Source organism: Gordonia sp. 852002-50395_SCH5434458 (assembly GCF_001665905.1).
GTDB lineage: Bacteria > Actinomycetota > Actinomycetes > Mycobacteriales > Mycobacteriaceae > Gordonia > Gordonia jacobaea.
In genome coordinates this window covers 1-84,071 of sequence record NZ_LZTC01000016.1, presented here as the reverse complement: position 1 = coordinate 84,071, position 84,071 = coordinate 1, and the positions used below count along the sequence as shown (strand labels likewise).

The following is an 84,071-nucleotide window of genomic DNA, read 5'->3' as shown; positions in this document are numbered from 1 at the left end:
GCGCACGCGACAGTCGGCATCCGTCGATGAGTGACGCGTGGGTTCCGGTGTCGGACACGATGAGGTCGCCGCGGCCGACGAGCGCGGTGATGGCTCCGACGTTGGCGAGGTAGCCGGACGAAAAGCACAGTGCCGCATCAAAACCCATGAAGTCGGCGATGTCGTCCTCGAAGTCGACGTGCAACCGCGTGGTTCCCGCGACGAGGCGCGACGCCGTAGCCCCCGCCCCGAACTCATCCAGCGCGGCATGCGCACCTGCGAGCACTGCGGGGTGCGTCGAGAGTCCGAGGTAGTCGTTGGACGCCAGGTTGAGCATCGACGCTCCGGCCTCACGAACGAATGGGACACGGTGCAGCCCAGCCGAATCGCGCGCCGCGGCGGCGTCGGTGAGCCAGTCGAGCGCCGACGCGTCGTCGACCGTCGTGCCGGCCGCCCGCAGCATGTCGACCTCGCCGAACTCGGAGCCCAGTGTGGCGTGATCCGGTGTCATCGGGCACCTCCCGCGCCGACCAACTGTGCACACGACGCCGTTGTGGCCGCGGCGATTCCGGAGCAGATCGTCTCGACGTCGGAGTCGGTGCAGACGAACGGCGGCATCGTGTAGATCAGGTTGCGGAAGGGCCGCAACCAGACTCCGGCGTCGACGGCGGCATCCGTGGCCGCGGCGATGTCGACCTCGTCGTCGAGTTCGACGACGCCGATGGCCCCGAACGTGCGGACATCACGAACCCCGGCCACGTCGGTCAGTGGCGCGAGTCCTCGCGCGAGCAGGTCGGAGATGTCGGCGACGCGGCGTCGCCACGGACCGTCGAGCAGCAGTTCGGTGGAGGCGACCGCGACCGCACAGGCGAGCGGATTGGCCATGAACGTGGGACCGTGCGCCAATCCACCGGCCTCACCCGCACTGATCGTCTCGGCGATCGCTGTGGTGCACAGCGTCGCGGCCAACGTCAGGTAGCCGCCGGTCAGCGCCTTGCCGACACACATGATGTCGGGCGAGACGCGCGCGTGGTCGGCGGCGAACAGCTCGCCGGTGCGCCCGAATCCGGTGGCGATCTCGTCGAAGATCAAGAGCAGGTCGTGCTCATCGCAGATTCGACGCAGCTCGCCGAGATAGGCGGGGTCGTGGAAGCGCATACCGCCTGCGCCCTGCACAACGGGTTCGACGATGATCGCGGCGAGTTCGTCGCGGTGTGCAACGACAGCGGCCTCTATGGAGTCGACATAGTCGGCATCGAACTCCGCGGGCGGGGCAGGCACGAACACCTGGTCGGCCAGAATTCGACGCCACATCGCGTGCATCCCGCCCTCGGGATCGCAGACGCTCATCGGGGTGAAGGTGTCGCCGTGGTACCCACCGCGCCAGGTCAGCAGTCGCGTGCGTTCCGGCTTGCCACGGCTGCGCCAATACTGCAGCGCCATCTTCACCGCGACCTCGACCGACACCGAACCCGAATCGCAGAAGAACACCTTCTGCAGGGGTCCTGGTGTGATGTCGACGAGCAACTGCGCGAGCCGCGCGGCGGGCTCGTGGGTCAATCCGCCGAACATCACGTGGCTCATCGACTCCAGTTGATCGCGCGCCGCGGCGTCGAGGACCGGGTGGCGATAACCGTGGATGGCGGCCCACCACGAGCTCATTCCGTCGATGACCGCACCGCCGTCGGCGAGTGTGAGTCGCACACCGTCGGCGCCGCGGACGACACGCGGTTGCGTCGGAGACGGCATGGCGCCGTAGGGATGCCAGATGTGTGCTGCGTCGACGCGGCTGATGTCGGCTGCATCCATGTGGTGCGTCCCTCCTCGCCGGCTTAGAGTGGTCCTGGACACCGTTCAGGTCCGAACTCCTGGACACTGTACAGGCTCCTCCTGAACGCTGTACAGGTTGCGTCACGGCCGGACGGCCTGGATACCCTGACGCGGTGAGCAACAACCGCGCCGACGTCCTGCGCGCCGCGCGCGGCATCCTGACCGACTACAGCCTCGCCGACCTCTCGATGCGCAGGCTGGCAACTGAAGTCGGTGTCCGCCCCAACGCGTTGTACTGGCACTTTCCCAACAAGCAGTCGCTGCTGGCCGCGCTGGCCGACGACATCCTCGGCGACATCGACCCGTCGGACCCCGATCAGCCGTGGGACGCCAGACTCGCCGACATCGCGATCGGGATGCGGACGGCGCTGCTCGCTGTTCCCGACAGCGCGGAGGTGGTCTCGTCGGCGTGGGCCAGCGGACTCGCGACGAGAACGGTGTCCGACGACCTGACCGACGTCGCGCTCTCCGGGGGACTGAGCCCGCGCGACGCACATGGAGTCGCCACCGCGATATGCCAGCTCATCATCGGGCTGACGATCGAGGAACAGACGCGGGCCCAGATGGAACGGCTCGGGGTCACCGGCCCGTCGGGTCGCGACTTCGCAGCAGAATTCGACGACGCGCTCGGCGTACTACTCGACGGCGCTCGACACCGGGCGCGCGCCACTCACTGACCCGACGTCGTCGCGACACCCCTCTGCGTCGTCGCGACACCCCTCTGCTCAGTGTGTCGGACCCGCTGGAATGGGTTTTTCACAGTTGCGGCGGGTAGCCTCCTACGCGGAGTACGGCGGTTGTCGTCCACCGCGCGTGTGTGTGGATAGGTCGCCACCGACTCGTCCCAGCCCCCGACACGGAAGCAAGCACGACTGACGTGGCAGCCCCAACCCAAGTGGTGACGACCCCTAACCGGAACGAGCCCGTCCCACCGCTCCCCGCGTATCGCACCGATCTCGACGGCCTCCGCGGGATCGCGATCATGCTGGTTGCCTGCTTCCACATCTGGTTCGGCAGGGTGTCCGGCGGCGTCGATGTCTTCCTCGCACTGTCGGGTTACTTCTTCATCGGATCGCTGCTGCGTCACGCGATCAACAGCCAGACGTCGCACGTCACGTTCATCGAGGCGCTCAACCCGTGGCCGCGCCTCAAACGACTGCTGCGCCGACTCCTCCCGGCGCTGTTCACGGTCCTCATCGCGGTCGCGATCCTGACCGTCGTCATCCTTCCGCAGACCCGCTGGCTCAACATCGGGCGCGAGCTGCGTGCGTCGGCGCTGTACTACCAGAACTGGTATCTGGCGCTGAACTCGCAGGACTACCTCGCGGCGAGTTCCGCGAACAGTCCGCTGCAGCACATCTGGTCGATGTCGGTGCAGGGGCAGTTCTTCGTCGGCATGCTGTTCGCCGCGGTCATCGCGGCCGGAACGATCAAGCTGCTGTCGGCGATCATCCGACCGATCGCTGAGCCGAAGACGATCCGTCTTCTCGTCGGCCTCGCACTGTTGGCGGTCGCCGCTGTCTCGTTCTACTGGGCGCACATGCGGATGGGCGTCAATCAACAGTGGAACTACTACGACACCCTCTCGCGCCTGTGGGAGCCACTCGCCGGCGGTCTGCTCGCCATCTGGTTGCCGCGCTGGCACGTTCCCCGTTGGATCCGCAACGGTGCGGCGATCATCGCTCTCGGCCTGATCATCACCTGTGGGTGGTGGATCGACGGCGTCGACTCGTACCCGGGTCCGTGGGCACTGGTGCCCGTCGGTTCGACGCTCGTCATCATCTGGGCGGGAGCCACCGCACTCGAGCGTCCTCGGTCGAGGCATGAAGCGATCGATCAGTCGCAACCGGCGGTCAACCGTGCGCTGTCCAGCCGGGTACCGGTATGGCTCGGCACCATCGCGTACTCGCTGTACCTCTGGCATTGGCCACTGCTGATCTTCTATCTGACCTGGCGCGGCAAAGACCACGCCAACGTCATCGAGGGCATCGGGCTCCTCGCCGTGTCCATCGGTCTGGCCTGGCTGACCAAGCGCTACGTCGAGGATCCGCTGCGGGGCGGCGACCGCGCGAAGCTGGCCCGCGGCGACCGACAGGGACGTTCGCGTTGGCTCAGCTACACGTCGGTGGTGACGACCGTGCTGGTCGTCTTGTCGATCGGCGTCGCGGTCGGGGTCAATGCATGGGACCGGCACGTCGCGAACACCGTCGTCAACACAGCGAATCTCGACCCGCACTCCTACCCCGGCGCCCGCGCTCTGCTCAACGGCTGGCCGGTGCCCGCGCTCGATCCCCAACCGACACCGCTGGCAGTGCTCGGCGACTTCCCGGAGACCTCGACGCAGGGCTTCATGAGTTCGTTCGAGGACCCGGAGATCCACGTCGGCGTCTACGGCGACCCGACCGCGACGAGGACGATTGCCCTCGCGGGTGGCTCGCACGCCGAGTTCTGGATCACCGCGCTCGACGAGCTGGGCAAGCGCAACCACTTCAAGGTCACGACATACCTGAAGATGGGGTGCCCGCTGTCCACCGAGCTGGTGCCCAAGCAGCGGGGTGTGCCGTATCCGCAATGCCACGACTGGGTGCAGCGCGTGATGGCGAAGGTGATCGCCGACAAACCCGACGCGGTGTTCACCAACTCGACCCGTCCACGCGACTACAAGCCGGGCGACTGGATGCCCGACGACTACAAGCCGATCTTCACGCAGTTCATGGATGCGGGCATCCCCGTTCTCGGCATGCGCGACACACCGTGGCCAATGGGGCCGACGGGCGCCCTCGACACCCCGACGTGCCTGTCCGACGGCGGAACCGCATCCGAATGCGGCTCCGATCGGGCGCGGGTGCTCTCCCCGACCGATCCCGCAGCGCCGTTCGCCGACGGCAAGCCACTGTTCCATCCGCTCGACGTGTCGAACGGCATCTGCACCCCGACGGAATGCCCGGCAGTCGTGGGAAACATCATCGTCTACAAGGATTGGCATCATCTGAGCGCGACGTACGTGCGCAGTCTGACCGACGAGCTCGAACGCCAGATGACACAGGCCCTGCCCTGGACCGGTCCCAACCACCGCTGACGCGCCAGCCGCCGTCGGCTCAGCGACCTCCTCGCGGAGTACGCCGATGCAGACCGACCGTGGGGGTGTCGTCTAACGCACACGAGTGCGGCTTTTCCCCGAGATGAAGACGGCGCCTATCGCGACTAGGGTCATGGCATGACTGCGAAAAGGTGGGCATGACCGTACCGCCGACCGACGACACGGCACCTCACGAGCCGGCACCCGGCACCGATGCCCAGAGCGTCGGACAGACAGCCGACGCGACGACGGCCACTCCCCCGCGTACATCAGAGTCGACGCCGGGATCGCTGCCGCCGGACAGCCCCGAACAGGCTGACGCGCTCGTCGCTCCCGAGCCCGAGCCCATCCCGGTCTGGCCGGGTACGCCATATCCGCTCGGCGCAACGTATGACGGTGTGGGAACCAACTTTTCGCTGTTCTCCGAGGTCGCCGAGGCCGTCGACCTGTGTCTGATCGACAGGGACGGGCACGAGCGTCGCATTCGTCTCGACGAGGTCGACGGCTACTGCTGGCATTGCTATCTGCCGAACATCGGCCCAGGCCAGTTCTACGGATATCGCGTCCACGGCCCCTACGATCCGGCGAGCGGGTTGCGCTGCGACCCGTCGAAGCTGCTGCTCGACCCGTACGGCAAGGCATTTCACGGGGATTTCGACGGCGACGAGTCGTTGTTCTCCTATCCGATGGCGTCGTCCGAGTCCGACGACGATGGTGGTGAACCGCCCGTCGTCCCCGCCGAACAGTCGTTGCGCGCCACCGCCGACCCCGACTCCGACGACTACGAGACCTCGTCGGCCACCACTGCCGGCGCGCACAACCCCACCGCGGACACCGGAGCCTCGGCGTCCGAGGAATCGGCGACCGAGACCGCCAACGGAGACGCGGGCCCGTCGACAGGCGAGGCCGACGACCCCTCAGCTGACGCCGATAACACCGTCGAAGACACCGAGACCCCCGTCGAAGACGCCGACACCACCACCGACGACGCCGAAGTCCTCATCGAAGATGCCGACACGGAGACGATCTCGCCCGCCGAGGACGTGTCGGCCGACCGGTCGCCGTCGATGCCGCAACTCGATTCACTCGGTCACACGATGTTGTCCGTGGTCATCAACCCGTACTTCGACTGGCAGCACGACCGCGCGCCACGACGCCCCTATCACCAGACGGTCATCTACGAAGCGCATGTCAAAGGCATGACCGCGACCCATCCCGACATCCCGGAGCAGTTGCGTGGCACCTATGCCGGCCTTGCCCACCCGGTGATCATCGACCACCTCAAAGAGCTTGGCATCACGGCGATCGAACTCATGCCCGTGCACCAGTTCATGCAGGACTTCGTGCTGCGCGACAAGGGTTTACGCAATTACTGGGGCTACAACACGTTTGGTTTCTTCGCGCCGCACCTCGAGTACGCGTCCAATCCGGATCAGCCCGCCAGTGCCGTCACCGAGTTCAAGGCGATGGTACGTGCGTACCACACCGCAGGCATCGAGGTGATCCTCGACGTGGTCTACAACCACACCGCCGAGGGCAACCACCTCGGTCCGACCGTCTGCTTCCGCGGCATCGACAACGGCGCCTACTACCGACTCGTCGACGGTCAGCCCGAGATGTACATGGACTACACGGGCACCGGCAACAGCCTCAATGGACGCCATCCTCACACGCTGCAGCTCATCATGGACTCGCTGCGCTACTGGGTGCTCGAGATGCACGTCGACGGTTTCCGCTTCGACCTCGCGTCGACGCTCGCCCGCGAACTGCATGACGTCGACCGCCTGTCGGCCTTTTTCGATCTGGTGCAACAGGATCCGGTGGTCAGCCAGGTGAAGCTGATCGCCGAACCGTGGGATATCGGCGAGGGCGGCTATCAGGTCGGCAACTTCCCGCCGCTGTGGACAGAGTGGAACGGCAAGTATCGCGACACCGTGCGCGACTATTGGCGCGGTGAGCCTGCGACGTTGGGAGAGTTCGCCTCTCGGCTCACCGGTTCGTCGGATCTCTACGAGTCCACGGGCCGGCGACCGTCGGCGAGTATCAACTTCGTCATCGCGCACGACGGCTTCACGTTGCGAGACCTGGTGTCGTACAACGAGAAACACAACATGGCCAACGGTGAGGACAACCGTGACGGCGAGAGCCACAACCGGTCATGGAACTGCGGCGTCGAGGGTCCCACCGACGATCCGGAGGTGAACGAGCTCCGCGCGCGCCAACAGCGCAACATCCTCGCGACGATGTTTCTGTCGCAGGGCACCCCGATGCTGGCGCACGGTGATGAGATCGGTCGTACCCAGCAGGGCAACAACAACGTGTACTGCCAGGACTCGCCGCTGGCGTGGATGGATTGGTCTCTCGCCGACAAGAATTCGGACCTTCTCGCGTTCACCCGCAAGGCCATCGACCTGCGCACCAAGCATGCGGTGTTCCGACGTCGACGCTTCTTCGCGGGCAAGCCGATCCGATGGGGGGAGGACATGCTCGACATCGTGTGGCTGACGCCCTCGGGCGAGGCGATGACGACCGCCGACTGGGACAGCGGATTCGGCAAGAGCCTCGCAGTCTTCCTCAACGGCAACGGCATCGCGGAGAAGAACGAACGCGGTGAGGTCATCTCCGACAACAGCTTCATGATCTGCTTCAACGCACACTACGAGGACATCGAGTTCACGTTGGCCTCCGAACGGCTCGGCCACGAGTGGGAGGGCGTCTTGGACACCACACATCCGCAGGGCGACTCCCACATCGAGTCGGCGCCCTGCGGCAGCACGGTCACGATCGGCGCGCGTTCACTCCTCGTCTTGCGCACACTGGCATGACGACAAGCGATCGCCAACGCCCGATCGCCACATACCGGGTACAACTGACACCGGATTTCGACTTCGCCGCCACCATCGGCATCCTGGATCACCTTGTGGCGCTGGGCATCAGCCACATCTATCTGTCACCGATCGGGACCGCCATGCCCGGGTCGACGCACGGCTACGACTGGGTTCCACCACCCCAGGTGTCTGCCACACTCGGTGGCCTCGAGGGGCTCCGCGCACTCCGGATCGCGGCGTCCGAGCATGGCCTGGGAATCATCATCGACATCGTGCCCAACCACACCGGTGTCGCCGAGGTGATGCGCAACCCGTGGTTCGCCGATCTACTCCGGCGCGGCTCCGGATCGCGGTACGCGTCGTACTTCGACGTCGACTTCTCGTCGGAGAACGGTTGCGACGGCAAGATCGCGATCCCCGTGGTCGCCTCCGACGGCGACCTGTCGCCGCTGACCGTCGACTCGCACGGCGTTCTGCGCTATTACGACCACGAATTCCCTACCGCACCAGGAACTCTCGGCGGTAGCGCACAGGATGTGCATGCGCGCCAACACTATCGGCTGGTGCCGTGGGACAGCGGACTCATCGGCTACCGCAGATTCTTCACGGTCAACGAGCTCGCGGGCCTACGCCAAGAAGACCATGAGGTCTATCGCGCAACGCACACCTGGATCAACGAACTCTTCGACGCCGAGCTCATCGACGGCCTACGCGTCGACCATCCCGACGGACTCTGGCAACCGATGGCGTACCTCGACGAGTTGCGAAGCGACATCGGTCCCGACTCACTGCTGTACATCGAGAAGATCCTGGCGGCCGACGAACAACTCGAACCGACCTTGCCCGTCGAGGGGACGACCGGATACGACCAGATGCGGATCATCGACGCGGTGTTCACCGCACCGTCGGGAGTCGTCGAACTCGACGAGATCCACCTGCGCGTCACCGGCGTACCGGGTGACTCGCATTGGCTGCACACACAGGAGCGCGAACGCAAACTGCAGACGCTGCACGACAAGTTCGGCAGCGAACACCGCAGATTGGTCCGCGCGATCACTCACTCTGATCCCGACGCCGATTCGGACGCGGTCGCCGAAGCGACCGCAGAGCTGATCGCGGCACTACCCGTGTACCGCGCCGACTATCCGTCACTGCGTCCCCTACTGATCACCACCGCGACCGAGATAGCCGCGCGCAGAGCAGATCTCGCTGCTGCCATCGATACCGTGATCAGTGCGACAACGCACGACGGTGCCGCGAGTTCTCGGCTTGCACAGACCGGCGGTGCCGTGACGGCCAAGAGTATCGAGGACAGCCTCTTCTACCGGACAGCGCGACTCGTCTCGTCGCTCGAGGTGGGTAGCGACCCCGCCGACCCGACCATGAGCCTGCAGAACTTCCACAACCACAACGCGATTCGTGCGGCGCAATGGCCATTGGCCATGACGGCGACCAGCACGCACGACACCAAACGCGGTGAGGACGTGCGCGCTCGGATCGCGTTGCTCGCCCAGGTACCCGAACGGTGGTCGCTCCTCGTCGACGAGCTCTGGTCGAATTGGCCCCCGCCGGATGACCTCACCGGCTACTTCCTCTTGCAGAACATCATCGGCGTCTGGCCGATCGGTGATCCCCCCGGCAGCGCGACCGTCAGCGACGAACTCCGACAGCGCCTGTACGACTACGCGCGCAAGGCGACGCGGGAGGCCGAACTGCACACATCGTGGACCGACGTCAACGAGGAGTTCGAGGGCCAGATCGAAGCCTGGATCGACGAGATCACCAAAGGTGCTGCAGCCGAGTTGATCTCACGTTTTGTCTCGCGGATCGCCTCGGCGTGGGAGCAAGAGGCGCTCGCACGCAAGGCGATTGCGCTTCTGTGCCCCGGCGTACCGGACATCTACCAGGGCACCGAGTGGTGGGACGACTCGCTCGTCGATCCCGACAACCGCCGCCCCGTCGACTACGACCGTTCGCTCGATCACCCCAAGGCGCGGGTCGTGCGTGCGGCACTCGCGGTACGCGCAGCACGTCCGGCAGCATTTGATCGCGATAGCGGTTACCTACCGCTCTACGCCGACGGGCCGGGCGCCGACCACGCGATCGCGTTCGGACGCGTCGTCGACGAGGTGCCCGAGGTGATCGTCGTGACGGCCCGATTCACCCACAGCCTCATCGACGACGCGGCGCTGACCTTCCTCGACCTACCCTCGGGGACCTGGCGTGATGTGTTGTCGGACAAGGTCTATCGGGGCGTCGCAGACCTCGGGGAACTGCGTGCCGCGAACCCTGTGGCCATCCTGGTACGTGCAGGCGACGGTGACACCTCTGTGGCAACCGGCGCGGCGTCGGCGACTGGGGCCGACGTCGCCGCGGTTGGCTCAGCCGCCGGGAGCAGGAGCAGGGGCGGCGGGTGATGGTGCGGCCGGTGCGGGACTCTGCGAACCGCCCTGCGTATCGGCGGCCGGACCGCTCGCTCCCTGCTGCTGCCCCAAACCGGCCTGTGCCCCACTGAGTTTGGACACCTTCCAGGAACCGTCTTCCTTCACCAGGTTGAGCCAGACGAGCATCAGCTCCTTACCGCCGCTGGGCGCGATCGTGCTCGTGCCGGACACCTCGACGAGCACGGCGGTCGACGCACGATCGGCGTCGAACGACTCGACCGACACCGACTTGACCGTCGGAGTGGCCTTGACGTTGAGATCGCGCAGCGCCTTGGAGCCGTCAGTCTGCTCACGCTCGAGATTCTGTCTGAACTCTCCGGTACTCAGCGGCCCCAGCAGGGTCTTCATGTCGCCGACGGCGTCGGAATTCATCGTGCTGACGAGTTTGACCGTGAAGACCGACGATGCCGACTTCGCATCGTCGAAGGCAGCCAACTTCTGTTGGTCGCGGTAGTAGCCCCAACCGAGCAGTCCGACACCCACGATCAGCGCGACAACCACGATCCCTGCGAGCACCTTGAGAAGTCCCGCGGTGCTGATGGTGACGGAGACCTGGCGAGAACCCTTGCGCTCCTTCTTCTCCGGCTCTGCCGCGTCGCCTGATGCACTGCCCTCGGTCTTCTGAGCGGCAGTCTCCTGAGGGGTCCCGTCGGCGGCTGCGCTGGACCTGCGAGCCGCGGCACGCGCACTCTTCGTCCGAGGAGCCTGCCGCTCGGGGACATCGTCCGACGCTGCGGCATCTACCTTCTCGGCGCGTGTCTTACCGGTGCCGACTTCTTGCGCGTCGTCGGTGTCGACCTTGTCGGTGCTGTTGTCGTCGGAGTCGATCTTGTCGACGTTGTTGTCGTCGGTGCTGTTCTTGTCGGCTGTCATGTGCTTCCAGTTCAGTGTGCTCGCCCGCCCCGGGTGCGGGCGCGATGTGCGGCTTCGCGGGTGGATTCGGCCGTGGTCGTCACGGCGGCCACACCGTCGTATCCCGGCGGTAGACCAGTCCTATCCCAGCGGTACCGTCCGTGCGTTCGGGTCGGCTCCCAGTGCCGGTCCCGCGGTGTCGTCCCCGGGAGGTCGGGGCGCGTTGGCCGAACCTCGGATCTGCTGGTTCTTGTCTTCGGTGACACAGTACAGATTGGTCGGAATCACCGTTTCGAGCACCTTGGTCGGGCGGATCGGGGTGACCGCGTAGTTGCAGTAGGGCCGCGGGAAGATCGACGCCATGACCCACCACGCACCATCGTGGAACATGTCCTGACTGATGTAGGAGGCGTCGCGGATCGACGGCAGCAGGGTCGCCAGAGCGGGTGCGCGCAGTGCGCCCTGACGCGCGATGTCTGCGACCTGTTGGACCACCCCGGTCAACGGATCTCGGATCTGACTCAGTGAGCCGCTCAGGCTGGTGAGCTGGGCGGGTCCCTTGCCGAGCAACGTGTTGAGTTCTCCGTTCGCGGCAACGGCCGAGTTCACCACTGCACTCGCGCCCGACACCGCCGTCCCCAGGTCGGGCTGGACGTTGGCGGTCGTGGCGAGGATCGTACCGGTCTGCTGGATGAGTTTCGTGGTCTCGGGCAGCACCCGACGCAGGTCGGTGAAGACCGTGCCCGCGGCGTCGAAGAACACTCGGAGTTGATTGGTCTGCCCGGCCTCCGGAGTCAGCGCGGTGTCGAGACTCGACACTGTGGCACGGAGTTTCACGGGGTCTATCTGACTGATGACATTCAACGACGACTCGAGCAACGCCGGGAACGGCGCGGTGACGTGCGTCTGATTGACCTCGATCGTGTCGCCGTCGGTGAAATAGGGACCGCTGCTGGTTGTGGGCGTGAAGTCGACGTACTGCTCGCCCGCCGCCGACAAGCCCAATGCCGATACCAGGGAATTCCGGTTGATCTTGACGTCGTCGTCGATGGTGAGGTTGGCCTGCACCGACTGCGGTTGCACCCGAAGCGACTCGACCTTCCCGATGTTGACGCCGCGGAGCGTCACACGTGAACTGTCCTGTAGTCCACCGGAAATCGGGAAGTTGACCGTGAGGTGGTAGGAGCCCTGCCAGGGGCGCCAACTCAGCGCACCGAACCCGATGTAGGCGAGGCCGACCAGCATGACGACGACCAGCCCGATGTTGCCGAGCAGACTCGAGTGCTTTCGCAACCAGGTGATCATCCGCAGCATCCCTTCGTGCCGCTCAGTTGCGCAAGAACCCGGGTCAGCGTCTGCTCGAGCGACTGCCCACCAGCCTGGAGGTCTTGCAGTTCGGGCAGTCGGCTGGCCGAATCGAACCCGAATCCCGTTGTGAGCCAGTACAACTTTGCTGAACTCGCAACAGAATTGCCTCGAATTGTCTTGGCGAACTTCGGCGTCAGCTCACCCAGATTGCGCGACACCGGCCCGAGAATCGGTGGTATGTCGCGCAATTCGGCGGTCAGGGTTCGCAAACTCCCGACCAGCGAGACGAAGCTGTCGGAATTGCTGCCGAGGAAGTCATTCGTCGCATCGGTGACGCTGTTCGTCTTGTCGAGCGTCGACAAGATCAAGTTCATCTGGTCGTCGATGGTGTCGATCGCCGGGCCGAGCTTGTTGATGGCCGCCATGATCTGCGGTCGACCCGCGGCGAGATCCGCGGTCAGTACGGAGGTGTTGCGGAACGAACGGTCGACCTCGGCGGAGTTGGCGTTCAGTCTGCTGATCGCGGTGGTGAATTCCTTGATGGCGCCCTGCAGATTGCCGGGGCTGCTCGGTCCGCCCGCCACGGCAGCGCTCAGCTCGGTGACGATCTGCTGCAACGACCCCAGCGATCCCCCGTCGACCACTGCGGCCGCGGAGACGAGGATGTCCTCGACGGTCGCCGCAGCCGACGTCGGGCCGGTGAGCACCGTGCCGTCGGCAACAGAGGGACCCGATGCGTTCGCCGGAGGCATGAGAGCGACGAAGACATCACCGAGGGGCGTCGCCTGTCGCAGTTGTGCCCCGGTACCCGCGGGGATCTGCGCGTCGCCTGCGACCTTCATCTGCACGATCGCGGTGTAGTCGCGCACCGCGATGTCGCTGACCTCACCGACGTCGGTGCCGTTCAGTTTCACCTTCGCGCGGGTCGGCAGGTTCAATGCGTTGTCGAAGTGCGCGATGAGCGTCTTGCCGTCGCCGATCCCACCGGGAGCAGGTAGCGGGAGCTGTTCGACGGTGAGGCCGGGCATCGCACTGCAGCCGCACAGTCCGACGGTCGCCGCGACGATCAGCGTGAGGATCGCCGGGACACCACGACGCGCGTCGCGGCGTCGGCGCATTCCGTGCGTCCGACCCGACGGCGTTTGACCCATCTGCGTCCGACCCATCTGCATCCGAGTCATCCGGGTCCGACGCAGCGGCCACAGATGTTCCGCGATCGCGGCGCGCGAGATGGGCGATCGCGGTCTGCCCAGCGTGATCGTGTACTGCCTCATTTGCTCATCTCCAGCAGACTCGAGAACACACCGAGGTCTGGCCCGAAATCCTTGAGCTGACCGGTTCGGCAGCCGTTCTTCTGCAGGTTGATCGACTGGCAGAATTGGTTGAGCGCCTCACCGTCGATCAGCGACTTGTCAAGGAGCACCTGCAAGCGCCACGCGCGTTGCTCCGGCGACACGGTGTTGGCCAGGTTCTGGAACAGCAGCGGCGCGACGTCGACCGTCTCGACCACCTGACGCGAGTAATCGCTCAGATTGCGCACCAGCGCGCTCAGTCTGCCCGTCGAGTCGCTGATGGTCGTCGAGTTGTTGCCGAGGAACTGCGACGTGTTGAGCAACGTCTGATTGAGATCGTCGAGTGTCGCCGTCAGCCCAGGAGCTTGTTGCCCGAGCATTGACGCCACCTGAGTGATCGACGACGAGAACTGCTTCATCTTCGGGTAATTCGCGGTCAACGCGCCGGTGAGCTTCTGCGTGTTCTTGATGATCTGCGTGAGCTGATCTCCGTTGCCTGCGAAGACGTCTGTCGCAGAACCGAGTTGGTTGATGGCCTCGCGGATACGTTCGCCGTTTCCCGACGTCGTTCCCGACGTGATGTCGACCAGATCTGCGATCGGCCCTTCGCCTGCCGTGTCGGTACTCAACGACGACACCAGACGATCGACGGCGTCGAAGAGATCACCGACAGCTACCGGACTACGCCCCTCGTTCTTGAGGACCGCGCCGTCTGTCAGTTTCGGCCCACCGGAGTACGTCGGCGTCAACTCGATATGGCGCGTGGTGACGATCGAGGTGTTCACGATCGCAGGCGTCGCGTCGACCGGGACGGGGATGTTCTTGTCGATGCTGAAGGTCACCTTGACGCGATTGCCTTCTTGCTCAACGGAAGTCACCTGTCCGACTGGCATTCCGAGGACCGCGACGTCGTTGTCCTTGTACAGACCTGCGACGTTGGCGAAGTAGGCGGTCACCTGGATCTGCGACCCGACGGCCACCTTCCAACTGGCCGGGACCAGTGAGCACCCGGAGAGAAGCGCGACAACCAGGACGGTCAGCGCGACGATGATCGTCGGCCTGCGCCAGCGCGGATGCGTGTTCACGTGTCGACTCGTTCCCATGCTCAGCACCCATCCACCACACGCGCGGTACACAGCCAGTTGTCGGGGAAGAGACCCCATGGGAGATATCCCCTGGAATGCGGGCCGTCGGCCATGATGTTGTTCAGCACGCGCGTGGTGACCGGGAGTATCTGCAAGAGCTTGCGCAGATTCTCCTGGTTTTTCTGGAGGCCCTGGCTGATCGTGTTGAGGTTGGCCAGGATCGGCGCGAAGCTGTCGCCGTTCTCGGCGGCGACAGCTCGCGTCTGATCGGTCAGCGCCGCAACGCCGTCGAGCAGTTTGGTCACCAAGGCCTCACGCGCGACGATCTTCTGAGCGAGTTGCCCGCCCTGACCGACGATGACCGCCAAATGCGTCTGGGTGTCGTTCACCACCGTGGTGACGGTGTTCGTGTCGGCGAGCAGTTGGGTGATCTGGTCTTTGCGGTTGGTGATGATCTTCGACATCTCGACCAGCGAGTCGATCGTCGGGCGAGCAAGTGCCGGCGCGTCGGAGAGCTGCGCATTGAGCGTCGTGATGCTCTGCGCCAACGCCTTGTCGTCGACACCGGCGATCACCGGGGTGCCCACTTCGAGGGTCTTCTGCAGGTCGTAGGGCACAGCGGTCTTGGCGATCCGACCGTCGGGCGCAGGTTGCGACGAATTGCCCAGTGACACATCGACGTAGCGCTGACCGAGCAGCGTCGACATCTTGATTTCGGCCGAGCCGTTTGACGTGACATCGACCTCGCGATCGACCTTCATGGTGACCTTGACGTGGTCACGCTCGAGCGAGGTGTCGGCCACCTCTCCGACGTCGATTCCCGCGACGCGCACCTTGTCGCCCGGCCGGATACCTCCCGCCTGCGCGAAATCGGCTGTGTACGACTTCTTTCCGATGTGCGCCTGCCCGATTCCCGTGACCAGCAGAATGAGCGCCACGATCACGGCGGCGCCGATGACGCCGTACCACGTACGACGGTGCCGGCGGAAGCTCCTTCGCATGCGCCCACTCATTGGCACACCGGTGAGTGTTTGGTGCCGCCGATTTTGTTGAGGATTCCCGGCGGGAGTAGGACATTGCCGATCGAGATGTCGAGATCGCATGCGTACACGTTCAGGTACGCCCCCTCCTGCATGGCCTTCGAGAGAAGAGCGAGGAACTTGGGCAGATCGATCACGGTCTGGTCGAGCGCCGCTCCCGCTGAGATCAGCCCATTCGTCGCGTACCTGGTGTTGTTCGCGGCCGCGGCCAGGTCGGTGCGTGACCGACCGAGAACATCGGCGAATCCTGCTGCGGTGCGCCCGACCTGGTCGACGGACTTGCCCAGCGCTGCCGAGTTCGCGTTGAGTTTCTCGATGAGCGACGCGACGCTGGTCACGACCCCGGTGAGCTGACTCTTCTGTACCGAGAGGTCGCGCATCACGCCGCTGAGGTTGTCGATGATCGCTCCGATCACGACGTCGCGGTTGGCCATGTCAGAGGCAAGTTTGCTGATCTGCGCAACGGTGGTGTTCAACGACACGGTGTCGCCCTGGAACGCCTGCACCAAGCCGTTCGACAGTGCGTTGACCTGCTCGGGCTGCAGCGTGTCGAACACCGGCTGGAATCCGGCCAACAACTTCGTGACGTCGAACGAATCCTGCGATGGCTGCTGCAACGTCGATCCGGGAGACAACGGCGCTTCGGACGCGGCGTCGGTGCGCGACAGCGCGAGGTAGCGCTGTCCGACGAGGTTCTGGTATCGAATTGCCGCCTGCGTGGTGGTGAACACCGGCTGGTCCTGTTGCACCTCGAACGTCACCTTGGCGCGTCCGTGGTCGAGATCGATCGACTGGACGCGTCCGACGCGAACCCCGGCCATACGCACGTCGTCGCCGGCGAGGAGCCCCGACGTGTCGTTGAAATAGGCCGAGAAATCCCGTGTCGGGCCCGGCACGGAACGCTCGAGCGTCGAATAGATGATGTAGGTCAACAATAGCGCGACCAGCGCGAAAATGGTGAAGCCTATCAACGGCTTTCGGATCGATCCCTCAACCGCGCTCATCGTCCTCCCCCAGTGCCGTTGCCGTCGCCGTCTCGTTCGAGTGACACCGACTGCACGAGCGGGCCGAGCATCAACGTGTCAGCCGCGCGCGGCGCGCGGTCGAGTGCCGTCGTCAGCGTCCGGTTGTCAGCGCTGGTCGTGACCGCACCCGCCGACGACCGGTCGGCATTCGATCCCTGCTGGTTCGACCCCTGCTGGTTCGATGCAGGCGCGACGAGCAGCGGTCCGGAACTGGTGGGGCCGGTACCTGTTCCCGGTCCGACGCATCCCGGACCACGCGCCTGGCCGTACGGCCCACCGTTGTAGACCGGGCAGTTGGCACGTGAGTAGTGCTGCAGCGCACCGAAACTGATGCCGATGTTGACCTGCACGAGGCCGTTGAGTCCGGTGAACACAGTGACCGCCTTGGCGGCCAGTTGATTCAGCGCGGTGAGCGCCTGCGGAAGCGAGTTCGGCTCGAGTGTCACCGCGCCGATCATCGTGTCCAAATCGGGAACCAACCGCTTGGCCACGTCGCCGTTGCGCGCGAACAGGGTCTGCGCCTGGTCGAGCGTGCCCGACGCCGCGGTGAGGAGCGCGGTGAGGTCACGTTGATGTGATGCGATGGTCATCGCGGGGATGATGCTGCGGCCCAGAGTATTCAGCAATTCGGGCGCCGACTTCGCCAGTCCGAGTACCGAATCGTTGAAGTTGTCGAACCCGGAGGGCGCCCCCGTGGGGAACTGCGCGTTGATGGATTCGAAATATGTCTTGAGTTCGCCGGAGAACATCCCGAACACCGCGCCACCGCCGCGAAGTGCGTCCGCGATGGTGCCGAGCACGGCCGCCAATTGTTCGGGAGGCACAGCCGTCAGCAGCGTCTGCAGATCGTTCTGCGCGTCCTGCAGTTTGATCGTCGCAAGTGACCGGTCGGCTGGAATGGTCGCGCCGTCGGAAAGACGTTCTTGTGCTGGTTGTTCCGGGGCGACGAACTCCACCGAGTTCACGCCGAACAGATTCGACGGCACGGTCCGCGCCGTCACATTGGCCGGAATCCCTTCGGCCTGTGCGGGATCGAGGTCGATGTCGACGACCTTGATCTGTTTGCCCCCCGCCCCCGTCTCGGTGGAGAGCTGCATGGTCTTGACCTCGCCGACGATCAGGCCGTTGTACCGAACGTCCGCGCTGTCGACGAGCCCGTCGCCGATGTCCTCCATCTCGGCGTGCACCCCGACGACCGAGTCGAACGCACCCTGATATCGCATGAACAGGACGACGAACATGATGGCGAGCACGACCACGAAGATCAGTCCGCGCAGGATGTACTGGCGTAGCGACGGGTTGCGTCCGTCGGTGGCGATGTTCATCGGTCTCCCCTCATCCCGATATCCGAACGCCCGACGACATGCCCCAGAAGACGAGCGTCATGATGAGGTTCGCGAAGACGATGACGATGATCGCGAGACGGATCGCGTGGCCCGCCGCAACGCCGACTCCCTCGGGTCCGCCCGACGCGAAATACCCGTAGTAGCACTGGATGAAGGTGGTCAGCAGCACGAAGATGATCACCTTGACGAACGAGAAGAACACGTCCTGCGAGCGGATGAACGAGTCGAAATAGGAGAGGTAGTCACCTGCCCCCTTGCCGCTCTGGAGCTGGAACATGACTTGGCACGCAATGTAGTTCGCGGCCAACGACACCGAGTAGAGCGGCACGATCGCGATCACGGCCGCGAGCATGCGCGTGGTCACGAGATACGGCATCGGCCGAATCGCGATCGACTCGAGGGCGTCGATCTCCTCACTGATCCGCATCGACCCCAGCTGTGCGGTGAACCGACATCCCGACTGCGCGGTGAACGCCGTAGCGGCGAGTAGTGGTCCTATCTCGCGGGTCGTCGCGAAGGCCGAGAGTCCGCCGGTCACCGGTGCCATGCCGAGCAGATTCAGCGCGGTGTAGCCCTCGATACCGACCGTCGCGCCACCCATGACACCGAGGATGAGCATCACCCCGACGGTTCCACCGCCGACGACGATCGCCCCATTGCCCCATGCGACGTCGGAGAGCAGACGCCACACTTCTTTGCGGTAGTGGACGAAGGTCAGCGGCACCGCACCGATCGACCGCACGAGGAACGTGACGAGATGCCCCATCCGGGCGAGCGCGTCGCGGGGTGCGGTGACGACCACCTTGCCCGCGTTGAGCGGACGCAGAACCGGTGCCACATACCGTGATGCAGTCACCTCACACCACCTTTGTCGGGACGAGGAGAGCGAACATCTGCGTGAGAATGACGTTCACCGTGAACAAGAGGAGGACCGAGTTGACGACGGCGGCGTTGACCGAATTCGCCACTCCCGCAGGCCCACCCTTGGTCGACAACCCGCGGTCGCACGCGACGATTGCCACGATCGCCCCGAATATGACCGACTTGATGAGCGCGAACGAGAGGTCGGAGACAGAGGCGAACGATGCGAAGGTTCCGGTATAGCTACCGGGTGTGCCGCCCTGGAAGTACACGTTGAACACGTAGCCGGTGATGAAGCCGACGAAGCACACGAAGCCGCACAGCAGGAAACTCACGACCATCGTCGCGAGGAGTCGCGGCGAGATGAGTCGTTCGATCGGGTTGACGCCCATCACCTTCATCGCATCGATCTCGTCGCGGATCGTCCGCGAGCCGAGGTCGGCGGCGATGGCAGAGCCGACGGCGCCCGCGAGCAATAGCGACGTCACCAGCGGTGCACCCTGGCGAATCACGCCCAGACCGGTTGCCGCGCCGGAGAACGACGTTGCTCCGATCTGTCCGGCGATGTTGCTCACCTGGATCGACACGATGACGCCGATCGGGATCGCGACGAGCAGCGTCGGCAAGACGGACGTGCTGGCCATGAACGCGCACTGACGGATGAACTCCGCGAACGGAAACCGCCTCTTGGCTATGTCGACGAAGAGGGTCCGGAACACCTCGACGAAAAGACCGAGTTGCCGCCCGAACGTGTCGAACGAGGCCACGACATGCTCGCGAAACCACACGGCAGCGCCATTATGACGGGACCTGATGGTCACGCCACGGTCTGGCGCCGTACTCTCCTGCTCCGCGGTTTCACTCATGCCCGACTCTCGATGACAACCACCCCTGCCCGTGCTGTGCGCACCTCCGGTGTCGCGTATGCCGGAGATCATGCCACTGTTGGCACCGCGCCAACAAGCTGTTTATCTTTACCGAACTAACTGCGCGGTAATATACATCGCCCGACCGACGGCATGTGCGATGGGTCACATGGCGGCGAGTCGGCGCTCACGCGCCAGCGGATCTACGGTTGGGCCATGGAGACCACCCCCGGACCCCGCAGCCCTCGCGACGCAGACACCATAGCGACAGGCGCCTCGAGGTCGGAGGAAAACGTTCACAGGAGTTCGCCACAGAGACGGTTCGACCCACCCCGTCTCATCGACGATGTCGAGGTGTGGGCCCCTGCCGCGAGTTCGGTCATTCTCGTGACCGACACACCGGACGCCGACGGCAGTCCGATGACGCCCGTGACCGACGCACCGGGCTGGTGGCGGGTCGACACTGTCGGCGGCGCGGGTTCCGGTGCGGCTTCGCAATCAGGTTCGGAGCCGCAGCGCCGCTACGGCTTCAGAATTTTCCGCGACGCCGCGACTTCGGACGACTCGAGCGCCGACGCCCCGGTGCGTCCGGACCCCAGGTCTGTCCGCCAGCCCGACGGCGTGCACGGTATGTCGGCGTTGCACGTCGTGGACGAATCGATCTGGACCGACGACGAGTGGCACGGACGGTCGGTTCTCGGCGCGATCATCTACGAGCTCCACGTCGGGACGTTCACTCCCGCAGGCACACTCGACTCGGCCATCGACAAACTCGACCACCTCATCGACCTCGGCGTCGACTTCGTCGAACTCATGCCGGTCAATGCGTTCAACGGCGACGTCGGATGGGGATACGACGGCGTCGACTGGTTCGCCGTCCAGGAATCCTACGGTGGCCCCGACGCGCTCGTGCGGTTCGTCGACGCATGCCATGCGCGCGGGATCGGAGTCGTTCTCGACGTCGTCTACAACCATCTCGGGCCGTCGGGAAACTATCTGCCGGAGTACGGGCCGTACCTCAGCGACGGCGCCACCTCGTGGGGCGCCGGACTCAACCTGGCCGGACCGGACTCCGACACCGTGCGCGACTACATCGTCTCCAACGCACTGCGGTGGCTACGCGACTTCCACATCGACGCACTGCGACTCGACGCCGTCCACGCCCTCAACGATCACCGGGCGGTACACATCCTCGAGGAGCTTGCCACCGAAACAGATTCTCTCGCAGCAGAACTCGGCAGACCGCTCTCACTCATCGCCGAGAGCGACCTCAACGACCCCCGTCTGGTCACACCGCGTGATCGTGGCGGCTTCGGGCTGACGGCGCAGTGGGACGACGACATCCACCACGCGATCCACACACTCATATCCGGGGAGCGGCAAGGCTACTACGCCGACTTCGGCAGCTACGACGCGCTGGCAAAGGTGTTGCGGGGCGGCTTCTTTCACGACGGCACCTATTCGTCGTTTCGACGTCGACACCACGGCAGGCCGATACCGACCGACGAGATCGCGGCAGCGACCCTGCTCGCCTACACCTGCAACCACGACCAGATCGGCAACCGCGCCATCGGCGACCGACCGTCGGCCTACCTCGATCCCGGCCAACTCGCCATCAAAGCGGCACTGGTGCTCCTCTCCCCGTTCACCCCCATGCTGTTCATGGGTGAGGAGTGGGCAGCCAGTACCCCGTTCCAGTTCTTCACCTCGCACCCCGAGCCCGAGCTCGGCCGCGCAACCGCCGAGGGACGCAAGGCCGAATTCGCCGAGCACGGTTGGGACAGCGCCGAGATCCCCGATCCGCAATCGCCACAGACGTTTGCCGACTCGAAGCTCGACTGGAGCGAGCCCCGCACCGGAGTCCACGCGCGGGTGCTGGAGTTCTATCGAGCACTCATCGAGCTGCGCAAGACCCGAAACGCGTTCGCCGACAAGTCATTTGCCTCACTCGACGTCGAGTACGACGAGCAGGCCGGCTGGTTCGCGATGCACCGTGGCGACCAGAGCGTTGTCGCGGTGATCGGCGCAGAGCCGACCGACGTGCCGATCCGGCTCGAACCGGCGCTGAGCTGGTCCGACGTCGACATCACCGACGACGGTCTGCACAGCCCCGGCCACAACGTGGTCGTCGGCACCAGAGTTCGGTGACGGCCACGTCAGCCCGGTTCAGGTCAGGTAGTTGTACGCCGACGAACCCGGTTCGAGCCGCTCACAGTTGAGTCGGGAATGCGACATCCGCTCCATGAGGTCGGCGAGCCCCTCTGGTGAACCGAGTTCGATGCCGACGAGCGCCGCACCTGTCTCGCGGTTGTTGCGTTTGACGTATTCGAACACCGTGATGTCGTCGTCGGGACCGAGGACTTCATCGAGGAACCTGCGCAGTGCGCCTGGCTCCTGCGGGAAGTCGACGAGGAAGTAGTGCTTGAGTCCCTTGTGGACGAGGGACCGTTCGATGATCTCGTTGTACCGCGACACGTCGTTGTTGCCGCCGGAGATCAGGCAGACGACGTCGGCGTCGGCAGGCAGTGACAGTCTCGACAGCCCGGTGACGGCCAGCGCACCCGCGGGCTCGGCGATGATCCCCTCGTTCTGGTACAGGTCGAGCATCTCCGAACAGATCGCGCCCTCGTCGACGTGGGTGATGTGAGTGGTACCCGGCGTCACGACCAGCGGATCGTCGACGGATAGCACCGGCACGTGCGAAGTTCCGCCCTGCCGCGCGACCTGCCGTCGTACCTCGGGATGGTCGGCGACGGTCGCGCCCATCGAGGCGAGTACGCGGTGACCGAGTGCGCCGATCCGCTTGACCGCAGCACCGTCGACGAACGGGTCGATCGCGTCGAGCGTGACCGGCCCTCCCGCCACGAGCGCGGCGGACAGCGATGCCGCACCGTGTGGTTCGACGCCGATGATCGCGACGTCGTCGGATTTCGACCGCAGGTAGGTGGCGATGCCCGCCAGACAACCACCTCCGCCGACCGGAAGGACGACGACGTCGGGAACCCTGCCGAGCTGCTCGACGATTTCCACCGCACTGGTGCCCTGGCCGGCTGCGGTCCGCGGGTCGTCGAATGCGTGAATCCACGCGGCACCGGTCCGGATCACATCGTCCTGCGCAGCCGCCGCGGCAGCGTCGTAGGTGTCGCCGACCGCGATGAGTTCGACGAATTCGCCTCCGTGCCAACGGATACGGTCGCGTTTCTGCTTGGGCGTCGTGGTGGGTACGTAGATGCGCCCCGGCACCTTCATCGTGCGGCAGGCATAGGCGACGCCCTGCGCGTGGTTGCCCGCACTAGCCGCGACGACGCCCGGCGCGAGCTCGTCCTCGGACAACAGCGACATGGTGTTGTACGCGCCGCGGATCTTGTAGGACCGAACGGTTTGCAGGTCTTCGCGCTTCACATGGATACGAGCGCCGTACGCCTCCGAAATACGCGGTACGGCCTCGAGCGGGGTACGAGTGACCGCGGGCGAAATTCGCTCGACAGCCGCTTCGATCGCGTCGGCGGAGAGCTGCTGATCCGACGCTGTGGGCTGCGAATTGTCGATTCCGAGGTGTTGCGTACTCACCCTCTTATGGTCTCACCTCACGAAATCCCTCGTCGCGCGACCCGACCGACGTAGCATCGGTGGCGTCCACCCATTTCGCCGCGCGTCGTCGACACGCCGTCGTCCAGCACAGTGGCGACACCCTCACCGCATCGCGGCGGACGACAAGCAGGAGGTCGGCATGCTCCGACACCGCGTTCTGACACCATCCCTTCGGACGGCAACTCTGCGGCGGACCACCGCTCTTGCCACCGCCTGCGCAGCAGCCTGCGCGACGGTGATCGTCACCGCCGTCACAGGCACCGGTACCGCGGATGCCGCGGCGCCGTGTCCGGGTGGCGCCGCACCGGCACGGCTCGTCGGCACCGTCCCCGGAGCAGCGTTGGAGGGATTGACCGTCGATTCGCGCGGACGGCTCTACACCACCGACCTCGTGAGCGGTCGGGTGTTCCGACTCGATCGGCCCGGCGCGGGTGCCGTGCCGATAGCCAAGGTCCCCTCCGGTGGCGCAGGAGCACTCGCGTGGACCCCGGACGGCACGCTCCTCGTCGGCTACGGGTCGGACCCACGCGTGTTCCTCGGCGATGCGATCCGTCCCGGCGCGATTGCACGGCTCGACGTCAACAGCCTGGCCCTGCGCCCATGGGTCGGCGGCCTCTCCGCAGCCGACGGGATGGACGTGTCGGCACGTGGAAATGTGTACGCCACCAACGACTTCGGCAATTTGGTCGGACGCATCACGCCCACCGGGGCCGTCCAGGCCAACTGGGCTTCGATTCCGAGCGCGAACGGCGCCGTTCTCAATCGTGACGACAGCTTCCTGTACGTGTCGCGCACGTTCAGCAATCCGGGAGTCAGCCGGATCTCCACCGGCAATCCCCGTGTCGTGCAGAGTCTGTTGACGCTCGGCGGGGCGGACACGCTCGCAGCACCAGACGGATTGACACTCGACGCCGCCGACCGTCCGGTGGTTCCGTTCAACGCGAGTGGTCAGATCGTGCGGATCACCTCGCCCGGACGCTACTGCGTTCTCGCGAGCGGCCTACCGCTGTCGAGCGTGGTGTCTTACGGGCGTTCCGCGAGCGGCTTCTCGGCCGGACATCTGTACCGGGCGGGCTTCGACGGCCGGATCTTCGAGATCCCGAGTGGCTACTCGGCCGGATCGGTAGCGGCGTTCCCCGGCCGTTGAGCTGACTGGCGCGTGAGGCTCGCGGCGACGATCCACACGGCGACGCCTGCTGCCGCCGACGACCACGCGGCGATCTCGGGCGAACGGGTCACGACGAGGGCGATCAACGCGACCACGGTGGCCGCCACCGCGGCGTACAGCTTGTGGACGGGCCAGCTCACGCCGGCGATGTCGACGGTGTGGCCGTGACCGGTTGCGTGTCCGCGGTGAGCTCCGTTGGACTCGATCAGGACTGTCATCGGATACCTCGCAACGATTCGGCTGGCGGTTCGTCTACCCGTTCGGGTTGGCTTTGCGTCGAGTATAGACATACCCGCGAGAAAATGTTCGGTGAGCCGAAACCTTGCGGCCCGACATGCCTGGAACCACTGGTCAGCCGGTGTTCTCGCCCTCGTCATGTCCTCGTTCTTATCCGTCAGCGTCCGTCGCGCAGGGTGTCGAAGAGTTCGTGATAGGGCCCGACAAGATACGCGGTGTCTTCTGCGGCGAGGCGATCGTCGCGGCGGGGATGCACGATGGTGTCGGTGCCCCGGACGATGGCGATGATGCGTGTGCGCGTCGGCAGGTCGGCCATGGTCATGCCGTCGAGTGGGCTGCCTGCGCGGATGAACAATCCACCGACCATGAATGAGCGCTGTCCGACGGAGAATGTCGAGATCACCTGCAGGCCCAGGGCCGCCCCGATGAACCACGGCGCCGCGAGGTCGACGGTCGATCGGACGTTCTGGAATCCGAATCGATGCGCGACAGCCGTGCCGAGCGAATGGTCGTAGACGCGCATGACGACGGGGACCCCCGGTCGGCCGTCGACGCCGCGAGACCATCGTGCGCCGAGTAGTTCGCGGAGCACGATGCCGCTCTCGATGTTCACCATGTCGTCGTGGGTCAGCACTGCCACGGCCCGCGCCCGCGCGAGACCGGCGTCGTGCAGAGTGTCGCGGAGGGTCGCATCACCGAACACGACCGGAATGTCGAGTTCTGCTGCCGCACCGAGGTAACGGTTGTCGTCGTTGCGCTCGACGACCGCGACCGGGTGACCGAGCGCTACGAGGTCGGTCGCGACCCGGATACCGAATGAGCCGAGACCCACCACGATCACATGGCCCGACATCTGGCTCGCGCGCCGTCGTCCGGCCGATGTCTCGATACGACGCGACAGGAGCAGGTCGGCGATGAACGCCATGAGGATCGCCGTCGTGGTGATACCCGCGAACATCAACACGATCGCGAAGAGACGCAGCCACGTCGGCTGTCCGACGAAGCTGAAGTCGCCGTAGCCGACGGTCGCGATGGTTTCGGTGGAGAAGTAGAGGGCGTCGACGAAGCTCATTCCCGGTCGGTGGTAGGTGAAGCGCAGCAGCACCGTGGCGCCCAGCAACAGGGCAAACGAGACACCGAGTGCACGAAACAGGTTGGGATTCACGTCGTCTCGGAACGCACGGAGTCCGCCGAGTAGACGCATCGAGACGGGGCGGTAGCGTCGACGGTGCACACGCTCGGGATCGCCGTTGACTGCGATGCTCTGGTCCGACAACTCGTCGACGGTGCCGATCATTGCGACCCAGTCTCCCGCTGTCACAGCCAGATCGCGTCCGGGACAGGGAACCACCTCCCCCGGCTCGGCGCTGTGCTCACCGCGCAGCACGGCGACGGGAGCGAGATCGCCGTAGAGCTCGCGCAACGTGGCGTCGCGGGGCGCGTAGTCGCCCGCGACGAGGAAGTCGTTGCCCGCCACGGGAATCGGGTGTGTGGTGCGGCCCAAGCACGCCTCGACCACCGACGGACCCGCGAGTTCTGCAACATCGAGCACCGCCCCCGGACCGTTGCCGAGCGCGACCGCGTCGCGTAGGACACCGCTCGACAGGTTGGTCACGACGCGCACCTCGGCGCTGAGTTGACGTGTCAGAAGGGCGATCTCGAGGTTGAGCGCGTCGTCGGAACCCGCACAGACGACGGCCGCGGCGGTCTCGACGCCGACGTCCGGCAGTTCTGCCGGGTCGTGCAACGACACGATGGTCGCTCCCGCGAGCCGTAGTTCTTCGGTGATGCGCTCGGTGAGGGCGTCATCGCCGTGCACGATGATGTGGCCGGGCATTGATGGAGCGTACCCGCGTTGCTCAGCCCAGGCAGGTCGGCCCGAGTAGCGCCTTCAGGTCGCCCATCAACGCCGAACTGGGCGTGACGCGCAACGACTCGGTCAGCTTCAGCACCGTCGACCGCTCGTCGCTGACCAGCGTGACGTGCACGTCGGCCGGGCCCGGATGTCGGGTGAGCACCTGCTTGAGTGCCTGCACGCGGTCAGGTGTGCAGGCGCGAGCCGCAAGTGTCAGTGCGACCGGTTTGGTGGCCCCCGCGGCATTGAGATCGGGAACGGCGAGGTCGTTGGCGCTGATCATCATCGAGTCGTCGCGCATGTTGACGCGCGCCTTCACCAACACGATGTTGTCGGCGACGATGTCCATCCCGTACGTCTGGAACGCGCGCGGGAAGAAGTAGACCTCGACGCCACCGACCATGTCCTCGAGCGTGACGGCCGCCCACGGCTCGCCCTTCTTGTTCACCCTGCGGGTCACCGACGAGATGATGCCACCGATGGTGATCTGCGCGCCGTCGGAGATGTTGCCCTCGAGCAACTGCGTGATCGAGGTGTCGGTCTGGGCCGCGATCGCGTGCTCGACGCCGCTGAGCGGATGCCCGGACACGTAGAGCCCCAGCATCTCTCGTTCGAGTGCGAGCTTGTGTTTGGAATCCCACTCCTGGTCGGGCACCTTGACCGCGAACACCTCGGCCATGGTGTCGTCGGCACCGCCGCCTGCGTCGCCGAAGAGGTCGAACTGTCCGATCGCTTCGGCTTTTTTGGTGCCGATGACCGACTCGACCGCCTCGACATGGATCAGGAACAGGCCCTTACGGGGATGGTCGAGCGAATCGAATGCGCCCGCCTTCACCAACGACTCGGTGACCTTCTTGTTGCACGCCGTGACATCGATCTTGTTGAGGTAGTCGGAGAAACTGGTGAACTTCCCCTTCTCATCGCGCGCGGCGAGGATCGACGACACGACACCTGACCCGACGTTGCGGATCGCGGCGAGGCCGAAGCGGATGTCGGTTCCGACTGCGGCGAAGTTGTGCTGCGACTCGTTGACGTCCGGCGGGAGCACCGTGATGCCCAGCTTGCGGCAGTCGGCGAGATAGATGGCTGCTTTGTCTTTGTCGTCGCCGACGGAGGTGAGCAGCCCGGCCATGTATTCGGCCGGGTAGTTCGCCTTGAGGTAGGCGGTCCAGAAGGAGACCAGACCGTAGCCCGCCGCGTGCGACTTGTTGAACGCGTAGCCGGCGAAGGGCAACACCGTGTCCCACAGGGCGGTGATGGCGGCCTGGGAGAAGCCGTTGTTGCGCATCCCCTCTGCGAAGCCGTCGTAGGCCTCGTCGAGGATCTCCTTTTTCTTCTTACCCATCGCGCGGCGCAGCAGGTCTGCTTGGCCGAGCGAGTAGCCCGCCACCTTCTGAGCGATCTGCATGATCTGCTCTTGGTAGACGATCAGACCGTAGGTCTCGGCCAGAATTTCCTTGAGCGGCTCTTCGAGCTCGGGATGGATCGGCTTGATCTGCTGCAGCCCATTTTTACGCTTGGCGTAGTCGGTGTGCGCGTTCACGCCCATGGGTCCCGGGCGATACAGCGCGAGCACGGCGACGATGTCCTCGAAGCCGGTGGGCTGCATCATCTTCAGCAGTTCGCGCATCGCCGCGCCGTCGAGCTGGAACACACCGAGGGTGTCGCCCTTGGCGAGCAGCTCGTAGGTCTTGGTGTCTTCGAGCGGCAGGGTGTCGAGGTCGAGATCGATGCCACGGTTGAGCTTGATGTTCTCGAGCGCGTCGCCGATGACCGTCAGGTTGCGCAGTCCGAGGAAGTCCATCTTCAACAGACCGATGGCCTCACACGACGGGTAGTCCCAGCCGGTGATGATCGCGCCGTCCTGTGCGCGCTTCCACACCGGAATCGCGTCGGTCAGCGGTTCGGACGACATGATCACCGCACACGCGTGAACGCCCGCGTTACGGATCAGACCTTCGAGGCCGATCGCGGTGTCGTAGATCTTCTTGACGTCGGGATCGGTCTCGATGAGGGTGCGAACCTCTGTGGCCTCACCGAACCGCTCATGTTCGGGGTTCGTGATACCCCACACCGGGATGTCCTTGGCCATGATCGGCGGCGGCAACGCCTTGGTGATGCGGTCGGCGATGGCAAAGCCGGGCTGGCCGAACTGAACTCGCGCGGAGTCCTTGATCGCAGCCTTGGTCTTGATCGTTCCGAATGTGATGACCTGGGCGACCTTGTCGCTGCCCCACCGGTCGGTGGCGTAGCGAACCATCTCGCCGCGCCGACGGTCGTCGAAGTCGATATCGATATCGGGCATCGACACACGCTCGGGGTTGAGGAATCGCTCGAACAGCAGTCCGTGCGGGATCGGGTCGATGTTGGTGATCCCGAGCGCCCACGCGACCAGCGAGCCCGCCGCGGAACCACGGCCGGGGCCGACGCGGATACCCACCTCGTGGGCGTGCCGGATGAGGTCGCCGACCACGAGGAAGTAGGCGGGGAAACCCATCTGGATGATGACGTCGAGTTCGTAGTTGGCGCGACGCAGGTAGTCCTCCGGCACCTCGACGCCGGGGAAACGACGCTCGGCGAGACCGTTGGCGACCTCTTTGCGCAGCCACGTCTGCTGCGATTCGCCGTCGGGGACCGGGAAGATCGGCATACGGTCGCGGTGGGTGAAGACGTCGGCGTAGGACTGCACCCGCTCGCCGATCTCGAGGGTGTTGTCACAGGCCCCCGGGATGACCGAGTCCCACTGGGCTCGCATCTCGTCGGCGGACTTCAGGTAGTAGCCGTCACCGTCGAACTTGAATCGCGTCGGGTCGGTCAGGGTCTTACCGGTCTGCACACACAGCAGCGCCTCGTGGCTCGCGGCGTGGTCTTTGGTGACGTAGTGGCAGTCGTTGGTGACGATCGGCTTGATGCCGAGTTTGCGGCCGATGTCGAGCAGGCCGTCGCGGACCCGGCGTTCGATCTCGAGTCCGTGTTCCATCAGCTCGAGGTAGAAGTTCTCCTTACCGAAGATCTCCTGCCATTTGGCGGCGGCTTCGAGGGCTTCGCGGTCATGACCGAGGCGGAGACGGGTCTGGACCTCGCCGGACGGGCACCCTGTGGTGGCGATGATTCCCTCGGCGTGTTCGGTGATGAGGTCGGCATCCATTCGGGCCCACTTGCCGAGCTGGCCCTCGATGGACGCCAGCGACGACAGCTTGAACAGGTTACGCAGACCGGTCGCGTTCTCGGCGACCATCGTCATGTGGGTGTAGGCACCCGAACCCGAGACGTCGTCGCCCTTCTGATCGCGCGTACCCCACTGGATGCGTTTGGTGTTGAAACGCGACTCCGGTGCGATGTACGCCTCGATGCCGATGATCGGCTTGATCTCGTTCTTGATCGCGGTGTTGTAGAACTCACTCGCACCGAACATGTTGCCGTGGTCGGTCATCCCGATCGCGGTCATGCCCAGGCGTTTGGCCTCCGCGAACAGGGGCGACACCTTTGCTGCACCGTCGAGCATCGAATACTCGGTGTGGTTGTGCAGGTGGACAAACGAACCGGCCACGGATGCCTCTCACCTCGAAGGAACGTTCCGAACGGAACGTCGCTGAATGTCGTGTCTTGCTATGTGCGTGATCGATACCAATCTCAGGTCGAGCCCAGCCACTGGTCGATCCCAACCACTGTAGGACTCGCCTCTGACACTCACGAACATGCCGCGCCAGGCTGTGACAGATGAGGCGAGGATCCCGGAGTGTCGCCCGCGGCGTGTCGGCGCGGGCGACGAACTCAGGTCTCGCGCAGGACGTCCAGAGCGTGCTGAAGGTCGGCCGGATAGGGGCTGACGAACTCCACCCAACGCCCGTCGGCAGGGTGGGCGAACCCGAGCGAACGAGCATGCAGCCACTGGCGCTCGAGCCCGAGTCGCGCCGCCAACACAGGGTCGGCTCCGTAGGTCAGGTCACCGCAGCACGGGTGGTGCAGCGCGGAAAAGTGCACGCGAATCTGGTGCGTCCGTCCCGTTTCGAGGTGGATGTCGAGGAGCGACGCCGCGGCGAACATCTCGAGCGTGTCGTAGTGGGTGATGCTCGGCTTGCCGTTCGCGGTGACCGCGAACTTCCAGTCGGCTCCCCGATGACGTCCGATCGCCGCGTCGATGGTCCCGGTCGGCGGATCGAGGTGACCCTGCACCAGCGCGTGGTAGCCCTTGTCGACCTCGCGGTCGCGGAACGCGCGCTTGAGCAACGTGTATCCGTGCTCCGACGCCGCGACCACCATCAACCCCGACGTGCCGACGTCGAGGCGCGACACGATGCCCTGCCGTTCGGCCGCGCCGGAGGTCGAGATCCGGAAACCCGCGGCGTCCAACGCGCCGACGACGGTTGGCCCGCTCCACCCCAGCGACGGATGGGCCGCCACGCCGACGGGCTTGTCGACGACGATGATGTCGGAGTCGTGGTAGATCACCGACAGGTCTTCGACAGGTGTCGGCTCTACTCGCAGCGGCTCGTCCGGCTCGGGAAGCAACACGTCGAGCCAACTTCCGGCCGCGAGCTTGTGCGACTTGCCGACTGCGACGCCGTCGACGGTCACATCGCCCGCGTCGGCGAGATTGGCCACGACGGTCCGCGACAAGCCGAGGATGCGGGACACCCCGGCATCGAGGCGCATGCCCGCGATCCCGTCGGGAACCGGCATGGCACGCGATTCACGCATTCTCGGCCTCGACCTTCTCGGCGCGCCGAGCGGCGAAGCCGGAGCGCGAGCCGTCGTAGTCGTATCCGAGCAGCGACAGCACGACGAGCAGCACGGCACCGCAGACAACCGAGGAGTCGGCGACGTTGAACACGGGCCACCAGCCGACCGAGATGAAGTCGACGACGTGCCCGCGCAGCGGTGCGGGGTCACGGAAGATGCGATCGATCAGGTTGCCGATGGCTCCGCCGAGGACCAGACCGAGGCCGAGGACCCACCACCCCGAGCGGAGTCTGCGGCTGAACCGGATGATGACCACCACGACAGCGAGCGCGATCAGCGTCAATATCCAGGTGTAGCCGGACGCCATGGAGAATGCCGCGCCGCTGTTTCGCACGAGCCGAAGCGTGACCGCATCACCGATGATGTGCACCGGTCGCTGCGGGTCGAGCAGCGCGACGACCAGCGACTTGGTGAGCACGTCGAGCGCGATCACCGTCAGGGCGATGCCCGCGAGCCAGGCCAGTACCGAGGTCGAGCTGCGCAGCATTCCGCCACGGTCGTTCTCGCTGGTGTCCTCGGCGTCGGAGAGGTTGTGCGTCTGGTCGGGTCGGTCATCCACCCCACCATCATCCCTGACACGTGCAATACGCTGACTGGCGTGTCCGATCCGACCCGTCGAACTGCCGAAGAACCACCCCCTCGACGCCGCTCGGTTCGCCGCCGGGTCACGCTCGGGTCGACCGCAGCAGCACTGGCGTGCGGGCTCCTGGTGTCGGCGTGCGGCACCGACTCGGGTTCCGATGCCGAGTCGGGGCAGTCGCCGGGAGCCCCATCGGGCTGCACGACCACCTCGACCTCCGGTCAACGCGACGCCAATCTGATCCCCATCCCTCCCGCAGCGGTGACCGTCACATCCACGGGCAATCAACCACAACGGGTGGTCGGTGGCGCGCCCGACCGTTCGACGCCACAGCATTCGACGTTGTCGACGACGTCGTCTGTCACAGCGGCCGACGGCACGACCGAGCAGACCGTCGACATCCCGATCACTGCGACGTTCCACTGCACCGACAACACAGATCTCGAGATGACACTCGGCGCGTCGACCTCTCCCGACCCCACGTTGAACGACCAACTGAAAGCGGCCAGGGACGCCAAGGCGGGCGTAGCGCTCGGACCCGGCGCGGCGCCTGTCTCGTTACGACTGATCCCCACGAAGGATTCGGGTTCGGAAGCGAGGAGCGCGATCGAGCAGTCGCTGGTTCAGGCGTTCCAGAACTCGATTCCCCTGCCCACAGAGCCGATCGGTGTGGGTGCGACGTGGCGAACCGAGCGGACCATCACGGCTGCGACCACACTCACCCAGACGATCACCGCGACGCTCAAGGCGTGGGACGGCAACCGCGTGACCATCGACTTCACCACCGAGGAATCACCGGTCAACTCGGTGTATGCGATTCCCGGCTCCGACACCACGCTGACCATCTCCCGCTACTCCTACACCGGCTCGGGGACCCTGGTCTCCGACGTGACCCGCGGTCTGCCGCTCAGCGGCTCCGGCACATACACAGGCGCGCGTGAACTGGTCGGAGCCGACCCTGCCAACCCGCTGCTCCAGAAGATCGGCTTCTCCTACACCTGGAAGTAAAGAGCTCCCTCACACACGAGAGCCCCTGTCCCGCGCGGGACAGGGGCTCTCGTTGTGGTGCAAGCGCGCTCAGGCGTGCACTTGAATCACTGGGTGCACATGGCGCTCTTGATGTTGTTGCCGGACAGGATCGGGCACACGGAGTCGCTCGCGAGCTTCCAACGTCCGTCCGCGTACACGATCTGGGCGTCGAGCTTGGTCGGCGGGTTGTCGGGGAGCTTCACCTGAACCTTCACCGTGGCCTTGTTCGGTCCGGCCGGGATCACCGGCGGGAAGATCTGGTAGGTGACGTCCTTGTTGTCCTCACGTGCCTTGACGAGCTTGTCGAAGAGCTGCGGATCCTTCTCGGAACCCTGCACGAGTTCGGTCTTCTCCGAGTTCGGCACGTTCGGATCGAGAGCCTTGTCCAGCATCGCGTTCAGTGTCGCGACGCTCGGGCGGACGTTCGGGTTGGTGACCCCGGCGTCGGCACCCGACGCGCCTGCCTCAGAGGTGGCTGCGGCACTGGTCGTCGTGGCGACCGTGGGGACGTCGTCGGAATCGTCGCTGCTGCTGCACGCCGCGAGGGACGTGGCGACTGCGGCAGCCATGATGGCGGCACCTACGAACTTAGGGAACTTCAAGGATCTTCCTCACATTCAACGTCGGCGATGATCGTGTTCGGCGGTGATTCGCGCAGTCGTACGCGGTTCACAGCGACCGTCACAACGGTCGCCATATCCACCCCCGTGGCCACAAACTCACACCACTATGCCAAACACATCGACTCCGCCCCACGACGCGTACCCGCCGAGATCGCCAGTTGCAGCTATCTCGATGAGCATTGCGGCGTCGCACGAGCAGTGCCGACGGGTGAAGCGGTTGACGGCCGACATCGGTTCCAGGGACGCTGTCTGGCATGACGCAACCCCGAATCGCGCTGATCACCACGGGCGGAACGGTCGCAGCTCGCCAGAGCGCTGACGGGGCGGTGCCGGTCTTGAGCGCCTCCGAACTGCTTGCACAAGCAAGGACACCGTCGGCAGTCACTCCCGTCATCGAGACCAACGACCTCATGTCGGCGGACAGCTCAGCTATCACGGTGACTCAGCAGGCGCAGGTGGTGCGTGCTGTCACAGCCACGCTTGCCGATCCCGACGTGACCGGGGTCGTCGTCACCCACGGCACCGACACGATGGAAGAGACGGCATTTCTGGCCGACCTCGTCTCCGACGATCCCCGCCCCATCGTGTTCACCGGTGCGCAGTACCCCGCCGACACCCCCGAGGCCGACGGGCCCGCGAACATCGCGGCGGCCATCGAGGTGGCAGCCGATCCGGATAGTCGTGGACGAGGCGTCGTGCTTGCCTTGGGCGGACGCGTGCTGCCGGTTCGGGGAGCGTTCAAGGTCTCGACCACAGCGACCGAGGCCTTCGACACTGTGCACGCCGCGCTTCCACGCCCCCTGGTCGTCGACGCGCTGCCCGAACGCCTGGCCCGCGTGGATACCTACGCGTTGTATCCCGGCGTCGCCGCGGGAATCATCGCCGCAGCCGTCGCGCAGCGTGCGTCGGGAATCGTGCTCGCGGCGACGGGTTCGGGCAACACCCATCCCGACATCACCGCCGAAGTCGTCGCCGCACGACGCGCGGGGGTCGCCGTCGTCGTCACGACACGCGTTCCCTACGGCCCGGTGGTCGCGACCTATGGCGGTGGCGGCGGAGCCGTCGACCTCGAACGCGCAGGCGCGGTGGTGTCCCGCTGGTTACGCGCGCCACAGGCACGCATGGCGCTGATCACGCTGCTGTCCACCGGGCACGACGCCGACGACGTCGCCGACTTCTTCCGCCGTTCGGAACCTGCCGCCTGACTGTCGTGGCCTGAGGGCTCAGCGCGGTACATCGGGCCACGCGAGACTGTCGAGTGGGTCACCGCGTCGCAACGCGTCGTCGTCGGCTGAGAATGTGCGCGCGATGCCGGGTCCTGTTGCCCGCGTTTCGAATCGCACGGTCACCACACCGTGTCCGCTCCCCTGCACCCAGCCGTGCCCGAACTCGGGGTGCACCACGTCGACGCCGGTCGTCGCCCAGCTCCCGCTGTCGGAGACAGCAGATCCAGCGCCGCTGTCGGAGACGGTCGCGTGGGTGGTTTCGAAGCCGTCCGAGGGTGGAACCGTGTCGATGGCGATGGCGCCTTCACGATCTGGGGCTTCAAGATCTGGCGCTTCGAGATCTGCGTCGGTGATCGGCGCGAGGTCGGCTGTCGGTGCGATATCACCGTCGCCGAACAGTGCGTACTGCTCGACGGCGGACAAACCTGAGAAGCCAACCCCGACAAGGCGAATGGGGCCGACCTCTTGCGGATCGAGGGCAAGGCGACGGGCCATCGACGTGAGGGTGTCCAGATCGGTCGTCGCGGCGGGCAGCGTCGACGACCGGGTCAGGATCGACATGTCCGATCGCTTGAGTTTCAGTACGACGGTGCGCGCACCGCGTCCGTCGGAGAGGAGTCGACGATGCGCGTCCGCCGCCGACTTGTCGATCGCGGGTCGCAGGCCGGCAAGGTCGACGATGTCGCGTGCGAAGGTCGATTCGGCGCTGATCTGTTTGGCCGCGGCGCGTTCGGTGACGGGCCGGTCGTCGTGTCCGCGCGCGAGCATGTGCAGTGCTGGTCCGACGCTGGAGCCGAGTACGGACGCGACTTCGAGGTCGGACATCGCGGCGAGATCGCCGATCGTGTCAATACCGAGGCGCGCCAACCGTTCTCCCGAGACGGGCCCGATCCCCCAGAGTTTGCGGACCGGCAGTGCGTGGAGGAAGTCGAGTTGTCTGCTCGGCGGAATGACCATGACCCCATCGGGTTTGGCCATTCCCGAGGCGATCTTCGCGATCTGCTTGCCGCTGCCGACACCGACGGAGGCGGCCAACCCCACGCCCTCGAAGATGCGGGCACGGATCTCCTGCGCGAAGGCCTCGGCATCGGCCGCGGTGGCACCGACGAGGTCGACGGGCTCTCCGAATGCCTCGTCGAATGACAACATCTCGATGACCGGCACCGCGTCACGCACGATGCCGAAGATCCTGCTGCTCACCACGCGATACACCGAGCCGCGGGGTGGAAGTACCACCGCCGACGCTCCGACGAGGCGTCGGGCCTGGTGCATCGGCATGGCCGAGTGCGCACCGAAACGGCGTGCGGCGTAGCTGGCGCCCGCGACGACACCGCGGCCCCCTGTCCCACCGACGAGCACGGGGCGACCGGCGAGCGTCGGCCTCGTCAGCTGCTCCACCGAGGCGAAGAAGGCGTCCATGTCCAGATGCATCACCCACCTGGTGCTGCGTTCCCCATCTGCGGGCGAACCGGACACTGCTGACACACATCAAGACTAAGCAGGTCGATCGGGGCTTCTTCAGGGACTTACCCGGTAGTCGCCCTGCCGACGGCGAAGACAGGGATCGACGCCGCGTGTGTGTGCAGTTGGTCGTCGGATGGGTCGGTGGTCATGCCGTCGGGCAGGAATCGGCCGACCTCCCACCCCCATCGCTTCAAGTACGCGCGGATGATCGGACCGCGATCGGCGACGTCGACCTCGGCGAGCGTCACCGTTCGATCGTTGCGGCCACGACGCAGGTGCGCGGTCCGCGCGGCTCGGGCATTGCGGACCCACTGGGTGTTGCCCCGTACCGCCACGAGGTACTCGCAGCCGTCGAACGCAATGGGATTCACCGGAATGCTTTGTGGTGTACCAGATTTTCGTCCGACGATGGTCAGTGTCTGCGCACCGGCGAGGTTGACCCCACGGTCGGCGAGCCAGCGCACGACGGAATTGAAGACGCGGTCCGAGCGGCCGGGCGTGACGTGGTGTTGCGTTGATTGCATGGCGGTTACTCCTCGACGTCGCAGATGATCCGAGAGCACCGCTCTCGATAATCGAGTGTGCGCCCGGCGTCGAGGAAATGCAAGAGCACCGCTCTCTGATCTGGCAGACTGTCGGCATGGGAACGGGAAAGACACGGGCCGACAATCGCGCGGCGATGGAGGCCGAGATCATGCGGCTCGGCCGCGAGCACCTGCGCACGCAGGGCGCTGCCGGGCTGTCACTACGGGCGATCGCTCGCGACCTCGGCGTCGTTTCCTCCGCGGTCTACCGGTACGTTCCCAGCCGCGACGAGCTGTTGACCCTGCTTCTGGTGGAGGGCTACAACGACCTCGCCGACACCGTCGACGCCGCCGCTGACGCTGACAATGACAACGACGCTGACCGCACAGCCGGGGCCGGCGGATCGCGGAAGCGCTTGCGGTGCATGGCCGTTGCGATACGCGGCTGGGCAGTCGACGACCCCGCGCGATGGGCGCTGCTCTACGGCAGTCCGGTGCCGGGGTACTCGGCGCCAGCCGAGCGCACGACGCCCCCGGGAACGCGCGTGGTCGGTCGACTCGTCGTCGAGTTGGCGGCCGCGCATCGGGACGGTGACCTGCGTGCGCAGCTGCCGCCGATCTCGCCGGAGGTCGCCGCCGACATGCGTCAGGTGATCGACGAGTTCGGCGTCGACGTGCCCGCAGAGGTCGTCGCCGCGGCGACAACCCTCTGGGCGACCATCATCGGCGGGATCAGCCTCGACGTCTTCGGACAGTACGGCGCCGACACCTTCGCTCACCCCGACGCGTTGTTCACCACGCAGGTCGACGCCGTCCTGTCGCTGCTGTTCGACGACTGACTGCCGCACCGACGGACTGCTGCTCAGCCCGCCTTGTTGACGTCTGCCGTCACCCCGTCGCCGAGTTCGATCGCACCCGCAGCCGAGTCGTCTGCCGATTCGACGACGAACGACGTCGCGAGCACCTCACCGGCAATCATGTCGGCGTGGCGGCGAGCCCATTCGAGTCGCTGCTCGGGCACCACGAAGCGCACCTCGATGCGATCCGACACGTCGAGCCCGAGATTGCGACGTGCCTCCTGGAGTTCACGCACGCGGTCCTTCGCCCAACCCTCTGACTCGAGGTCTTCGGTGACGTTGGTGTCGAGGACTACGAGTCCGCCGCCACCGGGGAGTTCGGCCGTCGAATCCGGTTCCTCCGCAACGAGTTTCCTGCTGTACTCGCCCGGTTCGAGGTCGATGCCGTCGGCCGACACGATCTCGGTACCGTCGTCGGCGGTCCGCACGCTCCAGTTCCCCGCCTTGACCGCCTTGATGACGCGCTGCACATCCCTGCCGAGGCGCGGTCCTGCGGCGCGCGCATTGACCGCGAGCTCGTAATGACCGTATTGATCTGCGTCAGTGGACAATTCCACCGACTTGACGTTCATCTCATCGGCGATCAGATCGGTGTAGGGCGCGAGGCGATCGGCGTTGGGCGACGCGACGGTCAACTGCGGCAATGGCAGTCGCACGCGGAGCTTGTTGGCCTTGCGCACGCTCGACGCCGTCGAGCACACCGCTTGCACGTCGTCCATCGCCGCAACGAGGTCGGGGTCGGCGGGCAGTTCGTCACTGGTCGGCCAGTCGGTCAGGTGCACCGACCGCTCACCGGTCAGCCCACGCCAGATGGCCTCGGTCGCCAACGGAAGCAGCGGTGCCGCAAGGCGACTCGCAACCTCCAGCACCGTGTACAGGGTGTCGAAAGCCTCCGGGTCCTCATCCTGGCCCGCCCAGAAACGTGCCCGCGAACGGCGCACATACCAATTGGTGAGCGACTCGACGAACTCGCGGAACGCATCACACGCCCCGGAGACGTCATACACGTCGAGGGCCTCGGTCATGGCGTCGCGCGTGACGGCGAGCTTCGCCAGGATGTACCGGTCGAGCACGTTCGACGAATCGGTGCGCCACGTGGCGGGCCGGTCGGCGTAGAGCTGCAGGAAGCTGTAGGCGTTCCACAACGGGAGCAGCGCCTGACGCACGCCCTCGCGGATTCCCTTCTCCGTCACCACGAGATTGCCGCCACGCAGGATCGGCGACGCCATCAGGAACCACCGCATCGCATCGCTGCCGTCGCGGTCGAACACCTCGTTGACGTCGGGATAGTTGCGCTTGGACTTCGACATCTTCTGGCCGTCGTCGCCGAGCACGATGCCATGCGCCGCAACGGTTCTGAATGCCGGACGATCGAACAGCGCAGTCGCGAGCACGTGCAGGTTGTAGAACCATCCACGCGTCTGGCCGTTGTACTCGACGATGAAGTCGCCCGGATTGTGTGCAGGCTCCGAACCGTCACTCGCCCCGTCGAACCATTCCGAGTTCTCGAACGGATAGTGCACCTGGGCGTACGGCATCGAGCCCGACTCGAACCAGCAGTCGAGGACCTCGGGAACGCGACGCATCGTCGAATTTCCGGTCGGGTCGTCGGGATTGGGCCGCGTCAGATCGTCGATGTAGGGGCGGTGCAAGTTGTTCGGGCGCACGCCGAAGTCGCGCTCGAGCTCATCGAGCGAGCCGTAGACGTCGGTGCGCGGGTACTCCGGGTCGTCGGAGACCCACACCGGGATCGGCGCGCCCCAGTAGCGGTTGCGGCTGATGTTCCAGTCGCGTGCACCCTCGAGCCACTTGCCGAACTGCCCGTCGCGGATGTGTGCCGGCGACCAGGTGATCTGCTTGTTCAGCTCGATCATGCGGTCCTTGATCGGGTCGACCGCGACGAACCACGACGGAACGGCCATGTAGATCAACGGCTTTCCCGACCGCCACGAGTGCGGGTAGGAGTGCTCGATGGTCTCGTGCCGCACCACACGCCCCTGGTGCCCGTCCGATCCGGCGAGGACGCGCGACCCACCGGCCTTGAGGTCCTTGATGATCGGCGCGTTGGCGTCGAACACCATGAGGCCCTCATACGGCGGCACCTGCGAGGTGAATCGGCCACCTGCGTCGAGTGGTTGCACGACCTCGATGCCGTTGGCCGTCGAGAGCTCCATGTCCTCCTCACCGAAAGCCGGTGCGAGATGGACGATTCCGGTACCGCTGTCGGTGGTCACGTAATCGCCGAGCAGTATGCGGTGAGCGTTGGGGTGCCCGACGAAGAAGTCGAACGGCGGTGTGTACGCCAGCCCCTCCAGGTCGCGCCCCTGATACGTGCCCAGCACCTCGGGGTCGACGATCTCCTTCGCGTAGCTGCCGAGCAGCGGCTCGGCGAGGAGGTACTCGCGCCCGTCCGCCGCACGCACATGCACATAGGAGACATCGGGATTGACGGCGATCGCGAGGTTCGACGGCAGAGTCCAGGGCGTCGTGGTCCAGATCAACGCATTGACCCCGTCCAGCGCCGCCAACGGACCGTCGGAGTCGACGACCAGCGGCATGCTCACGGTGAGAGCGGGGTCCTGGCGCATGCGGTACGCGTCGTCGAGCTTCGATTCCTGGTTGCTCAAGGGTGTCTGCTCGTACCAGGAGTACGGCAGCACGCGATAGCCCTGATAGATGAGGCCCTTGTCCCAGAGCCGCTTGAATGCCCACATCACCGACTCCATGAAGTCGATGTCGAGGGTCTTGTAGTCGTTGTCGAAGTCGACCCAGCGAGCCTGACGGGTGACGTAGTCGCGCCACTCGCCGGTGTAGCGCAGCACGGAGTCGCGACAGAAGTCGTTGAACTTCTCGACGCCCATCTTCTCGATCTCCGACTTATCGGTGATCCCGAGTTGACGTTCGGCCTCGAGTTCTGCGGGCAGTCCGTGGGTGTCCCAGCCGAATCGCCGCTCGACCTTCTTGCCGCGCATCGTCTGGTACCGCGGTACCAGATCCTTCACGTAACCGGTCAGCAGGTGACCGTAGTGGGGCAGGCCGTTGGCGAACGGAGGCCCGTCGTAGAAGACGAACTCCGGAGCGTCGGCTCGATTGGCGATGGATGCGGCGAATGTGTCGTCGTTCTTCCAATAGTCGAGAACGTTGAGCTCGACGTCGGGGAAAGATGGCGCACCACTACGTATGCCGCCGGTCATGTCGACGACCGGGTACACACGTGTTGCCGATTCTGACTGCTCGCTCACGCTGACTCCTCGTGCCTGGCTCGCACGTCCACTAGGACGTGTGCATCTGCTCTTGGCACGGGGACGCACGACGTGTGCGCGGTACCACCCCGCTTGCATCGGACTGGTCCGATGCCGCTCATGGCCCTCTCGGATCGGCAGGCGAACAACGCCGGATGCTCACACACCCGGAGTGCTCCAACACTCCCAACCGAATGGACCTGCGGCTATGACGGGCCACTCCCGCCCGGTTCTACTGGGACGCTCACCGACTCACACGATGCGTGACGAGAATCCGTTCTTCCGGATGCTCCCCGGTGATGGCCGGATCATTGCGCTTCCAGTGTAGCGACCGCGGCTACCCGGCCACGAATCGACCGTGGTCGATGCCCTGGGTGTCGTCGCCTGGGTGTCGACGCCGCAGGGGATTCCCCAGGGCTGGATCGGTCGGGATCAGTCGAGCGGCGGACGCCAGTTGGGATCGAGAGGATCGAAACGTCCGGTTCCGCTCCCCTGCTCACGCTCGGGTTGCTCCCAGGGTCGATCAGAAGGTTTGCCATCGTCGGACGGCGGTTGCTGTATGCCTCGCGGCTGCTCACGCTCTGGCTGTCGGGGCGCCGCGCCAGGACGCTGCTGGTCGCCACCCGGCCTCTGCTGGCTGTAGGGCTCGCGCCCCTGGGGATATGGGCGCCGGGGATACGGCTGCTGCGGGTACCCCTGCGCGGCCGGACCCTGCGTTGGCATCTGCGCGGGAGGTGCTTGCCGCGGGGGCTGCTGGTACCCCTGCGCCGGCGGGCGCTGACCGGGGCGCCCCTGCTGGGGCGGCGCCTGCTCGTCCGGCGTCGACGGCCTGCGGAATCCGCCGGTTGCGGGATCGCCGCCGACAGCGCGCAGATAGTCGTCGTAGTTGCCTTCACGCGAGGACTGCGCAGACTCTCCCGTGCCGAATGCATTCGTCCGTGGATTCTCGCCGGGATCCGGATTCGACGCTGCGTCGGCGGATGAACCCGGCCGCCCGCCGGGTTTGATCACACCCTGCCACGACGACTGCGGAGGGGACTCGCGTCGTGCAGCGGGAGACGGACCGGAAATGCCCGAGCCGCCGTCGAACACATTACCACCGTCGGGGGGATCGTCGTCGGAGAGATCACTCTCGGCGGCGACGCTACGGGAGCGACGTCCCTCGGGACGCTCCCCTGTGTCGGACTCGTCGACCTGATCATCACTGCCGACCTGGTCATCATTGCCGACCTGGTCATCTTTTCGGCCGGAACCGATGATGTCGACGATCAGGAACGCCAGGCCGATGAGGCAGACGACGATGCACGCCACCGCCAGCCACACCGTGCCGGTGATCAACCCGACGATGAGCAGCACGAAGCCCACGAGGGTGGCCGCGAGCGCCAGACTCAGCACGTCATCTGCCTAATGACCGTCCGCCGGCACCGATCAGCTCTGCGAGTAGCTGCTGAAGCCGCCGTTACCGGGATCCGACGAGAAGGACTGATCGGAGCGCCCGTTCTCGACAGGCGCGGCACTGCCGCGCTGCTGTAGCTCTTCGAGCTGGGACTCGAGATAGGTCTTGAGGCGTGTGCGGTACTCACGCTCGAACGTCTTGAGCTGCTCGATACGTCCCTCGAGGACGCCGCGCTGCTGGTTGATGGTGCCCATGATCTCGCTGTGCTTACGCTCGGCGTCGCTCTGCAGCGCGTCGGCACGTTCCTGCGCCTGACGCAGCTGAGCCTCCGACCTCGTCTGCGAGTCGGCGAGGATTGCTTCGGCCCGCTGACGCGAATCGTTCAGCAGAGCGTCGGACTTCGTCTGCGCCTCGGACACCATGGCGTCCGCGCGCGAACGGGCATCCGCGAGCAACGTGTCGGCTTCCTGGCGAGCCGAACCCGTCAGGCGATCGGCGGTGTCCTGCGCGAGAGCGAGAACCCGAGCAGCTCGGATGTTCGAGTCGTCGTCGGACACCTGTGTCGAATCATCGGTCGTCGGTGTCGAGTCGGACGACGAGGATGCGTCGGCGGTCCCACTGCCGGACTTGGCGTCGGCGAGCTCACCCTCGAGCTCTTCGACGCGCTGCTTGAGGTCGCTGTTCTCTTCGATCAGGCGAGCGAGCTCGGCTTCGACGAAGTCGAGGAACTGATCGACCTCGTCCTCGTTGTAGCCGCGCTTACCGATCGGCGGTTTGCTGAACGCGACGTTGTGCACATCAGCTGGTGTCAGCCGCATGTCGGTTCCCCTCATTGTCGTTAGAGCGTTGGGTCGGCTCGAGCTTGGTGTCGTCCGAGCTTGGTCTTCAGTTGGGCGGATACGTCACAGCCTATGTGTACAGACTGTCACTCAATATTCATACCAGTCAAAATCCGTAACTGGCGTCTCATCCTGTCACATCTGAACCGCTTGTCGCATATGTTCGATGCCGTCCTGCAATGCAACAGTCACTCGATGATGACACTCAACGGTAGAACATCGGCTCGACGAGCGGCAGTCGGATCATGACGTCGGATCGTGTTCAACCGACGTTCACCGAGCGCCCGAGCTCCGATCAGCTGGTCAGAGGAGTGCGCTCGCCAGCGCCGAGGCCGCTGCATTGTTGGCCAGCCCTCGCATGACCGACATGAGGATGAGTACGACGATCATCACGATCATCAGCGAGAGATCGAGCCGAACCGGACCGAGCGGAATCGGAGGCAGTATGCGCCTAAGCGCCTTGATCGGCGGGTCGGTGACAGTGAATACCGCCTCGATGATCACAACTGCAATACCCCTCGGTCGCCATTCACGCGCGAAGGTGCGCACCAATTCGATGACGAGGCGTGCAAGCAGGAGCAGCCAGTAGATGAACAGCACGATGTAGAGGACTTCGAACAGTATCGCCACGAGTCAAGAGTGCCTGATATGTCGGGCGCGCTGCACCCCAGGTACCGCTGACCTGGTGCGCGCGAGCAGATGTGGGGGCCGAACGAGCATCGGCGGGCGAACCGAGTGCGATTCGCCCGCCGAATACGTCGATGTCAGCCGTGGTTGTAGAAGCCTGTCGCGGCGATCTTCTTGCGATCCTCCGCAGAGACGTCGATGTCGGCCGGTGAGAGGAGAAACACCTTCGTGGCGACTTTGTCGAACGAGCCACGCAGCGCGAAGGCGAGACCGGCCGCGAAGTCGACGAGGCGCTTCGCGTCGTCGTTGCTCATGTCGACGAGATCCATGATGACCGGGTTGCCGTCACGGAACCGCTCGCCGATCGTGCGTGCTTCGCTGTAGTCGGCGGGGCGCAGCGTCGTGATCTTGTGCAGCGGACCGTCGGCGAAGACCTGCTCGAGATCGGGACTCGCAGAGGCCGACACCGCTGCGGCGCGGTGCGGGGCCGCACTCGACCGCTGCAGCGGCTCGAGGCGCGAGACCGGGCGGGGACGCTCGACCGGCTCGGAGTGTCGCGGACCCGCGTAGGTGTAGTCGCCCTGGTACCCCTGCTCGTAGCCGGGTGCCGAATCGAAGCCTGGTCCGAATCGTCGCTCGTCGTAGCCTGCGTCGGCAGCCTCGCGGTAGCCGGGGTCTGCGTAGGAATCCCCGTAGCCGTCACGCAGCGGAGCCTCGCCGTAGTAGTCGTCGCGGTACACGCGCTCACGCGACATCGACCGCACCGGACCCGGTCCGGGCTCGTCGAAGTAGTCGTCCTCGTACTCGCTCGGAGGCACCATGCCGAAATATGCCTTGAACTTCTGCATCGTGGTCATGTGAGGGGCCTCTCTGGTCATCCGACACCCGCGGCGGGTTCGCGAGTGTTGTCAGTGTGGAGTTTGTTCTCGTTGGTTCGCATGTGACCAATGTGACTAGTGAGAGATTAACGGCCGCGGACCCATGATTGCGGTACCGACACGCACGCATGTCGATCCATGTGCGACGGCACTTTCGAGATCCGACGACATACCCGCCGAGAGTCCGGTCGCCTGGGGAAACCGGGTCCGAAACCGTTCGTGCGCCTGCGCCGTTCGTGCCATCCACTCGTCGACGTCGCCGTCGAGCGGCGCGATCACCATCAGCCCGCGCAGCGCCAGCGAGTCGCTCGCCTCGACCCTGTCGGCCAACTCGGGAAGCTCTTCCTCAAGCGCTCCACCCCTGGTGGGATCGCCGTCGAGGCTCAGTTGGAGATAGATCCCCAGCGGCGTGCCCCGCTCACCGTCGTCGAGGGCGGACCTACTTGCTGTCGCCAGATGATCGATGAGTTTGTCGCGGTCGACCGAATGCACCGCACGTGCCCATCGGGCGACGGTGCGCGCCTTCTTGGTCTGCACCGAACCGATCATGTCGAATGCGACGTCGCCGAGATCGCCACCCGCATCCGCGCGCAGTTCGTCGATTTTGCGGCTCGCCTCAGGCTCCCGCGACTCGCCGAAGTCCTTCTCGCCCAACGTGATCAATCGCGCGACATCTTCGGCTGGGAAGAACTTGGTCACGACGAGCAACTCCACGTCACCTCGTCGTCGCCCAGCAGCATCGACCGCGGCGTCGAGACGTGTGCGCACAGCCGACAGCGACTCCGACAGTTGGGCCGTGCGCTCATCGTCGTGTGCAGTCATCACGACTCGGGACTCGGGTCGATCCAGATGACCGATGCGAGCCTGCCCGTCGGCGCGCCGCGTCGGTGACTGAAAAGGTGCGCGTCTTCGATCGTGCACCGCGGATCCTCTGCCACCGCGGCGACACCCAGCGCAAGCAGTTGCCGACGCAATCCAGCCCGAAGATCGAGTCCCGGGGTGCGCTTGTCGGTCAGACAGGCACTGCCCGGTAGATGCTCTTCGACGTCGCGCTGCATCGCAGCGGGAACCTCGTATTGGCGTCCACACGCGGCAGGTCCGAGAAATGCGCCGATCCGCTCGGGGCGCGCACCCAACGAAATCATCACGCGCAGCGTTTCCGGGACGATCCCGATGCGCGCTCCCACCCGTCCGGCATGTACTCCGGCGATCACACCCGCCTCGTCGTCGCTCAACAGAACCGGCACACAGTCGGCACTGAGAACCGCCAGCGCAAGCCCTGGCGTCGTCGTCACCAGCGCGTCGGTGGCCTCGACGGCGTGGCCGACAGGAGCGTCGACCACTGTGACGTTGCGACTGTGAATCTGTTCCATCCAGACGACGCGGTCGGCGGCGAGACCCAACTGCGACGCGAGCCGAGACCTGTTCGCCGCGACGGCATCCGGGTCGTCGCCGACATGATCGCCCAGATTGAACGAGTCGTAGGGCGGTTTCGACACACCGCCGTCCCGGGTGGTCACCACACGACGCACCCGGGGCGTGATCGGCCCGCTCACGTTCGTCAGCGCTTCATGAACGACGGCACGTCGACGTCATCGTCGTCGAGCGTGACGCTGTTGCGACGGGGCGGCGACGCCTGGCGATCGGCGAACGGGTCACCAGCGCCCTCCTGCGGCATCTTCCCGAAGAGCGGGTCGGTCTTCTCCGCGGGGTTCACGGTGCCCGCCTGGCCAGCTCCGACGGCCGTCTTGCCGACGGCCGCGGGGGCGTCGGTGCGCTTGCGCGGGGTACCGCCGTCGAATCCTGCCGCGATGACCGTGACGCGCACCTCGTCGCCGAGGTTGTCGTCGATGACCGTGCCGAAGATGATGTTGGCGTCCTCGTGTGCGGCTTCCTGCACCTGCGTCGCGGCGTTGTGGATCTCGAAGAGACCCAGGTCGCTACCACCGGCGATGGACATCAGCACACCACGCGCGCCCTCCATCGACGACTCGAGCAGCGGCGAGTTGATCGCAGCCTCGGCCGCCTTGCGTGCACGCTCCTCACCACGCGACGACCCGATGCCCATGAGCGCCGAACCTGCGTCGCTCATGACGCCTTTGACGTCGGCGAAGTCGACGTTGATCAGGCCGGGGGTAGTGATCAGATCCGTGATGCCCTGCACGCCGTTGAGGAGTACCTCGTCGGCGCTGCGGAAGGCGTCCATGAGGCTGACCTGGGCATCGCCCAACTGCAGAAGGCGGTCGTTGGGGATGACGATGAGGGTGTCGCAGGACTCGCGCAGGGCGGTGATACCGGCCTCTGCCTGTCCTCCGCGACGCTTGCCCTCGAAGCCGAAGGGTCGGGTGACGACACCGACGGTCAGGGCACCCAGCTTGCGTGCGATCGACGCGACCACCGGCGCACCTCCGGTGCCGGTGCCGCCGCCCTCGCCCGCGGTCACGAAAACCATGTCGGCGCCCTTGAGGAGCTCTTCGATCTCATCGCGTGCGTCCTCGGCGGCCCGACGGCCGACCTCGGGGTCGGCGCCTGCTCCGAGGCCGCGCGTCGAATCACGACCCACGTCGAGCTTGACGTCGGCATCACTCATCAACAGCGCCTGCGCGTCGGTGTTGATGGCGATGAACTCCACGCCCTTGAGGCCCTGCTCGATCATTCGGTTGACGGCGTTCACGCCGCCGCCGCCGATGCCGACGACCTTGATCACGGCCAGGTAGTTGTGCGGTGGCGTCATGGCGCTCGCCTTCCTTATCGATCCAAAACCCTAAACCTGAACCATAGATTTAGAGTTATGTCAAGTGGTCTGTTGCCGAGAACGCTATGCACCCACTGGCCCAGGAGCCAGCAGGCGGCGCGGCGTGTCGCTGTGTTTTTTGGCGCGGCTGCGTGGTGCGCCCTAGTCGCGTTCTTCCTCCTCCCTCACATCGTCGCTGTGTTTATCGGCGCGGCGGAGTGGTGCGCCTCTAGTCGCGTTCTTCCTCCTCCCTCGCATCGTCGCTGCGCTCCTCGCTCGCTCGTCGTCCAGAACGCGACGGCGCACCACTCCGCCGACGCGTTCCCGCGCCCGCTCACCACTCCACCGACGCCGCGACCTGCTCGCGGCGGGCTCGGTCGGGTGGGTGGGTGATCTCGACAAGCTCGATCAGCGAAGGATCGACTCGATCAGCGAAAGCGACGACGCGACCACTCGACCGACCCCACACCCGTCGAACTGCACGCCCGGCGAGCGCGCCGTGCCTGCACGACGAAGAGCGACGAGCGTAGCGACGATGCGATGAGGAGGAAGGCACGGCGCTAAAAGCTCGCCGGGCCCGCGGCGGCGGAGCCGACGCCAAAAACTCTGCACCCCCGGCGAGCGCGCCGTGCCTGCACCACGAAGAGCGAGGAGCGTAGCGACGATGCGATGAGGAGGAAGGCACGGTGCTAGAGCTCGCCGGGCATGCGGCGGCGAAGCCGCCGCCTATTTGACAGCCGGGAAGTCCGGACTCGACACGTTGTATTCGGATGCCTTGCGCGGCAGCAGGTATCCGAGGGTCCGCGCCTTCTCGTCGCCTCTGGCCGAATCGCCCCAGACGACCTTGCGGTTGCCCTTGAGGGTGAACTTGATGTCGACGGGCGAGGATGCGTCGATCGCCGTCACCTGCTCCGAGATGTCGTCGGGTAGTCCCGCGGTTGCCTTCATGGCTGCGACGGTTGTCGGGTCCGATGGTCCGGGGTTGGGCGTGGTGAACACGGGAAGTGCGGCGTACTCGCCGGGCAGCCCTCTGGTGGCGTAGGTCAGGTATGAGACGCCGGTGCGGTCGAGGACGTGCACTTTGTCGCCGTCGACGACCCTGGCGGTCGGTTGCCGCTCGACAACCGTGATCAACAGCGACGACGGGTATTCACGCTGGACGCGCGCGGACTCGATCGATGGGATCGCCGCGATCCGCTGCGCGACGACACGGGTGTCCACGCGTAGCAGCGGTGTCCCCGACGCGACGTCAGCGGCGTGGAGAATCTCGCCGGTCTGCACACCTTTGGCACCCTCGATGGTGGTACTGCGCACCGACATCAGCGGCGTGAAGAACGCGACGAGAACGAGTCCCACGACGACGATCACGACAGCACCGACCCCGAGCAGCATGCGCGCTCCTCGACGTTCCGGCAGGAACCGGGTCACGAGGTGCCCTCGCCTCCCCTGGTGGTCCGCGATGCCGCGCGGGTGTCGTCAAGTGCGGCAAGGATTTCGGGTCCCTGCATGGTGATGTCTCCGGCGCCGAGGGTCAGCACGATGTCGCCGGGCCGCGCGATCGACGCGACGAGCCCGGCAAGCGTCGAGAGATCCGGGACGAACCGGTGGTTCCCGGTCAGTCTGTCCGTAATGCTCCGACCGCTCACACCGGGAATCGGTGCCTCACGTGCCCCGTAGACGTCGGCGACGATCACTTCGTCTGCGGCGTCGAGAGCCGAGGCGAACTCTTCCGCGAATTCTTCTGTGCGCGAATACAAGTGGGGCTGGAACACGGCGATCACCCGCCCGTTGCCGGCATCGCGGGCGTGGTCGCCGACTCCCCGGGCCACGACACCCCGTGCTGCGGCAAGCACTGCGGCGACCTCGGTCGGGTGGTGGGCGTAGTCGTCGTACACCGAGACGCCCACCGCACTGCCCTTGTATTCGAAGCGACGTCGGACACCGCCGAACGCCTCGACTCCAGCGACGACCTCGGCCAGCTCGCCGCCCGCGCATACCGCACCGAGGATCGCGCCAAGGCTGTTGCGCGCCATGTGGATTCCCGGGGTCGTGAGAGTGATCGGGACCTCGATAGCGGTGTCGGCAACCGGCTGTGTGAACCTCACATCGGCCACCCCGCCACTCCCCTGCGGCGCCCACGAAAGCAGCGTGGCCGCCGGGATGACATCTGGGATGGAGACCGTGTCGGCGTCGGTGCCGTACCCGAGCACCCGGACACCGCGCGCGGTCAGCTCGGAGGCACGTCGCTGCGCGAGTGCCACGGTCCCCGGATCGTCGAGGCAGACGATGAGCGTGCCGCCCGGCCGGATCTTCTCGGTGAACTCGTCGAACACCGCGACGTACGCTTCGACGCTGCCGAAGAAGTCCAGATGGTCGACTTCGATGTTGGTGATCACCACGATGTCGGGGGTGTACTCGAGGAGCGACCCGTCGCTCTCGTCGGCCTCCGCGACGAATACGTCGCCGCTACCGTGATGGGCGTTGGTACCCGACTCGTTGAGCTCGCCGCCGATCGCGAATGACGGATCGAGCCCTGCGTGCTGCAGTGCGACGACAGCCATCGACGTCGTCGACGTCTTGCCGTGTGTTCCGGCGACGAGCAGCGTGCGGTGGTCGGCCATCACTCCCGCGAGGACGTGGGGCCGCAACAGGATCGGGATCCCACGCTCGCGTGCCGCGACGAGTTCCGGATTGGTCTTGGGTATTGCGGCGTGCGTCGTGACGACGACGGTCGGACCGCCGGGCAGCACGTCGAGTGCAGCGGCGTCGTGACCGATCGTAATCTCGGCGCCACGCGCACGCAGCGCGATGATTCCGCGACTGGTCTTGGCATCCGATCCCGACACCTGACCACCTCGGGACAGCAGAATGCGCGCCAGGCCCGACATTCCGGCCCCACCGATTCCGACCATGTGGACTCTACGGAGCTCTTCTGGCAGCGGGGCAGCTCCCGGCTCGGGCTGTGCTGGGGATCCGGGGTGTGCGGGGGTCACATCGTCGATTGTCACCGCTCGCGAGCCGATTCGGTCGAACGAAACGCCGCCCCGTCATCGGGATCACCGGGTTTGCGCGCGCCCTCATCGCGAGCATCCGACGCTCGATCATCGGTCGCGGCCGGTGCGCTCGCGTCGGCCTCTGCCGCCTCGACGCGCTGCGCGGCGCGCGCCCGACGTCCGGGCCGATGCGACGCAGCGAGGTCGAGGGCCGCACGTGCCACCGCATTCGCGGCGTCGCCGTGGCCCGTCCCGAACGCGGACGCCGACATCGCGGCGAGCCGTTCCGGATCGCCGAGGAGTGCGGGAACCTCCGCGGCCACCCAGTCCGCGGTGACCTCGTCATCGGCCACCAGCACCCCACCACCGGCTTCGACGACCGGCAGCGCGTTGAGCCGCTGTTCGCCGTTGCCGTGCGGAAGGGGCACGTAGATCGCGGGGAGCCCGGTAGCCGACACCTCGGCAACCGTCATCGCGCCCGACCGACACATCACGAGATCGGCGGCCGCATAGGCGAGGTCCATGCGTTTGAGATATCCGACGGCCCGATACGGCGGAGCGCCCTCGGGTGACACCGGATCGATCGTGTTCTTGGGTCCATACGCGTGCAACACGCCGATCCCGGCGCGCCCCAACGCGTCAGCAGCACCCGCGACCGCCTCGTTGAGTCGTTGCGCCCCCTGCGATCCGCCGAATACGAGCAGGGTCGGGGCGTCCTCGTCGAGGCCGAAGTAGTGGCGGGCCTTGGCGCGCAGACCCTTGCGGTCGAGGTCAGCGATGACGCCGCGCACCGGGATACCGACCACCTCGGCGCAGTCGAGTCCAGAGCCGTCGACCGCGGCCATCACGACGTCGGCGAAGCGGGCGCCGACCTTGTTCGCGACACCGGCACTGGCATTGGCTTCGTGGATCACGATCGGCAGACGTCGACTCGGCCGCAAATGTGCCCTGGCCGCGAGGTAGGCGGGCATCGAGACGTATCCGCCGAATCCGACGACGACGTCGGCCTTCACGTCGGCGAGGACCTTGCGGGTTGCGAGCACCGAGCGCAACAACCGCGCGGGTGTCTTCGCGAGTTCGACGCCGGGCTTACGTGGCAGCGGGACGGGCGGGATCAGCGCGAGGTCGTAACCGCGTTCGGGAACGAGCGTCGTCTCGAGTCCACGAGAGGTGCCCAGTGCGGTGATCCGTGCGGAGGGATCGAGTCTGTGCACCGCATCCGCTACCGCAAGTGCCGGTTCGATGTGACCGGCGGTGCCGCCACCGGCGACCACAACCGACAGCTTTCGGTCACTGCCTCCCGCAGCCCCGTGGTCGGTTGTCGTGACCCGTGTTTCGTCCGGACCCATACGGTCTGCACTCCGTTCACATCTGTTCTGCTCACCTCGGGAGATCAGCGACCGGTGCCCGACCACCGCGACCCACCCGACATCTTGTCAGCTCGCCCGGTGTGACCGGAATAGCGCCCCGAGTCCGACCGCGACGCCCCCGTCGACGACCCTGTTCGCGTCGAACTCGGCACTCCCCTGCCCGTCGCGCGACGGGCGGATTGGCTTGCACGAGCGGACTCTGACGATCGTCGCGATGGGTTCTGTCGCTCGTGACCACGGGCGTCGTCCCGACGCTGTTGGCGGCCTGAATACCCGACACGGTAGTCGAGACGGACCGGACCCGACCGAGGTGCCCCGCGTCGATCGACGGGTGGACTCGGCTCCGGCGCCGCACCGAAGAAGCGCACGCCGATCGCGCGACGCCAGGCGGGTACCCGATTGGGTGTCGCAGAACGTCGTCCACCGGACGAGGCCGGTGCGCGGCGATCACGCGTGTCGAGACGATTCCGCGCGCTCTCGGCCCGGGTCGGCTTGTAGGCAACAGGCGTCGGCAAGCGGAACCAGCGGCTGACGCGACTGCGCTGGCCGGTCGTCAATGCGGCGACGGCCTCGGGCTCATGACGCGCGGCATTGGCCAACAGGCCGAGCATCGCCAACACCGTCAACGTCGACGTACCGCCCGCCGACAACAGCGGCAACTGGATTCCGGTCACCGGCAGCAGCCCGATGACGTATCCGATGTTGATGAAGGCCTGCGCAGTGATCAGGACCGTGATGGTCGACGTCATCAGCCGCAGGAACGGGTCGGTGCAGCGGTGAGCGATACGGAAGCCGGTGAACGCCAGCACGACGAACAGGAAGACGACGAGCAGTCCGCCGATCAACCCGAGTTCCTCGCCGATGATCGCGAAGATGAAGTCGTTGTGCGCGTTGGGCAGGTAGTTCCACTTGGCGCGGCTCTGACCGAGTCCGACTCCGAAGACGCCGCCGTTGGCCAACGCGAACGTCGCCTGCCGCGCCTGGTAGCCGGCACCTTGCGGATCGTCGATGCCACCGAGGAAGCTCATCACGCGCTGCGACCGGTAGCTCTCGACGAGCGCCAGGACGACGGCGATGCCGACACCGGTGATGACGAACGCCGCGAACACCTTGATCGGCAGCCCTGCGAACCAGAGCAGAGCACCGACGATGATCGCGATGGTGATCGTCGTCGAGAGGTTGGGCTCGAGAATGATCAGCAGGCAGATCAGCAGGCCGACCGGCACGAGAGGCACGAGCAGCTCGCGCAGCGACGAGTTGTCGCGTCGACGTGACGCGAGCAGATGCGCGCCCCAGACACAGAGCGCGACCTTGACCAGCTCGGACGGCTGCACCGAGAGGCCGTTGATGTCGAACCAGCGGCGCGCACCCTGGCTGAGGGTGCCGATTCCCGGCACGAGGACGAGCGCCAACATGATCGTCGTGGCGGCGATCAGCGGGACCGCCATGCGACGAAAGAATCGCACCGGCATGCGCAACGTGAGGTAGAAGACGACCGCACCGAGCACCACGAAGATGACCTGATTGGCGAACAAACCGTAGGCCGACCCGTCCGCGGAATAGCCCTCCACCGACGACGCCGAGAGCACCATGATCAGACCGAACGATGTCATCAGTGCTGCCATCGTCAGGACCAGGTGGTAAGACGCCAATGGCCGGCTCAGGAGATTGCGGACGCCCTCGACCAGCGTCGCGGGAATGGCGGCAGCATCGCTGCGTGAGCGCGGAGCTTTGGGCGCGGTACGTCGTTTCGACGCACGCGGGGAGTCAGAGCCGGCGCTCTTCGCCTCGGTCGACGCGTCTTCTTGTGTCGCCGTCACGGCTGCGTCGCCCGGGGAGCACTCCCCGGCAACGAGCGCGCGGCGGCCGCGAAGGCATCACCGCGTCGTCCGTATCCGGGAAACATGTCCAGCGACGCCGCCGCAGGTGCCAGAAGCACTGCGTCGGGGCGCGGATCGTCGGCCGTGGCCAGCGTCCACGCCTCCGCGACGGCACGGTTCATCACCGCGGTCGCGAGGTCGTCGGAGTTCCCGGGGGCGTCGAATGGGGGTTGTCCCCCGCTCGACACCGGATCCGTTTCTGATCCGAGGGCGCGCTGTGCAATCACACCGCCATCGTCTCCTGTGAATACTGTGACTGTTGGGACTTTTGGGGCGTGTCGCGAAATCGCGTCGACAATGATCGCCCGGTCTCGCCCAATCGCGACAACTCCGGCCAGTCGATCCGCGGAGCCCGTGATCATGTCGTCGACCGACGCACCCTTCAACAGCCCGCCCGCGATGAGCACGACGCGACGGTGTGCACCGATCGCCGCCGCGGCCGCGTGCGGATTGGTGGCTTTCGAATCGTCGACGAAGTCGATGCCGTCGATCGTCACGACCACCTCACCCCGATGCGCCGCGGGACGAAACGCGCTCAACGCCCGACCGATCGCCGACGGCGCGACGCCGATCGCCAGCGCCAACGCCGCGGCCGCCAGGGCGTCGGACACTCCCGACGGCCCCGGGGGGTGAATCGCCGTCGCGGCGATCAGAGGCGTACCCCCGGACTGGCCGTCCTGCTCAGCGGTGAACGCCCGATCGATCAGCTCACCATCGACGACGCCGAGCTCACCCGGTGCGGGCTCGCCGAGGCTGAACCCGACGCGCCGTCCCGGCACGGGAAGGCCCGCGGCGACGGCGTCGTCGAGGCCGACGACACCCACGTCGCCGTGCAGCGCGATCTGTTTGTCGGCCGCGTACGCGGCGAACGATCCGTGCCAGTCGAGGTGATCGTCGGCGATGTTGAGCACGACACCCGCATCGGGAGTGATCGACGGCGCCCAGTGAAGCTGGAACGACGACAACTCGGCGCACAGCACATCGACCCTAGGTTGCGTCTGCATCGCGTCAAGCACAGGCAATCCGATGTTGCCGCACGCTGCGGCGGCGCGGCCGCTCTCGACGACGATGTCGGTCAGCATCGACGTCGTCGTGGTCTTTCCGTTGGTTCCGGTCACGACCAGCCACGTGCGGGGAGCGCCGAGCAGCCCGGCACGGTCGACCCGCCACGCGAGCTCGACCTCGCCCCACACGGGGATCTCGTGCTCGGCTGCTGCGACCATCAGCGGATTGGTCGGCGCGAACCCGGGCGAAGCGATGAGGAGGTCGGTCGTCGCCACCCAGGAGTCGTCGGCCAGGAGCTCGGCGATCGAGATGAGACGGGCGCCGGCGGTCCGCGCGGCATCGGCTCCGACCACACCGGTCGGCTCTACCTCACCGAATCTGTCGTCGGCGATCGTGACCCGAGCGTCGACTCCGAGGAGGAATCGTGCCGCCGACATCCCCGCTGTGCCTGCGCCCGCGACGAGCACGCGCCTGCCGCGCAGATGCAGCTCCGACGATGAGGTCATCACGCTCAGCCGTTGACCGTGAGGAACTCGCCGTAGAACAGCGAGAGTCCCAGCGCACACGCGATGGCTGTGAGCAGCCAGAACCTGATGATCACCGTGGTCTCCGCCCAGCCACCGAGTTCGAAGTGGTGGTGGAAGGGAGCCATGCGGAACACACGACGACCCGTCGTACGGAAGAACGCGATCTGGATGACGACCGACATGATCTCCGCGACGAACAGCGCGCCGATGACCACCGCGAGCAGTTCGGTGCGGGTCGTGATCGACAGTCCCGCGAGCAGACCGCCGAGCGCCAACGAACCCGTGTCGCCCATGAAGATCTTCGCCGGTGCCGCGTTCCACCAGAGGAACCCGAGACATGCGCCGCCACCTGCGACCGCGATCAGCGCGAGGTCCAAGGGGTCGCGCACCTGGTAGCAGCCCCGAGGGATGTCGGCGGCAGGCTTGGCGCCTCCCGAGCAGGCGTTGACGAACTGGAAGAACGTCACCAACACGTAGGTTCCCAGCACCATGGCCATCGACCCGGCGGCGAGGCCGTCGAGACCGTCGGTGAAGTTGACGGCGTTCGACCACGCCGCGACGATCAGCCAGCAGAACACCACGAATGCGACCGAGACCATCGAGATCGCGTCGATGTCGCGGACATAGGACAGGTGCGGACTCGCCGGCGTGTAACCCGAGTCGTTGCGGAAGCCGAGGACGAGCACGCCGAACAGAATTGCCGCGAGGAACTGCCCGATCGACTTGGCGGTCTTGTTGAGCCCCAGATTCCGGTGCTTGCGGATCTTGATGAAGTCGTCGAGGAATCCGACGCCGCCGAGTGCCGTCGCGAGACCCAGAACGAGCAGCCCGGACGCTGTCGGCCCGTTGCCGTCGTGGGTGAACACTCCGACGATGTGCGCTCCGAAGTAGCCCGCCCACAACGCGATCAGGATGGCCACTCCACCCATCGACGGGGTGCCGCGCTTGGTCTGGTGACTCTGCGGCCCCTCGACGCGAATCTCCTGTCCGAATCCCTGGCGGGAGAACACACGGATGAGCACCGGAGTGAGCAGGATCGATACCGCAACGGCGATCGCACCCGCAATGAGGATCTGGGTCACCGCAGCAGTCCTCCCTCAGTTTGCCCGACGGTCACTCGTCGCTCTCCTTGTTCCTGTCTCGTCATCTCCCCAGTCCCGCAGCTCATGTACCCGAACCCGCCCGATCGGCCAACGCCGGATCGGTGCCCGCGACGAGCACCATGTCGTCGGGCGCAGGGCGCCAGTCGTCGGTGTCGAGCGTTGCGGCCGCGTCGTCGACCGTCGCGACCAACCGCGCCTCGTCGCCCCAGGAACCCTCCATCACGGCTCCCTGATGCAGCGCGCGGACCGCACGTGACTCTCCGACGCACAGTGTCTTGTCGACGGCGAGCCGAACGGCGAGTCGCCCCACCCTGTCATGCTCGACGACGCGCTCGTTCTCGGTCAGACCGTCGCGTGTACCCATGTCGCCGATGATCGCCCAGGTGCGCACACGTTCAGGTGAATCCCGTGCGCGCGACACCAGGTCGCGAATCGCACGCGACACCGTCTCGACATCCGCAGGCACGATGACCACGTGTCGTTCCCCTTGGCCGCCATCGGGACTCACCGAGCTGCCCCAGACGTGTTCTCGACGACGCCAGCGAGGGCCTCGGCGACGACGTCCCTGTCGTCGAACGGATGCTTCACGCCGTCGATCTCCTGGCCTGCCTCGTGGCCCTTGCCGGCCACCAAGACGATGTCGCCGGGCCGCGCCCACGCGATAGCCGCCTCGATCGCGCCACGGCGGTCGCCGACCTCCCTGATCTCGACACCCGCTCGACGCTCCTCATCCGGCACGGCCTGTGCACCGGCGAGGACAGCCGCGCGGATCGCGGCCGGGTCCTCGGTCCGTGGGTTGTCGTCGGTGATGACGACGAGATCTGCGCGGCGCGCGGCCACCTCGCCCATCAACGGCCGCTTGGCCGTGTCTCTGTCGCCGCCCGCACCGATGACGACGGCGACACGTCCGCGCGCCTGGTCGTCGAGGGTTGTCAGCACGGCTTCGAGCGCTCCCGGCTTGTGCGCGTAGTCGACGATGGCAAGGAAGTCCTGCCCCCGATCGATGCGCTGCAGCCGTCCGGGAACCGACACGTCGGCGATTGCTGCGGTCGCCGTAGTGACGGGCACACCGGCCGCGACCACGACCGCGACCGCCAGTGTCGCGTTGGCGACGTTGTAGCGGCCGGGCAGCCTGAGCGTGAGATCGTGACCGATCCCGGCGGCGTCGGCGATCTCGACGCGCTGTGAACCGTCGGACTCGATCGTCGACGGTCCGGCATGCCACTCGGCCGGGACGTCGGTCGTCGAGACAGTGATCGGCGCGATGCCCTTACCGCGACGCGCGACGTCGAGCATGCGTCGACCCCATTCGTCGTCGACGCACACCACCGAACGCACCGCTCGGGTCGGTGATCCCGCCGCGAACAGGAGTGCCTTGGCCTCGAAGTAGTCGCGCATCGTCGGATGGAAGTCGAGGTGATCCTGCGACAGATTGGTGAACGCACCGATCGAGAAGTGGGCTCCGTCGACGCGGCCGAGAGCCAGTGCGTGACTCGACACCTCCATGACCACGACGTCGACGCCGCGTTCGAGCATCGCGGCGAGCAATGCCTGCAGGGTCGGAGCTTCGGGCGTCGTTAGTGAACTCGCCTGAGCGACACCGTCGACGCGGGTTTCCACCGTGCCGATCAATCCGACGGTGTGACCGGCAGCCATCAACGCGGCCTCGACCATGTATGCCGTTGTCGTCTTGCCCGACGTGCCGGTGATGCCGATCAGCTTGAGGCGCTGCGACGGGTTGCCGTAGATCCGTGAGCTCACGCCGCCGAGAATCGACCGCGGGTCGGCGTGCACGAGTACCGCGCACGCGGCGTCGGGCGGGAGCACCCGTCCGAGCTCTGCGCGGCCCGCCGCGTCGGTGAGGATCGCCGTCGCGCCACGCTCAACGGCCTCGGCCGCGAACCTGGCGCCGTGCGTGCGGCCACCCGGCAGCGCTGCGAACAGATCGCCCGCGACGATGTCCTGCGCACGCAACGACACCCCGGAGACGGCGGCATCGGCAGGCACCGTCCCGATCAAGTCGAGTCGTGCGCCGGTGGCGGTCGAGAGCACGGAGACGGCCGTGGGTTCGACGTGAGTTGGTCTGTTCAGTCCTGCGGACCGGCGATTCGACGCCATGATGCGATCGCCTCCCTCAGCAGTGGTATCGGTGTCGCGTGTTCGCGCCGGTGCGGCTCGAACCCGGGGATGTGCGGATGCGCGCTCTCCGGAACGCACTCACGATACCGTCAGGACAATTCGTGACGGCGCGCCCACCGGCAAATCAGCGCGCCTCGAGCTTGATCCACGGCGTAGGTGTGGGAGACAGCGGCACTTGCTGGCGCTGCAGAATCCACGAGGCGATCGTCCCGAACAGCGGCGCCGCCGACTGTCCGCCGCTGCCGTCGGAGCTTCGCTTGGGGTTGTCGAGCATGATGCCCACCACGAAGCGCGGGTTGTCGGCGGGAGCGATGCCTGCGAACGTGATGTTGTAGCTCGAGTTCGAGTAGCACCCGCACGCCGGGTCGACCTGCTGCGCTGTACCCGTCTTGCCCGACATCTGATAGCCCGAGACCGCACCCTTGTAGCCCGTTCCCGACTGCACGCCCATCGGGTCCTCCTGGAAGACCCCGCGGAACATGTCGCGAACCGTACGCGCGGTCTGCGGACTGACCACTCGGACACCAGCGGGCCGATCAGCATCCTCGACGTTGCCGCCGTCGCGCTGCTCTGACTCGAGGATGCGCGGTGGCACACGGAGACCGTCGTTGGCGATCGCCTGATACATCGCGGTCATCTGCAGGAGCGACATCGAGAGGCCCTGCCCGATGGGCAGATTGGCGAAGGAACCACCCGACCACTGACTCAGTGCGGGTACCGCTCCACCGCTCTCTGCCGGAAGGCCGACGCCGGTCCGCTGCCCGAGCCCGAAGCGCTTCACCATGTCGGCGAACCGTTGCTCACCGACACGCTTGGCCAGCATCAGCGTTCCGACGTTGGACGACTTACTGAAGATGCCCGCCGTCGTGTACGGCTCGACGCCGTGCGACCACGCATCATTGACGGTGACTCCGGCCATGTTGATACTGCCCGGCACCTGCAACACTTCGTCCGGCCTGGTCAGCCCGTATTCGACGGCGGCGGAGGCAGCGACGATCTTGTTCACCGACCCCGGCTCGAACGGCGAGGTGACCGCCGGGTTGCCCAGGTCGGATTTGGTCTGTTCCGACAGCGGCTTGGATGCGTTGAACGTTCCGTCGTTGGCCATCGCGAGCACTTCGCCGGTCTTCGCGTCGAGCACGACCGCCGACGCCGACTTCGCGCCGGACGCCTGCTTGGCCTTGTTGACCTCGCTCTGCACGAACCACTGGATGTCTGAGTCGAGCGTCAGTTTCACCGTGGCGCCATTGATGGCCGGGTGCACGTTGCGGGTGCTACCCGGGATCACCGCGCCGTCGGAGCCGCGGTCGTACGTCTTCGATCCGTCGGTCCCCGCGAGTACCGAATCCATCGATGCTTCGAGACCGATCAACCCGTTCCCGTCGTAGTTGACGTCGCCGACGACGTTGGCCGCCAGCGAGCCACCCGGATAGAGACGGATCGCCTGCGGGTCGGCGCCCACCTCGGGATAGTCGGCGACGATCCGTGCCGCGACCTCAGGACTCACCGACCGTGCGAGATAGACGAACCCGTCGTCGCTCGTCAGCTTCTTGTGCAGATCGTCGGAACTGATCGATCCGCCGAGCGCCGACGACACACCGTCGGCGATCTCCTTGAGCCTCTTGTCCACATCGGGGTACTCGGGGTTCTTCTTGTGCTCGGCCTCGATCGACTTGCGAACGGCCTTGGGCAAGAACGTGAGTGAGCGCGCTTCGTCGGTGTACGCGAGGGGGCGCCCGTTGCGGTCGAGGATCGCCCCGCGCTTGGCCGTCAGCACCTGGGTGTACTCCCGTTGCTGCGCCGCCTCTGCCGAGATCGACGACGCCTCGATGGTGTGCACGACGATCATCCGGATCGCCACCGCCAACACCACGAGGAGAATCACGACTCCTACAGCGCGACTGCGGAATTCAAAGGTGCGGGGACCTCGACCCCGCCCGCCTCCGCGGCCACCGGTACCCGACCCTCCGCCCGCAGATGCTGGGCGTCGCCCTGACCGGGGCTGCGCAGTGGGCGGGTCGAAACGCTCACCGATCCGCTGAAAACTGGCGCGTGTCATGGTTGTCAATTGTCCACTGCCCTAACGGGCTCCCGCCGAATTTGCGCTCGGCGGGTTGCCATTCGTCTGAGCCGAGGGTGCAACATTCGGATTGGGTGCGGCAGCGGCCCCCGGCGCCGGGGCATCAGCGCGCGCGGGAGCATCGGCGCGTGCCGGGGCGTCGCCACCCTGGTTCTGGGTCGGCGTGGTGTTGGTTCCGGGAGCCGTATTGTTGTTCGGCGCTGGCGAATTGGACGAGCCGGCGCCGGACGAGTTGCTATCGCCGGACCTGGTCGCATCACCGGACTGGGCGGCATTCGAGTCCGATGCGTCTGCACCCCCGAGGCCCATCGAATCACTGACCTTGCTCTTGTCGATCTTGCTGGTGGGATCGGGCTTGTCGTCGGGGTTGATCGTCCCCATCGGCTTGCCGGATGCGGGCTCGGGATCGCCGAGCACCTTGGGCTTGCCATTGGCGCCGACAACCATCCGGGCCGGATTCTGAACCGGGATCATCCCCAATTTCGCTGCCTTGTCGGACAATTCGGGCGCGGAGTCGCCCGACTCGTAGCTGCGCTTGAGACTGTCGCGGCGGTCGACGAGCGACTGGTTGACCTTGCGCTCGATTCCGAGTCGGTAGGAATCCTGCGCGGCCTTCGTCGACAGCCAGAGACTCAACCCGAGACCCACGACGAGCAGCGCGAGAACGGGCACCACGAACGGAACCGACCGCGCACGAGTGAACAGCGAGACACGTCGGACGGCCGAATCGCGGTCACCACGCGTCGACGTAGAGCCCTGCGCCACAACACGATTGCGACGGCGATCGAGCGCACGTTGGGCTGCTCGCGAGCGGTTGGCACGCTCGGATTCGAGATTCTCCCGACGCGGACGACGGGTTGGCGTTGTGGTGGCTGCACCTGCGCTGTCGGCGACGGTGCGGTCGTCGAGCACTGTCATGACCGATTCCTCTCGACACGTTCGATGGCGCGGACCCGTACCGGGGCAGACCGCGGATTCTCGGCGAGCTCGGCCTCGCCTGCCTGCTCGGCACCTCGGGTGACGAGTCTGAACTTGGGTGCGGTCCCCGGCAGTTCGACCGGAAGGCCGGGTGGCGACGTCGAGGTGGTACGAGATGCCAACTCACGCTTGACAATTCGGTCTTCGAGCGACTGATAACTCATCACCACCACGCGTCCACCTACCGCGAGCGCATCGAGCGCTGCGGGCAACGCGAGGCGTAGCGCGTCGAGCTCGTGATTGACCTCGATCCGCAGCGCCTGGAACGTGCGCTTCGCGGGGTGCCCACCGGTCCGACGTGTGGCCGCAGGAATTGCGGCATAAAGCAATTCGACGAGCCGCCCACTTGTTGTGAAGGGTTCGGTCTCACGGGCCCGGAGAACGGCTGACGCGATCTTGCCTGCGAAGCGTTCTTCTCCGTATTCCGACAGCACCCGTGCGAGGTCGCCGTGCGAGTACGTGTTGAGCACGTCTGCCGCGGTCAGGTCGTCGTCCGGATTCATCCGCATGTCCAGAGGGGCGTCGACGGCGTAGGCGAATCCACGATCGGCGCGGTCGAGTTGCATCGACGACACACCGAGATCGAAGAGCACGCCGTCGATGTGGTCGACGCCTGCCGCGGCGAGGACGTCGTCGATGCCGTCGAATCGAGACTGGTGAAACGAGATCCGGTCGCCGAAGCGGGCGAGGCGATCACGTGCGATGTTCAACGCCGACTCGTCACGGTCGATGCCGATCACACGCGCGTCGGGAAATTCGGTGAGTATGAGTTCGCTGTGGCCGCCGGCGCCCAACGTCGCGTCGACGAACACCGGACGGTCGGTCTCCGAGGGGTCGGCACCAGAGTGGGTCAAGGCCGGTGCGAGAAGTTCGGTGATCCGCCGTGCCATGACGGGCACGTGGCCGAATTCTCCGGAACGACGTTCGTCGTCGTGTGGCGCGTTCACCGAATCACCTCCCGACGCGTGCTGTCTGCACGCCCCGACCCGTTGCGGCCACGCACACTCATCTTGAATCCCTGGCACCGACACTGGTCGGCACGAAGAGTCTCGCCGGGTGAAGCGGGGTCCCGGTCCGGTCGCGAACCTGGCGTTGGGGAAGTACGCCAGGGTCGTTCCGGACCGGGGCCTCGATCCACCCGAAGCCCTGTCCATCGTGTGCCATTCCTCGGCTACAAGACCGCGTTCAGTGCGGCCGAGTTGGCTGCCGAGAAGTTCTCCTCGTGCTCGTTCTGGTACTCGCGCCACTTCTGCGCGTCCCAGATCTCGAGGTGATCGAAACTGCCGAACACCACGCACTCCTTGGTCAGCTCCGCGTACTCCCGATGGTCGGGAGACAAGCTGATCCGACCCTGCCCGTCCGGGCGCTGCTCCTCGGTGCTGGCGAAGAAGTAGCGCTGAAAGGCTCGTGCCTGCGGATCGTTACGGGATGCCTCCACAATTCGGGCGGCGATCTCGTCGAACTCCTCGGCTCGAAACACCGACAGGCTGTGGTCTTGGCCTTTTGTGACCATCACGCCTCCTGCCAGTGCGTCGCGGAACTTGGCGGGCAATGTCAGTCGCCCTTTGTCGTCCAACTTGGGTGTGTAGGTGCCGACAAATCGAACGGACGACATGTCGACACCTCCTGCCCCCTGAGCGATCCGTTCCGGTCCGTCTCACCCAGTGCTGCCACAGTACCCCACTTTCCACCACTTTCCACCCCTTCCACCCCCTGAAGTCGCCATCCAAAACTATTGCTGCAGGTCAACACAGATAAACACGGTGGTGGATGACACCACGCGCCGCGTGTCCCAGCCCGCCATTCGTGTGTCCAGAAGGACGAAACAGCATCAAAGTGACTGATGGGAGCCAGTTTTGTGCCCGGGTGGGGAGATGTGGGGAACCCGGTGGGGCGCTGTGGGGACCGCGGTGGGGCGGCGTGGGGAATCAGGGGCCGCACAGCTGGCGGCGGCGTCGCGGGAGCTCCGGAGTGGGAGGTCCGATCAGGCAGACCAGAGCGATGGGTGCATGGCCCCACCAGAAGGCAGGGTTAGAGGTGAGGTGGCCGGCCGGGCCGGTGCGGACACGGCGTGCTCACCCGCATACGACAACAGGGCAACACATTGGTGCGATGTGTTGCCCTGCTGTTTGTGAGATCTGACTATCTCAAGGAGTGGTGGAGGCGTAAATGTGTGTCCTATCGAAGGCCGTGGGTGCTGCAGCACACACATCCTTCGATACGACACACAATGTGGCCGAAGGGAGACGCCTGATCAATCAGGCGCCTGGGTCACTCCTGGTCGAAGCGGCGGTTGAACCGTTCTTCCATGCGCTCGGTGAACTTGCGCTTGCCTGCCGGCCGCGCGGGGGCCTCGGCGGGTGCCGAATTCTCGGGACCCGAGCGGCCACCGCCCCACAGAGCGAGGAGGCCCGCGCCGAACATCACGAGAAATCCGATGAGGCTGACGACGGGAAGCCCGGCCACGCTGAGGCCCACCAGTGGGCCGACGACGAGCAGCACAAGACCCACGACGAAGACCGCCGCCGCCTGAAGACGACGACGACCCGACGACCGGCCAAGCCGCCGACGCTTCACGCTGGACGCGAACTTCGGGTCCTCGGCGTAAAGAGCACTTTCGATCTGTTCGAGCATGCGCTGCTCGTGCTCCGAGAGTGGCACCGACCCTCCTTACTACGTTGCCGATTCACACATCAACGAGATTGTGGCGACCGCGGACGCCAGTCTCGTGACATGTGTTCGCGGCTTACTGCTTCCATGATACGAGGTGATTGCAAGCGCGACCACCATAACCACCCGACCGTCGCATCGAAGCCGCCAATAGCGACAATTCGGGACCTGTGATCACGTCGGGTGAAATGACCGCCATCCGAACCGCCGTACGGCGCCGTCGGCCGCGAAGCGCGAACCGCAGGCGCGGACGAGCCGATGAATCAGGCGATGTGGTCGTAGCCGTAGTCGGACCGGTCGACCGCTTGGTGCGCAAGCTTTCCCTGTTCGTAGGCGACGATGATGTCTTCGACGGCGTCGAGAAACGACAACACGCGGGAGCGGAGCGCCACGACCGTCGCACCCTCGACGGAGCGACGCAGGCCTGACTCGATCTCCATGCGCACAGACGACATCCGGGCAAACGCCTCGGCGAACTCGGCCAGATCAGGAACAGCCGACGAGATCCGCGACCACGCATTGGGGGACACGCGTCGAGATGCTCGCTTCGCGGGTGGTTCGTAGACCGCGAGTGCCGCTCCTGCCGCCCGCAGCGCCGCCAAGTAGTACTGGCGGAACCGTTCGGCGTCGTCTGGCACGCCGTCGGCATTCTCGACCAGGATCTCTGCGCGATCGAGGAGGTCGCGAGCACGCACGACGACCATCGGGTCGATCTCCGGACGCACCACTGCACCTCGCCGTGCGTGACGCACTGTGCCGCGCGTCGGCCTATGGACTGCCATCTCGCGCTCCCTTCGGTGTTGCGTCCGCTCGACACCCGAGCGGCTTCCACGTTCCTGTGTGACCAAGTCGTTCGTGTGTGACCAAGTCCCGGTACGGTCCGGCGATGCACGCTTCCCTCGTCCGTCGCCGGACCGCCCAGACTGTCGTGGGTGACGCAGAACGGCTTGCGGAGGCACGTTCATCGAACACCCGTTCGACATATTCAATATAGCTAGAACGGCGACACTCTTCAAGAGGAGATGTGGCCCCATTCCCGACAGCAGAAGCGTAGAACTCGGTACCGACATTCCCGATCGGCTGCGGCCTGCCAGGAACGCGACGCGCGCGGCGGACTGCGGGAGGAAGGACAACGAGCAGTTGGCGACCCGACTCGTTCGGTTGACCGGCCAGGACTCCCCGGCCTGGCTCGACGCTGCCCTGAATGTCTACGTGACCGCGATGGACTACCCGCGTGGCACCGAGCACCACCGGGTTCCGCTCTGGCGCGAACACATCGCCCGACGCGGGTGGACCGCATACGCGGCGCTGACGGCCGTCTCCCCCGACATCCGGCTCGACCCCGACGCGGAGCGTCGACGTATCGGCCCTCCGGTGTCGCCGTCGGGGCACGAGATCATGGTCGGCATCGCCTACGGCTATCGCGGCGCCGACGACCAGTGGTGGAATCACCAACTCAGGACCGGACTCCGACTGTCCGGCTGCGACCGCGACACCATCGAACGCATCGCAACCAACTACTTCGAACTCACCGAACTCCACGTCCACCCGACCGCTCAGGGCCACGGCATCGGCGAATGGTTGCTGACCGCGCTGCTGAGCGACCGCCAAGAAGACCACGTCCTGCTGTCCACCCCGGAGATTCCCGCCGAACGAAATCGCGCGTGGTCCCTCTACCGCAGGATGGGCTTCGACGATGTGCTGCGCCACTTCACCTTCACCGGCGACCCACGACCCTTCGCTTTCCTCGGTCGACGACTCCCGCTCGACGCTGCTACCGAACCTCTCACAGGCACGCCACCAGCGGCGGCGCGGTGAGCCGCCGAGGCGACTCAGGCCACAAGCCCCGGCACGACGCCGTTGTCGTGGGTGCAGGTCACAACGGCCTCATCGCGGCCGCCTACCTCGCCCGCGCGGGACGTTCGGTCCTCGTCGTGGAACGCGACGACATCCCGGGCGGCGCTGTTTCGACCGTCGAACGCTTTCCGGGCTATCGAGTCGATCGCGGATCGTCGGCACATCTGATGATCCGACACCCCCGATCATCGACGAGCTCGACCTCTCCGCGCACGGTCTGCGCTATATCGACTGCGACCCTTGGGGTTTCGCACCCGCTACGCAGGACGGACCACCGTTGGTGTTCCGCACCGACCTCGACGCGACCTGCGCGTCGATCGCCGCCGCGTGCTCAGACGCCGACGCGGACGCCTACCGACGATTCGTCGACGTGTGGGGTCCGCGGTCGCGAGCTGTGCTCGACGCGTTCAACTCGCCGGCAACGCTCCCCCGGTTCGGACGGGCTTTCACCGGTATCGGCAACACCGCCCACACCGCGCGTACCGGGTTCATCGGTAGGCGTGCGGGGTCTCTGATGTCGGCGACCCAGGAACTGATGATGTCCGGCGACGCCCTCCTCGATCGCTGGTTCACCTCCGAACGACTCAAAGCGGCTCTCGCCTGGTTCGGCGCGCAATCGGGTCCGCCGATGAACGCGCCGGGTACCGCACCCATGGTCGGGTTCGCCGCGCTCATGCATCGGATTCCCCCTGGCAGGGCGGTCGGCGGCAGCGGCGCGCTCACCGAATCCCTCCTGCATCGCCTCGACGCCGACGGCGCGCAGGTACTCACCGGGTCGCCCGCGACGTCGATCAGTCGGTGTGGCGATCATTGGCGCGTGCAGACCGGCGAGGACAGCCACTGCACCGACCAGGTGATCGCCGCCTGCCACATCTTCGCAACGCTCGACATGCTCGACGCCGGGCGAGCTGCTCCACCAGCGGAGATCGATCGGTGGCGGCGCGAGATCGACATCGGTTCCGGCATCGGGATGGCAGTCCGGCTCGTCACACGCGCACTCCCCGCCTACCGCGACCTGCCGTCGGACCTTCCACCGCACGGCGTGCATTCGGCGCTGGGACTCCTCGTCGCCGATCGCGCACAGCTTCGTCGCGCGTACACCGCGGCCTCGGTCGGCGAGTTACCACCGCGCCCACCGTGCGTCGTGATGAGTTACTCGGCGATCGACCCGACACTTGCTCCCGCACAACGACATTCGATCACCGTATGGTCGCAGTGGCATCCCCGACAGTTGCGCGAAGGACAGTGGTCGACGGCCGGCTCGGTCGCCGCGGACGAGATCCTCGCCGAAGTCGATCGCCACGCACCGGGGTTCAGTGCGTCGGTCGACCATCGTTATGTACAGACGCCGGCCGATCTGGAATCCGAACTCGGGCTGGTCGGCGGCAACATCATGCACGTCGAGATGACGATCGACCAGATGTTCGTCTATCGGCCGCACCCCGACCTGGCCGGGCACCGTGTACCCGGCGCGGCAGGACTGTTCCTCGCCGGGGCGTCGACGCATCCCGGCGGTGGGGTGACCGGTGCCAGCGGGCGTATCGCAGGGCAACTCGCGATCGCGGCGAGCCGATGGCGTCGCTGACGCTCCTCATCCGGCACTCCGCATCCGACACTCCCCATCCGACACTCCCCGCCTGACACACGCCGCAGGGTGTGCGAGGCGACGGTGCCCTTCTGGCACGATGAGCACGTGCAACCGGCTACCACGCGACGCCCGACCGATCCGACGCGCAGACGTTCCGCGCGAACCGCGGTCGCGTCGGTGTTGATCCTGCTCACGGCCATTCCTCTGCTGTCGGGGTGTCTGACCCGCTCGACCACCGTCGGCGACCGGTATGCCGGCACGGTCATCGTCGCCACCTCGCCGGACAATCCCAGCGGCGCGCCACGACTCGACATTCCCGAATCGATGCGCAACAACGTGTCGACCTCCGACTACCGCGAAGGCCCCAACACGGGTGGGGGCGACTCGGCGAACCCGTCGGCTTCACCGTCTCCGGGCGCCCCGTCCGCAAGCGCCCCATCCGCAGGCGCACCGTCGACCGGGACACAGCCGGGGACCACAGGGCAGGGCGCGAGCCGGGTCGGTACCAGGGCGACGTTCTCCGATCTGACCGCCGGTCAGCTCAGTCAGCTCGGCGACATCGTCGCCAACGCGTTCGGCGACACGTCGATGACGATGGAGCTGAACGCCAAGCGCAGCGGCGACGTCGTGCGCTTCCGCGGCAGTGCAGATCTCAACGGACTCGAGGAACGCGATTACCTCAAGTTCACCCTGGCGTTCGCTGGTCCGATCACCGCGAGCAACGTCGCGAAGCAGGATTCGGAGACCTCGGTCACGTGGACACCCGAACCGGGCAAGGTCACCGAGTTCATCGCCGATGCGACATACCCCGACCCCGCGACCGCGGCGTTCACCGGATGGACGTGGCTCCTCGTGATCGTGTGCCTGCTCGTCGTCGCGCTCGTCATCTGGTTGGCGTACTCGCACCGCGACACGAGCCCTCGCCCCGGGCGGCCGCGGCCGGTGCGTCGAAGCGCACCCGTCCAAAAGGCAACGGCACCGAAGGCAGCAACACCGAAGGCAGGCGCCCAGCCTTCGACGGCCGCACCCGCCGCGCACGCAGAATCCGCGACGACGCCGTCGGGTGGCGACAAGCCGAAGAGCACAGGCTCCGCTGGCTAGGCCTCCCAGCGGGGCAGTTGCGCCGGCTGGCGCCGGTTAGTTCGACGAGACGAGCGGCAGGGCGTCGGAGGTGTCGACGCCAAGCCGGTCGAGTACCTCGCAGGTGGCCTTGGCAAAGTTGAGGCTGATGAAGTGCAGCCCGGGGACGCCCTCAGCGATGAGACGTTGCGACATCTCGGTGGCGATGTCGATTCCGACCGCGCGCACCGCTGCCCTGTCTTCCTGTTCACCGGAACCCGCGGCGGCGATCAACCGTCGCTCGACGCTCTCGGGCAGGACCGAGCCTGACAGCTCGACCATCCGTCGGACCGAGGCAAGCGACGTGATCGGCATGATCTCGGGGATGATCGGCTTGGCACCCTGCTCGGCGTCGGCAGCAGCGACGCGGTCGCGCAGGCGGAGGTAGAAGTCGACGTCGAAGAACAGTTGGGTGACCGAGTACTCGGCGCCCGCGCGGAGCTTGCTCACCAGTACGCGGGTGTCGTGGTCGAGATCGGGAGCGCGGTGGTGGCCCTCGGGGAAGGAGGCCACACCGACGTGGAACTGGCCGAGTCCGCCGATCAGGTCGACGAGTTCTTCGGCGTACGAGACGCCCTCGGGATGCTTGACCCACTCACCGAGCGGATCTCCGGGCGGATCACCGCGCAGCGCAAGGATATTGGTGATGCCCTTATCCGCGTACGCGCCGACCAGCGAGCGCAGTTCGGCGATCGAGTGGTTCACCGCGGTGAGATGGGCGACCGGCACCAGCGTCGTCTCGGTCGCGAGTTGCCCCGCGATGCGCACGGTGCGATCGCGGGTGCTGCCACCCGCGCCGTACGTCAGTGACACGAACGCGGGATTGAGCCGCTCGAAGACACGCACCGCACGCCACAGGCGTGCTTCACCCTCGGCATCTTTCGGTGGAAGGAACTCGACGGAGAAGGGCACCTGTCCCGGATGCGGCGCAGACAGACGTTCGACGACGGACGGCACCGGGGCGGATGAATTCACCGGACCAGTGTACGGGCTAGCCTGTGACACGTGACCTCGACCGCTCCCGTCCCCACGCGCCTCGCCGAGGTTCCCGGCGCAGTCGAATCCGTGCTGCGCGACTTCCTCGGTACCGCTGTGTCAACAGCCGCGGCCATTTCGCCGGTCGTCGGGTCGTCGGCGCAGGTCGTCGCCGATTTCGTGCTGTCGGGCGGCAAGCGCATCCGGCCCGTCTTCGCGTACGCGGGGTGGCAAGCGGGCCGCAGCGACGCCAACGGTGTCCCGACCGGCCTCACCGACGCCGACGCACTGCGGATCAGTGCCGCCCTCGAACTTGTGCAGGGGTGCGCGCTCATTCACGACGACATCATCGACGCCTCCGACACGCGGCGCGGCAGACCAACGGTGCACCGGGTCTTCGAGCGCGGCCATCGCGACGCCGGATGGCGCGGCGACGCGGCCGAACACGGCGTCGCGTCGGCTGTTCTTGCAGGCGATTTCGCGCTCGCATGGGCCGACGACCTTGTCCACGGGTACGTCCCGGCGACCGTGTCGCCCGCGGGAAGGCCTCTGACGGGCCCGCAGGTCGCGCCCCTGCCACCGGGAGTGATCGCAACATGGGCGGCCATGCGTACCGAGGTCCTCGGCGGTCAGGTCCTCGACATCGTCAACGAGGTCAGTGGCGAGGAATCGACGGAGGCCGCCTATCGGGTGATGGAGTTCAAGACGGCGGCGTACACGGTCGCGCGTCCACTCGAGCTCGGTGCCCGCGCCGCGGGTGCCTCCGAGGAACTCGTCGACCAACTACGTTCGGTCGGCCACGATCTCGGCATCGCGTTCCAGTTGCAGGACGACCTTCTCGGTGTGTTCGGTGATCCGGTCCGAACCGGCAAGCCTTCGGGCGATGACCTCGTCGCAGGTAAGCGGACAGCGCTTCTCGCGCTCGGACTGTCCCGCGCCGACGCGGACGATCCCGCACTCGGCGACACGTTGCGGTCGGTCATAGGCACCGAACTGTCAGCAGACGAATTGGCCACTGCGCGCGGCATTCTGACCGATGTGGGCGCCGTCGCCGACGTCGAGCGAACGATCGACACGCTGCTCGACTCCGCCGTCACCACCCTCGAGAGCACCGACATCGACGATGCCGTGTACACCGACCTCGTTGCCGTCGCGCGTCGTATGGCGCATCGCGACGCCTGAGCGTGGGCACCGACGTGACGGTGGCCGCAGAAGCGCGTGTGGACCGCGGATCGTCGACGACGCGGCGCACTCTCATCGCCGGTCTGATCGGCTCGATCATGGTGTCGCTCGGCGGTTTCGGCATCGCAGACATCCCCCGCAACCACCCGATACTGACCGACACCGGACTGAGCTGGCTCACCTACGGACACGGTAAATCGCTGTGCGGCATCACATTCTGGGTCGGCGTGACGCTCATGGTGATCGCATGGATACGCCTTGGGCGCATCCTGTGCGACCGCACGCGTGATCACAGCGGGCTCCACCTGGGCAGGTGGGTGCTGGCGTGGGCCGCACCGTTGATGGTGACCGTGCCGCTCTACAGTCGCGACGTCTACGCCTACCTCGGCCAGGGCGCCCTGTTCGGGGCGGGCTTCTCCCCATATGCCGACGGCCCGGCTCACAATCCGGGACCACTCGTCGACAGCATGGCGCAGGTCTGGGCGTCGACCACTGCGCCCTACGGTCCGCTCTTCGTGTGGGTGACACACCTTGTCGTCGCCGTGACCGGTGATCACGTCATCCTGGGTGTGCTCGCCATGCGACTGGCCCTGCTGCCGGGACTCCTGTTGTCGCTCTGGGCAATTCCGCGACTCGCCCGCCACTTCGGGGCGTCGGCCGCCGCCGGGCTGTGGCTCGTGCTGTTCAACCCACTCGTCCTGATCCACCTGGTGGGCGGACCGCACGTCGAACTACTCATGATGGGTGTGTTGTCCGCGGGGATGGCGTTGGTCGTCACCGGGCGACACGTCGGCGGGCTCGTGCTGCTCGGCTGTGCGGTCTCGATCAAGATCACCGCCGGGATCGCGGTCCCCTTCGTGCTGTGGATCTGGTTGGCGCACATTCGACAACGGCGCCAGGTGGGCGCGCGCGACGTGGCTCTCGTGCTCGCCGCGATCGTGGGCATCACCGTTGCGGTGTTCGCGGCGTGGACCGCGCTCGTCGGGCTCGGCCTGGGTTGGCTCACTGGTTTGGGCTGGGCGGATCGGATCGTGAACTGGTTCACGCTGCCGACGGTTGTCGCCCACCTCGTGACGCTCGTCGCCGCGCCGTTCACTCCGCTCAACCTGCAGACCGTTCTGCCGATCACCCGGCTCATCGGCGAAGCGCTTCTCGCGGTCATCCTCGTCGTGTTGTGGTGGCGGCAGCGGCATTCCGAGCGAGACGCGATGGCGGGCATCGTGCTCGCCATGCTGGCCGTCGTGATCCTCGAACCGTCGACGCTCCCCTGGTACTACACGTGGGTGCTGTGTCTGGCCGTCGCGTTCACACTGCCGACGTGGGTGCGCGCACTCGTCGTCGGCATCTCGACGTTCATGCTGATCGTCTTCCAGCCCGACGACTCGATCTTGTTCTACAAACTGCCCGAGACACTGTTGGCGCTGGCGCTCGGTGGCCTCGCGGCCGCGTCGGTGATGCGACCAGATCCGCTGCGGATCGGCGCTCTCGGACGTCGGATGTGGGGTGTCAGAACGCCTGTGCCTGCGCGCGACGGATGACTTCGCGGGCCGAGTGGGTGTGCAGCGCGTCTGCGGGTGTCAGGCCGAGGTCGTCCTGTTCGGTGAACAGCCACGCCATGATCTCGTCGCGTGTGTAGCCGCCGTCGAACAATACGTCGACGAGTCCGGTGAAGTGTTTCGCGATGCCTTCGTCGTCGAAGAACACGCGCGGCACCGCGGGCTGACCGTCACGCGAGATCGCCAGCAGGTGATGATCCCGGATGAGGTTGCGCACCTTGTTCGTCGAGACATGCAGGCGTGCAGCGACGTCGTCGAGTGAATAGGTGGCGGTGTCGGCGGGGAGGGTGTCGGTCGAGAGGGGCAGAGAACTCACCCGCCTGAGATTACCGTTTCGCCGCGCATGCCGACAGGCGGTTGTCACGCTGTGCACAACTCGTCATTCGGGTACACGCCACGGCGTCCGGGTATGGGCCCGCGGTCGGTGGTGCCGGGTAGATTCGACGTCGTGAACAGCCCGGCCGACACCCTGCTCGGTGCGGTCCTCGAGGACCGCTATCGTCTCGACGCGCCCATCGCGCGCGGCGGGATGTCGGCGGTCTATCTCGGCGCCGATCTGCGGTTGGGTCGCGACGTCGCGGTCAAGGTGATGGATCGACGCTACTCGGGCGACCCACAATTCGTGCGGCGCTTCGAGTTCGAGGCGCGGGCGGTCGCAGGCCTCAAACATCCGGGCCTGGTCGCGGTCTACGACCAAGGCATCGACGACGGCACCGCGTTTCTCGTGATGGAACTCGTCGAGGGTGGGAGCCTGCGCGAGTTGCTGCGCGAGCGGGGACCCATGCCGCCGCACGCCGTCGTCGCGGTCGCCGATCCCGTCCTCGGCGGTCTCGGCACCGCGCACCGAGCAGGACTCGTCCATCGCGACATCAAGCCCGAGAACGTCCTGATCTCCGATGCGGGCGAGGTCAAGGTCGCCGACTTCGGCCTGGTACGCGCGGTCGCGGACGCGGGTGTCACCTCGGCGAGCGTCATCCTGGGCACCGCGGCGTACCTGTCGCCCGAGCAGGTCGAGTCCGCCGACGCCGACGCCAGGAGCGACGTCTACTCCATGGGCGTCATGATGTTCGAATTACTCACCGGCAGAACACCTTTCCACGGCGACTCACCACTGGCACTCGCCTACCAACGACTCTCCTACGACGTCCCGGCCCCCGGCGACGTCATCGACGGCGTGCCCGAGGAGATCGACGAGGTGATCCTGCGCGCCACCGAACGTCGGCCGCGCGACCGCTACGTCGACGCCTTCGAGATGCGCGACGCGCTGCTCGCCGCCGCCGACGATCTCGACCTGCCGCCTTTCACCGTTCCCGCACCGCGCCGCTCGGCCGAGCGGGAGACGATGGTCCGGATACGCGCCGCACAGGCCGCCGCGGCGCGCCCACAGCCGCGCCCGGTGGCGCCGCGCGCTGTCCCCGCAACGGCACAGCAACCGGTCGCGGCGTCGCTCGTCGCGCCTCCGCAGCCGACGACAGCACCACCCGCGACGACCAAGCGTCCCACGGTGATTCCCGATCGACCGGCCGATGACACCCCCACCCACGACCCGGGGCGCGGAAGGTTGCAGGCGCTGATCTGGCTGACCGTCGTCCTGCTGGTGGCCGCAGGCGTCGGCTCGGCCGGCTGGTGGGTCGGCGCGCTGATCGTGGGCTGACCGCTCAGGACGTCGAGATGCTCAGCCGCGCAACATCTCCGCGACGAGGAATGCCAGTTCCAGCGACTGCTGGGTGTTGAGCCGCGGATCGCACGCGGTCTCGTATCGGCCCGCCAGGTCGACGTCGGAGATGTCCTGTGCGCCACCGAGACACTCGGTCACGTTCTCTCCGGTGAGCTCGATGTGGATACCACCCGGGTGTGTACCGAGCGCGTGATGGACCTCGAAGAAGCCCTGCACCTCGTCGACGACGCGGTCGAAGTGCCTGGTCTTGTACCCGGTCGGCGAGGTGTGGGTGTTCCCGTGCATCGGATCGGACTGCCAGATCACCTTGTGGCCGGTCGCCTCCACCGCGCTCACGATCGGCGGCAGCACCTCGCGCACCTTCGAGTTGCCCATGCGGGCAACGAAGGTCAGCCGTCCGGGACGGTTGTGCGGGTCGAGCCGTTCGACGTATTCGACGGCCTGCTCCGGCGTCGTCGTCGGTCCGACCTTGACCCCGATGGGGTTACGGATCAGCTCGGCGAACGCGATGTGCGCACCGTCGAGTTGGCGGGTGCGCTCGCCGATCCAGAGGAAGTGCGCCGAAAGGTCGTAGAGCACCTTCTCGTCGAGTTCGGACGCATTGCCGGAACCGTCGAGGTCGGGATTGTCGGCCAGGCGCAGCATCGCGCGCTCGTAGTCGAGCACGAGCGCTTCGTGTGAGGCGAAGATCGCGGCGGACTTCAGGCTCGAATCGGTGACGCCGCAGGCGTCCATGAACTTCAGGCCGCGGTCGATCTCGCCTGCGAGGGCCTCATACCGCGCGCCGGCGGGTGACGTCCGGACGAACTCGCGATTCCAATCGTGGACACGACGCAGGTCGGCTTCGGCACCGGTCAGTGCGCGCACCAGGTTCATCGCTGCCGACGCGTTGGCGTACGCGCGGACCAGGCGGGACGGATCGTGCACTCGTGCCGCCTCGACGGGCGGGAATCCGTTGACCATGTCGCCGCGGTACGACGTCAGGCCGAGCGCGTCGACGTCGGCCGAGCGTGGCTTGGCGTACTGCCCGGCGATGCGGGCCACCTTCACGACCGGCAGGCTCGCGCCGTAGGTCAGTACAACGGCCATCTGCAGCAACGTGCGGATGTTGCCCTTGATGTGCGGTTCGGTGTTGTCGGCGAACGTCTCCGCGCAGTCGCCGCCCTGCAGCAGAAAGGCGCGGCCCTCAGCGACATCGGCGAGCTGCGACGACAGCGCCTCGACCTCTGCCGGCATGCAGATCGGCGGCACACTCTCGAGCACCGTACGCATCCGGTGGGCGTCCTCGGGATCCCAGCTCGGCTGCTGGAGTGCCGGCCTGCTCATGGCGTCGGCAAAGCGCGCCTGCAGGTCGCCGGGAAGCGGGGGCAGTTCGGGAAGTTCGTCGATCGGAACGTCTACGGTCCAGTTCACCACCCCTCCAGCGTAATAGGCGCCGACGACGCCCCCGCAGGTCGGCCCCGTCGGCTAGCCGGGCTCACGCACGCACACCGCCGGCACGCTCGATGGCCTCCCACTTGCGCAGGTTGTGTCGAGCATCACTGAGGGCGTCGTGAGCGTCGTCGGGCGCGGACGGCAGAGGCGGCCGACCGGCAGCCTCCCAGTGCTGTTTGAGCTCACGCGTGAAACGCGGAACAGCGCGGGGCAGCTCGGTCATCGGCCCCCACAACTGACACAGAACGACGTGGTCATAGGCACCCACCCACGCCCACAACTCGATGTCGTTGCCTTTTTCCGTCAGGAACTCCAGCAGGCCTTCGCGGATCTGCGCCCGCGACCGCCACAGCGGCGAGGAGGGGGACGGAAGCTTGGGCAGGACGTTGGCGCGCACCCAACTACCGGCGCGCCCGGGATCGAATTCGGTCGACACCGCATAATATTCACGACCGTCCTCTGCGACGACACCGATCGATACGAGATCGATCGTGCGGCCGTCCTCGATAAACTCCGAGTCGTAGAAGAAACGCATACCGCCAAGTATTCGCCACCGAACGCGCACACCGACACCCGACCGACCCACATGCCCCCGACGCGGGGCCTACACAAAGGCCATCGATGCCCACATTCTGCAGCGCCGCGGACGCCCGGCTCCGTCGGTGGGTTCCGACGCGGTGGGCGCGCGCGCTCATCGTCGTCGCATTCGCGGCGTCGTCGCTACTCCAGATGATCGGTGTGCCTTTCACCAGCAGTTTCGGTACCAGAACGCGTATCGATCTCGACGTCTACCGGCTCGGGGCACAGATCTGGCAGCAGGGCCAGAGTCTCTACGCCGACGGCTCGATGCCGTTCACCAGCGACGGCATCTGGCTGCCGTTCACCTACCCGCCGTTCGCCGCGATGGCCTTCGTACCGCTGGGCGCAATGACGCTCACCATCGCGGGTGTCGTGATGTCACTGATCACGATCGGACTCCTCGTCGTCGTCGTGCACATCGTGCTGACGGTGCTCTCCGTCGGGCGCATCGGCAACCGGTGGTGGCTCGCTCTTCTGGTCTCCACTGCCGCGCTGTGGCTCAATCCGATGTGGATGACGCTCGGCTTCGGTCAGATCAACGTGATCCTCATGGCGATGATCGTCGTCGACGTCTTCCTCGTCGGACGGGGGCGTCGCCGCGCGCTCGGGCCTCTGCAGGGTGTTCTGGTGGGACTCGCGGCGGCGATCAAGCTGACCCCGCTCGTCTTCATCGTGCTGTTCGCATCGGCTCGACGCTGGCGGGCGGTCGTCACGGCCGCCGCGACGTTCGTCGCCGCAGCCGCCCTGGCATGGATCTGGATGCCGTCGGATTCGTGGGGGTACTGGACACACACCTTGTTCCACACCACGCGCATCGGTGATCCATCGGGCCGGATCAACCAGAACCTCAACGCGATGTGGATTCGGCTCCTCCCCGAGGCGAGCGCCGCACAGCTCGCGTGGGTGCTCAGTTCACTCGTCGCAACGGCACTGGCGGGCGCCGCGTTGTTCGCATGCAAGCCCGTCGCGGCTTTCGGCCGGGGCGCGGGTCGGACCGGACGCGTCAACGCCCTCCTGGCGACCTGCGTCGTCGCGGTCTGGGGACTTCTCGTCTCACCGACATCGTGGGCACACCACTGGGTGTGGTCGATTCCGCTGATCCTGACGAGCCTTGTGGTGGCCGCGCGCACCGACTCGCGGCGCGCGTACGTGGCCTACAACGCGATCGCCGTCAGCGGCATCCTGATCTTCGCCGTCGGCCCGTACCAGTTCCTGCCGATGGTTGCCCGACACTGGACCGTATTCGACCACATCGTCGGAAACGCGTTCTCGCTGTGGGGAATCGCCGCTTTGGTCGTGATCTGGCTGCTTCCGTTCTCCCCCGCGCCGGCCGCCACACGAGCAGCCGATCAGCCGCTCGCCGAGATCCGATCTGCCTGAGCGGTGATTCCCGCGCGGCGCCGGCGCCCGAACTGACGGCCGATGTGAGTCAGGCGGCCGAGGCCTCGCCCGACTGTGCGGGCTCCTGCACGTCGGGCTTCGGCTCCTTGAGCGAGGCGGCGTAGATGTCGACGTACTGCTGACCCGAGAGCTGCATCAGCTCGTACATGATCTCGTCGGTCACGGCACGCTCGATGAAGCGGTTGCCCTGCATGCCCTCGTAGCGGGCGAAGTTCAGCGGCTTGCCGATCTTCACCTTGACCCTGGTCGGGCGCGGCAGCACGGTTCCGGGCGGGTTGAAGGTGTTGGTGCCGATCATGGCGACGGGGATCACCGGCACCCCGGTGTCGAGCGCGACTCGGGCGAGTCCCGTCTTGCCCTTGTAGAGGTTGCCGTCGGGCGACCTGGTGCCTTCCGGGTACATGCCCATCAGGTTGCCTGTCTCGAGCTGGCGCCGCGCGGCCTTGAGCGCATCGGCGGCCGCCTCCGCACCGGTCCGGTCGATCGGGATCTGACCGACGGCGGTGTAGAACCACGCCTGGAAGCGACCCTTGATACCGGTGCCGTTGAAGTACTCCGCCTTGGCGAGGAAGTAGATTCGACGCGGCACCATCAGCGGCAGGAAGAAGCTGTCCATCACGGCGAGGTGGTTGCTGGCGAGAATCGCCGGTCCGCGTTCGGGGAGGTTCTCGAGGCCTTCGACCTCAGGACGGCCGAGCACCCGCAGGAGCGGTCCGAGGAGAACGTACTTGAACAGGTAGTACCACATTTTAGACTCACTCCATCATCGCCGCGTCGCCACTTGGTGAAGTCGTCGTCGGACTGAGCACCGAGAGAACTCGAAGAGGGGCGAGTTTCCCGGTGAGCCGACGGGACGTTGTGAGATGACTCTACTCAAGCGCCCAGACCCGCGTGGGCCATAGGGCGTGCTCTCAGTGTGCCGTCGACCACCCTGCGTCGCCGAGCGCCAGACCTTCGGACCGTAGTGCCGCGCGCGCCACCTCTGCGGCGCCGATGACGCCCGCGCTCTCGCCGAGCTGGGTGCCTCGAATCCGCGCGAGCTGCCGGTGCCCCGAACCGGTGATCAATCTGGCGTAGTGCTCACGCGCCTCGTCGAGGAACAGTCCCGACGCCGCGCCGACGCCGCCTGCGAGCACGATCAGGTCGGGGTCGAAGATGTCGGCGATCATCGCCAGCCCCTGACCGAGTGACGCCGCGAAAGCGGCGAACGCGGCGATCGCGACCGCGTCACCGTCGGCGGCGGCACCCGCGACACGACGCCCCGTCAGCGACCCGGGATCGGCTGCGACGTCGGCGGCGAGCTGGCTTCTCCCCCAATCGCCGTCGGCAAGCAATTCGACGACGGTGTCGACCAAAGCCGTTCCGCTGCAATATCTTTCCCAGCATCCGCGCTTGCCGCATGAGCACGGCCGACCGTCGGGGACGACCGTCAGATGTCCGAGCTCCGGGGCTACACCGAAACTGCCGCGATAGATCTCGCCCTCGATGAGCAGTCCGGCACCGATACCCGTCCCGATGGCCAAGACCAGCGAGTTGTGTCCGCGCGCCGCGGCGCCGAATCGGAACTCGGCGACGGCCGCGGCGTTGGCGTCGTGCTCTGTGACCACGGGCAGACCGATGCGCGCACTCATCTCTTCTGCGACACGTGCCTCACGCCACGGCAGGTGTGGCGCGAACCGGACGACCTGCCGATCGGGGGTCAGAAAGCCTGCCACCGCGAGGCCGACGGCGCGCGCCGCCCACCGTGAGGTGAGTTCGCCGACGAGCCGATCGAGGCAGTGCTCGAGGGCCAGCGCCGTGCCCGGCGTCGCGGCCCGCAGGGTGTCGAGCATCCGTCCACGTTCGTCGACCACGGAGGCGCGCACACTCGTGCCGCCGATGTCGATGCCGATCGTCAACTCGCCCATTACTTCTCAGTTCTCATCACGTCTGGGTGTCGCCATCGAGATGCCTGCGGTCAACGAAGGGATCGGCGCCGTGCTCGCGCGTCGCCCGGTGTGGCGTCGACGTGCCGATACGGACCGCGATCGGTTGGTACTGCGCGGTCGGCGGGGTGTGCGCGGCCGGAGTCGCGCGTAGCGCGTTCGCCACGGCCTCCAGCACCGCGATGAGTGCGGCTATCAGCCGGGAGATGAGGTCGCCGATCTCGGCGACGAGTGAACTGATCTCGCCCGCGACGTCGCCGAATGCCTGGTGGCGCGCGCCCGTCCCCCGGGCTGCCCCGGTCGACGTCGACTGCCCTCCTCCGCCGATGATGGCGGCGAGCTGGTCGATCTGCGCTGCGATGCCCAGGACGAAGTCGCGGACAGGGTCACCGACGGGGTCTCCGGTGAACGCGTCGTCGCGGTCTCCTGGCGTCTCCCGTCCCCCCGACGGATTGCCACGGTCGTCGCTGCTCATGTCGGGCGGCTGGTCCTTTGCTGGTGGCGGGCCCCGGTACTCGCCCGGGGACATGTGCACCGAAACGCTACCCGCAACCTCACCGTCGAGGCCATACCGCTGGGTCGGGACGGAACCGGATGCGCACCTGTTGGCCATCCCAGTCGGCGTCGTCGACGACGCATCGCCGCAGCACAGAAGGCAACGGCAGGCAGTGGCGCAGACCGTCGACGGTGACGAGGAGGTCGTCGCCCGAGCGTCCGAGCATGAACCGACCGGGGTCGGGAAGCGTTTGCGGCCAGGACAATTCGTACGTGGTGTCGAGGCCGTCCGCCTCGTCGCCGACAACCGACAGCGCCGACGAGCCGTGCGCGCGACCCGACGGCGCGAGCAGCGTCACCCCGAGCTTCTTCAGTCGTGCCGGCCGGTCCAGCGGCGTGTCGAGCGCCGCGACACCACGAATGTCGACGCCGGGCGCGATGTCGATTTCGTCGGGCACGAGCTCCCGACGGCCCGATTCGGCGGTGGCGTCGTCGAGGTAGATGGTGCGCAGCGGGAGTCCGAGCAGGTCGATGGACGCGAGCTGATGCGGCAACAATCGGGCTCCGCGATGCCCGCTGCCGACCACGAGGTGTGCCGCTGTGGTGTCCGCGTCACGCAGTAGCTCGGCGACGTCGGCGCAGTCCCGGTCGATGGTGTCGACCGCGGTGGTCAGTTGTGCGACCGCCGGACGGTCGGCCGCGGCCGCGAGCCTGCGATGCCTCGGCCATAGCCGGTCGAGAGAGTGCCGAAGCGTCGACGGCGCATCGAGCAATTGGTACGGATCCCCCACTCCGGACAGGTCGACGACGATGCGCTGCCACTGACCGCTGACCGCCTCGTCGCGAATCCGCCGCAGCAACAAGGCATCCTCGACGCCGGGCAGCGATGTCACCTCCGCCTGGTCGATGCCTGCGAGGGTGTCGACGAAGGGCAGTGTGATCTTGGAGCGTCGCACGGTGTCGGCGAGGAGTTCGGCGAACAGCGCCCACGACGTCGTGGCCGACGTGAGCCGCTCGAGGCAGAGCAGGTGCAGATGCGACGACACCGCGACGACGTCGTTGGGCGAGCGGAACACACCGAGAATGTCGGGGACCGGCGAGCAGCGGTCGACCGTGACCAGGAGGGTGTGCCGATCGGCGGCGAGCGGTGAGCGCACCTCGGGCCTGCGCGCGCGGGGTCGGCTGACCGCGCCCGCGGCCGCGACCGCGGTCACCCCGGATCCCCCCGGACCGAAGACGGTGTGAATAGGCGTCAGGTCGATCAGCCTTCGACCCTCTTCTTCAGATCGTTGAGCGCGGCGTCGGTGATCGCTTTCTCGGCACGCCGCTTGAGCTGCCCGATCATCGGAACCTGCAGGTCGACCATCAACTCGTAGGTGACCTTGGTCGAGCCGGGGACCTGTCGGCTGAGCACGTACCGGCCACGCTGATCCTTCTGCAGATCACTCGACACCAGAACCCACGAGACCTCGTCGCCGCCTGCACCCCACGTGTAGCGCAGCACGTAGGTGTCCTGGAGCACGCCGGCGTCGAGTAGGAAGCGCACCTCCGACGCCCTGCCCGCCGAGTCGCGTTCGGTGACCTCGACCTCCCGCGCCGCGGTGACCCACTCCGGGTAGTGCTCGAAGTCGGAAATGACAGCCATCACCTCGGCGGCGTCGGCGTTGATGACGATCGAACGCTCGGTATGGTCGGCCATCAGCTCGCCACGCTTTCACTGATCGCGGGATCGCCTGGGGCGCGGCCCGATTCGAGAAGATCCTTGATCTCGAACGTCACCCGTTTCCCGATCACGCGGTAACGATGGTTGAGGCCGGCCACGTCGGCTCCTGCCGAATCACCGGTGGGTTCTGCATGAAGGAAATAGTGCAGTACGAACCCGTCGAGCACCGGCTCGCACCAGAATTCCATCGTTCCTCTCACCGGACCGTCGACCCGCCAGCGCATACCCGCGGCACCGCGATCCTCGGCCACCTCTATGCGCAGATCGGGCCACCAGGATCGCCATCGTCCGCGATCACCCACCACGGCAGCCACCAACTCGGGTGCCGCAGCGACGAATGTCTCATCCGCCACCTGAATGCTCGTCACGCCTCTTAGCTTCACATACTCGCGACGGGAGCGGATAGACCCCTCATACGTGACACAACTCCGGCGCGGTTGTGGGTGGCCAAAAGTCCGGGGATACGATTGACCGCGAGTGTCTGATGCCAACGATGGCGAAAGGTCGTCGATTAACAAATGAGTGCCGCGATGAATGAGTACAGCGTCCCCGCCGATTTCACGATCGAGGAGGACGAGAACTGTACTGACATCTTGTTCGGTCTCGCCGAGCGCACTCCCGCCTCGACGGTGTTTCGGCGCGAGGAAGGCGGCGAGTGGCTTCCGGTGCGGGCAGACGACGCCGTCAAGCAGATCACGGCCATCGCCAAGGGCTTGATCGCCTCCGGTGTGGCTCCCGGCGACCGCGTCGCGGTCCTGTCCCGCACGCGCCTCGAGTGGATCCTCTTGGATTTCGCAATCTGGTGCGCAGGCGCGACGACCGTTCCGATCTATGACTCGTCGTCGTCGGGTCAGATCGACTGGATCATGCGGGATTCCGGCGCCTCCGCCATCATCGTCGAAGACGACGGACATCGCGCAGAGTTCGAGGCGGTCGGCGATCTGCCCACAGCCGTCCAGGTGTTCCAGATCGATCCGAAGGCCGGCCCCGGTGCCGTCGAACTCCTCATCGAGGCGGGCAAGGACGTCTCCGACGACGAGATCGCCAAGCGGCGTGCATCTCTCAAGTCGAGCGACCCGGCGACGCTCATCTACACCTCGGGAACCACCGGCCGCCCCAAGGGGTGCGAGCTGACGCACTCCAACATGCTCTCGGAGATCCGCGGTGTTCTGCAGGGCAACCTGAGCACCCTGCTCGCGCCGGGCAAGCGACTGCTGATGTTCCTGCCTCTCGCGCACGTCCTTGCGCACGCGATCACCCTCGTCGCTATCGAGGCGCGGGTCGAGGTCGGTTTCACCGGCGACACCAAGAACATCGTCGCCACTTTCGGGCAGTTCAAGCCGTCGCTGATTCTCTCGGTCCCCCGTGTCTTCGAGAAGGTGTACAACTCGGCCCGCCAATCGGCTGCCGACGGCGGCAAGGGCAAGATCTTCGACGCCGCGAGCGCCACCGCGATCGAGTACTCGGAGAAGTCGGAGAAGGGCAGTGTCCCGCTACTGCTCAAGGTGAAGCACGCCGTCTTCGACCGCCTTGTGTACAGCAAGCTGCGCACGGCGCTCGGTGGGCAGTGCGAGCTCGCCATCTCCGGTGGCGCGCCGCTCGGTGCAATGCTCGGGCACTTCTTCAACGGAGTCGGTATCCCCGTCTACGAGGGATACGGACTGACCGAGACCACCGCGGCGTTCAGCGTGAACACCCCGGGTGAGATCAAGATCGGGACCGTCGGAAAGCCCGTGGCGGGCAACACCGTTCGCATCGGCGAGGACGGCGAGGTGCTGCTGAGCGGCGGCGTGGTCTTCCACGGCTATTGGAACAACCCGGACGCCACGGCACAGGCGCTCGAAGACGGCTGGTTCCACACCGGCGACCTCGGCAACATCGATTCCGAGGGCTTCATCACCATCACCGGCCGTAAGAAGGAACTGATCGTGACCGCCGGCGGCAAGAACGTCTCGCCGTCAGGTCTCGAGGACGTACTGCGCTCCGCCCCGCTGGTGTCACAGGCAGTCGTCGTCGGCGATCAGAAGCCGTTCATCTCGGCGCTCATCACCATCGACCCCGAGGCCTTCCCCGGTTGGAAGGAGCGGATGGGCCTCCCGTCCGACGCCGACGTCTCATCCCTCATCAACGACCCCAAGCTGCGCGCCGAAGTTCAAGCCGCCGTCGACGAGGCGAACAAGACAGTCTCGCACGCAGAGGCGATCAAGAAGTTCCGCATCCTGCCGTCCGACTTCTCCGAGGAGACCGGCGAGATGACTCCGACGCTGAAGGTCAAGCGCAACGTGGTCGTCGACAAATTCGCCGACGACATCGACGCGCTCTACACCAAGTCGATTATACACATCTGACGCTGCCGACGATCGCAT

69 protein-coding genes and 1 pseudogene are annotated in these 84,071 nt (G+C 66.2%); 17 read left to right on the top strand and 53 right to left on the bottom strand.

Annotation, left to right across the window (positions count from 1 at the left end):
- Both A5785_RS03390 and A5785_RS03385 read right to left on the bottom strand, forming a co-directional pair.
- Positions 1-442, bottom strand: a 442-nt coding sequence (locus A5785_RS03390) for an aminotransferase class I/II-fold pyridoxal phosphate-dependent enzyme (protein WP_156527985.1), incomplete at its 3' end; no start/stop codon positions are given.
- Positions 443-486: 44 nt separating this feature from the next.
- Positions 487-1,788, bottom strand: coding sequence for an adenosylmethionine--8-amino-7-oxononanoate transaminase (locus A5785_RS03385; RefSeq protein ID WP_049698208.1), 1,302 nt, complete (start codon positions 1,786-1,788; stop codon positions 487-489).
- A gap of 134 nt (positions 1,789-1,922) precedes the next feature.
- On the opposite strand from A5785_RS03385, the gene A5785_RS03380 reads away from it, so the two are divergent.
- From A5785_RS03380 to treY, 4 genes are all read left to right on the top strand, one after another.
- A complete protein-coding gene (locus A5785_RS03380; RefSeq protein WP_049698209.1) occupies positions 1,923-2,486 on the top strand; it encodes a TetR family transcriptional regulator in 564 nt (187 codons plus the stop codon).
- A 200-nt stretch (positions 2,487-2,686) separates the two neighbouring features.
- Positions 2,687-4,888 (top strand): acyltransferase family protein, encoded by a 2,202-nt coding sequence (locus A5785_RS03375; RefSeq protein ID WP_049698210.1) that lies wholly within the window; start codon positions 2,687-2,689, stop codon positions 4,886-4,888.
- Positions 4,889-5,046: 158 nt separating this feature from the next.
- Positions 5,047-7,713, top strand: coding sequence for a glycogen debranching protein GlgX (gene glgX, locus A5785_RS03370; RefSeq protein WP_049698211.1), 2,667 nt, complete (start codon positions 5,047-5,049; stop codon positions 7,711-7,713).
- The gene (treY, locus tag A5785_RS03365) at positions 7,710-10,133 is read left to right on the top strand and encodes a malto-oligosyltrehalose synthase (RefSeq protein ID WP_049698212.1); all 2,424 of its coding nucleotides are present in this window, start codon (positions 7,710-7,712) and stop codon (positions 10,131-10,133) included. The genes glgX and treY overlap by 4 nt, the downstream gene beginning before the upstream one ends.
- Here treY and A5785_RS03360 read toward each other — a convergent pair.
- From A5785_RS03360 to A5785_RS03320, 9 genes are all read right to left on the bottom strand, one after another.
- Positions 10,098-11,033: a hypothetical protein gene (locus tag A5785_RS03360; RefSeq protein ID WP_049698213.1), complete on the bottom strand. Its 936-nt coding sequence runs from the start codon at positions 11,031-11,033 to the stop codon at positions 10,098-10,100. The two genes, treY and A5785_RS03360, sit on opposite strands and share 36 nt — an antisense overlap.
- Positions 11,034-11,153: 120 nt before the next feature.
- The gene (locus A5785_RS03355; RefSeq protein ID WP_049698214.1) at positions 11,154-12,326 is read right to left on the bottom strand and encodes an MlaD family protein; all 1,173 of its coding nucleotides are present in this window, start codon (positions 12,324-12,326) and stop codon (positions 11,154-11,156) included.
- The gene (locus A5785_RS03350) at positions 12,314-13,486 is read right to left on the bottom strand and encodes an MlaD family protein (protein ID WP_414651968.1); all 1,173 of its coding nucleotides are present in this window, start codon (positions 13,484-13,486) and stop codon (positions 12,314-12,316) included. Before A5785_RS03350 ends, A5785_RS03355 begins: the two co-directional genes overlap by 13 nt.
- A 104-nt stretch (positions 13,487-13,590) precedes the next feature.
- On the bottom strand, positions 13,591-14,724 hold the full coding sequence (locus tag A5785_RS03345; protein ID WP_082938076.1) for an MCE family protein: 1,134 nt from the start codon (positions 14,722-14,724) through the stop codon (positions 13,591-13,593).
- Positions 14,718-15,698 carry an MCE family protein gene (locus A5785_RS03340; RefSeq protein WP_064864557.1) on the bottom strand — a complete coding sequence of 327 codons (981 nt, stop codon included), beginning with the start codon at positions 15,696-15,698 and terminating at the stop codon, positions 14,718-14,720. The genes A5785_RS03345 and A5785_RS03340 overlap by 7 nt, the downstream gene beginning before the upstream one ends.
- Before the next feature lie 8 nt (positions 15,699-15,706).
- Positions 15,707-16,741: an MCE family protein gene (locus A5785_RS03335; protein ID WP_049698215.1), complete on the bottom strand. Its 1,035-nt coding sequence runs from the start codon at positions 16,739-16,741 to the stop codon at positions 15,707-15,709.
- A complete protein-coding gene (locus A5785_RS03330) occupies positions 16,738-18,087 on the bottom strand; it encodes an MlaD family protein (protein ID WP_049698216.1) in 1,350 nt (449 codons plus the stop codon). Before A5785_RS03330 ends, A5785_RS03335 begins: the two co-directional genes overlap by 4 nt.
- Before the next feature lie 10 nt (positions 18,088-18,097).
- Complete coding sequence (locus A5785_RS03325) at positions 18,098-18,964, bottom strand: MlaE family ABC transporter permease (RefSeq protein WP_049698217.1); 867 nt, start codon at positions 18,962-18,964, stop codon at positions 18,098-18,100.
- A gap of 1 nt (position 18,965) precedes the next feature.
- A complete protein-coding gene (locus A5785_RS03320) occupies positions 18,966-19,835 on the bottom strand; it encodes an MlaE family ABC transporter permease (protein ID WP_152930027.1) in 870 nt (289 codons plus the stop codon).
- Positions 19,836-20,051: 216 nt separating this feature from the next.
- Here A5785_RS03320 and treZ point away from each other — a divergent pair, with 216 nt between their 5' ends.
- Positions 20,052-21,983, top strand: coding sequence for a malto-oligosyltrehalose trehalohydrolase (treZ, locus tag A5785_RS03315; protein WP_082938080.1), 1,932 nt, complete (start codon positions 20,052-20,054; stop codon positions 21,981-21,983).
- A gap of 18 nt (positions 21,984-22,001) precedes the next feature.
- On the opposite strand, the gene ilvA is transcribed toward treZ, so the two are convergent.
- A complete protein-coding gene (gene ilvA / locus A5785_RS03310) occupies positions 22,002-23,405 on the bottom strand; it encodes a threonine ammonia-lyase IlvA (RefSeq protein WP_082938075.1) in 1,404 nt (467 codons plus the stop codon).
- Between the two features lie 160 nt (positions 23,406-23,565).
- On the opposite strand from ilvA, the gene A5785_RS03305 reads away from it, so the two are divergent.
- Positions 23,566-24,573: an SMP-30/gluconolactonase/LRE family protein gene (locus A5785_RS03305; RefSeq protein ID WP_049698219.1), complete on the top strand. Its 1,008-nt coding sequence runs from the start codon at positions 23,566-23,568 to the stop codon at positions 24,571-24,573.
- Here the strand turns inward: A5785_RS03305 and A5785_RS03300 are convergent.
- From A5785_RS03300 to lspA, 5 genes are all read right to left on the bottom strand, one after another.
- On the bottom strand, positions 24,534-24,812 hold the full coding sequence (locus tag A5785_RS03300; protein WP_049698220.1) for a hypothetical protein: 279 nt from the start codon (positions 24,810-24,812) through the stop codon (positions 24,534-24,536). The genes A5785_RS03305 and A5785_RS03300 overlap by 40 nt on opposite strands.
- 176 nt (positions 24,813-24,988) lie before the next feature.
- Positions 24,989-26,668 carry an NAD-binding protein gene (locus A5785_RS03295; protein WP_049698221.1) on the bottom strand — a complete coding sequence of 560 codons (1,680 nt, stop codon included), beginning with the start codon at positions 26,666-26,668 and terminating at the stop codon, positions 24,989-24,991.
- 22 nt (positions 26,669-26,690) lie between these two features.
- Complete coding sequence (gene dnaE, locus A5785_RS03290; protein ID WP_082938074.1) at positions 26,691-30,236, bottom strand: DNA polymerase III subunit alpha; 3,546 nt, start codon at positions 30,234-30,236, stop codon at positions 26,691-26,693.
- Positions 30,237-30,460: 224 nt separating this feature from the next.
- Positions 30,461-31,387 carry an RluA family pseudouridine synthase gene (locus A5785_RS03285; protein WP_049698222.1) on the bottom strand — a complete coding sequence of 309 codons (927 nt, stop codon included), beginning with the start codon at positions 31,385-31,387 and terminating at the stop codon, positions 30,461-30,463.
- Positions 31,380-31,988, bottom strand: coding sequence for a signal peptidase II (gene lspA, locus A5785_RS03280; protein ID WP_049698223.1), 609 nt, complete (start codon positions 31,986-31,988; stop codon positions 31,380-31,382). Before lspA ends, A5785_RS03285 begins: the two co-directional genes overlap by 8 nt.
- A gap of 39 nt (positions 31,989-32,027) precedes the next feature.
- Here lspA and A5785_RS03275 point away from each other — a divergent pair, with 39 nt between their 5' ends.
- The gene (locus A5785_RS03275) at positions 32,028-33,017 is read left to right on the top strand and encodes a hypothetical protein (protein WP_197494585.1); all 990 of its coding nucleotides are present in this window, start codon (positions 32,028-32,030) and stop codon (positions 33,015-33,017) included.
- Between the two features lie 86 nt (positions 33,018-33,103).
- Here the strand turns inward: A5785_RS03275 and A5785_RS03270 are convergent, their stop codons facing one another.
- Entirely contained in the window at positions 33,104-33,640 is a 537-nt protein-coding gene (locus tag A5785_RS03270) for a hypothetical protein (RefSeq protein WP_049698224.1), read from the bottom strand.
- 275 nt (positions 33,641-33,915) lie between these two features.
- On the opposite strand from A5785_RS03270, the gene A5785_RS03265 reads away from it, so the two are divergent.
- Positions 33,916-34,866: an asparaginase gene (locus A5785_RS03265; protein ID WP_064864553.1), complete on the top strand. Its 951-nt coding sequence runs from the start codon at positions 33,916-33,918 to the stop codon at positions 34,864-34,866.
- An 18-nt stretch (positions 34,867-34,884) separates the two neighbouring features.
- Here A5785_RS03265 and A5785_RS03260 read toward each other — a convergent pair whose 3' ends face one another.
- Both A5785_RS03260 and A5785_RS03255 read right to left on the bottom strand, forming a co-directional pair.
- Positions 34,885-36,318 (bottom strand): DNA polymerase IV, encoded by a 1,434-nt coding sequence (locus A5785_RS03260; RefSeq protein ID WP_231894296.1) that lies wholly within the window; start codon positions 36,316-36,318, stop codon positions 34,885-34,887.
- A gap of 95 nt (positions 36,319-36,413) precedes the next feature.
- Entirely contained in the window at positions 36,414-36,875 is a 462-nt protein-coding gene (locus A5785_RS03255; protein WP_064864551.1) for a nitroreductase/quinone reductase family protein, read from the bottom strand.
- Between the two features lie 116 nt (positions 36,876-36,991).
- On the opposite strand from A5785_RS03255, the gene A5785_RS03250 reads away from it, so the two are divergent.
- On the top strand, positions 36,992-37,714 hold the full coding sequence (locus A5785_RS03250) for a TetR/AcrR family transcriptional regulator (RefSeq protein ID WP_082938079.1): 723 nt from the start codon (positions 36,992-36,994) through the stop codon (positions 37,712-37,714).
- Between the two features lie 23 nt (positions 37,715-37,737).
- Here the strand turns inward: A5785_RS03250 and ileS are convergent, their stop codons facing one another.
- From ileS to A5785_RS03140, 23 genes are all read right to left on the bottom strand, one after another.
- Complete coding sequence (gene ileS / locus A5785_RS03245) at positions 37,738-40,926, bottom strand: isoleucine--tRNA ligase (protein WP_156525428.1); 3,189 nt, start codon at positions 40,924-40,926, stop codon at positions 37,738-37,740.
- A gap of 480 nt (positions 40,927-41,406) precedes the next feature.
- A complete protein-coding gene (locus tag A5785_RS03240) occupies positions 41,407-42,369 on the bottom strand; it encodes a hypothetical protein (RefSeq protein ID WP_064864543.1) in 963 nt (320 codons plus the stop codon).
- A 33-nt stretch (positions 42,370-42,402) separates the two neighbouring features.
- On the bottom strand, positions 42,403-43,188 hold the full coding sequence (gene wag31 / locus A5785_RS03235) for a DivIVA-like cell division protein Wag31 (RefSeq protein ID WP_064863600.1): 786 nt from the start codon (positions 43,186-43,188) through the stop codon (positions 42,403-42,405).
- A 324-nt stretch (positions 43,189-43,512) separates the two neighbouring features.
- On the bottom strand, positions 43,513-43,839 hold the full coding sequence (locus A5785_RS03230) for a YggT family protein (protein ID WP_064863586.1): 327 nt from the start codon (positions 43,837-43,839) through the stop codon (positions 43,513-43,515).
- Between the two features lie 134 nt (positions 43,840-43,973).
- A complete protein-coding gene (locus tag A5785_RS03225) occupies positions 43,974-44,693 on the bottom strand; it encodes a cell division protein SepF (protein ID WP_064863587.1) in 720 nt (239 codons plus the stop codon).
- A 96-nt stretch (positions 44,694-44,789) separates the two neighbouring features.
- On the bottom strand, positions 44,790-45,536 hold the full coding sequence (locus A5785_RS03220) for a YggS family pyridoxal phosphate-dependent enzyme (RefSeq protein ID WP_064863588.1): 747 nt from the start codon (positions 45,534-45,536) through the stop codon (positions 44,790-44,792).
- Complete coding sequence (pgeF, locus tag A5785_RS03215; RefSeq protein WP_197494586.1) at positions 45,536-46,246, bottom strand: peptidoglycan editing factor PgeF; 711 nt, start codon at positions 46,244-46,246, stop codon at positions 45,536-45,538. Before pgeF ends, A5785_RS03220 begins: the two co-directional genes overlap by 1 nt.
- A 29-nt stretch (positions 46,247-46,275) precedes the next feature.
- The gene (ftsZ, locus tag A5785_RS03210) at positions 46,276-47,448 is read right to left on the bottom strand and encodes a cell division protein FtsZ (protein WP_005205614.1); all 1,173 of its coding nucleotides are present in this window, start codon (positions 47,446-47,448) and stop codon (positions 46,276-46,278) included.
- 726 nt (positions 47,449-48,174) lie between these two features.
- Complete coding sequence (locus A5785_RS03205; RefSeq protein ID WP_197494584.1) at positions 48,175-48,840, bottom strand: cell division protein FtsQ/DivIB; 666 nt, start codon at positions 48,838-48,840, stop codon at positions 48,175-48,177.
- Positions 48,841-48,872: 32 nt separating this feature from the next.
- Complete coding sequence (gene murC, locus A5785_RS03200; protein WP_231894295.1) at positions 48,873-50,360, bottom strand: UDP-N-acetylmuramate--L-alanine ligase; 1,488 nt, start codon at positions 50,358-50,360, stop codon at positions 48,873-48,875.
- Positions 50,361-50,452: 92 nt separating this feature from the next.
- Positions 50,453-51,790, bottom strand: a complete 1,338-nt coding sequence (murG, locus tag A5785_RS03195) for an undecaprenyldiphospho-muramoylpentapeptide beta-N-acetylglucosaminyltransferase (protein ID WP_064864540.1) — start codon at positions 51,788-51,790, stop codon at positions 50,453-50,455.
- Between the two features lie 44 nt (positions 51,791-51,834).
- Positions 51,835-53,631 carry a putative lipid II flippase FtsW gene (gene ftsW / locus A5785_RS03190; RefSeq protein ID WP_064864538.1) on the bottom strand — a complete coding sequence of 599 codons (1,797 nt, stop codon included), beginning with the start codon at positions 53,629-53,631 and terminating at the stop codon, positions 51,835-51,837.
- Positions 53,628-55,202, bottom strand: a complete 1,575-nt coding sequence (gene murD, locus A5785_RS03185; RefSeq protein ID WP_064864566.1) for a UDP-N-acetylmuramoyl-L-alanine--D-glutamate ligase — start codon at positions 55,200-55,202, stop codon at positions 53,628-53,630. The genes ftsW and murD overlap by 4 nt, the downstream gene beginning before the upstream one ends.
- 5 nt (positions 55,203-55,207) lie before the next feature.
- Positions 55,208-56,305 (bottom strand): phospho-N-acetylmuramoyl-pentapeptide-transferase, encoded by a 1,098-nt coding sequence (mraY, locus tag A5785_RS03180; protein ID WP_049698236.1) that lies wholly within the window; start codon positions 56,303-56,305, stop codon positions 55,208-55,210.
- Positions 56,306-56,387: 82 nt separating this feature from the next.
- On the bottom strand, positions 56,388-56,801 hold the full coding sequence (locus A5785_RS03175; protein WP_442902837.1) for a UDP-N-acetylmuramoyl-tripeptide--D-alanyl-D-alanine ligase: 414 nt from the start codon (positions 56,799-56,801) through the stop codon (positions 56,388-56,390).
- A 29-nt stretch (positions 56,802-56,830) separates the two neighbouring features.
- Positions 56,831-58,444, bottom strand: a complete 1,614-nt coding sequence (locus A5785_RS03170) for a UDP-N-acetylmuramoyl-L-alanyl-D-glutamate--2,6-diaminopimelate ligase (RefSeq protein ID WP_064864565.1) — start codon at positions 58,442-58,444, stop codon at positions 56,831-56,833.
- A 145-nt stretch (positions 58,445-58,589) separates the two neighbouring features.
- Complete coding sequence (locus tag A5785_RS03165; protein ID WP_231894292.1) at positions 58,590-60,350, bottom strand: peptidoglycan D,D-transpeptidase FtsI family protein; 1,761 nt, start codon at positions 60,348-60,350, stop codon at positions 58,590-58,592.
- Positions 60,351-60,355: 5 nt separating this feature from the next.
- Complete coding sequence (locus A5785_RS23610) at positions 60,356-60,496, bottom strand: hypothetical protein (RefSeq protein ID WP_231894291.1); 141 nt, start codon at positions 60,494-60,496, stop codon at positions 60,356-60,358.
- Between the two features lie 49 nt (positions 60,497-60,545).
- A complete protein-coding gene (locus tag A5785_RS03160) occupies positions 60,546-61,463 on the bottom strand; it encodes a hypothetical protein (protein WP_064864532.1) in 918 nt (305 codons plus the stop codon).
- Positions 61,460-62,470 carry a 16S rRNA (cytosine(1402)-N(4))-methyltransferase RsmH gene (gene rsmH, locus A5785_RS03155; protein WP_064864530.1) on the bottom strand — a complete coding sequence of 337 codons (1,011 nt, stop codon included), beginning with the start codon at positions 62,468-62,470 and terminating at the stop codon, positions 61,460-61,462. Before rsmH ends, A5785_RS03160 begins: the two co-directional genes overlap by 4 nt.
- A 224-nt stretch (positions 62,471-62,694) precedes the next feature.
- Complete coding sequence (mraZ, locus tag A5785_RS03150) at positions 62,695-63,138, bottom strand: division/cell wall cluster transcriptional repressor MraZ (protein WP_005176306.1); 444 nt, start codon at positions 63,136-63,138, stop codon at positions 62,695-62,697.
- Between the two features lie 656 nt (positions 63,139-63,794).
- The gene (locus A5785_RS03145; RefSeq protein ID WP_049698241.1) at positions 63,795-64,184 is read right to left on the bottom strand and encodes a DUF3040 domain-containing protein; all 390 of its coding nucleotides are present in this window, start codon (positions 64,182-64,184) and stop codon (positions 63,795-63,797) included.
- A gap of 272 nt (positions 64,185-64,456) precedes the next feature.
- Positions 64,457-64,975 carry an SAV_6107 family HEPN domain-containing protein gene (locus A5785_RS03140; RefSeq protein ID WP_049698242.1) on the bottom strand — a complete coding sequence of 173 codons (519 nt, stop codon included), beginning with the start codon at positions 64,973-64,975 and terminating at the stop codon, positions 64,457-64,459.
- 358 nt (positions 64,976-65,333) lie between these two features.
- Here A5785_RS03140 and A5785_RS03135 point away from each other — a divergent pair, with 358 nt between their 5' ends.
- From A5785_RS03135 to A5785_RS03125, 3 genes and pseudogenes are all read left to right on the top strand, one after another.
- A complete protein-coding gene (locus A5785_RS03135) occupies positions 65,334-66,011 on the top strand; it encodes a GNAT family N-acetyltransferase (protein WP_049698243.1) in 678 nt (225 codons plus the stop codon).
- A pseudogene (locus tag A5785_RS03130) lies at positions 66,008-67,635 on the top strand (phytoene desaturase family protein). Before A5785_RS03135 ends, A5785_RS03130 begins: the two are co-directional and overlap by 4 nt.
- Positions 67,636-67,743: 108 nt before the next feature.
- Positions 67,744-68,739, top strand: coding sequence for an LppM family (lipo)protein (locus tag A5785_RS03125; protein WP_442902836.1), 996 nt, complete (start codon positions 67,744-67,746; stop codon positions 68,737-68,739).
- A gap of 36 nt (positions 68,740-68,775) precedes the next feature.
- Here A5785_RS03125 and A5785_RS03120 read toward each other — a convergent pair whose 3' ends face one another.
- On the bottom strand, positions 68,776-69,762 hold the full coding sequence (locus A5785_RS03120) for a methylenetetrahydrofolate reductase (protein WP_064864528.1): 987 nt from the start codon (positions 69,760-69,762) through the stop codon (positions 68,776-68,778).
- On the opposite strand from A5785_RS03120, the gene A5785_RS03115 reads away from it, so the two are divergent.
- Both A5785_RS03115 and A5785_RS03110 read left to right on the top strand, forming a co-directional pair.
- Positions 69,763-70,914 carry a polyprenyl synthetase family protein gene (locus A5785_RS03115; RefSeq protein WP_064864526.1) on the top strand — a complete coding sequence of 384 codons (1,152 nt, stop codon included), beginning with the start codon at positions 69,763-69,765 and terminating at the stop codon, positions 70,912-70,914.
- 20 nt (positions 70,915-70,934) lie between these two features.
- Entirely contained in the window at positions 70,935-72,452 is a 1,518-nt protein-coding gene (locus tag A5785_RS03110) for an alpha-(1->6)-mannopyranosyltransferase A (RefSeq protein WP_064864562.1), read from the top strand.
- Here the strand turns inward: A5785_RS03110 and A5785_RS03105 are convergent.
- Positions 72,421-72,786 carry an Rv2175c family DNA-binding protein gene (locus A5785_RS03105; protein ID WP_064864524.1) on the bottom strand — a complete coding sequence of 122 codons (366 nt, stop codon included), beginning with the start codon at positions 72,784-72,786 and terminating at the stop codon, positions 72,421-72,423. The two genes, A5785_RS03110 and A5785_RS03105, sit on opposite strands and share 32 nt — an antisense overlap.
- 132 nt (positions 72,787-72,918) lie before the next feature.
- Between A5785_RS03105 and A5785_RS03100 the strand changes: the two genes are divergently transcribed.
- Positions 72,919-74,124: a protein kinase domain-containing protein gene (locus A5785_RS03100; protein ID WP_064864560.1), complete on the top strand. Its 1,206-nt coding sequence runs from the start codon at positions 72,919-72,921 to the stop codon at positions 74,122-74,124.
- Positions 74,125-74,145: 21 nt separating this feature from the next.
- On the opposite strand, the gene A5785_RS03095 is transcribed toward A5785_RS03100, so the two are convergent.
- Both A5785_RS03095 and A5785_RS03090 read right to left on the bottom strand, forming a co-directional pair.
- Positions 74,146-75,564 (bottom strand): class II 3-deoxy-7-phosphoheptulonate synthase, encoded by a 1,419-nt coding sequence (locus A5785_RS03095; RefSeq protein WP_064861952.1) that lies wholly within the window; start codon positions 75,562-75,564, stop codon positions 74,146-74,148.
- Between the two features lie 61 nt (positions 75,565-75,625).
- Positions 75,626-76,117, bottom strand: coding sequence for a polyadenylate-specific 3'-exoribonuclease AS (locus A5785_RS03090; RefSeq protein ID WP_064861964.1), 492 nt, complete (start codon positions 76,115-76,117; stop codon positions 75,626-75,628).
- Between the two features lie 86 nt (positions 76,118-76,203).
- On the opposite strand from A5785_RS03090, the gene A5785_RS03085 reads away from it, so the two are divergent.
- Complete coding sequence (locus tag A5785_RS03085; protein ID WP_064864519.1) at positions 76,204-77,541, top strand: glycosyltransferase 87 family protein; 1,338 nt, start codon at positions 76,204-76,206, stop codon at positions 77,539-77,541.
- A 49-nt stretch (positions 77,542-77,590) separates the two neighbouring features.
- On the opposite strand, the gene A5785_RS03080 is transcribed toward A5785_RS03085, so the two are convergent.
- From A5785_RS03080 to A5785_RS03055, 6 genes are all read right to left on the bottom strand, one after another.
- A complete protein-coding gene (locus A5785_RS03080) occupies positions 77,591-78,310 on the bottom strand; it encodes a lysophospholipid acyltransferase family protein (RefSeq protein ID WP_064864518.1) in 720 nt (239 codons plus the stop codon).
- A 163-nt stretch (positions 78,311-78,473) separates the two neighbouring features.
- The gene (locus A5785_RS03075; protein ID WP_049698251.1) at positions 78,474-79,469 is read right to left on the bottom strand and encodes an ROK family protein; all 996 of its coding nucleotides are present in this window, start codon (positions 79,467-79,469) and stop codon (positions 78,474-78,476) included.
- Between the two features lie 16 nt (positions 79,470-79,485).
- Positions 79,486-79,962 (bottom strand): hypothetical protein, encoded by a 477-nt coding sequence (locus A5785_RS03070; RefSeq protein WP_064864516.1) that lies wholly within the window; start codon positions 79,960-79,962, stop codon positions 79,486-79,488.
- A 79-nt stretch (positions 79,963-80,041) separates the two neighbouring features.
- The gene (locus A5785_RS03065) at positions 80,042-81,229 is read right to left on the bottom strand and encodes an ArsA-related P-loop ATPase (RefSeq protein WP_064864515.1); all 1,188 of its coding nucleotides are present in this window, start codon (positions 81,227-81,229) and stop codon (positions 80,042-80,044) included.
- Positions 81,230-81,243: 14 nt separating this feature from the next.
- A complete protein-coding gene (locus tag A5785_RS03060; protein ID WP_049698253.1) occupies positions 81,244-81,681 on the bottom strand; it encodes an SRPBCC family protein in 438 nt (145 codons plus the stop codon).
- Complete coding sequence (locus tag A5785_RS03055; protein WP_197494507.1) at positions 81,681-82,088, bottom strand: hypothetical protein; 408 nt, start codon at positions 82,086-82,088, stop codon at positions 81,681-81,683. Before A5785_RS03055 ends, A5785_RS03060 begins: the two co-directional genes overlap by 1 nt.
- 147 nt (positions 82,089-82,235) lie before the next feature.
- On the opposite strand from A5785_RS03055, the gene A5785_RS03050 reads away from it, so the two are divergent.
- The gene (locus A5785_RS03050) at positions 82,236-84,053 is read left to right on the top strand and encodes an AMP-dependent synthetase/ligase (RefSeq protein ID WP_064864558.1); all 1,818 of its coding nucleotides are present in this window, start codon (positions 82,236-82,238) and stop codon (positions 84,051-84,053) included.
- The last annotated feature ends 18 nt before the right edge of the window (positions 84,054-84,071 follow it).

What these genes read in the sequence shown, in the direction of transcription:
- A5785_RS03340 (WP_064864557.1), bottom strand. Translation starts at nt 15,698, where the DNA reads ATGCGAAGGAGCTTCCGCCGGCACCGTCGTACGTGGTACGGCGTCATC.
- A5785_RS03160 (WP_064864532.1), bottom strand. Translation starts at nt 61,463, where the DNA reads ATGACAGTGCTCGACGACCGCACCGTCGCCGACAGCGCAGGTGCAGCC.
- mraZ (WP_005176306.1), bottom strand. Translation starts at nt 63,138, where the DNA reads ATGTCGTCCGTTCGATTTGTCGGCACCTACACACCCAAGTTGGACGAC.
- A5785_RS03250 (WP_082938079.1), top strand. Translation starts at nt 36,992, where the DNA reads ATGGGAACGGGAAAGACACGGGCCGACAATCGCGCGGCGATGGAGGCC.
- ftsZ (WP_005205614.1), bottom strand. Translation starts at nt 47,448, where the DNA reads ATGACGCCACCGCACAACTACCTGGCCGTGATCAAGGTCGTCGGCATC.
- A5785_RS03295 (WP_049698221.1), bottom strand. Translation starts at nt 26,668, where the DNA reads ATGCCCGGCCACATCATCGTGCACGGCGATGACGCCCTCACCGAGCGC.
- treY (WP_049698212.1), top strand. Translation starts at nt 7,710, where the DNA reads ATGACGACAAGCGATCGCCAACGCCCGATCGCCACATACCGGGTACAA.
- A5785_RS03085 (WP_064864519.1), top strand. Translation starts at nt 76,204, where the DNA reads ATGCCCACATTCTGCAGCGCCGCGGACGCCCGGCTCCGTCGGTGGGTT.
- A5785_RS03305 (WP_049698219.1), top strand. Translation starts at nt 23,566, where the DNA reads ATGCTCCGACACCGCGTTCTGACACCATCCCTTCGGACGGCAACTCTG.
- A5785_RS03170 (WP_064864565.1), bottom strand. Translation starts at nt 58,444, where the DNA reads ATGGCGTCGAATCGCCGGTCCGCAGGACTGAACAGACCAACTCACGTC.
- A5785_RS03285 (WP_049698222.1), bottom strand. Translation starts at nt 31,387, where the DNA reads ATGCGTGAATCGCGTGCCATGCCGGTTCCCGACGGGATCGCGGGCATG.
- A5785_RS03355 (WP_049698214.1), bottom strand. Translation starts at nt 12,326, where the DNA reads ATGCTGCGGATGATCACCTGGTTGCGAAAGCACTCGAGTCTGCTCGGC.
- A5785_RS03320 (WP_152930027.1), bottom strand. Translation starts at nt 19,835, where the DNA reads ATGAGTGAAACCGCGGAGCAGGAGAGTACGGCGCCAGACCGTGGCGTG.
- A5785_RS03050 (WP_064864558.1), top strand. Translation starts at nt 82,236, where the DNA reads ATGAATGAGTACAGCGTCCCCGCCGATTTCACGATCGAGGAGGACGAG.
- A5785_RS03080 (WP_064864518.1), bottom strand. Translation starts at nt 78,310, where the DNA reads ATGTGGTACTACCTGTTCAAGTACGTTCTCCTCGGACCGCTCCTGCGG.
- A5785_RS03360 (WP_049698213.1), bottom strand. Translation starts at nt 11,033, where the DNA reads ATGACAGCCGACAAGAACAGCACCGACGACAACAACGTCGACAAGATC.
- A5785_RS03300 (WP_049698220.1), bottom strand. Translation starts at nt 24,812, where the DNA reads ATGACAGTCCTGATCGAGTCCAACGGAGCTCACCGCGGACACGCAACC.
- A5785_RS03220 (WP_064863588.1), bottom strand. Translation starts at nt 45,536, where the DNA reads ATGACTGCACACGACGATGAGCGCACGGCCCAACTGTCGGAGTCGCTG.
- glgX (WP_049698211.1), top strand. Translation starts at nt 5,047, where the DNA reads ATGACCGTACCGCCGACCGACGACACGGCACCTCACGAGCCGGCACCC.
- murD (WP_064864566.1), bottom strand. Translation starts at nt 55,202, where the DNA reads ATGACCTCATCGTCGGAGCTGCATCTGCGCGGCAGGCGCGTGCTCGTC.
- A5785_RS03330 (WP_049698216.1), bottom strand. Translation starts at nt 18,087, where the DNA reads ATGAACATCGCCACCGACGGACGCAACCCGTCGCTACGCCAGTACATC.
- murC (WP_231894295.1), bottom strand. Translation starts at nt 50,360, where the DNA reads ATGGTCGGAATCGGTGGGGCCGGAATGTCGGGCCTGGCGCGCATTCTG.
- A5785_RS03070 (WP_064864516.1), bottom strand. Translation starts at nt 79,962, where the DNA reads ATGAGCAGCGACGACCGTGGCAATCCGTCGGGGGGACGGGAGACGCCA.
- A5785_RS03140 (WP_049698242.1), bottom strand. Translation starts at nt 64,975, where the DNA reads ATGGCAGTCCATAGGCCGACGCGCGGCACAGTGCGTCACGCACGGCGA.
- A5785_RS03350 (WP_414651968.1), bottom strand. Translation starts at nt 13,486, where the DNA reads ATGGGTCGGACGCAGATGGGTCAAACGCCGTCGGGTCGGACGCACGGA.
- A5785_RS03265 (WP_064864553.1), top strand. Translation starts at nt 33,916, where the DNA reads ATGACGCAACCCCGAATCGCGCTGATCACCACGGGCGGAACGGTCGCA.
- A5785_RS03335 (WP_049698215.1), bottom strand. Translation starts at nt 16,741, where the DNA reads ATGAGCGCGGTTGAGGGATCGATCCGAAAGCCGTTGATAGGCTTCACC.
- A5785_RS03255 (WP_064864551.1), bottom strand. Translation starts at nt 36,875, where the DNA reads ATGCAATCAACGCAACACCACGTCACGCCCGGCCGCTCGGACCGCGTC.
- A5785_RS03385 (WP_049698208.1), bottom strand. Translation starts at nt 1,788, where the DNA reads ATGGATGCAGCCGACATCAGCCGCGTCGACGCAGCACACATCTGGCAT.
- ileS (WP_156525428.1), bottom strand. Translation starts at nt 40,926, where the DNA reads ATGACCGGCGGCATACGTAGTGGTGCGCCATCTTTCCCCGACGTCGAG.
- A5785_RS03225 (WP_064863587.1), bottom strand. Translation starts at nt 44,693, where the DNA reads ATGACCACGATGCAGAAGTTCAAGGCATATTTCGGCATGGTGCCTCCG.
- murG (WP_064864540.1), bottom strand. Translation starts at nt 51,790, where the DNA reads ATGGGTCCGGACGAAACACGGGTCACGACAACCGACCACGGGGCTGCG.
- A5785_RS03205 (WP_197494584.1), bottom strand. Translation starts at nt 48,840, where the DNA reads ATGCTGCTCGGGGTCGGTGCTGTCGTGATCGTCGTCGTGGGACTCGTT.
- wag31 (WP_064863600.1), bottom strand. Translation starts at nt 43,188, where the DNA reads ATGCGGCTGACACCAGCTGATGTGCACAACGTCGCGTTCAGCAAACCG.
- A5785_RS03060 (WP_049698253.1), bottom strand. Translation starts at nt 81,681, where the DNA reads ATGGCCGACCATACCGAGCGTTCGATCGTCATCAACGCCGACGCCGCC.
- A5785_RS03260 (WP_231894296.1), bottom strand. Translation starts at nt 36,318, where the DNA reads ATGCATCTGGACATGGACGCCTTCTTCGCCTCGGTGGAGCAGCTGACG.
- treZ (WP_082938080.1), top strand. Translation starts at nt 20,052, where the DNA reads ATGGAGACCACCCCCGGACCCCGCAGCCCTCGCGACGCAGACACCATA.
- A5785_RS03075 (WP_049698251.1), bottom strand. Translation starts at nt 79,469, where the DNA reads ATGGGCGAGTTGACGATCGGCATCGACATCGGCGGCACGAGTGTGCGC.
- A5785_RS03090 (WP_064861964.1), bottom strand. Translation starts at nt 76,117, where the DNA reads ATGCGTTTCTTCTACGACTCGGAGTTTATCGAGGACGGCCGCACGATC.